Consider the following 114,700-nt stretch of genomic DNA (forward strand, 5'->3'; position numbering starts at 1 on the left):
GTGTCGAAGACCATCCGGACCGGGTCTTCCTTGGCGCCGATGCCAAGCGGATGGATTTCCACCCGGGGCGTTGTGACGGTCAGGGAGGGACAGACCTCGAGCATGTGGGCGCCAAGGATCTTCTCCTGGCCCGGGACGAGGTGGTAGGTGTAGTCCTCCATGAGGGAGGCGCCGCCGGGGAGCCCGGCGCCCATGACCTTGGCTGCCCGAACCAGGATGGCGGTCTTCCAGTCGCCCTCGGCGCCGAAGCCGTAGCCGTCGGCCATGAGCCGCTGAACGGCCATGCCCGGCAGCTGCCGGAGGTCGCCCAGGTCCTCGAAGGAGGTGGTGAAGGCTGCCGAGCCGTTGGCCTCCAGGAAGCTGCGCAGCCCCAGCTCGATCCGTGCGCTGTAGCGTAGCGACTCGTGGCGGGCGCCGCCGGTCCGGAGCTCGGGGACGACGGCGTAGAGCCGCTGGTACTCGTCGACGAGGGCATCGACGTCGGCCTCGGGGGCGCCGTGCACGGCGTCGGCGAGTTCGTTGACGGACCAGGTGTTGACCGAGACGCCGAAGCGAAGTTCCGCCTCCGTTTTGTCCCCTTCGGTGACGGCGACGTTGCGCATGTTGTCGCCGAAGCGGGTGAGCTTCAACGTGCGGACGGCGGCCCAGCCCGCAGAAGCCCGCTGCCAGGAGCCGACTTGGCGGGACACCTCAGGGTTGGACACGTGTCCGACAACGGTTTTGCGTGGGACGCCGAGGCGCGACTGGATGTAGCCGAACTCGCGGTCGCCGTGCGCGGCCTGGTTCAGGTTCATGAAGTCGAAGTCGATGTCCGCCCACGGCAGTTCGACGTTCGCCTGGGTGTGCAGGTGCAGGAGGGGTTTGCGGAGCAGGTCCAGGCCCTGGATCCACATCTTGGCCGGGGAGAAGGTGTGCATCCAGGCGGTCACGCCGATCACGGCGTCGTCCGAATTCGCTTCCAGGGCGGTGCGGCGGATGGCGTCCGAGTCGGTGAGCACGGGCTTCCAGACGATCCTGACAGGGACGTCGGAGGAACCGTTGAGGGCTGCGGCAATCTCCCGTGATTGCGCGGCCACCTGCTTGAGGACGTCCTCGCCGTAGAGGTGCTGACTGCCGGTAAGGAACCAGACTTCGTACTGCTCCAGCGAAGTGTTGTTGGCGTTGGTCATGTTTTCTCCTGCGAAAGGTAGAGGGCGATGGCGGGTAACGCGGCCTAGCGGCCGTAGACGTTCTGGTATCGGGCGTAGAGGGCGTCGACATGGGCCGGGTCGATCGGGAGAGGGTCGCCGAGCTGGCGGGAAATGTGAACGGTCCGTGCCACTTCCTCGCACATGACAGAGGCCTTAACCGCCGAGCGGGCATCCTTGCCCACTGCGAAGGGGCCGTGGTTCTGCATCAGCACGGCCGGCGAGGAGGAGTTGGCCAGGGTGTCCACGATGCCGCGGCCGATCGAGTCGTCCCCGATCAGCGCGAAGGGGCCTACCGGGATGGCTCCGCCGAACTCGTCGCCCATCATGGTGAGTACGCACGGGATCGGTTCGCCCCGGGCGGCCCAGGCAGTAGCGTACGTGGAGTGCGTGTGGACCACTCCACCGACCTCGGGCATGTTGCGGTAGACGTAGGCATGCGCCGCGGTGTCCGAAGACGGCGTGAGGCCGGGGTTTTCCCATTCCGCGGCTTCGCCGTTGGTTCCGGCGGAAAGCCTGCTGACCGGGGTGCCGTACAAGTCCGTGACGACCATCAGCTCGGGGCTCAACTCAGCGTAGGAAACCCCGGACGGTTTGATGACCATGAGGTCGTAGCCGGGGACTCGCGCGGAGACGTTTCCCGCGGTCCAGACGACCAGCTGGTAGTGCGTGAGCTCGGCGTGCAGTGCGCAGACCTCGCGGCGGAGCCGTGCGATGGATTCCAGCAGCCCGCTCATGCGGAGGCTCCTTCCCGGGTGGGGGCGAGGAGTGGCCGGACGGCCTTGCGCTGGATGGCCTTGAGTCGGTGCATGACGTCGTTCGTTCCCCTGCCGAAGTGGTCGTGGAGCGCACGGTATTCCTGGAACAGTTCCTCGTAGGCAGCGACGTTCGCCGGGATGGGGGTGAAGACGGCTCCGGGTTCGGAGCCCATGGCAGCGGCGGCGGCCCGGATGTCCGGGTACCGGCCGGCCGCCACGGCCGCGTGGATGGCCGAGCCGAGGGCCGGTCCCTGGCTTGAGCCGATGGTGGAGAGCTGCAGTCCCGTGACGTCCGCGTAGATTTGCATCAGGAGCTCGTTTTTCAACAGTCCGCCGGCCACGATGAATTCGTTTACCGGCACTCCGGAGTCGCGGAAGGCGTCCACGATCGTGCGGGTGCCGAAGGCCGTGGCCTCCAGCAATGCCCGGTACGTGTCCTCGGGCCGGGTAGCGAGGGTCTGTCCGAGCACGAGACCGGAAAGTTCGTGGTCCACCAGCACCGAACGGTTGCCGGAGTGCCAGTCGAGGGCGATGAGGCCGTGAGCGCCAATGGCCTGGCCCGCGGCGAGTTCGGTCAGGTATTCGTGGATGCCGAGCCCGCGGGAGGCGGCCGCATCATGGTAATCGGGCGGCACACCATACTTTGTGAACCAGGCAAAGATATCGCCCACACCACTCTGTCCGGCCTCGTACCCCCACAGCCCGTCAACGATTCCGCCATCCACCACACCGCACATGCCGGGCACTCCGCGCAGCTCTGTTCCGTTCAGGACGTGGCAGGTGGAGGTGCCCATAATGGCCACGAGCTGGCCTGGCTCCACGGCCCTTGCGGCCGGGGCGGTGACGTGGGCGTCGACATTGCCGACCGCGACGGCGATTCCCTCAGGCAGTCCGGTCCAGTCGGCGGCCTCGGCGGTCAGCCGGCCCGCGGCGTCGCCCAGCCGGCCGATGGTGTGCTCGAGCTTCGTGCTGACAAAGTCCTTGAACTGCGGATTCAGGGCGGCCAGGAAGTCTTCGGATGGGTAGCGGCCGTCCTGGTAGATCCCCTTGTAGCCAGCCGTGCAGGCGTTGCGGACGTAGTTGCCGCAGAGCTGCCAGACGATCCAGTCGGCGGCCTCCACCCAGCGGTCCATCGCGGCGTAGGTTTCCGGGTCCTCCTCGAGCAGCTGCAGCCCTTTGGCGAATTCCCATTCAGAGGAGATCAGCCCGCCGTAGCGCGGGAGCCAGCTTTCGCCGCGTTCGGCAGCCAGCGCGTTGATCCGGTCCGCCTGTGGCTGTGCGGCGTGGTGCCGCCACAGCTTCACATAGGCGTGCGGCCGGTCGGCAAACCCGGGAAGCTCATTGAGCGGGGTTCCGTCCGCCTTGACCGGAACCATGGTGCAGGCGGTGAAGTCGGTGGCGATGCCGACGACGGCGGCCGGGTCGATTCCGGCGTCGGCGATCGCGGCGGGAACGGCTTGGCGCAAGACCTCGCGGTAGTCATTGGGAACCTGGAGGGCCCATTCACCGGGGAGCCGGATGCCGGCGACGGCCGCGGTGTCCTCCGGAAGCTCGCCTGTGACCACGGCATGCGGGTAGTCGAAGACCCCGCTGCCCAGTTCCCTGCCATCCCGGACCCGGACGACGACGGCCCGCCCGGAGAGCGTGCCGTAGTCCACGCCGATGACATAGTTTTCGGTTCCGTCCACTGAGACGTCCATCAAATCCTCCAATAGTTCCGCAGCATTGCGAACTCCTCCATTGTTAGCGCTAACAAACATACTGTCAAGGAATATTGACAGTGCAGTTGGGTGAAGAGGGGCTCGGACCTAGGGCAGCGCCGGCCGGGCAGCGGTGCTGGCGCGGACCACGAGCTCGGGATCGACCACCACCAAGGTGCCGCCGGTAGCGCCGTCCTCAATCTGGGCGCGCATCAGGTCCATGCAGCGCTTGCCGAGTTCTTCAAAGTCCTGGCGGACAGTGGTCAGCGGCGGCATGAAGTATGCAGATTCGGGCTGGTCGTCGAAGCCGACAAGCGAGACATCCTCCGGCACGCGCACGCCCTTTTCCCCGAACGCCCGCAGCAGTCCCAGCGCCATCTGGTCGTTGCTGACGAATACTGCCGTGGCGCCTTGTCGTTCTGCCAGCTGCTGCCCGATCCGGTATCCGCTGCCCGCGCTCCAGTCACCCTCGACCAGTAGATCGTCACTGAGGCCGGCCTCCGCCAGCTCCTCACGCCAACCGTCAACACGGGCCTGGGCGTCGATCCAATCGGGCGGTCCCGAGACGTGTCCGATCCGACGGTGGCCCAGACTGATCAGATGGGCGACCGCAAGTCGCGCGCCGAGCTTCTGGTCGACCATGGCACCGCTCAGCCGGCCTTCCCCCGCTCCCCCGACGACGATCACCGGGACATCCAGATTCAGGCGTTCCAGCGCCTGTAACGTCCCGTCGTGCGGGACGATGACAATCAGCCCGTCCGCGCCCTGGTCCGTGAGGTGGCGCACTGCATCGGAAATTGCCTCGGCCCCGGCCCCCTTGATCGAGGCAATGCTGACGAAGTAGCCAGCCTCCCGGGCCGCCTGCTGGACTCCCAGCAGCGTGTTCGCCGGGCCATACTGCCCGAGTTCGGAGGCGAGGACGCCGATGTTCTGGGTGCGCCGGGTCACGAGGCTCCTGGCCGCCGTGTTGCGCCGGTAGCCGAGTTCGGCGATCGCAGCCTCCACCCGCGCCCGGGTCGACGCGCTGACATTGGGGTGGTTGTTGATCACCCGTGACACCGTCTGGTGGGAGACCTTGGCCCGCGCTGCAACGTCCTCGAGGCGCGGCAGCCGCCGGTCATTGCTGTTGCCCATGCAAGGCACCTTCCTCCGTACGCGGCCGGTCCGCGTGAAATCAAGTTACAGGAGGGCACCGGGCACGCCACGGTTTCCGCTGCCGGCCACCGTCCTGTTAGCGCTAACGGTAGCGCATTTCCGCGTCCCGGGCGGAGCGCTATACCGGCTCAACTGACGGCGCGTCCGGCGGAGCACTGCGACCTGGCAGACCACCCGCACACGGCCGCCGCTCCCCAGACTGTCAGCAGGCACGCGACCAGCAGCAGCCCTGCCTCGCCCAGTTCGATCCCGCCCAGCCAGGTGGTCACCGGATCCTCGAGACTGAAGGCGGCATTGAAGAATCCGCCCAGGGTGATGAACGAAATGAACAGGGCTGACACGGCGGATATCCCGGTGATCAGTGCGTTGAAGCCCAGCCTCCTCTGGGGGCTGTGGATGGCGGAGCCGTACATGCGCATCATCGCCACCCCGTTGGCGGTGTCGCACAGCGTCATGGCAGCGGTGAATGCCAGCGGAAGGGCCAGGAGGGCCAGCGGGGAAACGCCGGCCAGGGATGCCGACGTCGCCATGACCAGCAGCCCAATGGTGGTGGCGGTGTCGAAGCCCAGGCCGAACAGGAACCCGATGACGTAGATGTTCCGCGGCCGCTGGACGCGGGACAAAGGCTTCGCCAGCAGCCGGGCCACGACTCCCCGGGCTTCAAGATCCTCGTCGGGCACCTCTCCGCCGCCCTGCGCACTCCGGTAAGCCTTGGACGCCCGGAGAAAGGCGGAGCCGTTGAACAGGCCCATGGCCAGCAGGAAAGTCCCCGAGACGCCGCTGCCGATCAGGCCCAGCACGAGGTTTCCGGCGGTGCCGTCCGACATGAACTCGCCCACCACCGCGGCGCCGCCCACGGCCAGGACGCCGGCCAGGATCACCACCGAGCTGTGGCCCAGGCTGAAAGCGAACCCGACACTCACCGGGTCTTTCCGCTGAGCCACGAACTTGCGGGTCGAGTTGTCGATGGCGGCGAGGTGGTCCCAGTCGTAGCTGTGTTTGATGCCCGCCGCATAGGCAGTGAGCACCAGGCCAAGAGCCAACGGCTCCCCGGACGTCACCAAACCCGCGAGGAGAAGCACGACAGCGGCGGCATGCAGGGCGGCCACCGCACCGATGGTGACAAACAACCGGGTCCGCAGCGGCAGATTCTCGCGCTGACGGTACAAGGCGGCGAACGCGGTCAACGTGGTCATCAGTACTTCCTGAGGTCCAGGGGCGCCGTGCCATACCACCGTTGCCGGAGCAGTGCGCTGCAGGCACCCAGCAGCCTCTTGAGTTCATCGGTGCTGTTCGACAGGGACCGGAGCACCAGACCGCTGATGCCATGAACTGATGCAGTCAATGAGACCCCTGTGCAGGCGTCGTGCCCGTCGGTCAGTGCATGCAGTTCGTCCGCGAGTTCCTGGTCAACGCGCCCGTCGACAACGATCAGTGATCCCAGGTGACTGAAGCCCTCCATAAATCCCAGGCCTGTGACGTCATGCTCCGGGGGCCGGATCAGCAGGTTGTCGAGCGCCAGCAGCCCGCCCCGCCCCGCGGATCCGACGTGGATTTCGGTCCGCAGCCGCAGTTCCTCGTAGCGGAACGCGGCGCCGTCCGGCGACCAGCCGGGAGTGATGACCTCGGACATAACCAGGCTCGACGTCGGGTGCATGATGATGTGGGTGTTCTGCCGGTAGCTGGCCTCCCGGTAGGCGATCAGCTGGTCCGGCGCCAGCTCCAGCTGGGCCCCCTCCCCCAGCCGCAACCGCATCCGCTGCTCGGCAAACGAACCCGGCGTCCGGTACACCTTGGTGGCCGACTGGGTAGTGAGCAGCAGCTTCGCCCCCGCCGCCACCTCCACGTCAATCACATACAGATCAGACCCCAAGTACGCCCCGCCGGGATTCACCACCACATAACAAACCTGCCCGGACTCATCCAAGTAATGAGGCCGCAAAACCCGCAAGGCGCCCTGATGAAACTGACGCGCGGCCACGGACCGTCCGCCCCGCACCTCGATGCGCAAAGCCACCTCCCCCATCGGTGCGGCAACAGCAGCGGGAGCGGCCGCCGTCGCGCTCATAACGCCAGGTCGAGCATCAGGACATCGCGCCGCACCCATTCGATGACGCGCTCCAGCCCTTCGTCGGTCTTGAGGTTGGTGAAACAGAACGGTTTCTCGCCCCGGAATTCGCGGGAGTCCCGCTCCATCACGGCCAGGTCCGCGCCGACGTGCGGCGCCAGGTCGGTCTTGTTGATGATGAAGAGATCGGACTTGATCATGCCCTGGCCGGCTTTCCGCGGGATCTTCTCGCCCTGGGCCACGTCGATGATGTAAATAGAGAAGTCCACCAGTTCCGGGCTGAACGTGGCGGACAGGTTGTCGCCGCCGGATTCCACGAAAATCACCTGCAGGTCCGGGTGGCGGGCCTTAAGCTCCTCGATGGCTGCCGTGTTCATGGACGTGTCTTCGCGGATGGCCGTGTGCGGGCAGCCGCCGGTTTCCACGCCGATGATCCGGTCGATCGGAAGGATCCCGTTGGCGGCCAGGATCTTGGCGTCCTCGATCGTGTAAATGTCGTTGGTGATGGCGGCCATGGAGATTTCCCGGCTCATGTGGCGGGTGAGGCGCTCCACCAGCTGGGTCTTTCCGGCGCCCACCGGGCCGCCGATGCCGATTTTGATGGGCTCAGACATATTCTTCTCCAGACATATTTCTTGTGCGGTACTTAGCTCATAAACATTCGGGCACGCTGGCGTTCGTGGCGCATCTGCGAAATTTCGAGGCCGGGACTGACCGCCCCGAAGTCGGAAAGATCCAGGCTCCCGGCCCGTGCGACGGCGGCCGTTACGTCGCTGGCCGCCTGGCGCAGCAGCCGCTGGCCGGCGTTCTGCCCCAAAGGAATTGCCCGGACGGCGTTCTGCGTCAACGACGTCACCGCCGCGAAGAGGTAGGCGGCCAGGGCCTCCGGCAGCGGGACGCCCAAGGAACGCGCGACGACGGCGAACGCCAGCGGCTGGTGGCCGGCGGCGCGGCCGGAACCCACCAGCTCCCGGTACCCCGTCAGGTCGGGGGATGGAAAGATCTCGGCGCCGATCTCCAGCAGCCGGGTGCCCATCTTGGTGCTGGCCTCACGCAGCTGCCGGGGCAGCAGCTGGGCCGTCAGCAATGCATCCAGTTCGGCGACGGAAACATCCTCGTAGAGGAACCGGATGGCCAGCGCGTCCGAATACGTGAGCTGCTGCCCCACGAAGGCGGACAGCCACACGCCGAACGACGCCTCATCATGGACCAGTCCGCGCTCGATGTAGCTTTCAAACCCCAGCGAGTGAGCGAACGCCCCGGTCGGCAGCGCGGAATCACACAGCTGCTGCAGGGCCAGCTGGTAGGGCGCGGGGCTAGTGGCTGTGTTCGGCATGACGGAAGGGGACGGGCATCACGCGCTCCTGGCGGTCATAGGGCGCTCCGACGAGTTTGAGGTAGTCCTCCACGGTGTGGTCGTACTGGCAGACCATAACGGCGGCGCCATATTCCGAGGAGGGCTCGAAGAACTGGGCCTGCAGGTGCCGGTTCCCGAGGGAATGCGCCACCACGCCCATCTCGTGGATGGACCGCGGCGCGATGACCAGGACATCGGTGGGCAGCACCGACACGACGATCATGTTGGTGTCCGCGACGTGCAGGATGTCGCCGTCGCGCAGGTCCTCCGAACCGGAGGGGAGGCGGATGCCGATTTCCTTGCCGTGATCGGTGGTGACGCGCTGGACGCGTTTGACCAGCTGGGCGCTGGGCAGCACCACCTTTTCCCGGTGGAGCCCGGCATACGGGTCAGCTCCGGGGGGAAGGTCGTGGGTGTTGCCGAGGACCTTTTCAATGATCATGCCTGTCTCCTCCGGGAGCCTAGAAAAGGAAGTAGCGCTGCGCCATGGGCAGCACGTCGGACGGTTCGCAGGTGACGTCCTCGCCGTCGACCGTCACCTTGTACGTTTCCGGGTCCACGTCGATGTCCGGGGTGGCGCCGTTGTACTTGAGGTCCGCCTTCGTGAGGCTGCGGATGCCGGACACGGGCCGGATGACCTTCTCCAGCCCCAGCTCCGCCGGGACCCCAGAGTCGATGGCGGCCTGGGAGAGGAAGGTGATGGAAGACTGCTGCAGAGCCTTGCCGTAGGCGGCGAACATGGGCCTCATGGTGCGCGGCTGCGGCGTGGGGATGGAGGCGTTGGCGTCCCCCATCAGCGCGTAGGCGATCTGCCCGCCCTTGAGCACCAGTTCCGGCTTGACCCCGAAAAACGCCGGGTCCCAGAGCACCAGGTCCGCGAACTTGCCGGCCTCCACCGAGCCGATGGAGTCCGCCATACCCTGCGCGATGGCCGGGTTGATGGTGTATTTCGCCACGTAGCGCTTCAGGCGGAAATTGTCGCTCTCCGCGCCCAGGCCGGACGCCGCGCCGTGCACACCCCCGTCCGGGTCCTTCAAGACACCGCGCTGCCGCTTCATCTTGTCCGCCACCTGCCAGGTGCGGATGACCACCTCGCCCACCCGGCCCATCGCCTGCGAGTCCGAGGACGTGATCGCGAAAATCCCCAGGTCCTGCAGCACGTCCTCGGCGGCGATGGTCTCGGCGCGGATGCGGGAGTCCGCGAAGGCCACGTCCTCCGGGATGTCCGGGTTGAGGTGGTGGCAGACCATGAGCATGTCCAGGTGCTCTTCAAGGGTGTTGCGGGTGTACGGCAGCGTGGGGTTGGTGGACGCCGGCAGGACGTTGGGCAGCCCGGCGATCTTGATGATGTCCGGGGCGTGCCCGCCGCCGGCACCCTCGGTGTGGAAAGTGTGGATCACACGGCCGTCGATCGCCCGGATGGTGTCCTCCACGAAGCCGCACTCGTTTAGCGTGTCGGTGTGGATGGCCACCTGGACGTCGAACTGATCCGCGACCTGCAGCGAGGTGTCGATCGAGGACGTCGTGGAACCCCAGTCTTCATGGACTTTCAGTCCGATCGCCCCGGCGCGGATCTGCTCGGCCAGGGGCTCGACGGCGGACGCGTGCCCCTTGCCGAACAGGCCGATGTTGATCGGGAGCCCTTCGGCGGCCTGGAGCATCCGCTGGATGTGCCATTTTCCGGGGGTGACGGTGGTGGCCTTGGTGCCTTCGGCGGGGCCGGTGCCGCCGCCGATCATGGTGGTCACGCCGCTGCACAGCGCAGCGGAAACCTGGTCCGGGGAGATGAAGTGGATGTGGGAGTCCACGCCTCCGGCGGTCAGGATCTTCCGCTCGCCCGCAATGATCTCCGTGCTGGCGCCGATCACGATGTCCACGCCGTCGGTGATCTGCGGGTTGCCGGCCTTGCCAATCCGGAAGATGTGGCCGTCCCGGAGCGCGACGTCGGCCTTGTAGATCCCGGTGTAATCCAGGATGACGACATTGGTGATGACGGTATCCGGGATGCCTCCCCCCTGGCCGTCCCCGTCTCTGGTCAGCTGGCCGTTCTGGCCCATGCCGTCGCGGATCACCTTCCCGCCGCCGAAAACCACTTCCTCGCCGTAAACGGTGAGGTCCTTCTCGATCTCGAGGAAGAGGTCGGTGTCGGCGAGGCGGATGGCGTCGCCCGTCGTCGGGCCGTACAGGTCCGCGTATTGCCTGCGCGGCAACTCGAAACTCATTGGTGTCCCTCCTCAACCGGGGCAAGCGTGCCGTTGACCGCGTTGCTGAGGCCGTAGACCTCGCGCCGGCCGGCGAGCTGGATCAGCCGGACGGTCCTGCTGTCCCCCGGCTCGAACCGGGCCGCCGTGCCCGCCGGGATGTCCAGGCGCCGGCCGTAGGCGGCCTGCCGGTCGAACGCCAGGGCGGCGTTCGCTTCGGCGAAGTGGAAGTGTGATCCCACCTGCACGGGGCGGTCGCCGGTGTTGGTCACCGCGACGTCGATCGCCTCGCGGCCCGCGTTGACCAGCACCGGCTCCGTGTTGAGGACATATTCTCCGGGAATCATTGCAGCTCCCCTATCGGATGGGATCGTGGACGGTGACGAGCTTGGTCCCGTCCGGGAACGTGGCTTCAATCTGGACGTCGTGGATCATCTCCGGGACGCCGTCCATCACGTCCTCGCGGCCCAGGACGGTGGTGCCGTAGCTCATCAGCTCCGCGACGGTCCGGCCGTCGCGGGCGCCCTCGATCAGCTCGTAGCTGATGATGGCCATCGCCTCCGGGAAGTTCAGCTTCAGCCCGCGCGACTGGCGGCGCCGGGCGAGATCGGCCGCGACCACGATCATGAGCTTTTCCTGCTCACGGGGCAGCAGATGCATGACGGAATCCCTTCACACCGGCGGTCACGGGCCTGGCGGCGCCGTGGTGTTGCCAGAGTAGACGGGGAACGTTTCCTGCAGGTTTCCGGCGACACAATGTGCGCGAGGTAGACGCGGCCGGACCCGGCTGTTGGAGCTCCTTACGGCCGGAACGCTGCCGGCACCACGACGCCGGCCAGCTTCCGCCCAGCCGCGCTTGTTAGGGTGGAGGCATGAAACTCCGCCTCGCAGCCCTGTCCGCCGCCACCCTCATGATCGCTCTGACGGGCTGCGGTCAGGTGCAGGAAGCCGCGGACAAGGCCGTCAGCGACGGCGCGTCCCAGGTTGCCACTGCGGCCGGCAGTGAAGTGAAGAAGCAGGCCTGCGCCCTCGTCGAGGACGGCCTGGTCAGCGTCCAGGACAAGGAACTGCTGGGCGGCCTTGTCGCCGGAGCGGAAACCGCAGGCGCTCCCGCCGAGATCACCACCCCGCTGCGCCAGATCGCCGAGTCCGGTGACCAGGTTCCGGCCGATTCCGTCAAGGCCCTGCAGGACGCCTGCGCCAAGTAGCGGCCGCAGGGCAGGAGCGCGCTTTAGCGCTTGCCCTTTTTCCGTGATCCCTTGCCCCGGCCCTTGTCCGGGTTCGGCGCGTAGCGCTGCGCCACCTTGGGCTTCTTGACGGCCGGGCCGCGGCGGTCCGGTTTCGGTTCCTTCTTCGGCTTTTCCTGCTGGGCGGACGGCTGGCGGGAGCTCGCGGCGGTCCGGCCCCGGACAATCCCGATGAACTCCTCGATCACCTCATCCGTACTGTCGCTCGGCCAGGCCAGGGCGATCTCCGTCGTGGGCGCACCGGTAAGTTTCCGGGCCACGGTGTCCTTGACGTTGAAGTGCCGTGCCACGGACATCGGCAGGATCACCAGGCCGGCGCCGGTGGCCACCACCTGCAGGGCCATTTCCGGTCCGCCGAGCTCCGCCACGTCCAGGAACGTTTCCTTGGACAGGTCGGCCAGGGCCACCTCCTCGAACACGGAGATCTCGTGGCCCTTGGGCGCCACCACCACCGGCTGCTCCTCGTACAGGGGAATCACGCTCAGGCCCTCGCGCTCCACCGGCAGCCGGACGAAGCTCAGGTCCGCGGTCCCGTCGCGCAGCACGGCGAGCTGGGCGCCGTCGTCGGACATAAAGGAGTGCAGCGGAACATCGGGCATCCGCTCTTCCCAGCGCCGGGTCCACTTGCCCGGCGTCACGCCGGCGACATAGGCGAACCGCAGCTCCCGCACGGCTGCTTCGGCCGGGACGGCGGCGGTTTCGTCGGGGGTCTGGGGCGTTTCTTCGGCTGCGGACACATGTTCACAGTACCGCCCGGGCGGTCGCATGGCGGGTGTCAGTGCCCAGTGCCGGTGCCCAGTCAGGCTCTGGCCGGATACCCTTGAAGCATGACCTCTGCAAACTCCCAGTCCATGAAGCCGGCCACCGTTGCCAAGAAGCTTGGCATCTACCTGCCCGCAACACCCCAGGAGTTCCAGGATTCGGTCATCTCCCGCGCCGATTTCGCCGAGCTCCAGGCCAACCCGCCGGAGTGGCTCGCCGAACTGCGCCGCAACGGCCCGCACCCCCGTCCGGTGGTCGCGCAGAAGCTCAACGTCTCCATCAGCGGCCTGGCCCGCGGCGGCGTTGAAGAAGCGCTGACGACGGCGGAAATCACCGCGCTGCTGCAGGCTCCCCCGGCATGGCTGGTGGCCGAACGCTCCACACACGCTGCCGTCCGCGCCGAGGCCCAGCGGGTCAAGGACGAGGCCGCGAAGAAGGACGCCAAGAAGGCACGCACCGCGGCCCAGTAGCCGCACTCGCTCTCCGGAGCAGGGCAGGGCCTTGCCCGGATCCCGGCGGGGTCAAGACCGGTCCAGTCAGTCCTGGTGGAGCTGGACGAAGTTTCCGCACCCGTCGTCGAACACCGCCGTGGTGCCGCCGGGACCGTCGGAGGGCTCGCCCTGGAACATCACGCCCTTGTCCGTGAGCCGCTTGAACTCAGCCCGGACGTCGGGCACACCGAAGACGATCGCCGGCATCCCGGCGTCGTGGAGCGTATTCATGTAGGTGGACCCGATCGGGTTGTCGCTGGGCTCCAGCAGGAGCCCGACCGATCCGCCGCCGGACCCGGCCGGGTCCTTCACGATGAAGAGGTTGTGCTCCGGCATGACCAGAAGGCTCTCGAAGCCCAGGATTCCGGTGTAGAACTCGAAAGCGGCGGCGGGGTCCTTGACGTGGATACTAACCATTTTCAGTCGCATGGGCCCTAGGCTACGCCGGGACCGGCAGGGGTGTGAACCGCACCCGCCGCTTAGGGTCCGGGCAAACTCCGGACCATTGACGGCCCGCCTTCCATGGATTCCAATGGAATCAGCGGAACCGCGCCCGCCCGGGCCGGATCCCTGGAGGTGTTGGAATGCCGTCCCTGTTCTATCCCGCCCCGTTCGCGCTGTGGCAGCTGCTTGCCCTGGCCGTCATCGTTGTGTGCGCTTCGGCAGGCTCGGTGTACCTCATCCGCAAGCACCTGGCCGCCGGCGCTGACGTCTTGCCGGATTCCGTCTTCTGGGATGGTTTCGCCGGGCTCGCCATCGTTGCGCCGGCCGTGATCCTCCCCGCCCTGGCGGCACCGTGGGCGGGTCTGCTGCTGGGATTCCTCGCCGTTGCCGCCGCTGCGGCCTCCTATTTCTGGACACCCGGGGAGCTCAGCCGGCAGGCTGCCCGGCGCGCCTCCCGGGACGTCGCTGCCAGCAATGACGCGGCTGCCGCCAGGCACCGCAGCCTCCTGGCCCGATGGCAGCGCTACGAACTGGATCCGGCGCTCAGCATCGATTACCCCGCCATGAGTGACGCCCGGCAGCCGGAGACCGCCGCCCTGTTCCGCGCGATGAAGGACGCGGAGCGGCTTCGTGGCGGGACGGAGGCAGGGTACGCCCCGGCCGTTGCGCGGCTGGAACAGGCCCTCGACGACGCCGAGCGGGCCGCCGGCGTCGGGCGCGAAGCACCGGCCCGCCCCGCCGGATTCACCAGCACCGACCCGGCGCTCGGCTGAGCATTAATCCCACCCGCTGGCCGCAGAGGAGCAGCGGATCCGCATGCCGCGATCGTCCCCGGAAGGAAAACCCATGACAGACATCACCATCATCGGCAGCGGCAACATGGCACGGGCGATCGGAACCCGCGCCGTGGCTGCCGGCCGTTCGCTCCAGATCCTCAGCCGGTCCCCGGAACACGCCGCCAAACTCGCCGCGGAACTGGGAGGTGACACCGCTTCCGGAGGCCTGGGCGATATCCCGGAGGGGGACATCGTGGTCCTGGCGCTCTACTTCGAACCGGCCAAGGAAGTGGCGACACATTACGGCGACACCCTGAGCGGCAAAACGGTGGTGGACATCAGCAACCCGGTCAATGCAGACACCTTCGATTCCCTCACCGTGGAACCGGGCTCCTCCGCCGCCGAGGAAATCGCCGCACTGCTGCCGGGTGCGGAAGTGGTCAAGGCCTTTAACACCACGTTCGCCGGCCCGCTGGCCGCCGGGGCAAAGGGCGGGATGCCGCTGGATGTCTTCATCGCCTCGGACTCCGGAGACGCGGCCAACGCGGTCGCGTCATTTGCGGCAGCCGCAGGCCTCAGGCCACTAAAAGTTGGCGGGCTAAGGCATGCCCGGGAGCTGGAGGGCTTCGAGCTCATCGTCATGGCCCTCCAGGCCAACCCGGCCTACGAGTCCTTTGACTGGACCGCAGGGCCCAAGATCATCGACTAGGGATGATTGACCAGCCGGCGCCGGGGCGGGGCGGTTTGTCCGCCCCGCCGTCCCGGCGCGGGCCGCAGTTTCGCGCCGGCGCGCATGGAGCGGGCCGCAGTTTGGAGCGGGCCTACAGTTCCACCGTGCCGCTTTCCCCCACGCTCATCCGGCTGTGGGTGACCTTGGATTTGACCCACTGCAGCACCGTCGCGGCGGTTCCGCCGGGGCTGGTCCAGTATTCAGCGGAGTCGGAATCGACGTGCAGGAGCACTACCTCAGGGGTGTCCGGGCCGTCCGGGAACCAGGCCTCCACCGCCTGGTTCCACAGCTCGCGGATTTTCTGGCGGTCGGTGACGACTTCCGCGGTTCCAGCCACCGACACCCACTCCGTCCCCTTACCGAAGGAGACGTTGACGCCCGGGTGGGCCCGGACATGGGCCACCTGCGAGGTGGTGGCGGATGTGAAGAACCACATGTCGCCGTCGTCCTTCACGTCCTGGACGGCCAGTGGCCGGCTCACGAGCGCGCCCTCTTCGTTGACGGTGGTGAACATCCCGATCCGCGAATCGTTGATGATGTCCGTAACTTTGCTGATGTTCTCTGCGTCCGACATGCTGTCACCTCGTTCTGGTTCCGAACAGGGGAAGGTCCCCCTCCCGCCAGCCTATTGGTAAGTGTGCTTACTTTCCAATGGCCGGTGGATGGGGGACCTTCCGTGTCCGTTGCGGCGAGGGCCTAGTATCCCTTCGGCAGGACCTTGCCCTTGAAGAACTCCGGGCGCAGCTTGTACATGATCAGCATGAGGACCACGCCCAGCAGGATGACGCCCATGCCCAGGACGAACACCAGGCCAACCCCGCCGACCGATGAACCGGAGCCGTAGGCCGGATCCATGGAGTCGTAGGCGGTCTTGAAGAACATCACCAGCAGGATGACGCCGCCCAGGAGCGGGGCGAGGAACTTGAAGAAGAACGCCCGGGCCCCGCTGAAGGCTTCGCTCCGGAAGAACCAGACGCAGGCCAGTGCAGTGATGCCGTAGTAGAAGCAGATCATCATGCCGAGCGCGGTGATGGTGTCCCACAGGGCATTCTCCGAGGTGGTCCGGGTGATCACGTAGAAACCCGCGGCGGCAATGGCCGCGGCGATCGTGGCGTAACTCGGGGACTTGAATGTGGGGCTGATGCGGCCGAACTGGGTCGGCAGCGCCTTGTAGTGGCCCATCGCCAGCAACGTCCGGGCCGGCGAGACGAAGGTTGACTGCAGGGACGCGGCCGAGCTGCTCAGGATGGACAGGGACATCAGGATGGCGAACGGGCCCATGACCGGCCCTGCGAGGACGGCGAAGATGCTGCCCTGGTTGTCGGGGTTACCGGCGCCCAGGCCCTCCTCGCCCACACCGGCGTATGCCAGCGTGGCCAGCGCGACCGTCATGTAGATGATCACGATGACAAGCACGGTGACGGTGGCGGCGCGGCCCGGGGTCTTCTCCGGGTTGCGCGTTTCCTCGTTCATGGTGAGGGTGACGTCCCAGCCCCAGTAGATGAAGATCGAGAGCGAAACGCCGGCGGCGAAGGCCGAGAAGGATTCGACGGCGAACGGGTTGAACCACTCGGGGGAGATGGCGGTGGCATCGAAGGCGGTGCCGTTGGCGACGTGGCTGAAGGCGGCGACGGCAAACCAGCCGAGAACAAAGAGCTGGAACGCGACCAGCACGTACTGCACACCCTTGGTGGTTTCCATGCCCCGGTAGGAGATCCAGCAGGCCAGCGCGATGAACACCAGCGTGGTGGCGATGTTCAGCGGCAGGTTCAGGGTCAGGTCGGCCAGTTCGGGGTTGCCCAACAGCTGGGCCAGCATCAGGTAGAAGAAGTCCACGGCCACGGCCGCGAGGTTGGAGAGCACGATGATCGTCGCGGCGATCAGTCCCCACCCGCCCATCCAGCCGATCCAGGGACCAAAGGCGCGCGATGCCCACGTGAAGGAGGTTCCGGCGTCGGGCATGGCGTTGTTCAGCTCCCGGTAGCCGAAGGCAACCAGCAGCATCGGGATGAAGCCCACCAGGAAGATCGCCGGCAGCTGGACCCCGACTTCGGCGACCGTGGGGCCCAAGGCCGCGGTCAGTGTGTAGGCCGGCGCAATACAGGACACACCGATGACGACGGCGCCGATCAGGCCGACCGATCCGGCTTTGAGGCCTTTGGCGCTCAGTCCTGCGTGGGTGTCGTGCGAGGTCTTGGCCGCCGCGTGTTCGGTGCTCATTGGGGTGCCTCTCCGGACGTGTCATTCGACGTGGACTGGTTCTGGTGCTTGAGTTCGTAACCGCTGGGAACCACCAGCATCGGTACCGGCAGGGCGCGCAGGATCCGGTTGGCGGTGCTGCCCAGGAAGATGGAGCGGGCCTGGGCAAGCCGGCTGGACCCGATCACCAGGACCTCGCCGTCCTCCCAGTCGAGGTCATCCACGGCCTCTTCGATGCTCCGGCCCTGCGCGACGACGACGTCGGTCTTCGCCGCCAGCTGGACGCCCGACTGGTTGACCGGCGCGGCTGCCGCCACGGTCTTCTCCGCGTACTCGCGGGCGGCCGCGGCCGCGTCACCGGAGTTGCCGCCGTCGAGCGCCAGCAGGGATACCACCCGCAACGGGACCTTCCGGTTCGCCGCCATGCCGATGGCGAAGTCCAGGAGCTTTTCGGCTCCGGCCCGGGTGCCCAGGCCGCAGCTGATCCTGGTCAGGGCCTCCGTGCGGTGGTAGCCGTGCGGTGCCAGGGCCACCGGAACCGTGGAGGCATGGAGCAGCGAACTGGCAACGGAACCGATGGTGAACCGTTTGAAGAGCCCGCTGCTGGTGGCCCCGATGACCAGGACGTCCGCCCCGAGTTCTTCGGCCGCCTCGATCAGGGCCTGGGCATCGGAGTCGCCGCTGCGGATGTGCGCCTCCGCCGGGACGTCGGCCGGAACGAGGGCGAGGGCCTCGTCGAGCCATTCGCGCGCCTGCTCGTTAAGGAGGGTCTCGAAACCGGCTTTGGGTGCATGCGCGGCGCCGAACTGCTGGACCTCGGGCACCACCAGTACGAGGTCCAGGCTGGCACCGCGTCCGCGGGCCATCGCTACGGCCAGATTGACGGCATCATGACCCCTGGCATTGGCTGAATACCCCACTACGTAACGCATCTGGCCGATCCTTTCTGAACTGTTGGGCGGATTGATTGGAGGCGACTAGCTGGAAGCTGCGGGGGCACGGTCTGCCGCCGCCACGATCCGGGCCGCAGTGCCGCGGCCCATCCGGACCGCACCGTCGACGTGCTGGTAGCCCTCGGCGGCGAGGTCCGAGCAGGACCAGTAGATGGGACCGACCGGCGCGAGCTGGTCCTTGCCGTAGCGGTGCAGACCACCGAGGTCGTAGCTGGCGGCGTAGGCGCCGCGGGTCCATTCCTCGGACCCCCAGTCCGATTCGTAGTAGACCTCCGGCTCGAGGGCCTTGTCGCCCAGGAATCCGGCGATCGATTCCAGGATGCTCCGGCGGCGCTCCTCGGCGCTGAGCTCGAACATGGCGTCCGCCTTCTCATCCGAGACGAAGCCGACCAGTGTGCCGCGGGAATCTTCGTGGTTGGTGTTGTCGTAGACCTCCTGGACCAGCGCGCCGGCCCCGAAGCAGGTTCCGGAGAGGCCGTCCTCCCGCCAGAACGGGCTGCTGTAGACGGCGTGGACCTTGATGACCAGGCCCAGTGACTGGTGCTGGTGCATCTGGTGCTGGCGGCGCGGCAGCGGCGGATTGAAGGAGACGCGGGAATACAGATTCGGCGGCACCGCCATGATCACGAAGCGCGCATTCACCGTGGCGCGTTCGGACACGGCGGTCACGGTGTGGCCCCCCGCATGTCCTCCTCCGGCGGCCGCACCCCAGTTGATGGTGCGCACCGGGCTGTTCAGCACCACGTCGTCGCCCAGCTCGGCGGCGAGCAGCAGGGAGACCTGCTGCATCCCGCCGATGACCCGCTTGTCCAGGATGAAGTCCTCGTCGGTGAGGTGCGAGAAGGATCCGGCCGAGGCAGCCATGAGGACTGCCTGCAGGGCGGAGAAGGCGTGCGCGGGTTTGGTCAGCATGCCGCCGGCAATGAACAGGCCGATGTTGTTGCAGGCTTCCTCGTCCGAGGAGTTTTCGCGCAGCCAGTGGTGGAAGGAAATCGTGTCCAGCTCGCGCGCCTTGGGGTGTGCCCACGGCTCGCTGGGACCAATCTCGGCCGCCAGGGAATCCAGCAGCGCGGTGAGCTTCCCCATTTCGGCCGCGGTGGTGTCGCTGACCGGGAACGTATCGCCCGTGTAGAGGGTGCGCCGGCCGTCGGAGCCGATGTAGACGGACTGGCCTTCGCGGTATCGCGAGTAGGTCTGCAGGCCGAGCTCGTCGATGAGCGCCAGCAGTTCGGTCTGGTCCGGAGAGACCCACTGGCCGCCGATCTCAAGCATGGCGCCGTCGATCGTGTCGGTCCACGTGCGGCCGCCGACGCGGTCGCGCGCTTCCAGGACGGCCACGGTCAGTCCCGCCTTCTTCAGTTCACGGGCGGCGGTCAGCCCGGCGGGGCCGGCTCCGACGATGACGACGTCGCGGTCAAGTTCCAGCATGATGTCCTCTCTGCGGCCGCCCGAGGTGATGCGGACCACTAAATGAATGCCGTTCATTTAGAATCGACTATAGACCTTTCGGATGCAACAGGGAAGACCTCCGGACCAGGAATTTTTCGCCCGTAAAGTAGGGGCACAATGGGAGCATCCAGGACAGCGACAGCAGAAAGGCCAGCAATGCCGGCATCAACCAGCGCCCCTGCAGATCCGCACCGCCACGACGCGAAGCCGCGCCGCCGCGCGGGCAGGCCCGCTGCTGCCGTGCTCGACCAGGACGGCATCACTGCGGCGGCGCTGCAGCTCATCGGGAAGAGCGGCTATGAGGGGTTCACCATGGCGGCCCTGGCGCGGACGCTGAATGTGGCGCCGTCGGCTTTGTACAACCACGTCTCGTCCAAACGGGACGTCCTGGTCCTGGTCCAGGACCACCTGACGTCGTTTGTTGATGTGACCGCTTTCGACGCCGAACCGTGGGACCGGGCGGTGCGCAGCTGGGCATGGAGCTACCGCGACGTGTTCTCCAAACACACACCGCTGATCCCGGTGATCGCCGTGCTGCCGGTCACCGATGCGCCCAAGACGCTGGCCATGTACGAGGCGGTCAGCGCCGGGTTCCGCCGGGCAGGCTTCCCGCAGGAGCGGATCATTTCGGCGATCGTGGCCCTGGAGTCTTTTATCTTCGGTTCGGCGTACGACGTCACCGCGCCGGCAGACATCTTCGACTCCGGAAGCATGGCGGAATCGACGCCGAATTTCACGGCAGCCGTGGCGAGCTTGGCCGGGCAAGGGCACGAAAACCAGGCCGACGTCGCCTTTGAACTGGGCCTGGAGGCACTCGTCTCCGGCTTCGGCGCGCTGCGGGGGTAGCCGTGTTAAACGAAAGAACCCCGGTCCGAAGACCGGGGTTCTTTCCATGTTGCGTGCGCGAGGGGGGATTTGAACCCCCACGCCCTTTCGGACACTGGCACCTGAAGCCAGCGCGTCTGCCGTTCCGCCACTCGCGCGCAACTTCTTCCACTCAATCGGGGCCCGGAATCCGGCCCGCCAACCTCGTAAAAGCAGCGAGATCAAGCATAACGGACAATTGCTGGAAAACACCAATCGGCCCCCGGAGGGCCAGCGGAGGAGGGGCCGAAGGGACCGTGCGCGGCCGGGAACGGCCCGCGCCCACCCGTTGCCCGGCGCGGCGCGGCACGCGCACGGGAGCCGGTCCAGCGCAGCTGAAGCATGCGCGCCCGTACAGCGATGCGCTGCGGTGTCAGCGCACGTCAGCGGCCGTCCGGCGCAATTTCCCGGCACGGAGTGGCGACGCGCATTAAGGCCATTCCCAGACTCGCCCAGTAGTATCTGATGTAGGAGTGCCCGTAACCAGCGGGCTCCCGCACATGTGGGAAACCGAGTTCCGGAACGAACGCTGCCCTGCAGCCGTCACGAAAGGAGAAGGACCATGGGATTGCTGGACAAAGTCGAGCGCGGCATCGAAAAGGCCGTCCGCGGAGTCTTCTCCACCGGTTCTCGTGCCCAGGTGGAGCCTGTCGAAATCGCCAGCCACCTGCGCCGCGAGGTGGACAACAAAGCCATCACCATCGCCGCGGGACGGACCCTGGCCCCCAACGTCTTCGATGTCCTCCTCAGTGACGATGATTTCCAGCGGGCCCAGGAATGGGGCACCCCGCTGGCCGAAGAACTCTGCGACGTCGTCATCAACCACGTGCGCAGCCAGGGCTACACGCTTCAGGGTCCGGTCCGGATCAGCTTCCGCCGTGACGAGGCGCGCCGGGCCGGCGACTTCGAAATCAAGTCGCGGACCGAAAAGTCCCCCGCTGCCTCCGCGCCGGAACAGCCGGTGCATGGCGGCATGCCTGCCGCGCCGACGCGCCAGCCCGCCCGGATGCAGCCCGTGCTGGACATTGACGGGCAGCGCTACTCCTTGAACGCACCGTCGATCGTCCTGGGACGCTCCTCCGAGGCGGACATCCTGATTGATGACACCGGCGTTTCCCGCCGTCATCTGGAAATCCGCACGGGATCAGGCACAGCCCAGGCCGTTGATCTTGGCTCGACGAACGGCAGTTACGTCAACGGCCACAAGGTCGTGGGTTCCTCGGAACTCACCGACGGCTCCACCATCACGATGGGACGGACCAAGATCATCTACCGCCTTTTGCCCGCCAACCCAGGCGGCCGCCAGTGAGCGAACTGACCATCACCGCACTGCGCTTTGGATTCCTGCTGCTCCTGTGGGTACTGATCTTCAGCATTGTTGCGGCCATGCGCCGCGACCTCATGATTGGCCGCAAGGCAGCAGCGGGCGCACCGACGGCCCGGCAGGTACGCAAGAATCCGTCCCTGGCCGAGCCGGCCGCCCCCGTCCGGCAGCAGCCCCGGCAACTCGTGGTGACCGAAGGACCGCTCAAGGGCACCACCATCGCGCTGGCGGCCAGCCCCATCCTGCTCGGCCGCGCCCAGGAGGCTACCCTCGTCCTGGAGGATGACTATGCCTCCGGGCGCCATGCCAGGCTGTTTCCCCAGGGAAGCCGCTGGTTCATCGAAGATCTTGGCTCGACCAACGGCACCTATCTGGCCGATCAGCAGCTCACCAGGGCCCTTCCCGTGGAGCTCGGTGTCCCCGTGAGAATCGGCAAGACGGTCATCGAATTGAGGCCGTAGCCGTGGCTGCCCCGGATTTGCCCGCAGACAGGGCCGAAGGCAACACGCCTGCCCTGACGCGGCCGCTCATCATGCGCTATGCCGCGCGCTCCGACGTCGGACGTGTACGCGCGAAAAACGACGACTCCGCGTATGTGGGCCGCCACCTCGCCGTCGTCGCCGACGGCATGGGCGGACACGCCGGCGGCGACGTGGCTTCCGCCGCCACGGTGTTGGACATGATCCATCTCGACACGGACGACTACGACGGCGACGCCGGCACCGTCCTGGCCGACGAGATCCAGACCGCCAATTCGCTGCTTTCCGAGCTCGTCCACATCAATCCCAAGCTGGCGGGCATGGGAACCACCGTCACGGCCCTCCTGCTGGCCGAAGGGAAACTGCATTTCGCCCACATTGGCGACTCCCGCGCCTACCGGCTGCGCAACGGCGAGTTCGAACAAGTCAGCGTGGACCACACGTTCGTACAGCGCCTCATCGACGAAGGCCGGCTCCGCCCCGAGGAGGCGGAATCGCACCCGCACAAAAACGTGCTGATGCGCGTCCTCGGCGACGTTGACGCCAGCCCTGAACTGGACCTGGACACGCTCGACGTCGAACCCGGTGAGCGCTGGCTGCTGTGTTCCGACGGCCTGAACTATGTGGCGGGCCACGTCGTGGAGCGCACCGTCCGCGAGACCAGGAACCTGCGCGAATGCGTCGAGCTGCTGGTCGATCTCACCCTTGAGGCCGGCGCTCCGGACAACGTCACGGTGGTGATGCTGGAAATCGCCGAACAGACCACCGACGACGTCCGCACCGCCGCCGTCGAGGTTGTCCCGGCCCCCTCATCCTCCACCGTCACCGCGACCGTGTCCGAGAACACCCCGCGGCGGTCCGGAAGCACCTTTGGGGCAGCGAAGACTGTCGAAGCACCCCGGGACACCACCGGCAACGCAGCGGTACAGAGCGCCGGCAGGACTGCAGGGGCCGCGACCACCAGCGAATCCGCAGCCCCCGCCGCGTCTAATACGGAAGCGACGGCTGAGGCGGGCGCCGCTGAAGAGCCGGCCGACAGCACCTCCGACAAGGGAGAACCCGCAACGTCCACGGATCCGCACCTGGGTGAGCATCTTTCTGCCGAGGTACTCCGCGAGGAACTTGCCGGCCGCCCCCACGAACTCGTCGGGGCTGCGGCCGCGGCCGCGGAATCCGGTTCCATCCCCACCATCCCGGGGCGTACCATGGCCCGGCGGGCAGCCACCGTACTGACCCACAAGTCGGAGCAAGCGCGGGAAGAGGCCGAAGAGTACAAGCCTGCCGGCCGGCCCCGCCGCTGGGTGACAGTCGCCATCGCAGCGTCCATCGCGACACTGATCACGGTGGGTCTCTGGCTCGGCTATGCCTGGACCCAGACGCGTTACTACATCGGAGAGCACAACCAGCACGTGGCCATCTACAACGGGGTCTCCCAGCGCCTGGGGCCCATCCAGCTTTCCACCCTCGAAGCGGAGACCGAGATCCGGATGTCTGATCTCCCCGAATTCTCCCAGCAGCGGGTCCGCCAGACCGTGCCGGCCCGGGATCTTTATGACGCCCAGCGGATCGTGAAAAACCTGGAGCGCACCGGCACCACCGCCCCCGCGGACGAGTGCATCACCGCGTCCCCGTCCCCGTCCACTGCCACGCCGTCAGCGACAGCGACAGCGACAGCGAGTCCCAAAACCACGGCCAGCCCGAGCGCCACGGCCAGCCCCGGCAACACAGCGAGCCCCGGCGCAGCCGGTTCACCCTCGCCCTCGCCCACCGCGCCGATTTGCGAGGCGGGCCAATGACACCCATCGACACAACCCCCAAGCCGCGCCGGAACGTCGAACTGGTCCTCCTCGTGCTGGCCCTCTCTGTCGGCATCGGCGCGAATGCCCTCGTCGGCGTGGACCAGCAGAAGGCGTTCGACGCCGATTTCTGGTTCCAGTCGAGCCTGCTCGCCGCTGCAGCCCTCGCCTTCCACCTCGTGCTGCGCTTCCGCGCTAAATATGCCGATCCGGTAATACTTCCGCTGGTGGTGGCCCTCAATGGACTCGGCCTGGCCATGATCCACCGGCTGGACCGCGTCGGCGAAGACACGGGCAATAACCAGCTGCGGTGGACCCTGGTCGCGATGGCGGTCTCGATTGCCGTGATCTGGTTCCTCAAGGACCACCGGATCCTCCGTCGCTTCACCTACATCTCCCTGGCGGTCAGCGCGGTCCTCCTGATCCTGCCGCTGGTTCCGGGCATATCGGCCGGCGAGATCCTCGGGGCGCGGGTGTGGATCAAGTTCGGCTCCATGACCTTCCAGCCTGGTGAAATCGCCAAGATCACGCTCGCCATATTCTTCGCCGGGTATCTTTCCTCCAACCGGGATCTCATCCTGCTGGCCGGGCGGAAAGTCGGCCCCATCCAGTTCCCGCGGTTCAAGGACATGGGCCCCATGATCGCCGCGTGGCTGGTGAGCATCGGCGTCCTGATTTTCCAGCGGGACCTTGGTTCCTCCATCCTGTTCTTCGGCCTTTTCCTCGTCATGATCTACGTGGCCACCAGCCGCATCAGCTGGGTCATCATCGGCGTCGGGCTCATTGCGGTCGGCGGATTCGTGGCCTCCCGCGTTTTCTCCCACGTTGCGCTGCGCATTGACGGGTGGCTGAACGCGTTCACCGACGAGGTCTACGGACGCGAGTTCGGCGGCAGCCTTCAGATCGTGGAGGGCCTGTTCGGCATGGCCAACGGTGGGCTAGTGGGCACCGGCCTCGGGCAGGGGCGCCCCAACCTGGTTCCGTTCGCCAACAGCGACATGATTATCGCCTCTTTCGGTGAGGAACTGGGCCTGATCGGGCTGTTCGCGATCGTCCTGATGTACCTTCTGCTCTTCACCCGGGGCTTCCGCGCCGCGCTCGGCACCCGGGACGCCTTCGGGAAGCTGCTGGCCACCGGGCTCTCCTTTGCTATCGCGCTGCAGTGCTTCGTAGTGATCGGCGGCGTCACGCGGCTCATTCCGCTGACCGGCCTCACCACCCCGTTCCTCGCGGCCGGCGGGTCCTCGCTGCTGGCCAACTGGATCATCGTCGGACTGCTGCTGATGATCTCGCACACAGCCCGCGGCCCGGTGGACACCACCCCGCTGGCTCCGGGCGAAGAACCCGACGGACAGAAAGTAACTCCTGCCATGCCATCGAAGCCGGCCGCCCTTCCCGGAAGCGGGCGGAACAATCCGGACGCTCCCACCGAGGCGGTGAAGCTGTGAACGAGGCCATTCGCAACTCCTGGATCGCCGCGATCGCCATGTTCGTGCTGATCTTCGGCGCCCTCAGCTACGTGCAGGTGATCGGTGCGGACGATCTTGAGGCCAACGCCTGGAACAAACGCACCCTCCTGCAGAACTACTGCAATGACCGGGGCGCGATCATCGTCGGCGGCAAACCGGTGGCCGAGTCCGTGCCTGCCGCGGAGACCTGCAAGTTCCAGCGCACCTACACGCAGCCGGAGCCGTATGCCGGGATCACCGGCTACTTCTCCAGGAGCTTCGGGGCAACCGGGCTGGAGAGCACGATGTCCGAGGAGTTGGCCGGCAGCTCGGACCAGCAGTTCCTGGACCGGGTCGGCCAGCTCTTCCTGGGCAACCAGCCCAAGGGTGCCTCCGTGGAGCTCACGCTCGATCCCGAGATCCAGCAGCTCGCGTTCGACCTCATCCCGGAAGGCCAGCGCGGATCGATCGTGGTGACCAATCCAAAAACTGGCGAGATCATCGCCATGGTGTCCAAACCTTCCTATGACCCCAACCTGATCGCCACTCATGACCCGGTGGCCGAGGCCGCCAACTTCGCCGAGCTGAACAAGGTGCCCGGCATCAACCTGAACCAGAACGTCAGCGGCCCCACCGGGGAGTTGCTGGCACCGGGATCCGTCTTCAAGATCATCGACACGTCCGCGGCGCTCAAATCGGGGAAGTACAACAAGGACAGCATCCTGCCCAACCCGGCAGAAATGTCATTCCCGGGCATCGACTACACGCTGCCCAACTACGCCGGCGGTAACTGCTATACCCGCGATACCGCGACTTTTGCTTTCGCACTGCAGCAGTCATGCAACACGCCGTTCGCCAGCATCGCCCTGGACCTGAATCAGCAGGCCATTGCGGACGAGGCGGAAAAGTTCGGCTTCGGCCAGGACTTCGGCGCCCAGCTGAAGCTGGACTCCGCCCCGAGTTTCTTCCCGGACGAAGAGCTGGATGACGCCAGCCTGGCGCAGTCCTCGATCGGCCAGCGCGACGTCCGCGCCACGCCGCTCCAGATCAATCAGATGACGGCCGCGATCGCCAATGACGGGGTGCAGATGCAGCCGAGCCTGATCAAGGCCGTGCGTTCCCCGGATTTGCGTCCGATCAGCGAGCCGGAACCCCAGGTCCTGCGGACCTCCACAACGCCGGACATCGCCCGTCAGATCAACGAGTGGATGGTCAGCGTCGTCAGTGAAGGCATTGGCCGCGGCGCGGCCGTGCCGGGCGTCGAGGTGGCCGGCAAGACCGGCACCGCGGAGCTTGGCGACGGCCTGAACAACTCATGGTTTACCGGGTTCGCCCCGGCGAATGACCCGCAGGTGGCTGTGACTATCGTCATGGAGGGCGTAGACATCACCACCGGCGCACAGCTAACCAGTCCGAATGCGAAGAAGATTTTTGAGGCGGTGTTGAATAAGTGAGGCCTTCATCAGGAATCACCCTCGGCGGCAGATTCCAGCTGACCACGCGCATTGCGATCGGTGGCATGGGAGAAGTCTGGAAAGCCAAAGACCTGATCCTTGGCCGCATCGTCGCCATTAAGGTGCTCAAGGAGGAGTACACGGGTGACCCCGGCTTCCTTCAGCGGTTCCGCGCCGAGGCACGCCACACCGCGCTCCTCAATCACGTGGGCATCGCCAACGTCTTTGACTATGGCGAGGAAGAAGGTTCCGCGTACCTGGTCATGGAACTGGTCCCCGGCCAGCCGCTGAGCAGCATCATCGAACACGAACAGGTACTGTCGCCGGACCGTACCCTGTCCATGATCGCGCAGACGGCGCGCGCCCTCTCGGTGGCCCATGCGCAGGGCCTCGTCCACCGCGACATCAAGCCCGGCAACCTCCTGATCACCCCGGACGGCCGCGTCAAGGTCACGGACTTCGGCATCGCCCGCCTGGCCGACCAGGTCCCGCTGACCCAGACCGGGCAGGTGATGGGCACTGCCCAGTACCTGGCCCCGGAGCAGGCCACCGGCCAGCTGGCCACCGGCGCCTCGGACATCTACGCCCTCGGCGTGATCGGCTATGAGTGCCTCACCGGGCACCGTCCGTTCTCCGGGGAATCCCAGATCGCCATCGCGCTGGCCCAGGTCAACGACGCCCCGCCGCCGCTGCCGGAAACCCTGCCGAAGCCTGTCCGCGCCCTGCTGATGTCCATGCTGGCGAAGGATCCCAAGAACCGCCCGGCGGACGCGCTCAAACTGTCCGAGGCCGCCGAGGCCATCCGCAACGGTGACATCGCCGCAGCACACGCCGCCGTTCCGGGCATGCTGCTCTTTGAGGAGGCAACCGGCCCCATCACGGCGCCGGTGGACGTTCCCACCGCTGCGACAGGTGTCATCGGCGGGCCGGACCGGACGACGTCGGCGACCTCCGCTTTGCCGGTGGTGGGCGCCGCTGGCGCGGGCGCGGCGGCGGGTCTGGCTGCCGGTGCAGCCGCCGCCAGCGCGTACGGGGCACGCAACACGCTGTCGCGGGCGGACGCCCTCGCCGCGGAGCGCGATTGGGAACAGGAGGACGACGGCGACTACGACGAGCCGGCCGAAGAGCCTGAAAAACGCGGCCGCAGCCCCTGGACCTGGCCTCTGATCGCCCTGATCCTGCTGGTGCTGTTCTCGCTGGTGGGTATTGTTCTCACCCAGGCTGGAATCCTGTTTCCCGAAACGCCTGCGAGCAGCAGCGCCGTGACCACCAGCGCGAAGCCGACCACCACCAAAGCCTCGCCCACCTCGACCAGCCCCAGTCCCACCCCCAGCCCCACCACCACGTCCGCGCCGCCAACCCAGTCCACCCCGGCCGCGATCAACCTGATCCCGGAAGAGTACCTGGGCAAGCAGTACAACGATGTCCGGAGTGCGCTGATCGGCCTGGGGCTGACTGTCGATGGCGCCGAGGTCTTCAACGACGCCGCTCCCGGAACCGTCGTCGACATCAACCCGTCCGGGCAGGTTCAGCCGGGCGACACAATCACTGTGAGCTACTCCAAGGGGCCGGAAACCCAGGAACCGGAAACAGTACCGGTGCCGACCCTGCAGTCGGGAGCAAGCGAGAACACCGTCCAGAAAGCCATTGAGGATGCGGGTCTGCGCTGGGCCAAGGGCGCCGACGTCGATCCGGCGAATGGCGAGGAGCCTGGCACGTTCGTCAGCTCCGAGCCCCCTTCCGGAAGCCCTGTGCCCGCCGGCTCCGTCGTCACCTACCATCTGGCCAAGGCCCCCGCCGCGGAATCCAGCCCGAGCCCAACGGGAACGTAGCCCATCGTGCCCAATTCACCCCGCACCCCATCGCACCGGGAGGACCGCGGCCCCGTGAACACCCAGCGCGTCCTCAGCGGTCGCTATGAGCTGGGTGAGTTGATCGGACGCGGCGGTATGGCCGACGTCTTCCGCGGCGTGGACACCCGCCTCGGACGTACCGTGGCCGTCAAACTGCTGCGTCCGGACCTGGCCCGGGACCCCCAGTTCCAGGCCAGGTTCAAGCGCGAGGCCCAGGCGGTGGCCGCCCTGAACCACCCCTCGATCGTTGCCATCTTTGACACGGGGGACCACGCTGTCCCCGGGGATCACGAAGACACCGTCCGGGTGCCGTATATCGTCATGGAATTCGTTTCCGGGAAAACAATCCGGGACATGATCAGGGCCAAAGAGGTCAGCATCGACCAGGCGATTGACTTCACGCTGGGGGTGCTCGCCGCCCTGGACTACAGCCACAAAGCCGGAATTGTGCACCGAGACATCAAACCGGCCAACGTGATGTTCTGCCCGGAATCCAACAGCGTGAAGGTCATGGACTTCGGAATCGCCCGTGCCATGGCGGATTCCGCCGCGACCATGACCCAGACGCAGGCCGTGGTGGGGACCGCCCAGTATCTTTCGCCGGAACAGGCCCGCGGCGAGACCGTCGATGCCCGGAGCGATCTCTACTCCGCAGGCTGCCTGCTCTACGAGATGCTGGCCGGCAGGCCCCCGTTCATCGGCGACAGTCCCGTTTCCGTTGCGTACCAGCACGTGCGCGAGATCCCTGAACTGGCGAGCAGCCTGAATCCGGATGTCTCCGAGGCGCTGGACAGCGTGCTGATGAAGGCCCTGCAAAAGAACCGCGCGGACCGCTTCCAGGACGCCGCAGCATTCCGCCGTGCCCTCCGGGCCGCGCGAAGCGGAGTCGGCGTGGTCCCCCCGGCGGCCAGCGAAGCGGCGACCGACCCCCAGGACACGGTTCCGACGCCGGGCATTGCCCCGACTGCAGCCTTCTCGGTCACCGGTGCCAAGTTCCTCGACGAGAATCCCACCGGCCGGCTGCGTCCTGCCCTGGAGTCCCCGGACGAAGATGTCGACGCGCTGACGGCGCAGGGCAACGTGTACGGTGCCGAGGATACGGGCAGCCTTCCGCTGGTCCTGCCGCCCGAGCGCGAGGACACGTCGCGTCAGAAGTCCCGCCGCCGGACGTGGATAGCCACGTTGGTGATCCTCACCGTCCTGGTGCTGGCAGGAGGTGGCCTGTGGCTCTACAACATGATGAACCAGGCACCGCCGCCCGTGGCCAAGGTCCTGGTGCCGTCGGTAACGTCGCTGACCGAGACTGAAGCGCTACAGAGGCTCTACAACGCGGGGCTCAAACCGCAGCTCAGCCGGCTGCAGCACGAGACCATCGCCAAGGGTGTGGCCGTGGGCACTGTGCCGGCCGAGGGGAGTGCGCTGGACCCGAACTCTGACATCACACTCAATATTTCCGAAGGCCCCAGCGTCATCACCATCCCCGCGGACCTGCCCGGACGCACGGAGGCGGCCGCCCGCGATGCGTTGCGCCAGAAGGGGCTCGCCGGCGCACCGGGGACCACCATGGCCAACAGCGCCACGGTGCCGGCCGGCATCGTGATCACCACCAAACCGGCGCCGGGGCAAAACGTAGCGCCGGGCAGCACGGTGGAAATTATTGTGTCCACCGGAAAGGTGGCGGTCCCGCAACTGGTTGGCCTCCCGCGCGCCGACGCCGAGGCTGCGCTGAAGGCTCTGGGCCTTGGCATGAACGCCACGGAGGTCGAGAACTCCCAGGTGGAACCGGGAAAGGTCACCGGACAGGCCGACGCCGCGGAGGCACTGGTGGAACAGGGCAAAACGATCGCCGTGACAGTTGCCAAGGCGCCCCCGCCCCCGCCGTCCCCGAGCCCCACACCGACGCCGACCCCGACTCCGACGTCCACCAGGGGCGACAACGACCGCGACCGGGACGAATAGGGCTTCCCCTTGCCGGACGCTCCCGCTAGTGCTTGATGAGCGGGCTCAGCGCCGAGGCGCGCTGCGCGGCACCGGCCATGCCCAGGGACTCGAGCCAGTTGCCGAGCATCTGGTAGCCGCCCTCCGTGAGCACCGACTCCGGGTGGAACTGCACCCCGCAAAGGGGCGCGGTGCGGTGCTGAAGTCCCATTACAACTCCGCTCGCCGTCTCCGCGGTGATTTCCAGGACCTCCGGAATGCTCTCCCGGACCGCGGCGAGGGAATGGTAGCGGGTCGCCGTGAAGGGCGACGGCAGCCCGGTAAACACACTTCCGCCGCGGTGCTCCACGAGGGACGTCTTGCCGTGCATGAGCTCGGGCGCGTGCGTGACGGTCCCGCCGTAGGCCTCAGCCAGCGCCTGGTGGCCCAGGCAGACACCCAACATCGGCTTCTGATGGCTGCCGCACCACTTGATCAGTTCGATGCAGACCCCCGCCCCGGCGGGGTTTCCGGGGCCCGGGGAGACGAGGACGCCGTCGCGCGCTTCCGCGAGCTCGATCGCCTCGGCCAGAGTGACGTCGTCGTTGCGGACCACGGTGGTCTCCGCACCGAGTTCCTGGAGATATCCCACCAGGGTGTACACAAAGCTGTCGTAGTTGTCGACGACGAGGATTTTGGTTGTGCTCATGGCCTTGCTGAACCAATCGTTGAATCAGTGAACTGGGTGAATTGTGCCATCCAGGGAAAAAGGAACTGAACCATCAATACCAGCACGCCGGCGGCCAGCACCAGCGCGGTGGCAATGCGAAGCCACAAGGGACCGGGCAAATGCCGGAAGATCCAGGCATACACGGCTCAGACCTCCCCGGCGGCGCGCTGGACCTGGCCGGCGATCGCAGGCGGGGGGCCCGCCGACGCCGGTTGCCAGTATTCCAGCAGCGAGTAGGCGATGATCCGTTCCTGGGAGCCGAACCGGGGATTGCAGCTGGTCATCGTGAGGTAGCGCTCCGTGGGGGAGGCCGCCGGTTGCGTCGGCACCGGGAGCAGGACGTCTGTCCTGGCGGGAAGGACAACTTCGCTGTTCCGGAAGCTGTACACGTAGAAGCCGTCGCGCGTCTGGATGTAAATACGGTCCCCGGGGACCAGAGCGTCGACGTTGTCCAGAACCGCGCCATGGGTCTGCCGGTGGCCTGCCACCGCCACGTTGCCCACCGCGCCCGGCATGGCGGTTCCCTCGTAGTGGCCCAGACCGAGTGAATCCAGCACGGCGGGCGTGGTTCCCTGGACCAGGGGCCGGGCGTAGTCCGCACCGAACCTCGGAACATAGACAATTCCGATGGTCGAGCCCGCTTCGGGTTCCGCAGCCACCTTCGGCGAACCGTGGTCGATATTGGATGAGCGGACCGGCGCAGCCGGGAGGTCACGGACGAAGTGGGTGATGGCGGCACGCTGCGCTGCGTCAGCTGTCAGGTTGGTCCACCACAGCTGCCACGCGATGAAAAGGAGCACGGTCACCCCGGCGGTGATGAGCAGCTCACCCAGGACCTGGACGACGCGGAAGGAAACGCCCCGGCGGCGGGTCGACCCGGGGGCGGCTTTCTCCTGCAGCTGCAGCACGTGGTTTCTCCTCCCGGACGTTCGCGGCGGGCACCACTGTGGCCTGAACTACAGCTAGAATTGGCTCCGAATAAGAACTTAACCATGACCAAGAGCGCGCTGACCGCCGGTGGATTCCTTTCTTGCAGGATATCAAGCCAGGGTCCCGCTCCTGTTCCAGCCGTAGGAGGACCCGTGCCCGAGTCAAAGCGCCGTAAAGGCGCGAACCACGCAACGCCGCAGACTTCCGCCGCGCAGACCTACAAACCCAACCCGGTCTGGTTCAAGCCGGTAATGTTCGGCCTGATGATCATCGGCCTCCTGTGGATCATCACCTTCTACATCAGCGAAGGCACGCTTCCAGTCGCCGCCTGGGGATCGGGGAACATCATTGCCGGTTTTGGGATCGCCATCATCGGCTTCCTCATGACTACCCGCTGGCGTTCCTGACACTAGCTGCAACAGATGAATGGCCGGTACACCGCGTGTGCCGGCCTTTTGCGTTAACTGGTTGCCCTTTGACGGGCCGATAATTCAGCAACAGAGAACCAATGCGAGCGAAGGAACCCGGATGGACCCGGCAGTAACCGGTGCGGTAATCGGCGACGACGGCCTGGCCCGGCCGCGGTGGGCGGCGGTGGACCCGATGCTGCGCGAGTACTACGACACCGAGTGGGGACTGCCGGTCCGGGATGAGCAGGGCCTGTACGAGCGCATCAGCCTCGAGGCTTTCCAAGCCGGGCTGTCCTGGGCCACCATTTTGCGGAAACGGCCGGCCTTCCGCGCCGCTTTCCACGATTTCCATCCCGACACGGTGGCCGCTTACACCGACGCAGACGTTGAGCGTCTGCTACTCGATGCCGGCATCGTCCGCAACCGGCTCAAGATCCGGGCCGCCATCACCAACGCCCGGGCCACCATTGCGCTGAGGGACGACGGCGGACTGGTGGACTTCGTGTGGGCGTTCCAGCCGGAATCCACGCCCACCCCGACGTCGCACGAAGAAATCCCCACCACCTCGGCGGAGTCGATTGCCTTGTCCAAGGCGCTGCGGAAAAAGGGTTTCGCGTTTGTTGGGCCCACCACGATGTTTGCCCTGATGGAAGCGATCGGCATGATCGACACACACCTGGTGGACAGCCACCGGCGGGGCACGTCAGGTGTCTGGCCCCGCTGACATCGTCTTGCTGTGCACAACTGTGCACAAGTTCATCCACAGTTATCCACAGTGTGGATAACGTCCGGGAGCCAGTAATCTCCGCAGGCGCCGACTTCCGCGTGTGCTGGCCCCCGTCAGCGGGTCCACAGGCCACTCTTGCGCGGACTTGCACGGCTGGGAGTTATTAACAGTGTGGATTCCCTGTGGATAAGTTGTCGCTGTGGGCACTGAAGCCGTAGTCGCCGACGGTAGCGCAGGATGTCCTGGCTAATTCGCTCGGCTGCGGCGCCATGACCGTCTTATCCACTTAACAACAATCCAGTACCCACAACTTATCCACAGGTGGGGATAACTGACCGGTTCGAGCGCCCTCGGCAGGCTCCTTAGGCCCCGTGACGGTAATTTCGCCGGAAACACTTGGAGCAACAAGTTATTAACACTGTGAACAACCCTGTTGAAATCAGATTTGAACCTGGCGTCAAGATCCCCGCGGAGCGTGCGGCCCCGGCGCTTTCCCCGCCGGCCGCCCTGCAGACGCTGGTTAAATGCGCTTTCCAGCCTGGGTTGTCCACTTAACCACAGGGTCGCCCACAGGAGTTATCCACAATTGTGGAGATCCTTGGGGGCGCCAACTCGAAATCGCCAGTTGTGGCCCTCAGATCAGGGACGCCACCGTGAACTACAGGCATGTAAGTTACCAACAGTGTGGATAAAGGCTGTGGACAACTTTCAGGCCGATCACGCACAGGGCTTCATTGGGCGCTTGAGCAACAATGCGGTCGTGGCGCCGAGGTAGGCGTAACAGCGCTACGTGCTGTGGATAACTGGCCACAGCTGTGGGAAAAGAGCTTCCGTCGCCAGGCATCGGGCCGCCCGGGCGTGCCCTTGGCCGGGGGACGCCGCGAATGACGCTCCAGCCCAGTTGCTCCACCCAAAGACCCGCGCACCAGCGGTCAAGCAGGGCCAGAGGTATTACGGCGCGGTCAAGGACCAAGCAACTGGGCGGGAACGTCGGAGCGGGGTCAGCGAGGGGAGGGAACTACGCGGGGGACGGCGTGGGTGTCCGCACGGAAGGCTCCCGTGGACAAACAGAGGGAGGGGAAGTACGCGGGGACGGCGTGGGTGCCCGCACGGAAGGCTCCCGTGAAACACAGGGAGCGGGAGAAAGACCGCGAAGTGCCCAGACGGGCGCCAGAAGAGAACGGTCCGGGTCAGGCGCTGGCGACGCGGAGGGCCGAGACTGCGATCAGCAGGGCCAAAACCAGTACCAGGCCGCCGGCTTGCAACAGGCCCTGACGTGGTCCGCGGGGCGTGTAGGCCAGGACAGCAGCACAGAGTGCACCGGTGACCGCACCACCAAGGTGGGCCTGCCAGGCAATCGAGGGAACCACGAAGCCGATGACACCATTAATAACGATCAGTACCCAGAGTTGCCGGGTGTCTCCGCCGCGGCGCCGCTGGACCACCAGCATGGCACCGAAAAGCCCGAAGATAGCGCCCGATGCTCCCACAACACCGCTCAGTGGCTGGCCCGGCACGTACGCCGGCGTCAACAGGAGGTAGCCGACTGATCCGCCGAAGGCCGACAGCAAATAGACCGCCAGGAAACGGATCCGTCCCAGGAGCGGCTCCAGCGCCTGGCCGAACATCCACAGCATGTACATGTTGAGCACGATATGGAGGATGAAGCCCTGGGAATGCAGGAAAGCCGACGTCACCATCCGCCAGGGCTCGAAGACGCCGTATTCCGGGGAGGCGTAGACGGTGGCAAAGGCAAGGTTCTGGTAGATCCCGTCGTTGGGGATCAGCCACTGGAAAACAAAGACCAGGGCGCACAGGGCAATGAGGGTATAGGTGACCACGGGCTTGCCGGTGGCCATGGTGCCGCCGTAGACGGTCTTGACTTCCGGCGTCGTACGTTTTGTTTCGTTGACACAGTCAACGCACTGGAATCCGACGGCGGCCGCCCGCTGGCAGTCGGGGCACGCAGGGCGCCCGCACCGCTGGCAGCGCACATAGGCGGGCCGGTCCGGGTGCCGGGGGCACACCGGGATCTGCGCGGACGGCTCTGCCGCCGGAATTCCGTAGCTCATGCGCTGGGGTTAGAGCTTTTCTACGGTGATGTTCCTGATGGTGACGTCCTCGACCGGGCGGTCGCCCATTCCGGTGCGGACACCTTCAATGGCGTCAACAACCTTCTTGGAATCCTCGTCCGCCACTTCGCCGAAGATGCTGTGCTTGCCCTGCAGCCAGCCGGTGGGGATGGTGGTGATGAAGAACTGCGAGCCGTTGGTGCCGCGGCCCATCTGGATGCCGGCGTTCGCCATGGCCAGCTTGTAGGGTTCGTTGAAGGTCAGTTCCGGGTGGATCTCGTCGTCGAACTTGTAGCCCGGTCCGCCCACGCCACGGCCCAGGGGATCGCCGGCCTGGATCATGAAGTCCTTGATGATGCGGTGGAAGATGGTGCCGTCGTACAGCGGCGTCCCGGTCTTGTCCTCGCCGGACTCCGGGTGGGTCCAGGCCTTCTCGCCCGTGGCCAGGCCGACGAAGTTGTCGACGGTCTTGGGGGCGTGGTTGCCGAAGAGGTTAACGACGATGTCGCCCATGCTCGTGTGGATGGTTGCTTTTGCGGTTGCGATGGCAGTCATAGGCCTATTCTTCCACGGCAGGCAAGTGCGCACAGGGCCCGCCCGCCAGTTCCGCGCTGGGTGAAATCCGCTCGAAATCGGCCTGAAGAATAGCCGGTGAGGTCCCGGACACGTAGGCTAACACCAGAACCGTCACATTAATCGGGAGGTAGTTGTGAAGAAAACGGATCGTATTGCCCGTGAGCTGGAGTACTCGGTCAGCACAGGGGTAGAGAACGCCAAGGACTGGGCAAGCCCGCGGGTTGAGGCAGCAGTCAACTGGGCTGTTCCGCGTCTGCAGCAGGGCCTGGACACCGCTTCTCCCAAGATTCAGGAGGGGCTTAAGTCGGCAGCCTACAACCTCGCCGGCGGCGTCGCGACGGTCACCCCGCGCCTCCAGGACGGGCTCGCCCACCTCGCACCAAAAATCAATGACGCCGTGGAGGGCGCTACTCCGCGTCTGCACGAGGCAGTGGACAAGGCCACACCGGTGATCGCCAACGCGCGTGACCGGGTGGTGGTTGAATACCTGCCCAGGCTCTCGACCCAGATTGGCCAGGCTTCCGACGCCGTGCACCGCACGCTTGAGAGCGCTCCGGCCCATGTGGACGCGGTTGCACAGAAGCTCAGTGACGCGGGGATCATCCACGCCGTCCAGGAGCAGGCGAAGACCGCCGGCAGCCACGTCAAGGTCGCAGCGAAAAAGGCTGGCAAGGCCGTCAACATCGAGACTGCCAAGCCGCAGAAGTCCAAGCACCGCGGGTGGCTGATCTTCGGCATCATCGCCGCGGCCGCGGCCGCCGCAGCTGCCGCCTGGAAGGCTTCCAAGCCCGTCGAGGATCCTTGGAAGACCCCGGCTCCCGTGACGCCCGCCCCCGTGCCGGCCACCACGGTTAACGAGGTCAAGGATTCCGTCAAGGAAGCTGCCGACCAGGCCGGTTCGGCGACCGTCGCCGCAGCCGACGCCACCGCGGATGCTTCGGGTGATCTCGCCAAGTCCACCGATGAGGCAGCTGACAAGGCCAAGCACGCGGCCGAGGACGCAGCCGAGGACATCAAGGACGCCACCGCGAAGGTAGCCACCGACGCGAAGACCGCGGTCCGGAACATTGCTGCGAGCCGGAACAACGGTTCGGACAAGAACACCGGCGCCTAAGCAGCGTCCAGGGTTCCTTCGGGAAACCGTCAAGGGAGGGATTCCGCCAGGGGCGGGATTCCTCCCTTTTTGTGTCCCGAAATTTTGTGCCCCGAAATTTACCAGTTCGTAGCCTGGACCCTGCCCGGCGCCGGGCGGGAAAAATTCCGTTGGTGCTAAATTTGTGGGGATGTCACCCGAAAAATCCCCTGGGGATGCCTTACACGATGCTGTGCAGACACCGGCTGTCTCTATCGTCATCCCGGCGTACAACGAGGAAAGTGTTATCCGGCAGTGTCTCATTGCCGCCGTGTACCAGTCTGTCCCGGCACACGAGATCATCGTCGTCGACAACATGTCGAAGGACCGCACCGCCGATATTGTCCGGCAGATGCAGCTGGAGTATCCGGAGAGCGCCATCATTCTGCTCAGCCAGGACCTGGTCCAGGGCCTGATCCCCACCCGCAACTTCGGCCTGGACCACGCCAGCGGGGACATCCTGGGCCGGATCGACGCCGACTCGGTGCTGGAACCGGACTGGGTGGAACAGGTGCAGAAAGCCTTCCGCGACGAGGCAGTCCACGCCGCGACCGGCCCGGTTGTCTACTACGACATGCCGATGCGGCGTTTCGGCCTGAAGGCCGACGACAAAATGCGCCAACTGATGCTCCGGCTGGCGAAACACCAGTACCACTTCCTGTTCGGGTCCAACATGGCTCTCCGCCGGTCCGCGTGGGAGGTTATCCGGGCCGAGGCGTGCCTGGACGAGAAGGACGAAATGCACGAGGACATCGATTTGTCCCTGCACCTGGCCGACCATGACCTCCGCATCCAGTACTGGCCGCAGATGGTGTCCGGTATGTCCGCGCGCCGGCTCGAAGACTCGCCCCGCGACTACCGCTATTACGTGACGCGCTTTGACCGCACGTACAAGGCCCACAACGTCAAGAAGATGGCGCTCAAGGCCCCTATGGTGGTCTTCTTCTCGGTGTATTTCCCGGCGAAGCTGCTGCGCGCGATCCACACCGTGAACACGGCCCAGACGGCCCGCCGCGGCGGCCAGTAGGCACACTACGGCCGGCCCCGGACCTCAGTCCGTTCCAAGCTCGGCCAGCGGCGCTGCAGGCCGACGGGCCGAGCGGGAACCCCGCTGACCCACCACGACGACGGCGAGCCCCACCAGGATCATCGCCAGCCCGGCGTAGGTGCCGGCCGGCAGGGTTTCGGACAGGAACGCCGCCGCGAGCAGCGCGGCACCGGGAATCTCCAGCAGGATGATCATCGACACCAGCAACGGGCTCATCGTGGCGAGCAGGTGGTTGAAGGCCGTGTGCCCGATCAGCTGCGCGCACACCGTGATTGCCAGGATGCCGAACCAGCCCGCGGCTTCGAACCCGCCAAGGGGCTGCTGCCAAAACAAGGCCAGCACGGCGACGACAGCCGCGCACATGCCGTAGCAGAGCGTCGTGTAGACGCCTGTCCCCATGGTCTGCCGAGCCTGCCCGCCAGCCAGGGTGTAGATCCCCGCCAGGGCCCCTCCTGCCACCGCCAGGAGGTCGCCCAGCAGCGCTTCCGGTGAGGTGCCCATGTCGAACCCGGTAATCGCTATGACGCCGCCGAAGGCAATCCCCAACCCCACCAGGACCGGCCAGCGGTGTTTGACGCCCCGGAACATCTGGAAGATGGCGATCCAGCCGGACTGCAGGCAGACCAGGGCCGTAGCAGCCGCCACTGACGTGAGCTGCAGCGAGGTGATGAAGCAGGCGAAATGCAGCGCCAGGGCGACCGCGGCCGCCAGTGACCAGCGGAATTCGCGGCCGGTGACCCGCCGAAGCTGGCGGGGATCGCGGACCAGCACGGGTCCGGCCATGACCACGGACCCGATCGCGTTGCGCCAAAAGGCGATTGCCAGGGCGCTGACCGACGTTGCCCCCAGGGTCGCGGCAATGAGCGGCCCTGATGAGGCCACGCCGAGGACGCCCAGGGCAGCAAGGAAGAAGTTCACGGTCCAACAGTAGTGGGGACCAGCGGCGGCTCAGTGATGGATTGGGTTCTTGACGGCCAATTACCGCGGTGACAGTCTTAAATCCGGTCTCACCACCATCCACAAAGGAGACCATCATGGCCGCAATGATTCGCAAAAGCCTGGACAGTCCGGAAGAAACACGGCCCGTGAAAGACGGTATGGGTCAGGTGGAGTTGGTCAATCTCGACGCCGGCGCGGTGGGGCGGGCCACCTTCCTGCCCGGCTGGAAATGGTCACAGCACGTGAAGCCCATCGCCCAGACGGAGAGCTGCCAGTCTGCCCATAAGGGGTACACCGTCTCGGGCCGCCTCAAGGTTGTTATGGATGACGGCGAGGAGAATGAATTCGGCCCGGGCGACTTTGGCTACATCCCGCCGGGGCACGACGCGTGGGTGGTCGGAGACGAGCCGTACGTGTTCATTGACTGGCAGGGCATGGACGACTACGCCAAACCCAAGGAGTGATACGGAAGTCACGTGCCCGGTTAGATTCAGTCCGGAGCTTCCCGGGAATGCGAAAGGCCCCGGACCGCGTTTCCGCGATCCGGGGCCTTCCCTATGGTGGAGGCACGGGGACTCGAACCCCGAACCCCCTGCTTGCAAAGCAGGTGCGCTACCAATTGCGCCATGCCCCCATAAGAAGCAACCCGACAATCATACCCTAGTTCGGCGAGCTGATTTCCAGCTCCCGATCCGGGTAATCCGGGCTAGTCAACCGTATCGGTTGATTCGCTCCAGACCGTTTTCCGGGCTTCTGATTCCTGCACTTTCTTGTAGAGCAGGACACCTGCGATCGTAGCTGCAACAGCCAGCAACTTCTTCACATGCACCCCGTTCCGGCTCTTCGATAAACAAATATCAACCGAACCTCCACTTGAATCTGTACAGATTCCGTGGGCGTACCAGGACTTGAACCTGGGACCTCTTCGTTATCAGCGAAGCGCTCTAACCGCCTGAGCTATACGCCCCGATGCCTCATCGGGCCGAGATATGACTTTACAGCACATCCCGGCCCGATCTCAAATCGAGGCATTTCCCCGGCAAATTTCCGGGAAAAACGTGGGATCTAGTCGTCCGTGAGGGTGACGCCGATGCCGCCCACGAGGGTGGCCGAGATGTTGTACAGCACTGCCGAGAGCATCGACAGGGCCGTCAGCAGGACGACGTTGATGACGGCGATGATGGTGGCAAAAGAAGCCACCTGGCCCAGCGAGGCAACCTTCTTCAATTCGAAGCCGCCGCCTTCCGAGCCGGCCAGGGTTCCCAGCAGGCCGTCCACCTGATCGAAAATGCCGGTCAGGTCCAGGACCGTCCACAGCACGATCGCGGCCACGACGGTCACGATGCCCAGTGCCACGGAAAGCAGGAAAGCCATCTTCAGGACGGACCAGGGATCAACCTTGCTCACCAGCAGGCGGGCGCGGCGGACCTTGGCTTTGGGTGCCGGCTTGATCAGCCCCGATGGGTTCTGTCCCGGCCGGTTCTGTCCCGGTGCGGCCGGACGCTGTCCCGGAGCCGCCGGGCGTCCCTGCGCTGGACGCTGCCCCGGCGCCTGCGGCCGCTGGGCCGTGGCGCTGGCACCGGCGGGACGCTGGTCGGGGCGGGACGGCGCGCTCACCCGCGGCGCGGAGGCTGGCTGCCGCACTCCGCCGGGAATGCCGCTATTCGTCTTGGGATATGAGTCGGAATTACTCACGCGTTACCTCCGGTGTTGTCTTCGTCCAGCTCGGCATTGCCTGATGACTCATCTGACTCCGGGGCCGGTGCTGATTCTTCCGCTGCGGACCCCTCATGTGATCCGGTATCTTCAGCCAACGTTACGTCATCCGGCGCCGATGCCTCATTTTCGGCACCCTCGCTTTCGGCGCCCTCATCGGTTTCGAGGCCCCGTTCGCTGTTGCGCGCCACCTCGATGATGCGGTCGTTCTTGTCCGGCTTGGCAAAGATGACACCCATGGTGTCGCGTCCCTTGGCCGGTACTCCGGCCACCGAGGAACGGACCACCTTGCCGCCTTCCATGACCACCAGGACTTCATCTTCTTCCTGGACAATCAGGGCGCCCACGAGGTGGCCCCGTTCTTCCTGGTACTTGCCGACCTTGATGCCCAGGCCGCCGCGGCCCTGGAGGCGGTATTCCTCGACGGCGGTGCGCTTGGCATAGCCGCCCTCGGTGACGACAAACACGAATGAGCCGTCCGTGACGACGTCGGCCGCCAGCAGTTCGTCGTCCTCGCGGAACTTCATTCCCGTGACGCCGGACGTGGCCCGGCCCATGGGCCGCAGCGCCTCATCGGTGGCGGTGAAGCGGATGGACTGGCCCATCCGGGAGACGAGCATCAGGTCATCCGTCTCGGAGACCAGCTGGGCGGAGACCAGTTCATCGCCGTCGCGCAGGTTGATTGCGATGACGCCCGCGGAGCGGTTGGTGTCGTAGTCCTCCAGCCGGGTCTTCTTCACCAGCCCGCGTTTGGTGGCCAGAACCAGATAGGGCGACTGCTGGTAGTCCCGCAGATCCAGCACCTGGGCGATGTGCTCGTCCGGCTGGAACGCGAGCAGGTTCGCCACGTGCTGTCCCTTGGCGTCGCGTCCGGCTTCCACCAGTTCGTACGCCTTCGCCCGGTAGACCCGGCCGAGGTTGGTGAAGAACAGCAGCCAGTGGTGGGTGGTGGTGACGAAGAAGTGCTCGACGACGTCGTCGCCGCGCAGCTGCGCGCCCTTAATGCCCTTGCCGCCGCGCTGCTGGGAACGGTAGTTGTCGCTGCGGGTGCGCTTGACGTAGCCGCCGCGGGTGATGGTGACCACCATTTCCTCTTCGGGAATCAGGTCCTCCATCGACATGTCGCCGTCGAAGCCCAGCAGGACCTTGGTACGGCGGTCATCGCCGTGTTTGTCGACAATCTCAGCCAGCTCGGTGCTGATGATCTGGCGCTGGCGTTCCTCGGAGGCCAGGATCGCGTTGTATTCCGCGATCGCAGCTTCCAGTTCGGCATGCTTGTCCTGGATCTTCTGGCGTTCCAGGGCTGCTAGCCGGCGCAGCTGCATGTCCAGGATGGCGCGTGCCTGGAGCTCATCGATGTCCAGCAGCTCCATCAGGCCGTCACGCGCGGCTTCGGTGGTGCTGGAGGCCCGGATGAGCGCAATCACTTCATCCAAGGCGTCCAATGCCTTCAGGAGTGCCCGCAGGATGTGTGCTTCTTCCTCGGCCTTGCGGAGGCGGTAGCGGGTCCGGCGTGCGATGACGTCCATCTGGTGCGTGACCCAGTGGCGGATAAACGCGTCCAGGCTCAGCGTGCGGGGGACGCCGTCAACGATTGCCAGCATGTTCGCGGCGAAGTTGTCCTGCAGCTGGGTGTGCTTGTACAGGTTGTTCAGCACCACCTTGGCCACGGCGTCGCGCTTGAGCACGATCACCAGGCGCTGGCCGGTGCGTCCCGAGGTTTCATCGCGCAGGTCGGCGATGCCGGAGATCTTGCCGTCCTTGACCAGCTCGGCAATCTTGATGGCCAGGTTGTCCGGGTTGGCCTGGTACGGCAGTTCGGTGACCACCAGGCAGGTGCGGCCCTGGAGTTCCTCGACGTTAACCACGGCGCGCATGGTGATGGAGCCGCGGCCCGTGCGGTAGGCGTCCTCAATCCCCTTGTGGCCCAGGATGGTGGCGCCGGTCGGGAAGTCCGGTCCCTTGATGCGCACGATCAGCTCTTCGAGCAGTTCCTCGCGGGAGACGGTCGGGTTGGCCAGGTACCACTGGACGCCGTCGGCAACCTCGCGGAGGTTGTGCGGCGGAATGTTGGTGGCCATGCCGACGGCGATACCGGAGGAGCCATTGACCAGGAGGTTCGGGAAGCGGGCCGGCAGGATGGTGGGTTCCTGGTTCTTGCCGTCATAGTTGTCCTGGAAATCGACGGTTTCCTCGTCGATGTCGCGGACCATTTCCATGGCAAGCGGCGCCATCTTCGTTTCGGTGTACCGCGGTGCTGCGGCGCCGTCATTGCCGGGAGACCCGAAGTTACCCTGGCCCAGCGCCAGCGGGTAGCGCATGGTCCAGTCCTGGATCAGGCGGACCAGCGCATCATAGATGGCGGTGTCGCCGTGGGGGTGGTACTGGCCCATGACCTCGCCCACCACGCGGGCGCACTTGTTGAAGGAGCGCTCCGGGCGGTAGCCGCCGTCGAACATCGCGTAGAGCACCCGGCGGTGGACCGGCTTGAGGCCGTCCCGGACATCGGGCAGGGCACGGCCCACGATCACGGCCATCGCGTAGTCGAGGTAGGAGCGCTGCATTTCCGTCTGCAGGTCAACCTGTTCAACGCGGTCGGTCAGCACATCGGTGTCAAGGACAGTCCCCTCGATGGGGGTCTCGGCATCGGCCGGAACTTCTGGTGTTTCGTCACTCATGGTCTACATTTTCCGTTTCAGGTATATATCAGTCCGGGAATATCTGGGGGGCAGATGGCCGCTAGATATCCAGGAACCGAACGTCCTTGGCGTTCTGCTGAATGAAGTTTCGGCGCGATTCCACGTCCTCGCCCATCAGGGTAGAGAAGGTCTGGTCCGCGGCCAGGGCGTCGTCCATGGTGACTTGCAGCAGGGTGCGGTGTTCCGGGTCCATGGTGGTGTCCCACAGCTCCGTGTAGTCCATTTCGCCAAGGCCCTTGTAGCGCTGGATGCCGTTGTCCTTGGGGATGCGGCGGCCGGCGGCCTGGCCGGAGAGCAGCCGGGCATCGCGTTCGCGGTCGCTGTACACGTAGTCGTGCGGCGCGTTGGACCACTTGATCCGGTAAAGCGGCGGCTGCGCCAGATAGACATAGCCGTTTTCAATCAGCGGGCGCATGTAGCGGAACAGCAGCGTCATCAGGAGGGTGGTGATGTGCTGGCCGTCGACGTCGGCATCGGCCATCAGGACGATCTTGTGGTAGCGCAGCTTGCTGAGGTCGAAGTCCTCACCAATACCCGTGCCGAACGCGGTAATCATGGACTGGACCTCGGCGTTGCCCAGGGCCTTGTCCAGCCGGGCCCGCTCCACGTTCAGGATCTTTCCGCGCAGCGGAAGGATGGCCTGGGTTTCCGGGTTGCGGCCCCGCTTGGCGGAACCGCCGGCGGAGTCGCCCTCCACAATGTAGACCTCGCACTTTTCCGGGTTCTTGGAAGAGCAGTCCGAGAGTTTGCCGGGCATCCCAAAGGACTCCAGCGGGCTCTTGCGGCGTGCGTTGTCGCGGGCTTTGCGTGCCGCCATCCGGGCCTGGGCCGCGGAGATGGCCTTGCGGATGACGTCGCGGGCCGGGCCCGGATTGCGTTCGAGCCAGTCGCCCAGTCCATCCGTAACGACGCGCTGGACGAAGCCCTTCACTTCGGAGTTGCCGAGCTTGGTCTTGGTCTGTCCCTCGAACTGCGGTTCGGCCAGCTTGACCGAAATGACAGCCGTGAGGCCTTCGCGGATGTCGTCACCGGTGAGGTTGTCATCCTTTTCCTTGATGATGCTCTTCTCCCGCGCATAGCGGTTGATGAGCGAGGTCATCGCGGCGCGGAAACCCTCTTCGTGGGTACCGCCCTCGTGGGTGTTGATGGTGTTGGCGTAGGTGTGGACACTCTCGGAGTACGCGTTGGTCCACTGCATCGCCATTTCCAGGGCGATGTGGCGTTCGGTGTCCTCGGTTTCGAAGGCGATGACGTCCTCGTGGACCACATCGACCTTTTTGCCGGAGTTCAGGTGCTGCACGTAGTCCAGCAGCCCGTTGTCATACTGGTAGACCACGGTGTGGAACTCGGCGGGAACTTCGCCTTCGGTCGGGACAACGTCGAGATCCAGGTCCCCGTCGTCGGACGGTTCCTGCGCCGCCTGCCGTTCATCGGTGAGTGTGATGCGCAGGCCCTTGTTCAGGAAGGCCATCTGCTGGAAACGGGCGCGGAGCGTTTCGAAATCGAAATCCGTCACTTCGAAAATGCCGGCATCGGGGTAGAACGTCTGGGTGGTGCCGGTTTCGGTGGTCTCCTCACCCTTGACCAGGCTGCCCTGCGGCTTGCCGCCGTCGGCGAAGGACATCCGCCACACGTGGCCCTGCCGGCGGACCTCGGTGTCCACCCGGCTTGAGAGTGCGTTGACCACGGAGATGCCCACGCCGTGCAGGCCGCCGGACACGGCGTAGCCGCCGCCGCCGAACTTGCCGCCGGCGTGCAGGATGGTCATAACGACCTCCACGGTGGGCTTGTGCTCCGTCGGATGCATGTCGACCGGGATGCCGCGGCCGTTGTCGACCACCTTTACGCCGCCGTCGGCCTGCAGAACGATCTCGATGTGGGTGCAGTATCCGGCCAGGGCCTCATCGACCGAGTTGTCCACCACTTCATAGACCAGGTGGTGCAGACCACGAGGCCCTGTGGAACCGATGTACATGCCGGGACGTTTCCGGACGGCTTCCAGGCCTTCGAGCACCGTAATGTCGCTGGCGCCGTAGCCGTGGGGAGTTGCAGCTTCCGGCGGAGTGTCCGCCGCTTCAGCCGCTACTGGTTCCACTGCCGGGATCTCTGCATTGTCGTTAGCCACAGGCGCTTTCGACTCCTCTTTTTCGGTAAAGGCCGGCCGTTGCCGCTTCCCGGAGGAAACAGCGACTGCCAACGGGCACGTCACTGACGGCGCCGGCTGTGAAGCTGGCTCGAGGATCCGTCTACCGCACGCGGATATTGCGTCGGAAACGGACTCAGTCAACGTTTCACCGGCGCCCAGTTATCTTCCCCGATTCTACCGTGTTATAGGGGCGAAACCCGCATTCTGGGGGCTCAAACGGGGAGGAAAGTGCCGCTGGGAGGCCGCAGACTCCACCTGCAAGGCTCCAGGGGTACCGGACTAGGGTTCCTATACGGCTCCCCGGCGTCCAAGCGCCCTACACGCCGCTTGCGGATTTTTCAAGAGTTTTGCAAGGAGTGCTTCAGACCTGGTGGTCCGAGAGCCGCCGGTGGTGTCGGGAATTACCCGGAATCATCCGTACGTGTCCCGCGGACCACGTCCGTTGACGGTTCGGCCGCCCTTGCGCCAGCTTGGCGCCGCAGGTCCGAGGACCTGGATCTTCGTCACAACTCCGCCGCCCAGTTCCGTGCGGAACTTCTCCAGCAGGCTGATGCTGAGCAGGCGGAGCTGAGTGGCCCAGGCGGTGGAATCGCAGCGGACGTGGAGGGTGGTGTCGGTAAAACTCTCCGGCGTGCAGTGGGCGGAGATCTCCGGTCCCACGAGCGTTGGCCACTCGGCCATCACCGATCCAACTGCCACCGGTGAGCTCCAGCCGCGCTCCGCGACGAGCCGGCCTACCACTTTCCCGAGACCCATCGGGTCCCGGCCGGTGCCGTGGAACTGGCTGAAGCCGCGGGTGCCGCCGGTACTGCGGCCGGGTTTCTGCGGCGTGGTGCCGGGGCGCGGCGGCGCTTTGCGCCGGATTTCTCCCCGGGCCGCTGCCGCTTCGCGCATTCTGTTCAGCGCTGACTGGGCAGCATCGATATCGTCGGGATCGCGGCCCGGTTGCAGGCCTCCGTCGGTGTCCTTATTCATCGATCTTCCCGCTCATCGATTCCTCCGGGGACAACTCTCACCCGCCGGCCGGCCAGTTCCACCGGGATGTCATCGTCGACGGCGGCAGTCACCAGCACCTGTTCCGCGCCGGATACTATTGCCGCCAGTTTACGCCGCCGCTGGACATCAAGCTCGGCAAAGACGTCGTCCAGGATCAGGATGGGGGCGGAGCCGCCGGTGCGTGCATCATCGAGCATCACGTAGTACGAGGCCAGACGCAGGGACAGACACATGGACCAGGTTTCTCCGTGCGAGGCATACCCTTTCGCAGGGGCGGTGCCGAGGGTGAGTTCCAGTTCGTCGCGGTGCGGGCCGACGAGGGAAATCCCCCGTTCAAGTTCCTTGCGCCGTGACGCGGTGAAGGCCTGGACGTAGCGTTCGGTGAGTTCGTCCACGGAGAGCCGGCGCAGGTCCTCGGCAGGAGCGGCGGATTCCCCGGCGGCAGCGGGAGCAGCAGCGGAAGCCGGCGCGGCGCCGTCGTCCTCCAAGGCCCCCTGCAGAGTGGAGCGGTAGATGGCCCCCGCGTTTTTGGACCCGTCGGTGAGCTGCGCGTAGGCGTTGTTGAGGTGGGGGCGGAGCCGTTCCACCAGTTCAAGCCGCGCATGCAACAGTTCGGCGCCAGCCCGTGCCATGTGCTGGTCCCAGACGTCCAGGGTGGCCTCATGTCCGCTCGTGAACTTGCCGGCGCGGGCTGATTTCAGCAGCGCATTGCGCTGCTTCAGCACCCGGTCGTAATCGCTCCGGGTGGCTGCGTGCCGGGGAACCAGGCTGACCAGGAGTTCATCGAGGAAACGGCGCCGGCTGGACGGATCGCCTTTGACCAGGGCGAGGTCCTCCGGGGCAAACAGCACGGTCTGGCAAATGCCCAGGATGTCCCGGGCCCGGACCGGATTGCTGCGGTTGATCCGGGCGCGGTTGGCACGTGAACTGTTGATTTCGAGTTCCAGCACCGTCGACTGCTCGCCGCGGACCAGCTTGGCGCGGATCATGGCCCGCTCTGTGCCGAAACGCAGCAGCGGGGCATCGGAACTGACCCGGTGGGAGCTGAGCGTGGCCAGGTAGCCGACGGCTTCCATGAGGTTGGTCTTGCCGATGCCGTTGGAGCCGACCAGCACGGTCACGCCGGGTTCGAAGCTCAGTTCAACCTGGGCGTAACTGCGGAAATCGGTGAGCGAAAGTTGTTCTAGGTACACGCCGGATTCAGTATTTCAGGGCGGGGCTATTTGGCCGGACGGGTCGCATGCCCGCCGAACTGGTGGCGCAGCGCGGAAACCATCTTCATCGCCGGTGAGTTGTCCTCGCGCGAGGAGAAGCGGGCAAAAAGCGCTGCCGTGATGGCCGGGGCGGGCACGGCATTGGCGATTGCTTCCTCCACCGTCCAGCGTCCCTCGCCGGAATCCTCGACGTAATCGTCAATCGAGGCCAGGCCCGGATCCTCATCCAGGGCCTTGACCATGAGGTCCAGGAGCCAGGACCGGACGACGGTTCCTTTCTGCCAGGCTCGGAACGTGCCTGGCAGATCGGTGACGATGTCCTTGGCGGCGAGGAGTTCGTATCCTTCCGCATAGGCCTGCATCAGTCCGTACTCAATGCCGTTGTGGACCATCTTCGCGTAGTGGCCGGCACCGACGCCGCCAACGTGGACGAAACTGTCGGCGCGGTCTCCTTCGGGACGGAGGGCATCGAAGACGGGCATCGCACGCTCAATATCTGCAGCGTCTCCGCCGGCCATCAAACCGTAGCCGTTTTGCAGGCCCCATACGCCGCCGGAGACACCGCAGTCGGCGAACCGGATGTTCTTTTCGGCCAGCGCGGCACCGTGTTTCTGGTCCTCGGTGAAGCGGGAGTTGCCGCCGTCGATCACCAGGTCGCCGGCGTCGAGCCTGTCACCCAGGTCGGTGATGACGGCATCGGTGATTTCGCCGGAGGGGACCATTACCCAGATCAGCCGCGGCGCCGGGACGGCGGCGATGAGTTCTTCCAGCGTCGCGACGTCGGTGATGTCCGGGTTGCGGTCAAACCCGGTGACTTCGATTCCACCCTTGCGCAGCCGTTCGCGCATGTTGAAACCCATTTTTCCAAGGCCGATCAGTCCAATGTGCATAGTGCGGGTTCTCTTTCTGCATTGGGTGTCGGTTGTCGTTTTGGGGCCCAGAACGACAACAGCCTGGGCCGACGCCGCCCGGGTTCCCTGGCCGAGCTTGCGAGGCGAGGGTGGCGGTGGGGACTAGTTGGGCAGCCGGACCGGCATGACCAGGTAGCGGTAGTCGCCCTGGTCCTCGCCGTCGGCGTCGTTCTGCGCCGTGATCATCGCCGGTTTGGGGGCGCTGGTGAAGGAGAACCGTACGAACTTGGTTTCGATGACACTCAGGCCCTCGATCAGGTAGTGCGGGTTGAAGGCAACGGTGATGTCCTCGCCGGTGAGCTGGGCTTCGAGCTCTTCCGAAGCCTGAGCGTCTTCTCCGGTGCCGGCGTCCAGGTGCAGCTGGCCTTGGGTGAAGGCGAGCCGGACCGGGGTGTTTCGTTCTGCGACGAGTGAGACGCGGCGGACGGCCTCGACGAGTTCGGAGGTCTGAACGGTGGCGTGGATCGGTGTGGATTCGGGGAACAGCGAGCGGATCTTGGGGTAGTCGCCATCGACCAGCAGGGACGTGGTGGTGCGGCCGCCGCTTTCGAAGCCGATGAGCCTGCTGTCGTCATCGGCGAGGGCCAGGTTGATGTCGCCGCTGCCGCCCAGGGTCTTGGCGACTTCGTTGAGGGTCTTGGCTTTTACCAGAGCGCTGGTGGAGATGCCCGGAGTGACGGGCTTCCACGGGACCTCGCGCATGGCCAGCCGGTACCGGTCGGTGGCCAGGAGCGTGATGAGGTCGTCCTCGATCTCCATCCGCACGCCGGTGAGGATGGGCAGGGTGTCGTCCTTGCTTGCCGCGATGATCACCTGGGAGACAGCCTGGGCGAAGGAATCGCCCTGGACGGTTCCGCTGATGGGAGGCAAGGCGGGAAGCGGCGGGTATTCAGCTTCCGGCATGGTGGCCAGGTGAAAGCTGCTCCGGCGGCAGGTCAGGGTGACTTTGTTGCCGTCGGTCTCGATTTCGACCGGCGCGGAAGGGAGGCTGCGGCAGATGTCTGCCAGCAGGCGGCCGGAAACCAGGATGGTGCCTTCGGTGGTGATGTCTGCAGGAATTTCGAGCCTGGCGGACGTCTCGTAGTCGAAGCTCGAAAGGCTGACGGTACCGGCTTCAGCCTTGAGGAGCAGGCCGGAAAGTACGGGTACTGGCGGCCGCGGAGACAACGACCGGGCGGTCCAGGTCACGGCTTCTGCCAGGACGTCCCGTTCGACTCTGAACTTCACGGAAGGGTGCCGCCTTTCATTGCTGCTGTCATCACTGGTAGCCGGGCCACAGGCCCGGCAGGGAACCACAAAAGATGTCCAGGACGGACACACTGCAGACAGCTTAGCCGCAAGAAGTGTGATTCTCCCATCCCCGGGTTACATCCGTGTGGTTCGGCAGGGCCCGCCCGGTGCCCGTTTCCGGCCGGGGCCGGGACGGTCCTGGGCTGTGTGCGGAGTCCGGCGGGAAGTTGTTATTTGAGGGAATTTCATTTTCTAGGGATTAGTAGTGTTAATAACTGCTGTGGATACTGTGGATAACCCTGTTTGACGTTGTGATTCCGCGGTTAAGCCCTGTTCATGGGCTGTGGGCGGAGCAGGTTTTAAACAGGGTGTGGATGGGGATAACATTTTTGGCCGTTCCGCTGATCCACAGACGCCTTAAGGGTTTTAAGCCCATTAACCGCGGTTGTCCCCTTAACTATCCACAGGCTTGTCCACAGGTGCCTGTTAATAAGGTAAGAGTGCGCGGCGGGTCAGGACATGAACGAGCTCAGGAACCGGCTCAGGAATTGCGCTGCTGCTGCTTGATCCGGTTGGTCAGCTCGGTGACCTGGTTGTAGATCACGCGGCGCTCCGCCATCAGTTCGCGGATCTTCCGGTCCGCGTGGATGACCGTCGTGTGGTCGCGGCCGCCGAGTTCCTGCCCGATCTTGGGAAGGGACATGTCCGTGAGCTCGCGGCAGAGGTACATGGCGATCTGCCGGGCGGTCACAAGGGTCCTGGTCCGCGACTTGCTGCAGAGCTCTTCCATGCTGAGCTTGAAGTAGTCGGCGGTCTGCGTGAGGATCTGCGCGGAGGTGATCTCCTGGGCGCCGTCGTCGGTGATGAGGTCCTTGAGCACCATCTCGGCGAGAGCGACGTCGACCGGCTGGCGGTTGAGGCTGGCGAAGGCCGTCACCCGGATGAGGGCACCCTCGAGTTCGCGGATGTTGCTGGAAATTTTCGAGGCGATGTACTCCAGGGCATCGTCCGGCGCGGACAGACCCTCGCTGAGGGCCTTCTTCCGGAGGATCGCGATCCGGGTCTCGAGTTCCGGCGGCTGGATATCGGTCAGCAGGCCCCACTCGAACCGCGACTTCATCCGGTCCTCGAAGCCGGCAAGCAGCTTGGGCGGCTGATCGGAGGTGATGACCACCTGCTTGTTGTTGTTGTGCAGGGCGTTGAAGGTGTGGAAGAACTCCTCCAGCGTCCGGTCCTTGCCGGCCAGAAACTGGATGTCATCGATCAGCAGGACATCGACGTTGCGGTACGTCGTTTTGAAGCTGGTGCCCTCGTCGTCACGGATCGAGTTGATGAAGTCGTTGGTGAATTCCTCGGAGTTCACGTAGCGGACCCGGATCCCGCTGTAGAGCCGGCGGGCGTAGTGACCGATCGCATGGAGCAGGTGGGTCTTGCCCAGACCCGAATCGCCATAGATGAACAGCGGGTTGTAGGCCTTGGCCGGTGCTTCGGCCACCGCGACGGCGGCAGCGTGGGCGAACCGGTTGGAGGAACCGATCACGAAGGTGTCGAAGACATACTTCGGATTGAGGCGACCGAATTCGTGGGAAGTGCTCGGCAGCATCGGCTGGGGCTTCAGTTCCACTGAGGGATCGGCCACCAGGGACAGCTCGACGGCGGGTTCGGGCTCCGTATGGAGCGGCACCAGATCGGTGTCGACGTCGATCGCGCAGCGGATTTCGTCGGAGAAGACGTTCCGGAGGGCGTCGTCGAGGGCCTCCTTCACCTGCGTCTGCAACACTTCGCGGGTGAGTTCATTGGGGACGGCCACCAGCAGGGTGGAACCGATCAGGCCCTGGGCCTGGGCGAGGATAACGAAGCCACGCTGTCGCGGTGAAACCCGGTGATCGTTCTCCAGCAGGCTCACAACCCGCCGCCAGGAACTTCCGACAGTGTTGGCTTGGTTGGCTTCGTCTACTGTCATCAATCAGTTCCTCAAACTTGCTTGCCTGCATTACCTGCAGCCACAAGTCCTGAACCAGTGCGCTGGCCCCGGCTTAATCCACAGGGTTATGCACAGTCCGTGGATAATCGGCTACTGGGACACTCTAGGCGATCAAAAGTCCAGAAGATAGCTGGGATCTGTCCTGTGGATAATCACACCGTTGTAGTTCGAAATCGGGGTGCGTGACGTGGTTCATCCACAGGCTGAGCGAGTAGTTAGCCACAGTTGGGGAAAGCCGGTGAGGCAAGAGCCGGTTTGACTCAGGCGGGCGGCAAGCCCTAACGTTGTGAAGTCCCATGTGTACGCTTTTCGCCTCATTTGAATCTCTCCCGACGCCTCGCGTCTTGCGAGTCGAGGGAAGCGGCACATACAAAACTTAGCGTCGACCAGTTCTTCCCCTTGATCGGGTGGGCGCACCTTTGATCCCACTGGAGTAACTAACGTGAGCAAGCGGACTTTTCAGCCGAATAACCGCCGTCGAGCCAAGAAGCACGGCTTCCGCCTTCGTATGCGTACCCGTGCCGGCCGTGCCATCCTGGCAGCCCGTCGTGGCAAGGGTCGCACCGAGCTGTCGGCCTAAATAACTGACTCGTCGGTCCACATCCCTGTGCGAGTGTAAAGGTGCTGGCCACCCGCAACCGTCTGAGGACATCAACCGATTTTTCAACAACTGTACGTTCCGGTGTCCGCAATGGACGCCGGAACGTAGTGTTATATACGGCAGCTCTCGCTGCCGACGAACCAAGCCGGATCGGATTCATCGTTTCCAAGAGTGTCGGGAACGCTGTGGTCAGGAACCTCGTTAAGAGGAGACTGAGAGAAGTCGGTGCTTTGTCGTTGCAGAAATACGGCAGCGGGTTTGCCATCGTGGTCCGGGCTTTGCCGGCCTCGGCGGGTGCCGGCTGGGACCAGCTGCGGGCAGACTATGACGCCGCCTTGGAAAGCAACATGAAACGGCTGGGCAGGAGCCTTCCGAAGGCTGCTTCTTCAGTTTCTTACGAGACAACACAGGAAGGGACCCCGCGTGCGTAACTCAACTGCCGCCGTCGTCCCTCCTGCAAGATCCGCAGCAGTTTGGCTGGGCCGGGCAGTCTGGAACTTGCCCCGTAATATCCTCATTCTGCTGCTTCTGGCGTACCGCAAGGTGATCTCACCGCTGTACGGCCAGGTTTGCCGCTTCTTCCCCAGCTGCTCCGCCTACGCGCTTGAAGCCATCACGGTGCACGGCGCGGTCAAAGGAAGCTGGCTCGCGGCCAGGCGTCTGTTGCGCTGCCATCCCTGGAATGCCGGTGGTGTGGACCATGTCCCCGCCGGAAAATGCGAGTGGCCCGCAGACCGCACCCCCACAATTGTTGTGCTGAACAACCCGGACAAGTACCTGGCTGCTCAGACTGATGGAGAAGGCCGCTCTGCGGCCTGACGAATAGGGATATCGTATGGACTTCTTTGAAACAATCATGTTTCCGTTCAAGTGGCTTGTGTCCGCCATCATGGTGGTCTTCCACGATGGCCTGAGCGCCATCGGCATGCCCGCCGCCAACGGCTGGACGTGGACGCTGTCCATCATCGGACTGGTGCTGGTGATCCGGGCCGCCCTGATCCCCGTGTTCGTCAAACAGATCAAAGCCCAGCGCGGCATGCAGCTCCTGCAGCCTGATCTGAAGAAGCTTCAGGACAAGTACAAGGGCAAGACCGACCAGCTGTCCCGTCAGGCCATGGCGCAGGAACAGATGGCCATGTACAAGAAGCACGGAACCAACCCGTTCTCGGCCTGCCTCCCCATGCTGATCCAGATGCCGTTCTTCTTTGCCCTCTTTACGGTTCTCTCCGGCATCACGACGGCGGCCGACAGCGGCAAGGGCATCGGCGCCATGAGCCACGAGCAGGTGGTGCAGTTCGATGAGTCGAGCATCTTCGGCGCCCCGCTCTCCGCGACCCTGCTGCACGGCACCCCGCCTGGCGGCAACGTGGTGGCCGTGTGGATCCTGTCAATCGTGATGATCCTGGCCATGACCGCCTCGCAGTTCATCACTCAGAAGCAGATCATGGCCAAGAACATGTCCGAAGAGGCCATGGCCAGCCCGTTCATGCGTCAGCAGAAGATGATGCTCTACATCCTGCCCATCGTCTTCGGCGTGGGCGGCATCAACTTCCCCATCGGCGTCCTGATTTACTGGACCACCACCAACCTCTGGACCATGGCGCAGCAGTTCTTCGTCATCCGCCGCATGCCGACGCCGGGATCCCCCGCCGCCAAGGCCCTGGCCGAGCGCCGTGCCGCGAAGGGTCTGCCCGCCCTGCCGCTGACGGGCGCCAAGAAGGCCGAGGCTGAGGCGGCCGAAGCCGCCGCTGCCGCTGCCCTGGTAGCCAAAAGCCAGCGCGTCCAGCCACAGCGTAAGAACAGGAAGAGGAAGTAATGTCCGCCGAAAGCACAGAACACGCTATTTCCGCCGTAACCACCGAGGAACAGGACGACGCTTTGAGCGCCGTCCAGAATTCTGACGAAGGCTCCGAGGATTCGGAAGGCAAGGGCACGTCCGCCAGCCGCCTGGAAGAAGAGGGCGATGTTGCTGCGGACTACCTCGAGGAATTGCTGGACATTGCCGACATCGATGGCGACATCGACATTGAAGTCCGCAACGGCCGCACCTACATCTCGATCGTTGCTGAGGAAGAAGCAGCCGGTCTGGAGAGTCTGGTCGGGAAGGACGGCGAAGTCCTCGAAGCGCTTCAGGAGCTGACCCGTCTGGCTGTCCTCTCCGCAACGGAAAACCGCTCACGACTAGTGCTGGACATCAACGGCTACCGCTCGGAGCGGGCCGGCGAGCTGCAGAAGATCGCGGAAGACGCCGTCGCGTCCGTTAAGGACTCCGGCGAGACCGTGGCCCTGGCACCGATGAGCGCCTATGAGCGGAAGATCGTGCACGACGCCGTCGCTGACTTGGGACTCATCAGCGAGTCCGAGGGCGAAGGCGCTGACCGCCACATCGTCGTTTCCGCCGACTGAAGCCGCCGGATAGCTTGATGGTTGAAATTACCGCGGCCGAACTGCAGGCCGCCCAGACTATCTTTGGGGACCGCCTGGACCTGGCAAAGCGCTATGTTGAGCACCTGGCCACGTCAGGGACGGAGCGGGGCCTGATTGGCCCCCGCGAAATTCCCCGGCTCTGGAGCCGCCACGTGCTGAACTGCGCCGTGATCGAGAGCCAGATTGCCGAGGGAAGCCATGTGGCCGACGTCGGCAGCGGTGCCGGCCTCCCCGGCCTCTGCCTGGCCATCGCCCGGCCGGATCTGGAACTAACACTGATCGAACCCCTGGAACGCCGGGTTGTCTGGCTGCAGGAAGTGGTGGATGATCTTGGGCTCGACAACGTCACCATCATGCGCACCCGCGCTGAGCTGGCTGTCGGACTGGTCGACGCCGACGTTGTTACCGCGCGCGCCGTCTCGGCGCTTACCAACCTGGCCGGACTCACCATTCCGCTGCTGGCGGGCAAGGGTGAAGTGGTGGCCATTAAGGGCCGCAGCGCCGGCGAAGAAATAGAAAAAGCCGCCAAGGTGATCCGGAAGCTGGGCGGCACCCAGACGTCCGTGGTGCTGGTGGGCGAGGATCTCCTCGAAGAACCCACAACCGTTGTCCGAATCGTTGTGAATAAGCCTCAAAAGATTGCCTAGCCTCAGCCCGGTGCCCTCGGACTCCAACGGTAAGAGGTTAGGCTAGTAACCGGCAGCAAGAGCCGAACGAGAGTGAGTGTGTCACAGTGACCAGTAGCGAAGCCTCCACACAACGGATCCCGCCGTTTGTGTCCCTGGGGTCCGCACGGGCCTTCGTTGCGCCTGCAATTGCTCACGATTACTCCGGAAATCACACTCCTGTGGTTGCGAAGACGGCCGGTAAGGCCAGCGTTTCACGTGAAACATCTGTTGCTACCAGTGGCAACGTACTGGACTCCATCGACGACTCCAGTCCCATTGCCCGCGAACTCGCCCATGAGAATAAGCGGCGTGAACGGCTCCTGGGCCGTGAACTTCCCAAACCGGAGAAGACGCGCATCTTCACCGTCTCGAACCAGAAGGGCGGAGTTGGCAAGACCACCACAACGGTCAACATTGCCGCCGCCCTGGCTGCCGCCGGCTTGAACGTGCTGGTCATCGACATCGACCCGCAGGGAAATGCCTCGACGGCGCTCGGAATCGAGCACCACGCCGACGTCGACAGCATCTATGACGTGCTCATCAACGACATCCCGTTGCAGGACGTCGTTGCGCCGTGCCCGGACATTGACAAGCTGATCTGCGCACCAGCCACCATTCACCTCGCCGGTGCTGAGATTGAACTGGTCAGCCTGGTCGCCCGCGAGCAGCGGCTCCGCCGTGCGATTGACGTGTATGCCAAGGAGCGTGCGAAGAACGGTGAGGAGCGCCTTGACTACATCTTCATCGACTGCCCGCCAAGTCTTGGCCTGCTGACCGTCAACGCGTTCTGTGCCGCTAACGAGGTGCTCATTCCGATCCAGTGCGAGTACTACGCGCTTGAAGGTCTGAGCCAGCTGCTCAAAAACATCGAAATGATCCAGAAGCATTTGAATGCCGACCTGGTGGTGTCCACGATTCTTCTGACCATGTACGACGGCCGCACCAACCTGGCCGCCCAAGTGGCAGCAGAGGTACGCGAGCACTTCCCGGAACAGGTCCTCGGGGCCGTAGTCCCCCGTTCGGTACGAATTTCTGAAGCTCCCAGCTACCAGCAGACCGTGATGACCTACGATCCTTCATCCAGCGGGGCCCTGTCCTACCTGGAAGCCGCGGCCGAAATCGCGGAACGTTAGAATCTGTTCAAGCATTGCACTAGCTAGAGCCCGGTGATGCCCGGCTCTTCCAATGGAGGGATTTATCCATGAGCGATAAGCGACGCGGCCTGGGCCGTGGACTTGGGGCACTCATTCCAAGTTCCGCCGCGGCGTCCGGCAACGGGTCAGCGCCGTCCCGTCCCGTGGATCTATTTTTTCCTGAAGCCCGCAAGCGGACTCCCGGCGCTGAGGTATCTCCGGCGGTAGACCCCGTTGTGGCGCCCGAGGAGGAGACGGCGACAGAGTCACTGGCAGCGGCCGCTAGCTCTGTTCCGGCTGCCGCGTCCGACGTCCCCGAAGCGAAAACGGCTGCCATTGCGAAGACCCCTGCCGTTGCGAAGAAGGCCCCGGCACGAAAGGCCTCCGCAACCAAGGGCGCTGCTCCGGCGTCCGCACCAAAGATTGTCACCGGCGAGCCGGCTGCCGAGGAAACTGCGGCTGTTCCCGAGGCCAAAGACCAAGGAGTGGAACTTGTGGAGGTACCCGGTGTCCGCTTTGCGGAAATCCCGGTCACCGATATCCACCCCAACCGCAAGCAGCCACGTTCAGTCTTCGATGAGGACGACATGGCGGAGCTGGTTCACTCAGTGCGCGAAATAGGCGTTCTCCAGCCAATTGTTGTCCGTACCTCAACTGAAGAGGGTGGAGAACCCTACGAGCTTGTTATGGGTGAGCGCCGGTGGCGGGCAGTACAGGCCGCCGGCCTGGAAACCATCCCCGCAATTGTCCGTGACACCACCGACGATGACCTCCTCCGCGACGCTCTGCTGGAAAACCTGCACCGGAGCCAGCTGAACCCCCTCGAGGAGGCCGCCGCCTACCAGCAGCTGCTTGAGGACTTCGGCACCACCCATGAACAACTGGCTGACCGGATTGGACGCTCGCGTCCCCAGGTGTCCAACACGCTGAGGCTGCTCAAGCTCCCGCCTCTGGTACAGCGCCGTGTCGCCGCCAGCGTCATCTCTGCCGGCCACGCCCGGGCTCTGCTGGCTTTGCCGGATGCTGCTGCAATGGAACGCCTGGCGCAGAAGATTGTCGCGGAAGGCATGTCCGTGCGTGCCACCGAAGAAGCGGTGACTCTCTACCAGAACCCTTCCTCGGCCCCGAAAAACAACATTCCGCGCCCGGGCGCTCGTCACGAACGACTGGATTATCTGGCTTCGTCGCTCTCTGACCGTCTCGATACTAACGTCAAGATTTCGCTGGGCGCCCGCAAGGGACGGGTCAGCATCGAGTTCGCCAGTGTGGAAGACCTTAACAGGATCATGGATGTGCTTTCGCCGGGTGCTTCCAGCTAGCACCGCATCGGACAGAGGAAAGGGACCCGTTTCACGTGAAACGGGTCCCTTCTTCTATGCCTACAGCGATCGATGTGTCTAGAGGCGCCACATTGCACCCATGCGGGGCACTTCAGCATGTTGCCATAGACGGACACAATCGTCCGCCGTCAGTGAGCCGTGAATGTCGAAGATCCGGCGTCGGCGCGCGAACGAGGCGTCGCCGGTTTTGTGAATTTGACTCGGCCGCCCAAGAAGCGGCGATTCGTTTCACGTGAAACAAGGATCATGGGGAATCTATCCCTAGTGCTGAGACCGACATCCCCCTGCCGCCTGGCTCGAAGGTTCATCGAGGGCTATCCAACAGTTCTGGGGCGACTGCCGAACAGGAGTAGGCTCACCCTCCTCGGTCCGCAGGGCGTCATCAATCCTCATCTCGGGCCAGCATGGCGGGACTCCGCGTGGGTTGCCCGGCCACTGCGATTGCACGGGCTCCCGAGAAACGGGATGGTTTCACGTGAAACAGTCAATCACCCGCACACAGTCAGCCGAGAATTGCCCCCGGTCGGTTCTAGACGGCTGTATGTCGGACGCCTGGCCGGTTCAGGGCCCGCGTTCTCGCTGGGGCGAAGCGCGACTAGGCGGGGCCCGACGACCCCTGAAGGCCTCTGAGGAGGCTGGAGCGGCTTGGATCGGCCTGGATCGGCCCCCACCCCCACGGCCGGCCCCACAGCCCCACGGCCGGTCCCGCCGCCCCACGGCCGGTCCGACCGCCCCACAGCCAGCCTCACCGCCCCACGGCCGTCTCGGGCCCTTTCCGGCCCATGAGGGCACGCGCCGAGGGTAATGCTGACCCTGCCTGCTGGATCCCGCAGAGGCAAAGCCCTGGACCGGGGTGTCCACGGTATCGATGATGGGTCCGGAGATGACCACAGGTACAACGTCACCGGCCCCATTAGGGGCGGCATTGGCGGCATTCCTTGCGATGCCTGCCGGAAAGTGGAGAAGGTAGCTTGTAGCCACTCTCGACGTGGCTACGCGCCAAGGCAGAGCTTCACAGGGTTGGCTCATGGTGCGGTTGAACCGCGCTCCTAAGGGTAAGCGGCAATGGGCACCGATACGGCCTCTCCGTATCCCCCATCAATTGTGGTGCGAGAGCAAGTTGATCCTATGTTCCGCTCCGCCCGAACTGCAAACATAGCCTTCCCAGCAGCAACACGGCAGGTGGGGATCAGATCGAATAGGGCGCCGATACTCTGGGCCTCGGAAGAAGGCCATCAAGGTTCTTCCTGGTGGTGTGAACTCATATGTCCGTGGAATAGAAAATCGCTGGACACTCTTTGTCGACGGATCCAGCGCCGCTCCCCCGGGAAGCTCGTTGGGACGGTGCGCCCGGGCGGCTGACAAAGTCCCATGAACGGAATCAAGCCGAGCGTACTCTCGGAGTCGCAGGGAGCTAGCGATGGGGATCAAGTGAGTTGCCCGGACAGGCCTTTACGTCGGCCTGGGGAATCTAGTTCACTCTCTAGCGGGAAACTGATGGAATTGGCTGTGGGATCAAGCAGAATGCAGAGTTGGCTCCCCGGGTCGCTGCGCCAGATTGTCCAGTAAATACCACTGAGGCCACCAGGTGGGCTGTCCCCCGTGCTGTTTCTGCGCGCCTTGACGGGTACGGTTTTGAAGTTGACGGGAGGCCACGATTGCTGGCCGCGAGGTGTCATCAAGAGAATGGGTTCTAGCAGCCGGCGCCTCCGAAGCTGTCTCCCGTTTCGGGCCTGACCTGCGTCGTTTGGAGGGCTTGACCGGTCTTGTCCAATGGCTATCCTCAGGTGTCATGTAGGGCATCTGAGGCGTGGATATCCCGTGGGCAGCGCAGTGGATATCGCTGTGGATAACTTTGTGGACTATCGGTGCTGCATGCTCGCCTCACGGCTGAGCGAGCGTGGAGGGAAAGGCAAGGAATGTGCAGATACTCGTGACCTCCATTCTATGGCCGTTCCCGTTTCACGTGAAACATATCTGGCCGCCTAGAAGTGAAGCGATTCACACCCGAGCGTGCTTTCTAAATCCCCCGTCCGTGGTTAATTTTCAGCTCCATGAGGCGGTTAACCGGCATATTGGGGCGCGGGCCAAGCGCCTAGGGTGGACGCCGCTGGGCGGCCGCTCCGCGTTAGTTTCCTCGCTGCCAGAGAGAGGTGGAAGGCACCGTCGTCTAAGCGTCGGATAGGCAGCTCGCGCTGGTGTGAGATTCCCCTCAGTCCCTGTGGATAACTGTGTGAATAAGTTCTGTGGAGAAGGTGGGGAAAACTGCCTCTCGAAGCATCGGGTCACGAGGTTTCCCCGTCCCATCAGTGGCTACGACGGCCCGTGGATTTGTGGGGGAAGAGAATCCGTGGGCGGATACCGCTAACACAATGACTCGTCAGATTCTCGCCGCATGGACCCAGAGCCTGGTAGGTTGCCTATGAGTCCCGTCCCCTGGGTGCCGCGCTTGGCCTTCGATATAGGAACCCGTTCAGCGTGCCGGCATGATGCTGTGTGCCATCTCCAGCCTGGTCGTTGTTTGGTCAATCCCCGCGCCCACCGACGTGCCTGACTGATTCCGGAATCTGGCGTGGCGAGCCTGCTCGCCCTGCTCTGGTTCTGCGGGTTCTCCAGGCTTCTAGCGTGTCTTCTGGATGCGCAGTCATTCCCACAGCCAAGGGACGCACCCGATGGCGGCATGCCCGTACGTGTTTGTTCTATCCACTGCGCAGCGGGCTCGGTGAGCTAGGCATCTCCCCTGTCGGTGCCACAAGGACTGCAGCGTGCATCGAGATTCGCGCCAGGGCTGCGCGGCATACCTTTCCGATCAGCTGCCTCCTATTTTCTTGTGTACGGGCGGGCAGGCGACGTGGCCCGGAGAGGGACCAAGGACGGGCAGTGAATCACCGAGGTTCGCGACCACCCCTGCGTCGGGAACTTCGGGGCCTCGTAAGGGACGCTTCAGTACCATCCGAGTCGCACTGGAACCGGCGCACGGCAGTAGAACTCATCGACCAGCACCGGAATCTGGGAGTGAGGACATGTCGGTAGCTCCGAGGATGCTGCCGAGGCCGGCCAGCCCGGCAGGCGCCAGACGCCAGCGGTGTCCGGCTCTGCAGAGGTCGGAAGGCGATCGGCCGCCGTTCACGGTGCTAGGTGCGCCTGTAGCGGCCGGCAACGCCTGTCCACCGCCCCTGGGCGGCCACATTAGGCTGCTTCGGAGCAGACCGCCGGAATCAGTTTGTACATGGTCGCGCATGCGGTGCCGAAACGGTCCGTTAGTGTTAGATACCGGCACGCCCTACCAACCGGCATTGTTGTGTTTCACGTGAAACAGAAGGCCTAAAGTGACCTCCGGTGTTGCATGGGAGAGGCGGTATTTCGCCGTTGGCGAGTGGATACATTCCTAGCCCCTGCGTGCGCAGGCGCCCTTTGGAGTGACCATAACCCAGACAGCACGCTGCTGATATCGCCAAGAATTCAGGGAACCAGGGAAGCTAGAACCTAAAGTGATCGGGTCCAGGAGGGGGATCCGCCGAACCAGCGAACAGGAGAACCAGGCAGGGCGCCTTAGAAGCCCGCCATTTGAGGTAGCGGACGATATGGCGCCCATGGAGGCGCTTGTGGTGGTGCGGCATATCTGGGAGTCGAATATTAGTTGCGCACTTCTTCTAGCCAACAGCACGTGGACGGTATTTGCGAGACCGCGGTGCTGTTTCACGTGAAACACGACCGCCTATTGATCTGCGCGTCCCTCCGTCATGAGCCCTAGCAATAGTAGTGACAGGCCGCCCTCGGCACTTTGTCCTCGGCAACCTCGACCAAATTGTGGCTGACAGACGATGAAGAAGGGTTCATATGGCCACCTCTTCGCGTCGATTGGCAACCGCACGATAATCGGCCAAGTCTGCGCGCCACATGCGTTTCACGTGAAACATGAAGCCACACTCCAATGGCGGTTCCACGGCGCATATCCGTGGTGGTGATAGGAAGACGTGGGAGAGATGACGGCTCGCCGTGTCCCGATACCCTGGTGATCGTCGAGACGTACGCTCCCGCGACGTCGTAAGAGCTGTTCTTAGGAGCGCCGGGCAGCCTAATGGGTTCAAGAACCGTCACCGACGGCAATGCGCAGCCTAGGTGAGACCTTGAGCCACCAAATGTCGCTGTGGCGAGCTCGCGAGGGCGAATGCCCAAACCAGACCGGAACATGAGCAAAGATGTGACGGTAGAACTATTTGCGGGTGGGGGCGGAGCAGCGGTCTCAGCCTGCCTCTTCCGAGACGGGTTGTGTGCGGAACCGCTTCGGTGCGATCCCGGGCGATGGGCGTCGAGAACCTACGATACGTTCTCCGACCTTAACGCTGCCGCCGCTTTACAAGCCTTTTTCGGTTGTCTGAGGGGTCAATCCCGGACCCTCCGAACAGAGTGTAGGAAGTTGAACACGGCCTTAGGACACGGCTCTGTGTTTCACGTGAAACACAGGGCGCGGTGCTGCAGAGCTAACCATCTTTCGGATTGCTCGGTGGGCGTGAATCCGTTACGTATGTTTCACGTGAAACGGGACCCCTAGTCCGCTAGACTCGACATTTCCTGTTCCGGCCACGGAGGCCAGGTGGGTGGAGCAGTTGGCTAGCATCTGCCCCACGAAGGGCTCGTGCGTCTCCACGCGCCCCTACTCCCCTCCGTGATCGGACCGCCCCGATCTCCGACTGGAAAGCAATTGCACGGCCCGACGGCGTCCTCTGAGAAAATTTTGGGAGTAGTGCAACGTATATAGACTGATAGCGCAGTTTTGATTGCACCAGTGCCAGGAACGATGGACCATTTACGCTACCGCAACTGGCGGAAATGGATCTGCGACCCAGAAAAAAGCGGCCTCACTCCCTGTTCCGGAAGTGAGGCCGCTTTGCGGTGTGGACGGCGTGGCGCCACCCAAGGGAACCCTAGGACAGAACGTCCGCAAATTCCTTTTCAAAGAACTGCTTGGGTCGCGCGCCAATGACGGTGCCCGTCACTTCGCCTCCCTGGAACAGGTAGACCGCGGGGATGGACGTGATACCGAACTGGGCTGCGATCGCAGGGTTGTCGTCAACGTTTACCTTGACGACGTCCACCTTCTCGCTGTACTCAACGGAGATTTCGTCGAGGATCGGTCCGAGTTTGCGGCACGGCCCGCACCATTCGGCCCAGAAGTCCACAATGACCGGCTTGGCGGAAGCCAGTACGTCGGTGCTGAAACTGGCGTCAGTTACGTCTTTTGCGTTGCTCATAGCCCCTGTCTCTCTCTTCGGTTGGTTGTATCTCGACGAGCTAGGCGTCGAAATCGGCGAGGTAGTGTTCGACGTCGAGGGCGGCCACACAGCCGGAACCCGAGGCCGTGATGGCCTGGCGGTAGGTCGGGTCGATGACGTCGCCGGCGGCGAAGACGCCCTTAACGCTGGTCTTTGAGGTGCGTCCTTCGACCGCGATGGTTCCCTCCGGGGTCAGGTCCAGCTTCCCCTTGACGAGGTCCGTGCGGGGATCGTTGCCGATCGCGACGAAGACGCCCGTGACGGCGAGTTCGGTCTCGGTGCCGTCAACAAGGTTCTTCAGCCGAAGTCCCGTGACCTTGTCCTGTCCCAGGACATCCTCGACGCCGGTGTTCCAGACGAAGCTGATCTTCTCGTGCGCAAGGGCGCGGTCGGCCATGATCTTGGAGGCGCGGAGCGTGTCGCGGCGGTGGACCACGGTGACAGTCTTGGCGAACTTGGTGAGGAACAATGCTTCTTCCATCGCGGAGTCACCGCCGCCGATCACGGCGATGTCTTGATCCTTGAAGAAGAAACCGTCGCAGGTTGCACACCAGCTGACGCCGTGGCCGGAGAGTCGCTTCTCGTTGGGCAGGCCGAGCTCGCGGTAGGCCGAACCAGTCGACAGAATGATGGACCGTGCCTGGAAGGTCTCCCCCGAGCCGATGGTCACGGTCTTGATGTCGCCGTCGAGGTCCAGTTCGGTGACGTCCTCGAACTGGATTTCCGTGCCGAACCGGGCAGCCTGCTTCTCGAAGTTTTCCATCAGGTCCGGACCCATGATGCCGTCGGGGAATCCCGGGTAGTTCTCGACGTCGGTGGTATTCATCAGTTCGCCGCCCGCGGTCACCGAGCCAGCCAGGAGCAGCGGCTTCAGGTTTGCGCGCGCCGTGTACACCGCGGCCGTGTAGCCTGCGGGGCCGGAGCCGACGATGATGACATCACGCACTTCAGACGCGGTGTTTTCTGCGTTGCTCACTAAACGGTGAACCTCTTCCTTTGTCGATGCGCCCGCCTGGGGTGGCCGGCCACATGGCACAACTACTACTGGGCGCTGAATATTCCGGTCTGGCAGGGCACCACGGGATAGCGCCAAGACTCAGGGTACCGTCTTGGCGTCGCGGACCGCGGTGGTATTGGCTTGGTTACAGAAATCCCTACTGGACCTTGATCTCAGCCAGGCGCAGGCCAAACCCGTAGCGCGTCTTGGGTGCCGCCAGCTTGGGCAGGGCCTTGATGGAGACGATGACGTACTGCGCTGTGACGGGCTCCTGCAGGGGCAGTGTCAGGTCCGGCGAGGTGAAGCTGTTGCTGCCCACCTGCTTGGCACCGTCCAGGGACGGGCGGTCGTTGGTGAAGACGCTGATGCTGCCGCCCGAGGCCCCCAACTGGCTCAGTGTAACTGAGGAAATCTGGGCAGGTTCTTTCAACTTGACGACGAGCGGAACACCTTCGGGGGCGAAACCGCCCCAACTGTCGGTGGCGAATTCCATGTCCGACCAGTAACTGGCGGCATTCCCGTCGAAGGTCTTGACCAGATCTCCGTCGTAGGTTGCGGCAAAGTCAAAGTTGCCCTCCCGTGTGACGCCCTCAATCGCGGGTGGAGCGGTGGCCGGTGCGGGGCTGCCGGTATCGGACGGCTCCGCCGACGGTGTCGCGGCCGCGCTGGTGGAGGCAGGCCCGACGGCGTCCGGCTCCGGTGTGGTCTTGAAGAGGCTACCGAGATTGGTGACGGCCAGAACCAGGCCGACCACCAGGACGGCCGCCAGCAGCCCGCCTACCAGCCAGCGCATGGACCGCGGTTCGCGCTGGGGCCGGTCCTCGTTGCCGTAGTACTCGTCATCCGCTTCGGCTTCGGTGTTTCGGGCTGAGCCGGGGAAGTATCCCGGCGCCCGGTCCGCTGAACCAGTCGCGGCCATGGCGGCAGCCGCCGGGGCCGGGCCGGAGGTTTGCCGGTCGTCGGGGGCCGGCTGGTTGTAGTCGTCGTCGGACCACAGGGACACCTTCGGCGTTTCGGCGGGAGCCGGCGGCCTGGAGTCGGGGGCAGCGGAGCGGGGCGCGCCTCCCTGCACGGGATGGGGCGCCGTCGTTTGGGGGGCGGCATCCTGCGGTGCAGTTTCGGGGGACGGTTCCTGCTTTGCGGATGGCGCCGGCGCCGCGGCACCGCGGGAACCCGCGGCGGCGGCAGCTCCCGCCGCTCCCGCTGCGGCGGCACCTGCGGCCGGAGACGTTCCTGGCCGCGAAGGAACGCGTGCCGGAGACGCGGGCGGAGCAGCCGGAGCGGCACCGGATGCCGGGACGCCCGGCTGGTTCTGACCGTAGTTGATGTACCCGGCTTCTACTTCTTCTTCGTCGTAGAGGCCGTCGTAGGTTTCGGGTTCGTGGGAACGGGGCTGGCCGAAGATTTCACTGCCAAGCGTGTCGGTAAAGAACGGCTCCACGTAGGGCGGGTTGGAGGACACAACCAGGTCCAGCAGGTCCGCGGCGGACGTGTGGTTGGTGATGAGGTAGGTGGTGGCTTCGCTGACCCCAAGGTCGAGGATCTGCACGTTGCCGGGACGCTCGCCCGTGGCGACTTCCCGGGCGCTCCGGGCCACCTGGTCAGCGTTGTCGGGCCCGGCCACGAGGATGCTCACAGCACGGTTGAGCACCTGGTCCACACCGTCCAGCACCAGATCCTGGTCATGTGAGGTCAGTACAGTGGCAGTGACCTTGTAACGGCCACCTAGTACTGATCCGACATCGATCGGGTGGGACACGGGTTCCTCCTAGACTGTCCGGGAGCTGCCAAACTGATCACTTCATCGGTGACCGCAGGTCCCCCGGTAAGCCGGTGGACCCCTGGTCTGCAACTCCCCTTGTTAGTCTTCGATCCTAGCCGATGCAGTGTCCCCGCCGCGGAAGCACGGCGCTGCGACCCGGCTGGTTACTATTTTTTCTTCTTGCCGCCGAACGGGAAATACGGGTTGTGTCCCGCCGGTCCCTGGTAGGTCCGGCGTCCAGGCAGCGGGCTGTCCCCACGACCCAAGCCGCCCTCCGCGGTGCTCGGCACATCCTCGGCCGGCAGGTAACCGCCCTCAGGCCCGTCGCGTCCGGCACGTTCGTCCTGTTCGCCAAGGTCAGGGCCGGCACGGAAGGATGCGGCGTCGAACTCCCCCGAAATTCTTGGAATGAGGCCGGTATCCACCGAGACGGTGGCGCGTTCGGGCCTGGTCCGCGTTGCGGCGGCGTCGTCCGGCAGCTCACCGGCGCCCGGCTCCGCAGCCTGACGGCGGCGCAGGCGGCCCAGCAGCGGCTGCAGCAGGTCGCTCAACTCGGTCACACGGAAGAGCTTCAGCAGGAGCAGGTAGGCCGCCAGCATAACGGGCCCGACGACGGCGATCGTCACCAGGGCGGCGATGGGGGTGCTCCAGGCGAAGCCATCCGGGCTGTAACTGCCCAGCAGCCACAGTGCCCCGGCACCTGCCAGCGCGGAGCCCAGCGCGGCGTAGCCCATCCTGATATAGGCGTTGGCGATCCGCGGACCGTCCAGGTGCCCCAGGAGCCGGCGCAGGAAGACCGCACTGACAATGACCGACAGGATATTGCCGCCGGTGTAGAGGATGGCGATGGCGAAAATGATCTGATCGAACGGCAGGAACTGGATGGTGAAGGCGGCGACCACGTTCACGAGGGCCAGCACCAGCTGGATGAAGAACGGTGTCCGGGCATCCTCGTTGGCGTAGAACACCCGGGACATCATGAAGTTGGCGCTCATAAAGGGCGTGCTCAGGGCCAGGATGGTGAGGGTCTGGGCCAGCATGACGCCGTCCTGTTTCTCGCCGCCGGAGAAGAACATGCCCAGGGGCCCGGCCAGTGCGAAGAGCGCCAGCGCGCCGAAGACGGTGGCGACGGCCATGGTCCGCAGCCCGTGGGAGAGTGCGTTGCGCAGCGCAGCGTGGTCCCCGTCCTGCGAGGCCCGGGTCATCCGGTTAAACAGCACCGTGGCCAGGGAGAGCGCAATGATGGAATGCGGGAGCAGGTAGAGCTGGCTGGCCACTTCCAGGACCGCGTTGCCCGGCAGCGTATCCGCGGCCGGGTCCCCCGCCTGTTCCAGGCGGAGGCGTTCCGCGCCCGGAATCGTGGCGATACGCATAACGTAGAGGAACGCCAGTTGCCCGACGGCGGCCGTCGCCAGGGTCCAGACGCTCAGCCGGGCGGCATGACCCAGGCCGACCCCGCGCCAGCCGAAGCGCGGACGCAGGCCGAGCCGGAGCCTGAACACCGGGATCAGCAGGATGGCCGTCTGGGCGATCACACCGATGGTGGAGAATCCGGCCACCAGCAAGGTCTGGGTGGAGTCCCACGTGTCCAGCGTGTGCGGATTGGTCACGTTGGCGCCGAACATCCAGATGAACATGCCGAGGCCGGCGATCGCGACAATGTTGTTCAGGATCGGCGCCCACATCGCCGGACCGAACGCGCCGTGGGCGTTGAGCACCTGGGTCAGCAGGGCGTACAGGCCGTAGAAGAAGATCTGCGGAAGGCACCAGAACGCGAAGGACACGGCGAGGGCCTTCTGCTGCGGCGAGTAACCCTGTGTCGTCAGTTCAATGACCCACGGCGCCAGCAGCGTCACCGCCAGCGTCAACGCCAGCAACACCAGCACCGCAAGCGTCAGCAGCCGGCTGATGTAGTCGGAACCCTTGTCCGGAGCCTTGCTCGCCTTGATGATCTGGGGCACAAGGACCGCGTTGAAGACGCCTCCGGCCACCAGCAGGAAGATCAGGTTCGGCAGGTTGTTCGCGTTGATGAACGTGTCGTTGACGGTGGAGCCCAGGCCAAGGGCGGCCGCCAACATCCAGGTCTTGGCGAAGCCCAGGAAACGGGAAACCAGCGTGCCTGCGGCCATGATGGCGCTGGAACGGACTTCTCCGGATTGGACAGCTTTGGAATCGGCGGCGCCGGAGTGTGCGGGGGTGGGTTTGGCAGATGACATCGTCTTCATCGTCTCACCCGGGCACCGCTTAAGGCGCTATCGGCGTCCGATAAGGGGACCCGCGTGGCTCTAGCGGTGCTCCGGCAGGACTTCCTTGGCGAGGTCGGCGATGCGGCGCTCGTTCGGGAAGGAGAGCTTCCGGGCCAGCTCATGGATGGGCACCCAGGCGACGTCCACGGCTTCCTTGTCGGGGTCATTCTCGATGGTCAGCTCCCCGCCCGTGGCCTGCAGCAGGTAGTGGTGGACGGTCTTGTGGACGCGGTGGCCGCTGACGGTGAACCAGTAGTCGATGCTTCCCAGCGGGGCAAGGATCTTGCCTTCGATGCCGGTTTCCTCGGCGATTTCCCGCACGGCGGCTTCCTCGTTGCTCTCCTTGCCTTCCGGATGACCCTTCGGCAGGCACCATTCCAGCCGTCCGCCGCGATTAAGGCGGGCAATGATCGCTACCCGGAGCTCGGCGTCGGACGTGTCCACCACAACGCCGCCGGCGGAGACTTCCTCCACCGTGGGGAGGGAGGCCTGCCCGGAGTGCTGTACCGGCGCGACGTTGGCACCGATTGCCGATGGCAACGGTGCGTTTGTCCTCCTGCCGGGAGCGCTCGGTACGGGATGGGCCATGAAGTCCACTCTAACGACTCTTGTCCGCACTTGATGACCTAAACATGGCAGGAACGTGGACGGCCGGGAAAGTGGATCGGCTGTTCGGTCCCCAGGTTCGCTGCCGCCGGCCGGACTTAGCGCGTATTCGGTGTGGTGCTGGCCGGGATTTCTGACAAGCTTAAGAAACTATGGCGCACGCACATCACAAGACTGACTCGCACACTGTTGATTTCCAGGTGGACCCTGTGGTCCTGGAGCTTGGGCAGCGGTTTGTCGACGCCGGCCACGAACTCTCCCTCGTGGGCGGACCCGTGCGCGATTTGTTCCTGGGCAGGACGTCTCCGGACCTGGACTTCACCACCGACGCCACACCAGACCAGACGGTCGCCCTCATCAAGAAGTGGGCTGACAACTACTGGGAAATCGGGCGCGCCTTTGGCACCATCGGGATGCGCAAGTCCGGCTTCCAGATCGAAATCACCACGTACCGCGCCGAAGCGTACGATCCTGATTCCCGCAAACCCGCGGTGGCGTTCGGGAATTCGCTGACGGATGACCTGCTGCGCCGGGATTTCACCATCAACGCCATGGCCCTGCGGCTGCCCTCGTTGGAGCTCGTGGACCCGTTCGGTGGGGTCCGCGACCTCCACGCTTCCATCCTGGCCACCCCGGGCGCCCCGGAAGCTTCCTTCTCCGACGATCCGCTGCGCATGATGCGGGCTGCCCGCTTCGCCGCGCAGCTGGGCATCACGGTGCACGGGGACGTCCGCTCCGCCATGTCCCGGATGGCGGAGCGGATCACCATGATCTCCGCGGAACGCGTCCGCGAGGAGCTTGTCAAGCTCATCTGCGCTGCGCACCCCCGGGCAGGGGTGGACCTGCTTGTGGACACCGGGCTGGCCGACTTCGTGCTGCCTGAAGTCTCCGCGCTGCGCCTCGAATCGGACGAACACCACCGCCACAAGGATGTGTACCAGCACTCGCTCCAGGTCCTGGAGCAGGCCGCCGCCCTCGAAACGGATGCCGACGGCGCCGTGCCCGGCCCGGATTTTGTGCTGCGGTTCGCAGCGTTGATGCACGACGTCGGGAAGCCGGCCACGCGCCGCTTCGAACCGGGCGGCGCCGTGAGCTTCCGCCACCACGACATGGTCGGGGCCAAACTGACCACCAAACGGATGAAGGCGCTGCGCTTCGACAACGACACCATCAAGGCCGTGGCCAAGCTGGTGGAGCTGCACATGCGCTTCTACGGCTACGGCGATGCCGGCTGGAGCGATTCCGCCGTCCGTCGCTATGTCACGGACGCAGGCCCCCTCCTGGAACGCTTGCACCGGCTGACCCGCTCGGACGTGACCACCCGCAACCAGCGCAAGGCCGAGCGGCTCGCCTTCGCCTACGACGATCTGGAAGCCCGGATCGCGGCCTTGCGCGAGCAGGAATCCCTCGAAGCAGTCCGCCCCGATCTGGACGGCGGCCGCATCATGGAACTCCTGGGGCTCAAACCCGGACCCGTCGTCGGGCGCGCCTACAAGTTCCTCCTGGAGGAGCGGATGGAGCACGGCCCGCTGGACCCCGCCGCGGCCGAAGCTAAACTGCACGAATGGTGGGCGGCGCAGCCCGAATCCGCCGTCGCGCACTCAACAGAGGAGCCCTAAGTGATTGCACCAGTCAACGGCCCCCGTCCGCAGCTGTGGATCCTGCGGCACGGCGAAACCGAATGGTCCAAAAGCGGACAGTACACCGGCCTCACCGACCTCCCGCTCACTGTGGAGGGCGAGCAGCAGTCGGTGGAAGCGCGCAAGGTGCTCGACGCCGTCGACTTTGACCTGGTGCTGACGTCGCCGCTGCGGCGCGCCCGCCGCACCGCGGAACTGGCCGGCTTCCCCGACGCCCAGCTGGAACCACTCGCCGTCGAGTGGGACTACGGCGACTACGAGGGCATCAGCTCGGACCTGATCCGCAAGGACAACCCGGAATACCTGATCTGGACCCACGGCGTGCCGAACGGCGAAGCCCTCGACGACGTCGCCGCGCGCGCGGACAAGATTGTGGCCCGCGTGCTGGAATCCGGCCTGGACAACGTGCTGATCGTTGCGCACGGCCACTTCTCCCGGATCCTCACCGCCCGGTGGCTGGGGCTCGATCCCCACGAGGGCCGGCATTTCATTCTGGGAACCGCGAAAGTCTGCACGCTTGGCTGGGATAAGAGGACCCCGGCAGTTGTCCGGTGGGGCCTATAAATGCGATTTAGGAAATAAACTTCAAGAAAGTTTATGAATTCGGTAGTCAAGTCCTGCCGTCTTAGTGTATTTTTATTTCTGACCCCAGAGCGTCCTGCCGGGGTCGAGGCGCGCGTCGCCCGGCCAGTCAGCCGGAGCCACGGCATAACAGAAAAGGAGGTTGGGAGAAATGATTACTTTGACTAGCGGATGGATGTACTTCGTCACCGCCACCCCGGCCTCTGTCGCTGAACCGCGCCCGAATTTCGGCCCGACTGCCTCCTGACCCCTTCCCCGCGGACTGGTCTAACCCAAGCCCCGGAACCAAGGTGATACCGGCACTCTCTCTTCGCAGGAGTGCCGTGGCAGCGGACTGACCAGGCGGAACCACGCGGTTGCGCAGCATCCCCAAAGATCGGAACCCAGCTTCTTGTTGGGGCTGCGGCACTCCCGCGTTCAGGGGCCACCTTTTCGCTTTTGCGTAACCATTCATTAGCGCCCGGATAATTCCCTGCCCAATTGCGGCCTTTTCTTCCTCAATTCACAGAGGCCTTAATTGGCATGCCCAATTACTTCCCATTCCGTCCACACCAAAGAGAGGTCCACCGTGACTATTGCCAGCTCCACTGCCCGCTCCACTGCCAGACCACGCAGTACCAGCCCCCGGAGGGAGGTGACCACTATGAAGCAGAAACTCCAGTCGCTCCTGCGCCTGGGCAGCCAGCCGGCCCCACGGCACACGGCTCTGTTCAACGGACAACTCCTGGACCAGAAACGCGAGGACGTCTACGTCGTTATGCACCAGATGGGCCTCATCCGCTGAGGCAGTCCCGGCCACCGAAAGAAAACTGATGACTGACCTCGGAACTGATCCGCAAGGAGCCCACGCGGCGACGCGTGGGCTCCCCCCTTTAAGCGCCGGAGCCAATCCAGGTGACCAATCCGGGCGCCCGGTCCAACACTCGCCCGGCCGGCAGCCCGGCGACCCGCCCGGCACAGCACAGCCAGCCGGAGCCGCCCCGGTAAGCTCAGGGACATGCAGGAGACAAAGCCGCCGGAGCAGCGCCGACGCGTCCGACTGGTCATTCCGAGCCGCAGCGACCCCACGCTGAGGAACTTCACGGAACTGATCGGCGGACCCATGGGCCGCCGCTCTGCCCCCGGCATCGTCGCCCCCGGATTTTTCACCGTGGAACGCGTCCTGATCCTCCTCACCGTCCTGGCGGCGGTCATCGGCATCCTGCTGAAGTCCTATTGCCGCAGCAACGGGTGGGAAACCCCGGGCCAGTTCTATGCCACCTGCTATTCGGATTTCCCGGAACTGTTCAAGAACCGGGGGCTGGGCGACGGGGCCTTCCCCTTCATCACGCAGGGGACGTTCTTCGAGTACCCCGTCCTCATGGGTTTCATCGCCGGAGCCACGGCCCTGCTGGTGCCCGGCGAGGGCGTCTCGGCCACCCGCATCCTGGCCTACTTCGATATCAACGCCGCCCTGATCCTGGCCGTCTGGATCGTCACGGTGCTCGCCACGGCACGAATGGCCCGCCGTCGGCCGTGGGACGCCGCAATGGTGGCGGTGGCCCCCGGCATGATTCTGGCCGGCACGATCAACTGGGACATGTGGGCTGTGGGGCTCCTGGCCCTGGGTATGTACTGCTTCTCCCGGAACAAACTGGTGCTGGCCGGGATCTTCATCGGCCTGGGCACGGCCACGAAGCTGTACCCGCTGCTGATTCTTGGCGCGGTCCTGCTCCTGGCCCTGCGCACCGGGCGGCTCCGCGGCGTCCTGGTCACCGCAGGAGCCGCCGCCGCCGCGTGGCTGGCCGTCAACCTCCCGGTCGCCGCCGTTAACCCGGAGGGCTGGAAATACTTCTACGATTTCACCGAGGACCGGCCCGCCGGCTACAGCTCGCCCTGGTTCGCCTACAACCTCGTCGCCGGCCGGCTGGGCCTGCTCCCCCTGCAGCCCGAGGCAATCAACACCCTGGCCATGTACCTGTTCGTTCTGGCCTGTGTGCTGATCGGTGTGCTGGCCCTGACCGCACCCCGGCGGCCCCGGCTCGCGCAGCTCACCTTCCTGATCGTCGCCGCGTTCATCCTGACCAACAAGGTCTACTCACCCCAGTTCGTCATCTGGCTCATCCCGCTGCTTGCCCTCGCCCGGCCCCGCTGGCGGGACTTCCTGATCTGGCAGACCTTCGAGGCGCTGCACTGGGCGGCAGTCTGGATGTACCTTGGGCAGGTGACGAGCGGCGGTGTCTCCCAGCACAATATTGATATGCCCTACTACGTCCTCGCCGTGGTCTTCCATATGGCCGCCACCGGCTATCTGATGGCGCGGGTGGCCTTGGAGATCTGGGATCCCGGCCATGACGTTGTCCGCCGGCACGGGACGGATGATCCGCAGGGCGGCCCGTTCGAAGGCCTTCCGGACCGGTTGCGGGTGGACCTGTTGCGCCCCTCGGCTTCGGTGCTGCCATGGCGGAAGGCGCCCGCAGATGCCTGACGTTGCCGTCGTCGGATCTGGGCCCAACGGCCTCGCCGCGGCGGTGACCCTGGCCCGCGCCGGACTGAAGGTGCACGTCTACGAGGCGGCGCCCACCCCCGGCGGCGGACTGCGTACCGCCGAACTTATGGAGCCCGGCCACTTTCACGATGTGTGCTCGGCAGTACACCCGATGGCCCTGGCCTCGCCGTTTTTCCGGCAGTTCGAGCTCTCGCAGCGGATCCGGCTGGAGGTGCCCGACGTCTCCTACGGCACGCCGCTCGACGGCGGCCGGGCCGCGCTGGCGTACCGCTCGCTGGAGCGGACGGTTGCGGACCTGGGGCGCGACGGCGGCGCCTTCGGACGGCTGATGGGCCCGCTCGTGCACCGGGCAGACGGCGTGGCGGACCTGACGCTAAACCAGCTGCTCCGGCTGCCGCGCGACCCGGTGGCGGCCGCCCTGTTCGGCGTCCGTGTGCTGGAGCAGGGCTCGGGGCTGTGGGGGGTCAGGTTCCGGGAGGAACTGGCGCCCGCGCTGCTGACCGGCGTCGCGGCGCACGCCGTGGCGCCACTGCCCGCCCCCGCCCCGGCCGGAGCGGGGCTGATGTTGGGGACACTGGCGCACACGGTCGGCTGGCCGGTCCCGGTCGGCGGCTCCGCGGCGATCGCGCAGGCCATGGTTGCGGACATTGAAGCACACGGCGGGGCGGTGGAAACCGGGGCCCGGATCGGGTCACTGGCGGAGCTTCCCCCGGTCCGCGCCACGCTGCTGGACGTGGCGCCGCCCGGACTCCTGAGACTGGCAGACGGCAGGCTCCCCGACCGGTACCGCCGCGCCCTTGAGTCGTTCCGGTTCGGAAACGGGGCATGCAAGGTTGACTTCATCCTCTCCGGCCCGGTCCCGTGGGCGGCATCCGGACTGGCCGACGCCGGCACAGTCCACGTCGGCGGCACCCGTGCGGAGATGGCCGAGGCTGAAAACCTCGTAGCCGCGGGGCGGCATCCGGACCGACCCTACGTCCTGGTCTCCCAGCCTTCGCGCTTCGATGCCGGGCGGGCACCCGGCGGCCGGCACATCCTCTGGAGCTACTGCCACGTGCCGGCCGGTTCCAGTGTGGACATGGCCGAGGCAGTGATGTCGCAGCTGGAGCGCTTCGCCCCGGGGTTCCGGGACCTTGTTATCGGTGTGCAGGTCACCACTGCCGCCGAACTGGGTGCCTACAACGAGAACTACGTCGGCGGGGACTTCAGCGCCGGCGTGATGGACCTCCGGGGGATCATCCGGCGGCCCGTCCTGGGGCCCGTGCCCTGGCGGACTCCCCTGCCCGGCGTGTATCTGTGTTCCTCCTCCACGCCCCCCGGTCCCGGTGTGACCGGGATGCCGGGATACCACGCCGCAAGATATGCCTTGAAGGACATATTTGGTCTGGGAGTTCCGCGCCTCGGGATTTGGGACGCCCCCGGGCTCAGGCGCGGGCCGCGCTGACCGCCTGCGGGGCGGAGAGCCTGCCGTCGCGCATGCTGGCCACCGTGTCTGTCATGGGGACGAAGCCGGTGTCATGGGTGACCATGACCGTGGCCACCTCGAACTCGTCGGTGACCCGGCGCAGGAGTCCCACGATTGCCTCGCTCCGTTCCCGGTCAAGGGCTGCCGTGGGTTCATCCACCAGTAGCACCGCGGGATCCCCCATCAGTGCACGGGCAATATTGACCCGTTGCCGCTGCCCTCCGGAGAGTTGGTGGGGACGCTTGCCGGCAGCGGGAGCCAGGCCAACGAGGTCCAGAAGCGCTGCGGCGCGACTGGCCGCCGCCCGCGCCGGCCTGCCGCGCAGGTGGTCGCCAATAACCAGTTGCTCCAGGGCCGTGAGGGACGGCAGCAGATTGGGCTGCTGGAAGATGATGCCGATCCTGTCGCGGCGCAGCGAGGTGCGGTCAGCCTCTGACAGTCCGCCGGAGTCGATCCCGTCGATGACCACAAGGCCCGCGGTGGGCCGGACGAGCGTGGCGGCGACGGCCAGAAGGGAGGACTTGCCCGATCCGGACGGCCCCACCAGGGAGAGGAACTCCCCCGGGGCCAGTTTCACGTTGACGGCATCGAGTGCCTTGAGGGTTCCGTCGCCGTCGGGGTACTGCAGGGTGACGTCGATGAGGTTAAGGGCGTTTTTCACGAGGTATGCCTTTCCGGGAATGTTGATGCAGAGGGTGCTAGTTGCCGCCGAGGGCCAGCAGCGGATCCACCCGGGTGATGCTGCGGACCGCCAGGGCGGCCCCGGCGAGGCCGAGGACCACGATCCCCGCGATTGGCATGAGGATGGTCTCCGGGGTCAGCAGGAACGGGGCCGCCCTGGCGGCGAGGATCCCGCCGGCCACACCGGCGGCGCCCCCGGTCACCGCGCCGGCCAGCAGCACCACCGCCGCCTGCACCATGGCGTCTTTGAGGACGTAGCCGGAGGATGCGCCGAGGGCTTTGAGGACGGCGATGTCCCGGGTGCGCTGGACGGTCCACACGGTCAGGAAGGCAACGATGACCAGGGCGGAGATGCCGTACAGGAAGGCCTGCATCAGCAGGAGGGAGCCGTTTTCACTCTTGTAGGAGCCGAGGGCCTGGAACGAACCGTCCCGGGTGGTGCTGACGGTCCCGGCCGCGGCGTTGGCGGCGTCGATGTCGAGGGGCTGTCCGTCGTCGGAGGTGACGGCGATGACGGTCGCTGCGGCGTCCTTGCCGGTGATGTGGGCCAGCTTCCGCCAGTCGCCGAGGGTGGTCCAGACAACGCCGGTATGGGAGTACCACTGGTCCGGGACCACGGCGGATACGGTCAGTTCGGTGCCGCCCACCGTGGCGCGGCTCCCCGCCTGCAGCGCGAGGTCCTTGGCAAGACTGGCGCCGACCACCACCGTTCCCTCGGTCACGGGTCCGGGCGCCAGGCCGGAGCCTTCGGTTCCGAAGACTGAGACGCTGGCCGTCCCGGACGGCGAGCCGGCCGGGCCAAGAGCCTGGAAGCGGCTTTGGCTGATACCCAGCAGTCCGGCGGTCGCAACACCCTCGCGGGCGGCCCAGTCCGCGAGTTGTGCGCGGGTGACCTCCGACTCGGTGAAGGATGCCTTGGCACTGTCGCCGGCGGGAGCCCCGAAGACTATGTGGTCCGCCGGCAGTGCAGCGAGGGCCGACGTCGACTGGTTGCCCAGGCCGGCCGTGAGGCCGGACAGCAGTACCAGCAGCAGGGTGATGAGCGCGACGACTCCGCCCATCAGAACAAAGCGTCCTTTGGCGAAGCGGAGGTCGCGGAGAGCGAGATACATGGGAGTCCTTTTGCACGGGGATTGGGGCCTTGATTCCAGCCTCGCCTTGCGGTGCCGGTCCGGGATCGCCCGCGCGGCTGTGCCTGCAGGGCGGAGTGGTTGACCCGCCGGTCAACCAAACGGTTGATCGTGGCGCGGCGGCAGGGATTTCGGCCGGATCCGGCCCCGCCCGGCACTACGCTGAAAGCATGGATGTCAAGGTTCACGGCGCGCCGGAGTTGGCCGCTACGGGCGGCCCGACGAATGCCGCCGTGATCTTGCGGGTCCTCCGGGTCTGTCTTCACAGCGGCTTCGCCGTGCTCCTGCTCGTCGCCGTGGTGCGGCTGTTCAGCACGGGACTCCGGGGTGCGGACTGGCTCACCGTGGGCCTCGCGCTGGTTCTGGCCGCCGTCTACGTGCTGGGTACTGTCCTGGAGAAACGGCACTCCTCGGATTCGTCCCGGTTTGATCCCCGGCCTTATTCGACCCTGTGGCTGGCCGCCGTCTGCCTTATCTGGCTGCTGCTGATCTGGGCCAGCGCCGACTTTGTCTGGCTGGCCTTCCCGCTCTTTTTCCTGCAGCTGCACGTGCTGCCGCTGCGGCTGGCGCTGCCGGCGATAGCGCTGAGCACCGTGCTGGTGATCGTGGCGCTCTGGTTCCACAACGCCGGAGCGGACGGGGCCGCCTTGCAGTTGCCGATGGTGCTGGGACCGGCCTTCGGAGCCGCCTTTGCCGTGGTCACCGGGTTGGCCTACCGGGCGCTCTATCTGGAGGCCGAAAGCCAGCGGCTTGCCGCCGAGGAGCTGCGCCGCACCCGCACCGAACTTGCCCGCAGCCAGCATGACGCCGGGATGCTGGCTGAACGTGCCCGCCTGGCCCGCGAAATTCACGACACGCTGGCCCAGGGCTTCTCCAGCATTGTTCTCATGGGCCGATCGGCGGAAAAAGCCCTTGACGACGGGGACACCGCCACGGCCCGCGACCGGCTCCGGACCGTCCAGGAAACGGCCGCCACGAACCTGGCCGAGGCCCGCAACTTTGTCCGCGGCCTCCAGCCTCCCGCCCTTGCGGCCACCACAGCAGGGAACGCAGCAGTCACCACAGCGGGGAACGCAGCAGTCAACACAGCGGGGAACCCGGTGGGAACCACAGCGGACCCGGCGGGCAAGGCCGCGGAGCCCGCACCGGAGGACCCCCTGGTCAACAGCCTGCGCCGGCTCTGTGAAAAGACCGAAACCGAGGCAGCCGCCCGCGGCACCCGGCTGCGGTGCCGCTTTGACCTCGAAGGAACGCCGGTGGACCTTCCCAACCCGTACCGCACCACCCTGCTTCGGGCCGCGCAGGCAAGCCTTGCGAACGTGTGGGTGCACGCCAAAGCGGACACCGCCGTCGTGACCCTGTCCTTCCTGGGCAGTGAAGTGGCGATGGATATCTTCGACGACGGCGTGGGGTTCGATCCCGCGGCGGTCACGGCCCCCGCCGGGCGGCCGGACGGCTCCGGCTACGGCCTGAGATCGCTCCAGGAACGGGTGGCTGCGCTGGCCGGCAGCCTGGACATCGAGTCCGGACCCGGCGAGGGAACGGTGGTGGCCATCCGGCTCCCGCTCGGTGAATCCCCGGCGAGGAACGAACCGTGAACGATATCCGCGTGCTGCTGGTGGACGATCACCCGGTGGTCCGGGCCGGGCTGCGGGCCATGCTGAGTGACTTCGAGGGCATCACGGTGGCCGCGGAAGCAGCGGACGGCGGCGCAGCGCTGGCCGAGCTGTCGCGGCTCCACACCCTCGGCGAGCCGGCCGACGTCGTACTGATGGATCTGCAGATGGGCGCCGGCATGGACGGCGTCACGGCGACCGGCAGGATCAAAGCGGGCGAGGCAGGACAACCCGCTCCGCCGGTGCTCATCCTCACCACCTTTGACTCCGACGCCGATATCCTCGCCGCGGTGGAAGCCGGGGCCAGCGGCTACATGCTCAAGGACGCTCCGCCGGACCAGATCCGCCAGGCGGTACTCTCGGCCGCGGCGGGACAGACCGCACTGGCTCCCGAGGTGGCCGCCCGGCTGATGGGCCGCATCCGCAATCCTGAACCGGTCCTTTCCGCCCGTGAGATCCAGCTGCTGGAGCTGCTCGCCACCGGTCTGGGGAACCGGGCCATCGCCAAGCAGCTCTTCATTTCCGAAGCGACGGTCAAAACCCACCTCGTGCATATTTACGGCAAGCTGGGCGTGGACAACCGCACGGCTGCGATCTCCGTGGCGACACAGCGCAGGATCATCCGGCGCTTCTGAGCCCTTCCGGCCGAGTTCCGCTCCTTGACGCGGGATAACGTGTCGCCGGCAGGCCCCATGTGACGGGGACGTTGTCAGCAGCAAGGTGCATAATGGCGCGGTGGGGAACTTTTCGAAACTCTCAGCTGCACTTATCGGTTTGCTTCTCGGCGCCACGCTGGTGGCCTGCGACGACGGCAGGGCCGGTGCGCAGGACGCCGCGAAGCAGCTGGCTTCCGCTGTCTCAGCCCTCGACGTCGGCTCGGTCGCCTTCGAGGGCCAGGAGTCCGGCGCGGCCAATGAGCAGCTCAAAGAGATGTTCAAGGCGCTGGACCCGGTCAAGCCCGCGGTGGAAAGCGGCGAGCTGGAGCTGGAGGCCGATACGGCCACGGTCCCGCTGAACTACAGCTGGAAGATCGGCTCCGGGGAGTGGAAGTACACCGTCTCCGCCCAGCTGAAGAAGACCGGCGACAAATGGCTCACGGTATGGACCCCGGAGCTGCTGGTGCCCGGACTGGCCGCCGGGGAAGTCCTCGGCACCTCTAACGACGCTCCTCCGCGGGCCGACATCCTGGGCGCCGGTGGCGCCAAGCTGGTCACCGAACGGCCGGTGGTGAACGTCGGCATCGACAAACCCCTGCTGGCTGATGCCGACCCTGCGGAGTCTGCTACCCGGCTCGCCGAACTGGTGGGAGTGGACGCGGCTGCCTACGTGCAACAGGTCCAGTCGGCCGGCCCCGAGGCCTTCGTTACCGCCATTACCCTGCGGCAGGACGGCCGGACCATCACCGACGAACAGATCGCCGCAATCCCCGGCGCCCGGGCCATCGCCGATTCGCTTCCCCTCGCCCCCACCCGCACCTTCGCCCGCGCCCTGCTGGGCACCGTGGGCGAGGCCAGCGCCGAGCAGATTGAAAAATCCGGCGGCGCCCTCCAGGCCGGCGACACCACCGGCACCGGCGGGCTGCAGCAGCAGTACGACGCGCAACTGCGCGGCACCAGTGGCACCCAGGTCTATGCCGAGAAGGCGGGACTCACCGCCGAGGAACGGCGGGCCCTGCCCAACGGCGGCCGCCGTGTCCTGTTCCAGATCGATATGAAGGCCGGGGCCCCGCTAAAAACCACCCTGGATCCCAAGCTCCAGCAGTTGGCCGAGGACATCCTCGGGAAGGTGGATCCGGCCTCCGCCATCGTCGCCCTTCGGCCCTCCAGCGGCGCCGTCCTCGCCGCGGCCTCCGGACCGGGCAGCAACGGCTACGACACCGCGCTGCTGGGGCAATACGCCCCCGGTTCCATTTTCAAAATCGTTGACTCCCTGGCCATGATCCGCAACGGCATGAGCCCGGATTCAACGGTTGACTGCCCGGCAACCCTGACCGTGGACGGACGGACCTTCAAGAATGCCGAAGGTTACCCGGCTGCCTCGCTGGGTTCCGTGACGCTGCGCGATGCCTTTGCGCACTCCTGCAACACGGCGTTCATCAATGCCCGGGACAAAGTCAGCCAGGGCCAGCTGGAATCCGCCGCGACGTCCCTCGGCGTCGCCGTGGAAGCCCCCGCCCTCGGGGCCGGCGCGTTCCTCGGTTCGGTGCCGGGCGACGCCTCCGGGACCGAGCACGCGGCCTCCATGATCGGCCAGGGGAAGGTGCTGATGTCCCCGCTGGCCGCCGCCATCATGGCCGGCTCCGTCGCGAAGGGCTCCCCCGTCTCCGCCCAGCTTGTGCTGAACCCCGACGCGGGCGACGCGGTTGCAGGCACCGCAACAGCCGCCCCGGCCGGCCCGTCGGAGGGCGCGGCGTCGTCGTCCGCCCCCGCCCCGGCCAAATCCTCCGGCACGCCGGTGACGGCAGCGGAGGCCGCCGCCCTGAAGGACATGATGCGCGCGGTGGTGACTTCCGGCCATACCGGCTTCCTCGCGTCCGTCCCGGGTGCCCCGGTGGCGGCCAAGACCGGAACGGCCGAATTCGGCAAGGACAACCCGCCCAAGACGCACGCCTGGATCGTGGCCGTGCACGGGGACCTCGCGGTCGCCGTGTTCGTTGAGGAGGGCGGGCTCGGCGCCACCGTCTCCGGTCCGCTGTTGAAGGAATTCCTGACGACCGCCGGCTGAGCGCTTCCTTGGGGCGGCGCTGGGCCGCCGCCGCGGCCGTGGGAGGATGGAAGGGTGGCTCATATTGACGTTTCCAACATCGATTACTTCCTCTCCGACGGCACCCAGCTGCTCAACGGCGTGACGTTCAAGGTCCCGGACGGGACCAAAACCGCACTCATCGGGCCCAACGGAACCGGCAAGACGACACTGTTCCGGATCATTTCCGGCGACCTCGTCGCGGACGAAGGTGTGATCGGACGCTCCGGCAATATGGGCATCATGCGGCAGTTCGTCGGCCAGGTCCGGGACGAATCGACCGTCCGCGACCTGCTGGTCTCCGCCGCCCCGCCCGCTCTGGCAGCTGCCGCCCGCGCCGTTGATGAAGCCGAACTGGCAATGATGGAGCACGACGACGAGCCCACCCAGATGAACTATGCCCAGGCGATCGTGGACTGGGGCGACGCCGGCGGGTACGACGTTGAAACGGTCTGGGACGAGGTCTGCATGGCCGCCCTCGGCCTGCCCTTCGACCGCGCGCAGCACCGCCCGGCGTCGAGCCTTTCCGGCGGCGAGCAGAAGCGCCTGGTGCTCGAGGCGCTGTTCGCCGGCCCCGACGAGCTCCTGCTCCTCGATGAGCCGGACAACTACCTTGACGTGCCGGGCAAACGCTGGCTCGAGGCCAAGCTGAACGAGTCGAAGAAGACCGTATTCTTCATCAGCCACGACCGCGAGCTGCTCAATAACGCCGCGGGCCGCATTGTCACCCTCGAGCCCGGCATCAACGGGGCCGGCGCGTGGATCCACGGCGGCGGCTTTGGCTCCTACGTGGACGCCCGCGCGGACCGGAACGCCCGCTTCGAGGAGCTCCGCAAGCGCTGGGACGAGGAGCACGTGAAGCTCAAGGAACTCGTCAACATGTACAAGAACAAGGCCGCGTTCCGCTCCGACATGGCCAACCGGTACCACGCCGCGCAGACGCGCCTGGCTAAGTTCCTCGAAGCCGGGCCGCCCGAGGCGCTGCCGATCGAGCAGAACGTGCAAATGCGGCTCAAGGGCGGCCGGACCGCCAAACGTGCCGTCGTCGCCGAAAAACTGGAGCTCACCGGGCTGATGAAGCCGTTCTCCACCGAGGTCTGGTTCGGCGACCGCGTCGGGGTGCTCGGCTCCAACGGCTCCGGCAAGAGCCACTTCCTGCGCCTGCTCGCCACCGGCGGCACCGACCCCGAACGGGAGCACCTGCCGGTGTCCGACGTCGACATCGCGGAGGTCCCGCACGAGGGCACCGTGAAACTCGGCGCCCGGATCCGGCCCGGCTTCTTCGCGCAGACCCATGTGCGGCCCGACCTGCTGGGCAAGACCCTGCTGGAAATCCTGCACCGGGGGGACGAGCACCGTTCGGGGCTGGGCCGCGAGGCGGCGGCCGGCGCCCTGGACGGCTACGGCCTGGCCGCGCAGTCGGAGCAGAAGTACGAATCCCTCTCCGGCGGGCAGCAGGCGCGGTTCCAGATCCTGCTCCTGCAGCTCTCCGGCGCCACCCTGCTGCTGCTCGACGAGCCCACGGACAACCTGGACCTGCACTCGGCTGAAGCGCTGGAACGGGCCATCGACCACTTCGAGGGCACCGTCCTGGCCGTCACGCACGACCGCTGGTTCGCCCGGACCTTCGACCGGTTCCTGGTCTTCGGCTCCGACGGCAGGGTCTACGAATCTGCCGAGCCCGTCTGGGACGAGAAGCGCGTGGAACGCGCCCGCTAACCCACAGCAACGCGGGTGGGCCCGGCTATTCCGGCAGCAGCCCGGACGGCTGCTCGGCCTCCGGGCCGCCGGTTCCTCCCATGGCGGCGACCAGACGTTCCCGGGCGCGCCCCAGGTGTTCGTCGAGCAGTTCGGCTGCGGCCTCGCCCTGGCCGGCCTCGATCAGTTCCAGGATTTTCTGGTGTTCGGCCCGGATCAACGCGGTGTCCAGGAGGTGCAGGGACTGCACGCGGACCATGCAGAGCCGCACCTCACCGACGAGCGAGCGGTACATCCTGCTGATGCGTTCATTGCCCACGGCGTCGATCAGGCTGGTGTGGAACCGCATGTCCGGTTCGACGACGTCGAGCGGAGCGCCGGTCTGCACCGCCGCGATGTCGCGGTTTGCCTGCACCGCTGCTGCGGGGACGTCCCTCGTATGTGCGAGCCGACGGAGCACTTCGCTTTCAAGGTAAGCACGGGCCAGGTAGATGTCCCGCACCGAGTCCGGGCCGAGTTCGACCACCCGGGCGGTCTTGTGGGTCCCCCGGTCCAGCAGCCCCTCGGACACAAGCTTTTCGATGGAGGCTTTCGCCGTTGGCCGGGCCACGTCGTAAGAGGAGGCGACCTCGGACTCTGTGAGGGCGTCCCCGGAACCAAGTTCACCGGCGAAGATCCGGTTCCGCAGGTCCGACGCGACCGCGTCCACGATCGAGACTGCTGTAATTCGGCCGGCCACCGGAACTCCCTTACCGCCTAGCGTTTCCTGATTAACTTCCCATCTTGCCAGACAAGACAACAATTACGCCTTGACGATCATGTGTACTTGTAAGACAATCGAAGGGCGCCACGGAGTTGTGACGCCTAACACAATCTGGAGACACATGTTTCAGCAGATCCTCGACCCCATTGCCGGGTCCCTAGTGATTTCAGCCCTCTGCGCAGCGCTTCCCCTCGTCCTGCTGTTCGTCCTTTTGGGCGTTTTCAAGGTCAAGGCCCCCGTGGCCGCCCTCGCCAGCCTGGCTCTCTCGCTGGTCCTGGCCGTCGCCGGATGGCAGATGCCGGTGAACCAGGCTTTGAGCGCCACCGCGGCCGGCATCTTCTACGGACTGTTCCCGATCCTGTGGATCCTGGTCAACGCGTTGTGGATCTACCGGCTCACTGTGGCCACCCCGTGGTTTGAGGTGCTGGGACGGACCATCCGCTCCATCTCGAACGACCTGAGAATCCTGTCCATCCTGATCGCCTTCTGCTTCGGCGCGCTGCTGGAGTCCCTGGCCGGCTTTGGCGCACCGGTGGCGATCTCCGCCGCGATGCTGATGGCTGCCGGCATGAAACCGCTGAAGTCCGCCGTGGTCTCGCTGCTGGCCAACACCGCACCCGTGGCTTTCGGGGCGATGGCGGCGCCGATCATCGCCCTGAACGGTGTCACGGGCCTGCCGCTGCATGATCTCTCCTCCATGGCGGGACGCCAGACGCCCTTCATCGCCCTGATCGTGCCCCTGCTCCTGGTGTTCATCGTCGACGGGCGGCGCGGTGTGAAGCAGACCTGGCCCGTGGCCTTGGTGGCAGGTGTCGCCTTCGGCGCGGCCCAGTTTGTCACGTCCAACTACTTCGCTGTGGAACTCACTGACGTTGTCGCCGCCGTCGTCACGGTGGCTGCCGTGCTGCTGATGCTGAAGGTCTGGCAGCCGAAGGAAACCGTGGGGATGGAAGGCGCCGTCGAGGGCGCTCCGGAAGCGGAGCACGCCGCCGTCGCAGTTGCGGCCGTCTCCCGTGGCACCGGGTCCGACGCCGGAGCCACCGCCGGCACCGCCGCAGGATCCGACGCCGGACGCGCCGCGGGGACCACGGTGCCCACCGACAACTCCCGGCCCGAGCCCCGGCAGATCTGGATGGCGATCGCCCCCTACCTGATCATCATTGCGGTGTTCTCCGTGGCCCAGCTTCCGTTCGTCAAGACCTGGCTGGGCCAGGTCGGCAGCGTGACGTTCGCCTGGCCCGGCCTGGACATCACCGATTCGGCCGGCAAGCCGGTCGCGGCCACCAAGTTCAAGCTCGACCACCTCAAGGCGACCGGCACCCTGCTGCTGTTCTCCGGGCTGCTCACCATGGTGCTGTACAAGGTCAGCGCTTCGCAGGGCCTGCGGATCTACCGGGACACCCTGGTCCAGCTGCGCTGGACGATCGTCACCGTCACCGCCGTCCTGGGCCTGTCCTTCGTGATGAACCTCTCCGGCCAGACCACCACCCTGGGCTTCGCCCTCGCCTCCGCAGGCGGCTTCTTCGCCATCCTCTCGCCGCTGATCGGATGGATCGGTGTTGCCCTGACCGGCTCCGACACGTCCTCCAACTCCCTGTTCGGCCAGATGCAGGCCACGGCAGCGGAGCAGACCGGCCTGTCGCCGGTCCTGATGGCCGCCTCGAACTCCTCTGCCGGCGTGATGGGCAAGATGCTGTCGCTGCAGAACCTCGCCGTTGCCGCCGCCGCCGTCGGCCTGGACGGTGCGGAGGGGACGCTGTTCCGTAAGCTGATCGGCTGGAGCCTGGGCCTGCTGGCGCTCATCACCGTGCTGATCTACCTGCAGTCCACCCCCGTACTGGGCTGGATGGTTCCCTGATGGCTCCCCTGGACCTGGCAGCCCTCCGCTCGGCGGTGCACGAGCCCGCGCAGGTGAAGACCCGGGCCATCGACCTGCATGCGAACGCCCATGATGCCTCGCATTTCCTGCTGATCCCGCAGGCCGTCGTCACGGCCGGGAACGCCGCGGAGGTCGGCGGACTGCTGCGCGCCAGCGCCGCCCAGGGAGTCCCGCTGACCTTCCGCTCCGGCGGGACCAGTCTGAGCGGTCAGGCGGTCACCGACGGCGTGCTGGTGGACGTCCGCCGCAACTTCAGGGATATCGAGGTGCTCGACGACGGCGCACGGGTCCGCGTCCAGCCCGGCGTCACCGTGCGGGCGCTTAACGCGAGACTTACCCGCTACGGCCGGAAGTTCGGCCCCGATCCGGCGAGCGAGGCTGCGTGCACGATCGGCGGCGTCGTTGCCAACAACTCCTCCGGCATGAACTGCGGCACCGTGGACAACACCTACCGCACCCTGGAGTCGCTCACCGTGGTCCTGCCCTCCGGGACAGTCATCGACACCGGGGCGGCGGACGCCGACCAGAAGCTCCGCGCCCTCGAGCCGGAGCTCTACGAAGGACTGGCCCGGCTGGCCGAGCGGGTCCGGACCAACGCGGACTCCGCGGACAGGATCCGGCAGCAGTTTTCCATGAAGAACACCATGGGTTACGGGCTGAACGCCCTCCTGGACTTCCGGACCCCGGTGGACATCATGGCCCACCTGATCGTCGGCAGCGAAGGCACGCTGGGCTTCGTGGCCGAGGCAGTATTCCGCACCATCCCGCGGCTCCAGCACGCGGCAGCAGGCCTGCTGGTGTTCCCCGACCTGGAGGCCGCCAACGCGGCCCTGCCCGCCCTCGTCGGAACCGGAGCCGCCACGATTGAGCTGATGGATGCCCTGTCGCTGAAGGTGGGCCAGACACTCAAGGGAACGCCCGCCGTCGTGCAGGACCTGACGGTCCGGGACCACGCCGCCCTGCTGGTGGAATACTCCGCCGCCAGCGCCGGGCACCTGGCGGAACTCCAGGGCCACGGCGAGGGGATCCTCCCGGACCTGGGGCTGTCCGCCCCGGCCCGGTTCACCGGCGACGCCCGGGAACGGGGCCAGCTCTGGCAGCTGCGCAAGGGCCTCTATGCCTCCGTGGCCGGGGCAAGGCCCCAAGGCACCACCGCGCTGCTGGAAGACATCGTGGTGCCGGTGCCGGTGCTGGGCCGCACCTGCCGGGAACTGATCCGGCTCTTCGACAAATACAACTACAGCAACAGCGTGATCTTCGGCCATGCCAAGGACGGCAACGTCCACTTCATGCTCACCGACGGCTTCGCCACCGAGGCCGAGCTGGACCGCTACAGCGCCTTCACGGAAGACATGGTGGACCTCGTCCTGGCCGAGGGGGGATCCTTGAAGGCCGAGCACGGGACCGGGCGCGTCATGGCCCCCTACGTCCGCCGGCAGTACGGCGATGAGCTCTACGACGTCATGCGCAGCATCAAGCGGCTCTTCGACCCGGCCGCAATGCTCAACCCGGGTGTCCTGATGGACGAGGACCCGCTCGCGCACCTGCGGCACATCAAGACGGCGCCGCCTGTGGCCGAGGAAGTGGACCGGTGCGTCTCCTGCGGCTACTGCGAGCCGGTGTGCCCCAGCAAGGACATCACCCTCACGCCGCGGCAGCGGATCGTCACGCTGCGCGCCATCGAATCGGCCAGGCTGGCCGGGGACACGGCGCTGGTCAGGGAACTGGAAAAGGACTACGAATACGAGTCCGTGGACACCTGCGCCGTGGACGGGATGTGCCAGACCGCCTGCCCGGTGGACATCAACACCGGATCGCTCGTGAAGCGCCTGCGCAAGGCCGACGCCGGTCCGGTCGCCAACGGGGCGTGGAAGGCGGCCGCCAGGCACTGGGAAGGCGTCACCCGGGGCGCTTCGCTGGCGCTGACGGTGGTCGACAAGCTCCCGGCAGCCGTCATCGCCCCGCCCAACAAGGCCGCGCGCGCAGTGCTCGGAGCAGACACCGTGCCGCTGTATTCCGCCGAGCTGCCCGGCGGCGGTTCCGTGCGGAAGCGTCCGACGCCGGCGGGCGCGGTTGACGCTGTCTATTTCCCGGCCTGCGTCGGCACCATGTTCGGACCTGCCGGGGCAGGTCAGGGCGCCGGGGGACACGGCGTCCAGTACAGCTTCGAACAGCTCTGCGCCCGGGCCGGGCTCACGCTCCTGGTCCCGGATGGCATCGACGGCCTGTGCTGCGGCACCCCCTGGTCCTCCAAGGGCATGGCCGCCGGCCAGGACACGATGCGGGAGAAGACCCTGGCCGCCCTCCGGGAGGCAACCCGGGACGGCGAGCTTCCGATCGTCTGCGACGCGTCCTCCTGCACCGAGGGCCTGCGCCAGGCCGTCGAGTCGGACGCGCCCGCGGCCGGGCAGCGTGCCCTGCGCATGGTGGACGCCGTGGACTTCGCTGCCGAACGGATCCTGCCCCGGCTCCCCGCCCACGCGAAGCTGGAGTCGCTGGCCCTCCACCCCACCTGCTCCTCCACCCGGCTGGGCCTCAATGACGCCCTCGATGCCGTCGCCGGGGCCGTGGCCGACCGGGTCGAGGTCCCGGAAAACTGGGGCTGCTGCGCGTTCGCGGGCGACCGGGGCATGCTGCACCCGGAACTGACGGCGTCGGCCACGGCGAAACAGGCCGCGGAAGTGGCGGACATGGGCGCTGCCGCACACGCCTCGTGCAACCGGACGTGCGAACTGGGCATGACGCGGGCCACGGGCGCCCAGTACCGCCACGTGCTGGAGCTGCTGGAGGAAGTCACCCGGTAGACAGGACGCTCCCTCACGTCCTGCAACGTGAGGGAGCGTCGGGCTGGCGGCCGACGTCGGACGTCTCTTCGACGGCGGCGTCAGACCTTCCGCAGCCCACGTTTACGCAACAAATGATTAAATGATCACGCTGCCTTAGCATTTGTACATGAACACTGACGAGCGGCACCGCCGCATCGGCGAGCTGCTGCGGCACCGGGAGCACGTGAGCGTCGACGAGCTGATGGCCGAATGTGGCGCCTCGGGTGCCACAATCCGGCGCGACCTGGACGTGCTGGAGGTCCACGGGGTTCTCCGCCGGGTCCACGGCGGCGCCCGGAGCCTCGTGCTGCGCGGGGAAAACCCCGAATACGGCCAGCGCGAACTCGAGGACCACGCCGCCAAGGTACGGATTGGAGCCGGCGTCGCCGTCTTGCTGAAGGACCGCAGCCACGTCTGGCTGGACAGCGGCACCACGGCCACCGAAGTGGCCCGGCAGCTGCAGCAGCGGGAAATGACCCTGATGCCGATGTCGTTGCAGGCGGTCAATGCCGTGGCCGACGGCGGGCCGGGGGCCGGCCGGCGCCCCGACCTGCTGTTGCCCGGCGGACGCCTCGTCCCCGGCGAGCTGTCCTTCCGCGGGCCCATGACGGAGGCCAATATCCGCTCGCTGCGGTTCGACACGGCCGTTGTGACGCCCTGCGCGTTGAATCTCCAGGACGGGCTGCTGGCCCACGACCTCGAGGACGCCGCGGTAAAACGCGCCGGGGTGGAATCCGCGGGCAGGGTGATCGTCGCCTGCTCCGGAACCAAATGGAACGCCAGCGCCATGGCGGTCGTCGCATCCCTCGATGCGGTGGACGTCCTGGTCACGGACAGGCAACTGAGTCCCGAAGAACTTGCCCGGCTCACCCAACACTCGGTGGAAGTAGTGATCGTATGACCAAGACGGCAACCCGTCCGCAGCTCAACGCCGCCGCCGCGGCGACCTTCCTCATTTTCGGGATCAACGGCCTGGTGTTCGCCAGTTGGGCGGCCCGGATCCCCGCTGTGACGGACATCCTGCATATTTCCTCGGGGCAGATGGGAACCCTGCTGCTGTGTGTCGCGGCGGGCTCCCTGATCGCCCTGCCCACCGCCGGCCACGTTGTGGGCCGCATCGGCACGGCAAATGCCGTCCGTGCCGCGGGCCTTGTGGCCGCCGCGGCCGGCGTCGGAGTGGCCCTGGCGCTACTGGCGGAGTCTGTCCCGGGAACCGCCGTCGCACTGTTCTTCTTCGGCATGGGCATCGGGCTCTGGGACGTCTCCCAGAACATCGAAGGCGCCGACGTCGAACACCAACTCGGGCGCACCATCATGCCGCAGTTCCATGCCGCCTTTAGTGGCGGCGCGTTCCTGGGCGCGCTGATCGGAGCGGGGCTCGCGGGGCTCGGGATCGGGCTCCCGGCACACCTGCTGGTGATCGCCGCCCTCGTCGCCGCGCTGACGCTATTTGCGCCGCGCTACTTCCTGCCGCACACTCCGGCGCCCGCGCCCGCCGCCGGTGAAACGCGGGAACCCAAGGGCCGCTCGGCCTGGCGGGACGGACGAACCCTGCTGATCGGTGTGGTGGTGCTGGGCGCGACGCTCACCGAGGGCGCCGGCAACGACTGGATCGCCAAAGCCGCCGTGGACGGCCTGGACGCCTCGGAGTCCACCGGTGCCCTGCTGTTCGCCGCTTTTGTCCTGGCCATGACAGCCGTGCGCTTTTTCGGCGGCCGCGCGATCGACGCCTACGGCCGGGTGATTGTGTTGCGCGCCAGCATGGCCGCCGCCGCCGCAGGGCTGGGACTGTTCGTGGTGGCAGGCAACCTCTGGCTGGCCACCGCCGGCGCGGTGCTCTGGGGAGCGGGAGCCGCCCTTGCGTTCCCGATGGGTATGTCCGCCGCGGCCGACGATCCAAAGTACGCTGCCGCCCGCGTGTCCGTGGTGTCCACGATCGGGTACGTTGCGTTCCTGGCCGGCCCGCCGCTGCTGGGCTACCTCGGAGACCTGATCGGCATCCGGCTGGCGCTGCTGGCCATCATGATTCCGATTCTAGGTGCGCTGCTGCTCGCCGGCGCCGCGAAGCCCTTGCGCGCCACGTAAGCAGGCGGCGGGCGTCTCCATTCTCCTGGATGCATATGTTTTGGCTGAACAGCCAGAACAGGAGCACCACCGGGACCGCCAGGCATACGCTTCCCACGGTGTCCACGAGCCAGTGCGCGGACAAATAGGTGCGGCTGACCATCATGGCCAGCACGCCGAACGCCGCGATCACCCAGACCCAGGCGCGCCCCACCAGGAGGGCGACCACCATGAGTAAGGCCGCTGTGCTGGCGACGTGACCGGAGGGGAATGAGCCCGTGTCGGTCAGGACAATCGTGTTGTCCGGCCGGTCCCGCGAGATACCGGCCTTGAGGATCTGGGTGAAAATCAGGACGGCGATGCCGGCGGCCGCGGCGAAGACAGCTGTCTGCGGGCGTCTCCTCAGCAGCAGTGCCACGACCAGCAGCGCATGGAGCACCAGGACACCCCGGTAACCGGCCAGGTTGAGGAAGGCGTTGATTCCGTCCCAGAACGGGCTGCGGAGGGCGGCGATCCCGCGGGCCCAGCCTTCGTCCGCGCCCTGGAAGGGCGGCAACCGCACTTCCGCCACGAGCAGTCCGCCGAGGACCACACCGAGGGTGAGCAGGGCCGTGCAGGCCGCCAGCACGCGGCCCGTGGACAATCGCTGAGGATCCAGCACTCGGGTCATTGCCCCATCCTAGCCAACCGGGTGCCCCTGCCCGCCGGAGGCTGCTGCCGTAGGAATCTCCGGGCCGCCTGACAGCGCGGCAGCCCGCGACGGCAGTAGGGTGATCGCATGCGAAGCATGTTGCGGAAGGCGCCGGGGCGGTTCAAGAAGATCGACCGGAAACTGGTGGGCGCCGTGTCCGGCCTCCCCGGCGGCGGTCACGACGATTTCTTCCGACGGCTGTCCGCCGCGGCGAACAAGGGCAAGCTCTGGATCGGCATTGCCGCCGTGATGGCGCTCTTCCCGGGACGGACGCGCCGGGCCGCCGTCCACGGGCTGCTGGCACAGGCCGTCGCCTCCGCGGTCACGAACGTGGGTTTCAAGACCCTGCTGCCGCGGGCCCGGCCGCTGCCGGAGCACCTTCCGGCGTTCAGATTCGTCCATCCCCAACCAACCAGCTCCTCCATGCCCTCGGGCCATTCCGCCTCCGCCGTGGCCTTCGCCGTCGGTGCCGGACTGGTGCGGCCCGCCCTTGGCGCCGCGTTGGCCCCGCTCGCGGCCGGCGTCGCCTACTCGCGGGTCCACACCGGCGCCCACTGGCCTTCGGATGTGTTCTTCGGATCGGCAATCGGCGCAGGTGCCGCCATGGTGACCCGCAAGTGGTGGCCCGTCCGGCCGCCATTCCCCGAGGTCCGGCGCAGCACGGTTGCAGCTGCGAAACTGCCGGACGGCGAAGGCCTCGGCATCGCGGTCAACACGCTGGGCGGCGCCTATGCGGAAGAGACCGCAGCAGCCCTGCAGAAAGTATTCCCCAAGGCGTATATAAAGGAGATCTCCCCGGACGAGGACGTCGCGGAGGAGATCTCCCGGGTCGCCGGCCGCCCCGGGGTTGTGGCGCTGGGCGTCTGGGGCGGGGACGGAACCGTTGGCACGGCGGCAGCGACCGCCGTCGAACATTCCCTCCCGCTCCTGGTTCTTCCGGGCGGGACACTGAACCATTTCGCCCGGGACGCCGGCACCCCCACGCTCGCGGCCGCCGTCGAGGCCGCGTCCCGCGGCGAAGCGGCGCGGGCGGACCTTGGCCTGGTGGCCGTGGAACGCGGACTTCCGGACGGTCCCGAAATGCTCCATCTGGCCATGCTCAACACGGCAAGCATCGGCCTCTACCCGAACCTGGTGCGCCGGCGCGAACTGCTGCAGCCCGCGCTCGGCAAACCCGTGGCCGGCGTCGTTGCGATGTTGCGGACCTTTGCCGCCGGAACACCCACCACTCTGGTGGTCGACGGGGTGCGGCACAAACTCTGGATCCTGTACGTGGGGCGCGGACGGTACTACCCCCGCGACCATGCCCCGCTGGTGCGCCCGGTCCTGGATGACGGCGTCTTCGACCTTAGGCTGATCACCGCGGATGAATCCTTTGCCAGGCTCCGGTTGCTGTGGTCCGTGCTGACAGGAACCGTCGCCACGTCCCGGATCACCCACCTGAGCGAAACCAGCAGCATCCGGGTGGAACCGGGGGACACCAGCATGGTCCTGGCGGTGGACGGCGAGGTCATGCCGGGCGTCCGCGGCGTTGAGTTTTCGGTCCTGCCACGCGCCCTGACGTACTACTCACCGGCATCCTGACTGCCGGCGCCGTCATCCTCCCGGACTACCCTGATTCGACCCTGAATCATCCCTGAGACCGGCGAAATCGGTCCCTCGCCTCGGTAGCGTGGTGTGTACACACCCCCTACTGCTAGGTAAAGGAACGCTTCCATGATCGAAGCACGAGGCCTGACCAAGGTTTACGGCGAAAAGACCGCCGTGGCCGGGATCAACTTCACCGTCGAAGCCGGCCGGGTCACCGGCTTCCTGGGCCCGAACGGTGCCGGCAAATCCACCACCATGCGCATGATCATGGGACTCGACCGGCCGACGTCGGGCTCCGTCACCGTCAACGGCGTGCCCTTCGACCGGCACCACGCTCCGCTGCGCGATGTCGGCGCCCTGCTGGACGCCAAAGCTGTCCACACCAGCCGCTCGGCCTACAACCACCTCCTGGCCATGGCCGCTACTCACAGCATCCCCAAGAAGCGGGTGCACGAAGTCATTGAAATGACGGGACTGGCCGATGTGGCCAAGAAGAAGGTCGGCGGCTTCTCGCTGGGCATGGGACAGCGGCTGGGGATCGCCGCGGCGCTGCTGGGGGACCCGCAGACCGTCATCCTGGACGAGCCCGTCAACGGCCTGGACCCGGAGGGCGTTGTCTGGGTCCGCAACTTGGTCAAGTACCTGGCCTCCGAGGGCCGCACCGTGTTCCTCTCCAGCCACTTGATGAGTGAAATGGCCGTCACCGCGGACCATCTGATTGTGATCGGACGCGGCAAGATCATCGCCGATGCCCCCATCCAGGACATCATCAACGGCAAGGGCCGGATCCGCACCCGCGTCCGCACCGATCAGCCGGACCAGCTGATGCAGCTGCTCGCGGGGGAGGGCGTCTCCGTGGAACTGCAGGACAACGAACTGCTCGAGGTCACGGGCCTGGATCCGCGCCGGATTGCCCGCGCGGCCCTCGACAGCCACGTCATGATCTACGAACTCACCCCGTTGCAGGCCAGCCTCGAGGAGGCCTACATGGAGCTGACCAAGGATGAAGTCGAATACCACTCGCTGATCACCACGGGCGACAACGCCCCCGTCCCGTCCGGAGGCAACTGAGCCATGAGTTCCACCACTTTCGAACCGACCCCGCCAAGCCGCGGCGAGAACTTCGGCACGGCAGGCAACACGGCCGGCAGCCGGGCGGGCGACAGCCTCAGCACCGGTCCGGGCCCCAGCTTCCCCCGGGTGCTGAACTCGGAATTCATCAAGTTCCGCACGCTTCTGTCCACGCTGATCCTGCTGGGCTGCACCGTCCTGGTGGTTGTGGGCTTCGGTGCCCTCTCCGCCTGGGGCACGGGGCAGTTTGCCGAGGCCGCCACCAGCGACCCGGAAGCGGCCGCCGCCTTCGCCGCCCAGGGCGGGGACCTCGCCGTCGGCGTCCCCACCTCGGGCATCGCGTTTGCCCAGCTGATCCTGGGCTCGCTCGGGGTGCTGCTGATGAGCTCCGAATTCACCACAGGCATGGCCCGCTCCACCTTCGCGGCCGTCCCCAAGCGGCTTCCGGCGTTCGCCGCCAAGCTGCTGGTGGTCATGGTGACGGCGTTCGTCCTCACCGCCGCCTCCGTATACCTGGCCGGCCTCGTGTCCCTGCCGATCCTGGACAACTACAACCTCAACCTGGACCTCTCCAGTTCACAGTCGGTAAAGATGCTGCTCGTCAACAGCCTCTACGTCGCCGCCGTCGCCGCCATCGGCATGGCCCTGGGTGCGATCATCCGCAACTCCGCCGGCGGCATCATGAGCCTTGTCGGGCTGTTCTTTGTGGCCCCGATTGCCTTCCAGCTGATCCCGGGCGACTTCTTCGTCGAGGCCCGCAAGTACCTGCCCGGCAACACGGTCGAACCGATGATCGCCGTGGAGCACCTCCCGGACACCCTGGAAGCCTGGCAGGCCGCCCTGGTGCTGGGCGCCTGGGTGGTCATCCCGGTGGTCCTGGCCGCTGTGCTGCTCAAAAAGCGGGACGTGTAGTCCGCTCGTGCGCACCGTCTAGGCTCAGAGCATGATCGATGCAGTTCCAGTGAGGGACGCGCCGGCCGGCCAGGCTGACGCGTCCTTCGCTGAAATCACCGCCCGGCGCCGCGGCCGGGTCCGGCGCTACCTGTTCCAGCATCCGCGCGCCATGGACGCAGTTGTCGTGGCCTGCTACCTGCTGCTTGTCACGCCGACAGCGGTGGAATCGGTGCTCGACGGCGTCTGGCCCGTGGCGCTGCTGCTCGCGGCGGGCGCGGCGGCGCTGTTGTTCCGGCGGAGCCACCCTGTGGCAGTGGTGGCTGTGGTGGCGCTGCTTGAGGTGGGCGTGACGCTGCTCCACCCCTGGGGCTCCAACGTCTCCGCCGGGCTGTGGTTTGCGCTGTACTCGGTGGCGGTGGTGCGCAGCCGGCGTTTCGCCCTCGGGACCCTGGCCGCGGCCACGGCGCCGCTGGTGTTCCTGTACTTCCTGCTGGCGGTTGGTCCGCTGGATGGCCGGTTGCCGGACATGGGGGTCAGCACGCCGGAGAACTTCCAGCTGATTACCAGTATCGCGGCAGCCGTGAGCATCACCCTCTCCAATGTCATTGCCACCGGGATCGGCGTCTCGGTCCGGCAGCGGCGCGAGCATGAGCACGAGATTGCCGCATGGGCAGCGAGGACCGCGCGGCTCGCGTCGGTCACGGAACGCAACCGGATCGCCCGCGAGATGCACGACATCGTGGCGCATTCGCTGACGGTCATGATCAGTCTGTCGGACGGGGCCGCCGTCGTGGTCAAAAGGAACCCGGCGCAGGCCGCGGCGGTCCTCGGGGAACTCTCCCGCACCGGCCGCGCGGCGCTGGCGGACATGCGGCGCGTCCTCGGCCTGCTGCGCGACGACGCGGGCCCCGCGCGGGCGCCCCGGGAGCCGCTCGCCGCCGGGGACAACCTGGGCAAGCTGCTTGAAGGCTTCCGCACCGCGGGACTGCCGCTGCACTACACGCACACCGGGCCGTCCCTGCCGGACGACGCCGCGTTCCGGCTGACCGTGTACCGGATTGTGCAGGAGTCCCTGACGAATGTGCTGCGCTACGGCCGTTCCCTGGGCCGGGTGGACGTGGCGGTTGTCCGCGACGGCTCCACAGTCACCATCGACGTCGTCGACGACGGCGGGGGCTCCGTCGATTCCGGCGGCTCCGCCGCGGGGCCGCCGCAGTGGGGTTCCTCCGGGCCGGTGGGTACCGGGCAGGGCCTCGCCGGCATGCTGGAGCGGGCCCGGATCTACGCCGGCACTGTGCAGGCAGGACGGAGCGGGGACCGCGGCTGGCGTGTGCATGCTGTCCTGCACTGGAACGGCGACGAAAGCAAGGCCACATGAGTCAAGGGGAACCGATGAGTACCGGACCGATCCGCGTCCTGCTGGTGGATGACCAGCCGCTTCTGAGGATGGGCTTCCGCCTGATCCTGGACGGAGAAGATGACCTGAGCATTGTGGGCGAGGCGTCCGACGGCGCCGAAGCGGTGCGCCAGGTCCGGGACCTCGCGCCCGACGTCGTGCTGATGGACGTGCGGATGCCGGTGCTGGACGGGATCGGGGCCACGCAGGCCATCGCCGCCTCCGGCGCCCGCGCAAAGGTCATCATCCTGACCACGTTCGACCTCGACGAATACGCATTTGCGGGGCTCCGGGCTGGAGCCTCCGCCTTCCTGCTCAAAGACGTGGCGCCCGCCGAACTGATCAGCGCCGTCAGGGTGGTGGCGAGCGGCGACGCGGTGGTGGCGCCGCGCGTCACGCAGCGGCTGCTGGAAACCTACGTCCGGGGCCGCGGGCCGGGCGGTGCATCCGGCGGCGCCTCTGGCGATGGCGCTGGTGCCGGCGGCGCCGCTGGGCAAGAATCCCCCGCCGGGGGCCGGTCTGCCAGGGACCCGCTGCTGGAGGACCTGACCCCGCGCGAAGCCGAGATGCTCGGAGCGATGGCTGAAGGGCTCTCCAACGCCGAAATTGCGCACCGGTATTTCCTCTCGGAAGCCACCGTGAAGACGCACGTGCGCCGGATCCTCAACAAGCTGCACCTGCGCGACCGGGTCCAGGCCGTGGTGTATGCCTACGAGACGGGCCTGGTGGTGCCCAGCAATCCGGACTACTGAGGCAGCGGCCGAGGGCGCAGCTTCCGGCGGTGGAGCCTGAAGCAGTGGTTTCAAACACATTTCTGAATTGCCCGTGAGGCAACTTTCATTGCCTCACGGGCCCTGTTCTTGGCACTGTGCCCGTCCCGGCCGTCCGTCATTTGTGGGATTGCACAGAACGAGGGATTCCCCGTCCGGTCTAGTGTGAAACGTCAATGTGGTCCGTCGCACAAGTTTCAGTGATCCACCGCGGACCCGCACAATCCACGAAGGACGGCGCTTCATGCAGGCTGACCAACAGCTATCCAAATCCCTGAAACCCCGGCATCTGTCCATGATCGCCATCGCCGGCGTGATTGGCGCCGGGCTGTTCGTCGGCTCCGGCGCGGCGATCCAGCAGGCGGGCCCCGGGATTCTGGTCGCCTACTCGGCGGCGGGGCTCGTCGTCATTCTGGTCATGCGGATGCTGGGTGAAATGGCTGCGGCCAACCCGGAAACAGGCTCCTTCTCCACGTACGCGGACAAGGCGCTGGGCCGCTGGGCAGGATTCAGCATCGGGTGGCTGTACGCCTGGTTCTGGATCATCGTTCTGGGTATCGAGGCCACGGCGGGTGCGGCGATTATGCACCGCTGGGTCCCGGGGATCGACCAGTGGGTCTGGGCGCTGCTGCTGATGGTGGTCCTGACCCTGACCAACCTGGGTTCGGTGAAGTCCTTCGGTGAGTTCGAGTTCTGGTTCGCCTCCATCAAGGTCGCGGCGATCGTGCTGTTCCTGCTCTTCGGCGTCGCGGCAATCCTGGGCTTCATCCCGGGAGTCCCCGCCCCCGGCGTGAGCAACCTGCTGGAAAACGGCGGCTTTATGCCCAACGGACCCGGTGCCGTGCTGGCGGGCATCCTCGTTGTTGTCTTCTCGTTCTTTGGCGCTGAGATCGCCACCATCGCCGCCGGCGAGTCGGAAAACCCCGTCGACGCGGTCAAGAAGGCCGTCAAGTCCACCGTCTGGCGCATCCTCGTGTTCTACATCGGCTCCATCGCGATTGTGGTCACCCTCCTGCCATGGAACTCCGCCTCCGTGGCCAAGAGCCCGTACGTTGCCGTGATCGAGCTGTACGGCATCCCCGGCGCCGGCACCATCATGGACATCGTGGTGCTGACCTCCGTGCTGTCGTGCCTGAACTCCGGCCTGTACACCGCCAGCCGGATGCTGTTCTCGCTCTCCCGCCGCGGCGACGCGCCGCAGTCCTGGATGCGGATCTCCAAGCGTGGCGTCCCGGCCGCCGCCGTCCTGGCCTCCACCGTGGTGGGCTTCATCACCGTTGGCCTGAACTACATCGCCCCGGACACAGTGTTCCTGTTCCTGGTCAACACTTCAGGCGCGATTGCCCTGTTCGTGTGGCTCGTAATCGCCGGCTCGCAGCTGATCCTGCGCCGCCGGATGGGCGCCTCGGCCAAGGATCTGCAGCTCAAGATGTGGCTCTTCCCCTACCTGACCTGGGTGGCCATCCTGAGCATCATCGCGCTGCTGATCGGCATGGTCTTCCTGGAGTCCACCCGCGAATCACTGCTGCTCTCCCTGGCCCTCGCCGCCGTTGTGGTCGGGATCGGCCTGTGGCGCTACCGCAAGCAGGGCTCGAAGACCCCGGCCGCGGGCAGCGACGGAGCCGGCGCCGGCAAGTCCGGGGCCAGCGAGACGGCCGAAGACGTCACCGTGGGCGCCGGCCCGGCGTCGTAGCACCGGTCGTAGCACCGCGGGACATGCCCAGTCCGGGGGCGCTGCAGTGGACATACTGCCACTATGTCCACTCGGCGCGGCCCAGGGAGGGCATGTCCCGGGGCCGCCAGGCGCGGGGACTGCTCCGGCTCCGGCCACAGCACGCGCACAGGAAGGGCCTAGCCAGGGCATAGAGCTCCGGGGTTGCATGGACGCATGACCACTACCCCGCAGCCCCAGCATGAACCACACCCCAACCACGACCGCGGCCTGGAATTCGACCTCTCCACGCTCCTGAGCCGCCGCTCGCTGGGCATGTTCCTCGGCGCCGGAGCGGCCGCGGCCCTGGCGGCGTGCACCCCGGGCGGCTCATCCGCTGCCGCGGGAGCGACGGCCACGTCCGCGCCGACACCGGCGGCCTCCGGCACCGCGGTGGCCACGGGCACGCCCTCCGCCGCTGCCTCCGCTTCGCCAACGCTGACCCGCGCGATCGCCGAGTGCGGCGTGGAAATCCCAGAGGAGACCGCCGGGCCGTATCCCGGCGACGGCTCCAACGGCCCGAACGTCCTGGCCGCCTCGGGCGTGGTCCGGAAGGACATCACCTCCAGCTTTGGCACCTCCAGCACCAGGGCCGACGGCGTGCCGCTCACCGTCACGCTGACCCTGCTCGACAACGCCAACGGCTGTGCACCCCTTGGCGGGGCCGCCGTCTACGCCTGGCACTGCGACAAGGAGGGCAGATACTCCATGTACGACGCCGGACTGACGAACGAAAACTTCCTGCGCGGCGTGCAGGAGGCCGACGCCAACGGCCAGGTGACTTTCCAGACGATCTTCCCCGGCGCCTACAGCGGCCGCTGGCCGCACATCCACTTCGAAGTCTTCGAGTCCATGGACAACGCAACGGCGGCCGGGCAGGTCCTCGCCGTGTCCCAGATCGCCCTGACCGACGCCGCCTGCAAGGAGGTCTATGCCTCGGCCGGTTACGAATCCAGCGCCCGGAACTTCCCCCGGACCACGCTGACGTCGGACAACGTCTTCGGCGACGACGGCGGCATCTACCAGCTCGCCACAATGACGGGATCGGTGTCCGGCGGATATACGGCCGGGCTCAACGTCACCGTCTAGGCACCCGGCGGGCCAACGGCACGGCGCTAGACTCGGAGCCATGCCTTCACAGTCCAACGCCGCTGCCCACATCCAGGACCTCGGCGCATACGTTGCCGCGTCGCCGTCGAGCTTCCATGCCGTCCACGAGGCCGCCCGCCGGCTTGACGAAGCAGGATTCACCGCCCTTGACGAGCTCCAGCCCTGGGACGCGGCCCCCGGCGGCGGCGCAGGGAAGTCCTACATCATCCGCGACGGCGCGATCATCGCCTGGGTGACGCCGGAGACGGCCGGTCCCACCACCGGGTTCAACATCTTGGGTGCGCACACCGATTCGCCGTCCTTCAAGCTCAAGCCCAAACCCACCACGGGCAAGTTCGGGTGGCTGCAGGCCGGCGTCGAGGTCTACGGCGGTCCCCTGCTCAACTCCTGGCTGGACCGCGAACTGCAGCTCGCCGGGCGCCTGGTGATGCGGGACGGCACCCAGCACCTCACCGCCACGGGGCCGTTGCTGCGGTTCCCTCAGCTGGCCATCCATTTGGACCGCGCCGTGAACGAGGGGCTGGTCCTGGACAAGCAGCAACACATGAACCCGGTCTACGGGCTGGGCGACCCGGCGGGTGAGGACCTCCTGGGCCTGCTGGCGGACCGCGTTTCGGGCGCGGAGGTGGACGCGGCGCAGATCGGCGGCTACGACATCGTTATCGCGGACACCCAGGCCCCCGCCGTGTTCGGCGCGAAGGGCGAGTTCTTCGCCTCCGGACGGCTGGACAATCTTTCGGCCACCCACGCCGGGCTCGCGGCGCTGATCGCGCACGCGAACGCGCCGCTGCCGGCCGGGGCGTCGATTGCCGTGCTGGCCGCGTTCGACCATGAGGAGATCGGCTCCGCCTCCCGGTCCGGCGCGAGCGGGCCCATCCTTGAGGACGTGCTGGTGCGCATTTCCGACGGCTTGGGCGCCTCGGCGAGCCAGCGGCGGCAGGCCTTCGCGGCGTCGTTCTGTGTGTCCGCCGACGCCGGGCATGCCGTCCACCCGAACTACGCCGAGCGGCATGATCCGGCGAACCGGCCGGCCCTGAACGGCGGCCCGCTGCTGAAGATCAACGCCAACCAGCGCTACGCCACGGACGCCACCGGCGCCGCCCTCTGGGCGGGGCTGTGCGCGGACGCCGGCATCCCGTTTCAGGAGTTCGTCTCGAACAACGTCATGCCGTGCGGCTCCACGATCGGGCCGTTGACGGCGACGCGCCTCGGCATCCGGACGGTCGACGTCGGGGTGCCCCTGCTCTCGATGCACTCCGCCCGCGAGCTCTGCGGCGTGGAGGACCCCTACCGGCTCGCGATGGTGACGGAGCTGTTCTTCCGGACGGCGGCGTAGGCGCTTAGAACGCCAGGCTGATCACCAGGCTGATCGTCGCCGCCAGGATGACGGTCCCAAAGAGGTAGGAAAGCAGGCTGTGCTTGAGCGCTTCCGCGCGGATGCCCTGGTGCTGCAGGGCGGTGTCCGAGACCTGGTAGGTCATGCCGAGGCTCGTGGCGAGGTAGGCGAAGTCGGTGTACTGCGGGGGCCGTTCCTGATTGAAATCGATGCCGCCCACAGCCGTCCCGGCTTTCCCGCCCGTGCCGTAGTACAACTCGGCGTACCGCAGCGTAAACAGCGTCTGCACCAGCATCCACGACAGGGCGACCGAGGCCAGCGCCAATAGCCCCCCGCCGAAGCGGGACCCGCCGCCGCTGGCATGGGTATCGACGACGACGGCGGCCACGGCGCCGAGGCTGGCGACGTTGGCCGCCAGGATCAGCAGGTCTGTTGTGCCGCGGGACGGGTCCTCCGCCGTGGCGTGCGCCTGGGTTTCGGCAGGGTTGAAGCGGCCGATCGCCAGCCAGACCCAAGCGACGTAGGTCAGGGCGGCGACGCCCCAGCCCACGGCGGGAGCGGCTACCCAGTACCCGGCAAAGGCCGTGACCGCGGCCGCGGCGGCCCCCGCGGTGAGCATCACCGCAAAACGCAGCCTGCTGCGGCGCACGGGCCGGGCGGGCGGGGATCCGGTGGTCATTCCCCGATCATGGCACAGCGTTGTCCACATATAAGCCGGCGCGGCTTCCGGAACCCTGCCGCCGGCGCCTACGCTGGGCAGGCGTGGAATCGCGGAATACGGCCCCGATGCACTAAGCTATTGAAGTCTGTGCTGCGCCCTGCCCCCGTTCCCGGGGGCGATGCGGGCACACGGCACCGCAAATGAACCTCCTGTTACGGAAATGCCGTAACCGCTTAGCCCAAAGGAGGTGGGTTCACATATGCGTCCTTACGAATTGATGGTAATCATCGACCCCGAGGTCGAAGAGCGTACCGTTGAGCCAACGCTTCAGAAGTTCCTGAACGTCATCACGACCGATGGTGGAACCATCGAAAAGGTTGACATCTGGGGCCGTCGTCGCCTGGCTTACGAAATCCAGAAGAAGTCTGAAGGTATCTACGCCGTGGTGAACTTCACCGCTGAGCCGGCTACCGCCAAGGAACTTGATCGCCAGCTGAGCCTCAATGAGACCATCATGCGCACCAAGATCACCCGCCCCGAAGAGCAGAAGGTTGTTGCTGAGTAATCAGCCCACCCTCAATCTTTACCCCCGCAGGAACGAACAAGGAGGCAGTAGATGGCAGGCGAGACCACTATTACGGTCATCGGTAATCTCACCAATGACCCCGAGCTGAGGTTCACGCCGTCAGGCTCGGCAGTAGCGAATTTCACCATCGCTTCTACTCCCCGCACCTTCGACCGCCAGTCCAATGAGTGGAAGGACGGGGAAACCCTGTTCCTCCGCGCGTCGGTATGGCGTGAAGCCGCCGAGAACGTCGCCGAATCCCTGACCAAGGGCATGCGCGTGATCGTTTCCGGCCGGTTGAAGAGCCGTTCCTACGAAACCAAAGAAGGCGAGAAGCGCACCGTTATCGAGCTTGAGGTCGATGAAATCGGCCCCAGCCTGCGCTACGCCAACGCCAAGGTCAACCGCACCCAGCGCTCCGGCGGTGGGGGCGCCGGCAACGGCGCCCAGGGTGGCTTCGGCGGCGGCAACAGCGGCGGCGGCTTCGGTGGCGGCTCTGGTGGAAACCAGGGCGGCAACCAGGGTGGAACCTGGGGCGGCAACCAGCCCGCACAGCAGCAGGATGACCCCTGGGCCACGCCCGGTGTCAGCAATGCAGGCGGCGGCTGGGGCAACGGCCCGGATTCCGAACCTCCCTTCTAAACAACATCTAAGGTCCGACGACGACACCCGCCGGAACGCCGCAAGGCGGACGGGCGCTGACCGGCGTCGGATCACCACCATCCCGTGGATCAATGTCCACGGGCTCCATCGAATAGGAGCTCCACGATGGCTAAGGCTGAACTCCGTAAGCCCAAACCAAAGTCCAACCCCTTGAAGGCCGCTGACATCACTGTCATCGACTACAAGGACGTAGCATTGCTGCGCAAGTTCATCTCCGACCGCGGAAAGATCCGCGCCCGTCGCGTCACTGGCGTCACGGTGCAGGAACAGCGCAAGATCGCCCAGGCAATCAAGAACGCCCGCGAAGTTGCTCTGCTGCCTTACTCCGGCGCTGGCCGCGGCTAAGGAAGGGATTAACTAACATGGCAAAGCTCATTCTGACCCACGAAGTAACCGGTCTCGGTGCTGCAGGCGATGTTGTTGAGGTCAAGGACGGTTACGCACGTAACTACCTGCTGCCCCGCAACTTCGCTCTGACCTGGTCCAAGGGTGGCGAGAAGCAGGTTGAGTCCATCAAGGCTGCCCGCGCCGCCCGCGAGCACGCTTCCCTGGAAGACGCTCAGAAGCAGGCCGCTGCACTCTCCGCCAAGCCGGTCAAGCTCGTTGTCAAGGCTGGCGAGACCGGACGCCTGTTCGGCACCGTCAAGCAGGGCGACGTGGCCGACGCTGTTGAGGCCGCTGGCCTTGGCCGCATCGACAAGCGCAAGGTGGAACTGCCGACGCACATCAAGTCGGTTGGTTCCTACCAGGCCAACGTCCGTCTGCACGACGACGTTGCCGCTGTGATTGATCTGGACGTAGTCGCAGGCAAGTAGCCTTCACGGCTCTGCAGTCCTGAACTGCTGGAAGGCCCCCGCCGTCGGATTCCCCTGAGGAACCGGACGCGGGGGCCTTCTGCGTTAAGCCTGACGGGAGTGCTCAGCCGTGGTGCAGGACCGTCCTGACATAGCGGTACCCCTCCCGGACCAGCTCGGCGAGCACCGCCTCGTCGACGTCGTCAAGCTTCGTGATGTAGAGGCAGCCCGCGCCGGTCTTGTGCTTCCCCAGCCGGCCCAGGAGCTCCGCCGCCTCGGGTCCGTAAATCAGCCCGTACAGCGACAGACTGGCCTTCCGCGGCGAGAAGCCGACGGCGGGGGCATCCCCTTCGCGCCCGGTCTCGTATTTGTAGTGGTACTCGCCGAAGCCCACTATCGTCGGGCCCCACATCTGTGCCGGCTGCCCCGTGATTCCGGACATCAGGTCCAGCAGCCGGAGGCCGTCCTCCCTGCGCACGGGATGCTCGACGGCGGCGAGGAACTCGTCGACGGACGCGCCGGTTGCTACGGTCTTGTTTTCAGTCTTGTTCGCGGCCATGGGGGCAGTCTGGCAGACCGGGGCACGCTTGTCAGCCGCAACGGCGTCGGTGATAGCCTGCTCCGGTGACCCCGAACCCTGCACCCGAGCCCCGCCTGCGTCCCTTCGTGCAGGCGGACGTTTTCTCCGCCGAGCCGTACCGGGGCAATCCGCTGGCCGTCGTCGTCGACGCCGAGGGACTCCCGGCTGACGTCATGCAGCAGTTTGCCAACTGGACCAACCTTTCCGAGACCACGTTCCTGCTGCCGCCCACGGACCCCGCGGCCGATTACCGGGTCCGGATCTTCACCGGCAGCGAGGAATTCCCCTTTGCCGGCCATCCCACCTTGGGCTCGGCGCACGCCTGGCTGGAGGCCGGCGGCATCCCCCGGCAGGACGGCGTGCTGGTCCAGGAGTGCGGTGCCGGGCTGGTCAGGGTCAAGCGCGACGGCGGCCGGCTTGCCTTCGCGGCGCCGCCGCTGACCCGTTCGGGACCCGTGTCCGAGGCGGAGCTCGCCCGGGTGGCCGCCGGCCTGGGCATGCCGCGGGAGGCGCTCCTGGACGCGTCCTGGCTGGTCAACGGACCGAACTGGATCGGAGTGCTGCTGGAGTCGGCGGAGGCGGTGCTTTCCGTCAGGCCCGACTACGCGGCCATGGGCGGGCTCAAGGTCGGCGTGATCGGTCCCCATCCCGCCGGAGCCGGGATCGGCTTCGAAGTGCGGACCTTCATCCCGGGCGACGCCGCGGCGGAAGACCCCGTCACCGGCAGCTTCAACGCCGGCGCGGCCCAGTGGCTGATCCGCAGCGGCCGGGCCCCGGAATCCTATGTCGCGGCGCAGGGAACGGTGCTGGGCCGGGCGGGGCGGATCCATATCGACGCGGTGGGGGACGACATCTGGGTCGGAGGCAGTTCGGTGAGCTGTATCGAAGGCTTTGTCCTGCTCTGACCCCCGGATGCCCTATCCCTTGTTGTGGTCATTCCGGCGGCAGAGGGACCAAAAGTGATAGCGCAACGGCGGGAATAAACGGCGCCGGGCCCGGCTTCTACAGGTAGATGCAAACGCATGCATCAGGGCTCAGGCCCCCGCCTCACATCAGGAGCACTCCGTGGAAACCCGCCGTATCACCGTTCTTTCCGCCGGACTCGGCGTCCCGTCGTCGAGCCGTCTGCTGGCGGACCAGCTGGCAGCCTCTGCGGAGCGCCAGCTCGCCGCGGCCGGCTACGCCGTCCGCATCGAGACAGTGGAACTGCGGGACCTGGCGGTGGACATCGCGAACAACTTTGTGACCGGCTATGCGGCGCCGACGCTGGCCGGCGTGATCGCCGGAGTCGAGGCCTCGGACGGCATCATTGCGGTCACCCCCGTTTTCAGCGCCTCCTACAGCGGACTCTTCAAATCGTTCATCGATGTCCTGGACCCCAAATCGCTGGAGGGGAAGGCCGTGCTGCTCGGCGCCACTGCGGGCACGGACCGGCACCAGATGGTCCTGGACTTTGCCATGCGCCCCCTGTTCACGTACCTCCGCACCCGGACCGCCAACACCGCAGTCTTTGCCGGTCCGCAGGACTGGGGCAACAACGACGACGGCGGCTCGGCCCTCTCCACGCGGATCGAGCGGGCGGCGGGGGAGTTCGCCAGCCTGCTGCAGGGCGCGCAGCCGCAGCAAAAACCGGCGGTCCTGGAGTCGCTGCCGTTCGAACAGTTGCTCGCCGGCATTTCCGGCCGGCCCTGACCTCGCCGGCCGGCGGCGAACCATTATGCACGCCCGGTCGTTGTGCGGGACATGAAATGTCCCGTGGATTCAATTGACCTGATCATGAGCGAACGCAGTGGCGTCGAGATCGATTACTGCCCCCAGTGCCGCGGCGTCTGGCTGGACCGGGGGGAGCTGGACAAGATCCTGGACCGCGCTGCGGAGACCATGGGCCCGGGCGTCGCGGCGCCCCCGGCGCCGATGCCGCCGACGACGCCCGGCCACATCCCGCCACCGCTCTACAACCTGGATCCGCGCAGGGATGACCGCCGCCCGGATGACCGCCGCTACGATGACCGACGGTACGACGAGCGCCGGGACCGCCCGCGCTACGACCAGCCGCGCTATGACGACCGCCGCCGTCCGAAGAAGAAGGAAGGCTGGCTCGGGGAACTGTTCGACTTCTAAGCCCCCGCGGGGCCGGTTCTGCCTGCGGGTCAGTCCTGTGGCTCAGTCCTCGAGCAGGGCGATGAATTCCCGGGCCTGTTTGATGGAAATGTCCGAATGGCGGGTGAGGGTCTCGGCCGCCGCTTCGGTGTCCCCGCTTCTGGCGAGCGTGCGGATCCTGCCGTAGATCTCATCGTTGAGCATGTTGCTGCTGACCTCCCGCGTCACATCGCCCTTGCTGGCGATCGCCCGGTAGCGGTACGCGAACCGCTGCGGCGCATCGTCGTCGTCCTCAGCGGGTGCCGGCTCGGCGGTCTCGGGCCGGAAGGGCTGCGGATGGGCCGCCAGGGCACCCACGGCGTCACGGGAGGCCCTCAAGCCGTCGCCCGTGGCCTCCAAGTACAGTTTGATGGCGGCCATGGCCTGCCCCTGGGCGATCAGGGCGTACAGGCGCCGGTGCTGTTCCTGATTGAGCTTCGCCGCAGAGGTCCGCGCAAGCTCCACTGGATCCTTGCCCGGCTGAGGGGCGGTTTCCGGCGGGGTCCGGGAGCCGCGGTGGCCGAGGGCGCGGGCGGCAACGAGGACGCCGGCACCGACGAGCACCAGAATAAGGAGGGGGACAAGCAGGGATTCCATGAAGCTACAGCCGATCTACAAAATTCTTGGCGGTCAAAAGATCTGAATGGGTTGCCTGCCGCAGCAGTTTGATGGCCTGGAGCTTCTTGCCGTTCCGGGCCAGCGACTGGAGTTGCAGGGCAAGCTGGGGATTGAGCTGGCCTCCCGGCAGAACGGGGCCCTGGTAGCGCGCGTGGTCTGCCTGCTGTGACTGCTGCTGTTCGTTCTGGCTGGGCCGGGTGACGGCATCCACGCGGGCGCGGGCGGCGGTGGCCGCCTGGACCTGGGCGGCGTAATGGGCCTGGGAACGGGCAGCCAGTTCGTGCTGGTAGCGTTCCGCATCGGACATGCCGAAGTCGCGCGGCCGGAGGGCCGTGGTAAATGCCCAAAGGACCGCCGCCAGGATAAGGGCAGGCAGTATGACCAGCAATACATCGCCCATGTGAAGAGCTTATGCCAGATCGCGGTTATCCACAGCACATTCTGCGATAGGCATGGATGTGGGCGGCCGGGCGCCGCGCTTCGCCGCCCGCACCACCCCTCGGCGGTATGGTCCATGAGGACCATCACTTAATGTGCATATTTCCGGTGAGGTGTGGCCTCATATGCCACCCGCTATCCCCAGCCGCTTCACATGGTCTGTGGATGAGTGTTGCTGAAAATTCTTTTGTGTCCACACGATGAAAGCAGTGTTTCCGCAGGTCAGAGCCTGATTGCGGCTGCAAGAATCTTTCTATCCACAGCTGTTCACACAGGCTGTGCACAAGCAGGGGGCAGTAGTGCACAGCTTATCCACAGGGGTGGCGGCCAGTCGGGTTGGTGACAGCCGGATCGGGCGATACCGTTGCTGGATATCGACCTTGGATACCGAAATCCGGTGCCGGCTGCACGACTTGTTCCTTCTCAGCGGCCACTTTCAGGCCCGGACCCGGGCTGTGGAAAACCGGCAGCGCCGGAGGGCGGCAAAAGTGTCGGAGTCGGCTGATAGTACTTAACCGTCGGGCCCACACCGGCGTCGACGCTGCCGGGCACCAAGGCCCGGAGGACACCCGTCGCCGGCGCACGAATATTCGCCGCGGCACACAATGGAGGACGGCAGTTTTGTCAGTTACGCATCTGGACTCAGTCGAGGGCACCCGGGGAGCCGAGGGCAGCCGCAAGCCGCCGCAGGACATTCCCGCCGAACAGTCCGTCCTGGGCGGCATGATGCTGTCCAAGGACGCCATTGCCGACGTCGTCGAGATCCTAAGGGGCGTCGACTTCTACCGTCCTGCGCACGAGACGATCTACGAAGCCATCATCGACCTCTATGGCCGCGGCGAACCTGCCGACGCCGTGACCGTGTCGGATGAACTGACCAAGCGGGGCGAGATCAACCGGGTTGGCGGCCCCGCCTACCTTCACGAGCTCATCCAGACCGTTCCCACGGCCGCCAACGCCGGCTACTACGCCGAAATCGTGGGTGAACGGGCGGTGCTGCGCCGCCTTGTCAATGCCGGCACCAAGATCGTCCAGCTCGGCTACGGCCAGGACGGCGAGGTTGAAGACCTGGTCAACCAGGCCCAGGCGGAGATTTATGCCGTGGCGGAACGCCGCACCGCAGAGGACTACGTCGTCCTCAAGGACGTGATGGAGTCCACCGTGGACGAGATCGAAGCGTCCGGCCACCGCGAGGAGGGAATGACGGGCGTTCCCACCGGCTTCTACGAACTGGATGAGCTCACCCACGGCCTGCACCCCGGCCAGATGATCGTCATCGCAGCGCGCCCCGCCGTCGGTAAGTCCACCTTCGCCCTCGACTTCGCGCGCTCCGCGGCCATCAAGAACAACCTCGCCACCGTGATGTTCTCACTCGAAATGGGCCGGAACGAGATCGCGATGCGCCTGCTGTCCGCCGAGGCCACGATCGGCCTGCAGGACCTGCGCAAGGGCACCATCAAGGACGAGCAGTGGTCCAAGATCGCCACCACAATGGGCCGGATGAATGAGGCACCGCTCTTCATCGACGACAGCCCCAACATGTCCCTGATGGAAATCCGGGCCAAGTGCCGCCGCCTGAAGCAGCAGCATGACCTCAAGCTCGTCATCCTGGACTACCTCCAGCTGATGAGCTCCGGCAAGAAGGTGGAGTCCCGCCAGCAGGAAGTCTCCGAGTTCTCCCGAGCCCTGAAGCTTCTGGCCAAGGAACTGCAGGTCCCCGTCATTGCCCTGTCGCAGCTGAACCGTGGCTCCGAGCAGCGCCAGGACAAACGGCCCATGGTCTCGGACCTGCGTGAATCCGGTTCCATCGAGCAGGACGCCGACATGGTCATCCTGCTCCACCGCGAGGACGTTTACGACAAGGAATCGCCGCGTGCCGGCGAGGCCGACATCCTGATCGCCAAGCACCGCAACGGTCCCACCAAGGACATTGTGGTCGCCTTCCAGGGCCACTACTCGCGGTTCGCCAACATGGCAGCCGACGCCGGGGGCGGCGGCTTCTAGCTGTCCTGGCCAGGTGCCGCCGGCCGCAGCAGGTGGTTGGGGAGCCGGTTACCCGGTGCCCGGCCCCGGATCTCCAGCAGTTCGCGGGCGTGGGCGTGGAGCCGCGTGTCCTCCTCGGACACCGGAACCCATTGCGGGACCGGGACGGACGTGCCGTGCTCGTCGCGGGCCACCATGACGGTGAGGCAGTAGGTGGTGAGCTCCAGCTCGCGTCCCTTCGGATCCCCCGAGCGGACATGGACCGCGATGTGCATGCCCTTGGTCCCGGTGTAGACCAGGCGCGCTTCCACCTCCACCACGTGGCCGATCAGAAGCGGCCGGTAGAAGCGCACTCCGCCGGAAAAGACCGCCACGGTGTCCATCCCGCAGTACCGAGAGGCGCAGACGTAGGCCGCTTCGTCGATCCATTTCATGACGATGCCGCCGTGCACCTTGCCGCCCCAGTTCACATCCGTGGGTGCGGCCACAAAGCGCAGGACCACGTTCTCGGCGGTCCCGGCGTCGGTGTATTCCTGTCCGCTCATCGCCTGGACGATGTCCTCGCGGACTTTGATCCGCGCCAGCGCATGGTCGCGCTGTTCGATTTCGTCCGGCGTCACCGGGTCAAAGTGGGGCACCGGAGCCGGTTTGCCGTCCTCGCCCACGGCTACGAAGATCACCATGCACTGGCTGCGCATCGTGGCCGGGCCGCCCTTTGGATCGCCCGAGGACACCACGGTGCGGATATGCATGGAGGACCGGCCCGTGTAGACAATCGTTGCTTCGACTTCGACCATGTCCCCGCTGTTGACCGGATCCGCGAAGTGGATGTTCCCCACATACGCCGTCACGCAATAGGACTTGGCCCAGCCCACCGCCGCGGCGTAGGCCGCTTTGTCCACCCATTCAAGGACCGTGCCGGCATCGACCGAACCGCTGTGGCCGACGTCGGTGGGTGCGGCGAGGAAGCGCAGGGTCACGGAGTTGGCGGCGTTGTCACTCATGGTGAGAGTTTACTGATCGGCCGGGTTTGCGGCGCGGGCGGAGACACAAACGGGCACCGGAGCGCCACAAGCGGCATACCGTACCCGGCAGGTACGACGGCGGGCGGCCACCCGGAGGTGACCGCCCGCCGCCGTGCGCCGCGAGGCGCCGGGGGATTCCCTTTAGGCGAGGACGCTCAGCTTGGAGCCGCTGCGGCCGAAGAGGGCCTTGTCCACGGAGACCTTGCCCGCGCCGACGAAGGCCAGAGCCACGGCGGCGGCAGCCAGGATCAGCACGAGCTCGTAGCCGCCCGTTGCGGCAAAGATGCCGGCCGGGGCATGGACCAGGAACAGGGCGCCGAGCATGTTGGCCGCGAGCAGGGCAGCGAACACACGGGTGAGCACGCCGACGATCAGCGCGACGCCTCCGATGAGTTCGAGCGTGGCGATCACCGGGGCGGCGACGTTGGCGGCCGGCACGCCCATCTGCGCGAAGGCGGCCTGCGTGCCGGCAATCGTGAACTCATTGAACTTCTGCCAGCCGTGCGCGGCGAAAAGGAATCCCGTGACGATACGCAAGATCGTGCGGGCCGAGGTGGTAAGTGCGGGCTGGTTCATGGGTGCCGTCCTGACGTAGGAAGAGTGGCAGCTGTACACCGCCAGAGATTTAGTTGAAGATTCAACTTATAGTGTTCCGGTGCGTACTTGAAAAGTCAACTAATGCGAAGCCGTGCGACCCAGGCCGTGCCGTTAGGGTGGTGCCGTGACCGTTTCTGCCCCCACTCCCGCCACGCTCCCGTCTGCGGCAGGCCGCCGGCGGGAAATCCTGCGCCTGGCCGTGCCCGCGTTCGGTGCACTGATCGCAGAACCGCTGTTCCTGCTCGCGGATGCGGCGATTGTCGGGCATCTCGGGGTCGCGCAGCTCGCGGGTGTAGGGCTGGCATCGGCCGTACTCCACACGGTGGTGGGGCTGATGGTGTTCCTGGCCTACTCCACCACTCCGGCCGTGGCGCGGGCGATCGGCAACGGCCAGCTGCCCAAGGCCCTCGCGGCCGGGCGGGACGGCGTGTGGCTGGCCCTGATGCTCGGTGTGGTCCTGGCGACCGCCGGTTTCCTGGCGGCCGAACCGCTGGTCGACCTCATGGGTGCCAGCGGCGAGGTGCGGGCCTTCGCCGTGGACTACCTGCGCTGGTCAATGCCCGGACTCGTCGCGATGCTGCTTATCTTCGCCGGCACGGGGGTGCTGCGCGGCCTGCAGGACACCCGCACCCCCCTCCTTGTAGCGGCCGCCGGCTTCACGCTGAACGTGGCGCTGAACTTCTTCCTGGTCTACGGGCTGCAGTGGTCTGTCGCCGGCTCGGCGATCGGCACCAGCATCGCCCAGTGGGCCATGGCCCTGGTCTACGTGGTGATGGTCGGGCGCAATGCCCGCCGCCACGGTGTGGCCCTGCTGCCGGATTGGCGCGGCATCCGGTCCCTGAGCAAGGTGGGCTCGTGGCTGATGCTGCGGACGCTCAGCCTGCGCATCGCGATTCTTGCCACGGTGGTGGTGGTCACGGCCCAGGGGCCGGTCAACCTGGCCGCCCACCAGCTCGCGATGACGATCTTTACGTTCCTGGCGTTCGCCCTCGATGCCCTTGCGATTGCCGCGCAGGCGCTGATCGGCAAGGAACTCGGCGCCTCCCGCCCGTCCGGGGCGCGGGAGCTCACCGGAACCATGGTCCGCTGGGGCCTCGGCTTCGGCGCGATCACAGGAATCCTGCTGGCGCTTGCGGCACCGTGGGCCGGGCGGCTCTTCACGTCCGACGCCGACGTCCAGGCTGCGCTCACGCTGGCCTTGTGGGTGCTCGCGGCCGGACAGCCGATCGCCGGCTATGTCTTTGTCCTTGACGGTGTGCTGATTGGTGCGGGGGATGCCAAGTACTTGGCGATTGCCGGCGTCGTGAACCTCGCCGCGTATCTGCCGCTGCTGCTGGCCGTCGGACAGTCCGGGGTCGGTGGCGGGGCTGGCCTGCTCTGGCTGTGGGCGGCGTTCTCCCTGGGCTATATGACGGCCCGGGCCCTCACGCTGGGCCTCCGCGCCCGGACTGACCGGTGGATGGTGCTCGGCTCGCACTGAGTGCCGGCGCGCACGCGTGCGGCTGCACACTAAACTGGACGGGTGACTCTCCCCGCAGCCTTTGACGCCTCCGCCGCCCTGCCCGCTGCGGCGGATCTTTGGAAACCGGTGCTGGTCCGGGCCGCCGTGGCGCTCGGATTCGGCGCCGTGACCGTGTTCTGGGCGGCTCCATCCGCGGAGGGTATGGGCTGGGCCGGGGGACTCTACCTGCTGGCCACTGGCGTGGTGCTGCTCTGGAGCGTGAACAAGACGGGCCTCCGGGCCGGGTCATCCTCCAGTAAGATCCTGTCCGCCGCCGGCGCCGTACTCACCGGAACCGGTGCCGCCGTCGGCCTCCTTCCGAGCAGTCTGGTCTTCGGTGTGCTGGCAGCCGTGGGACTTGGCCTCGCCGGCGCTGCAGAGCTCTACCTCGGCATCACGCACCGCGGCCGGTCCGTGCTTGCGCGTGACTGGATCGCCTCCGGCGCCGTTGCGCTGGGCACCGCGGTCCTGCTGCCGTTCTTCATTGACCTCGGTCCGCACGCGCTGCTTGGCGTCGCGGGCGGCGGCGCCATCATCAGCGGCGTCCTCTGGGCGCTGGCGGGACTGACCTTGCGGCATGATGCGCGGGCCGATTCCGCGGAGGCCGTAAACTAGTAGCGACAGGTTCTACCTTGCGTAGAACGATTGCGGGATCACAACGGCCACGCCTGGCGGCGGCGGCTGCAGGAGGAAAGCACCTTGGCACAGCAGAAATCTCGAGAACCGCGCAACATGCGGACCTCGGTCAAGGGCCCGCTGATGTTCTCCGCTTTCTGGGCCGTGGTGGCATTCGTTGCCACTCTCATTTTCGCCTCCGGCGGCACCGCTAAGACGCCCCGCTTTGATCTGGCCTTTATCGCCGCAGGTATTGCCTTCATCGTGATTCTGGTGGTACTCGCCATGCTGTCCATGGGCCACAAGCCCAACGCTGAACATCTCGGCAAGGGCTCCGGCGTCAACCTGAGTTCGCGCAACTCCGGCCATGGCGGCCCGCCGGCCCGTCCCCGCCCGGACGCCGGCGACCCGGACGCCCCCCGCGACCGCACCTAAGAGCTGCCGCTCAGGACGCGGCTTTCCGTGCCCGGTACGCGGCCACGTGGGCGCGGTTGGCGCAGTTGCCGGTGTCGCAGTAGCGCTTGGAGCGGTTCCGGCTGAGGTCCAGCACCACGGCATCGCAGTCTTCCGCGGCGCACACCAGCATGCGGTCCATCTCCTTGCTGCGGATGACGTCCACCAAGGCCATCGCCGCCTCGGTGCTCATCCGGTCCGCCAGCGGAGCTTCCGGGGTGGTGGCGTGCAGATGCCAGTCCCACTGATCGTGCTTGACCAGCTGGGGGAGGGCCCGTGCCTGCCTCAGCAGCCTGTTCACTGTGTCCACGGCGGCGGATTCCTCCGCGCGCCACAGTGCGGCGAGTTCCGCGCGTAGACGGTGCACGCTGGCCAGCTCGGCCGCGTCCCCGGTCCGCGAGCCGGCGAATCCCTCCGCTTCCAGGAACCGGTCCAGGTCCTGCTCCGTGGCGAGCTGTTCGTCCCCGTTGGCCGCGGAGTTGATGAGGTTGACCACGGACCGCAGGGCCACCTCTATGTCAGGGGCAAAAAGCATCTTGACTCCTTACGTCGGCGTGGCGTACGGTCATGACCATAACCCTACTTTACTCCTGACAGGAGGCAGCCTGTGTCTGCCGCACGCCGCACCGCCGAAGCTCCGGCCAAGATCGCTTCCGGAATGCACACCCCCGGAAAACGAGGCTCCGGCAAACCCGGCGCGGCACCCGGCTTTCTGGCGTCCGGCCTCGGGGTTGCCCTGTTTTCCTCGGCCGTGTTCGGCCTCTCCGGGTCCTTTGCCAAGGCGCTGCTGGAGACCGG

The 114,700-nt window shown here is 66.1% G+C and carries 107 protein-coding genes and 3 tRNA genes (2 of these 110 cut by a window edge); 58 read left to right on the forward strand and 52 right to left on the reverse strand.

Translation table 11 applies throughout. From position 1 onward, the window contains the following. From araA to FS787_RS10130, 12 genes are all read right to left on the reverse strand, one after another. Positions 1–1,169, reverse strand: the 5' portion of a protein-coding gene (gene araA / locus FS787_RS10075) for an L-arabinose isomerase (RefSeq protein ID WP_144672292.1). It extends 352 nt beyond the left edge of the window; the window shows 1,169 of its 1,521 coding nt (coding positions 1–1,169); it begins with the start codon at positions 1,167–1,169; its stop codon lies off the left edge, out of view. A gap of 44 nt (positions 1,170–1,213) precedes the next feature. After that, complete coding sequence (locus FS787_RS10080) at positions 1,214–1,924, reverse strand: L-ribulose-5-phosphate 4-epimerase (RefSeq protein ID WP_144672293.1); 711 nt, start codon at positions 1,922–1,924, stop codon at positions 1,214–1,216. Beyond that, a complete protein-coding gene (araB, locus tag FS787_RS10085; RefSeq protein ID WP_144672294.1) occupies positions 1,921–3,645 on the reverse strand; it encodes a ribulokinase in 1,725 nt (574 codons plus the stop codon). Before araB ends, FS787_RS10080 begins: the two co-directional genes overlap by 4 nt. Positions 3,646–3,753: 108 nt before the next feature. Continuing rightward, on the reverse strand, positions 3,754–4,779 hold the full coding sequence (locus FS787_RS10090; RefSeq protein WP_144672295.1) for a LacI family DNA-binding transcriptional regulator: 1,026 nt from the start codon (positions 4,777–4,779) through the stop codon (positions 3,754–3,756). A 149-nt stretch (positions 4,780–4,928) separates the two neighbouring features. Further along, positions 4,929–5,996 carry a HoxN/HupN/NixA family nickel/cobalt transporter gene (locus FS787_RS10095; protein WP_144672296.1) on the reverse strand — a complete coding sequence of 356 codons (1,068 nt, stop codon included), beginning with the start codon at positions 5,994–5,996 and terminating at the stop codon, positions 4,929–4,931. Further along, positions 5,996–6,826, reverse strand: coding sequence for an urease accessory protein UreD (locus FS787_RS10100; RefSeq protein ID WP_260982511.1), 831 nt, complete (start codon positions 6,824–6,826; stop codon positions 5,996–5,998). The genes FS787_RS10095 and FS787_RS10100 overlap by 1 nt, the downstream gene beginning before the upstream one ends. Positions 6,827–6,864: 38 nt before the next feature. Then, positions 6,865–7,482, reverse strand: coding sequence for an urease accessory protein UreG (gene ureG / locus FS787_RS10105; RefSeq protein WP_144672298.1), 618 nt, complete (start codon positions 7,480–7,482; stop codon positions 6,865–6,867). A 32-nt stretch (positions 7,483–7,514) separates the two neighbouring features. After that, positions 7,515–8,204: an urease accessory protein UreF gene (locus FS787_RS10110; protein WP_144672299.1), complete on the reverse strand. Its 690-nt coding sequence runs from the start codon at positions 8,202–8,204 to the stop codon at positions 7,515–7,517. Beyond that, complete coding sequence (gene ureE, locus FS787_RS10115; RefSeq protein ID WP_144672300.1) at positions 8,185–8,667, reverse strand: urease accessory protein UreE; 483 nt, start codon at positions 8,665–8,667, stop codon at positions 8,185–8,187. Before ureE ends, FS787_RS10110 begins: the two co-directional genes overlap by 20 nt. A gap of 19 nt (positions 8,668–8,686) precedes the next feature. Beyond that, the gene (gene ureC / locus FS787_RS10120) at positions 8,687–10,447 is read right to left on the reverse strand and encodes an urease subunit alpha (RefSeq protein ID WP_144672301.1); all 1,761 of its coding nucleotides are present in this window, start codon (positions 10,445–10,447) and stop codon (positions 8,687–8,689) included. Next, on the reverse strand, positions 10,444–10,773 hold the full coding sequence (locus tag FS787_RS10125) for an urease subunit beta (protein WP_144672302.1): 330 nt from the start codon (positions 10,771–10,773) through the stop codon (positions 10,444–10,446). The genes ureC and FS787_RS10125 overlap by 4 nt, the downstream gene beginning before the upstream one ends. 10 nt (positions 10,774–10,783) lie before the next feature. After that, positions 10,784–11,086, reverse strand: a complete 303-nt coding sequence (locus tag FS787_RS10130; protein WP_144672303.1) for an urease subunit gamma — start codon at positions 11,084–11,086, stop codon at positions 10,784–10,786. A gap of 212 nt (positions 11,087–11,298) precedes the next feature. Between FS787_RS10130 and FS787_RS10135 the strand changes: the two genes are divergently transcribed. Beyond that, complete coding sequence (locus tag FS787_RS10135; protein ID WP_144672304.1) at positions 11,299–11,634, forward strand: hypothetical protein; 336 nt, start codon at positions 11,299–11,301, stop codon at positions 11,632–11,634. A gap of 23 nt (positions 11,635–11,657) precedes the next feature. On the opposite strand, the gene FS787_RS10140 is transcribed toward FS787_RS10135, so the two are convergent. After that, complete coding sequence (locus FS787_RS10140; RefSeq protein WP_186329152.1) at positions 11,658–12,410, reverse strand: LysR family substrate-binding domain-containing protein; 753 nt, start codon at positions 12,408–12,410, stop codon at positions 11,658–11,660. Between the two features lie 90 nt (positions 12,411–12,500). On the opposite strand from FS787_RS10140, the gene FS787_RS10145 reads away from it, so the two are divergent. Next, positions 12,501–12,905, forward strand: a complete 405-nt coding sequence (locus tag FS787_RS10145) for a DUF5997 family protein (RefSeq protein ID WP_144672305.1) — start codon at positions 12,501–12,503, stop codon at positions 12,903–12,905. A 66-nt stretch (positions 12,906–12,971) separates the two neighbouring features. Here FS787_RS10145 and FS787_RS10150 read toward each other — a convergent pair whose 3' ends face one another. Further along, positions 12,972–13,355 carry a VOC family protein gene (locus FS787_RS10150; protein ID WP_144672306.1) on the reverse strand — a complete coding sequence of 128 codons (384 nt, stop codon included), beginning with the start codon at positions 13,353–13,355 and terminating at the stop codon, positions 12,972–12,974. A gap of 155 nt (positions 13,356–13,510) precedes the next feature. Between FS787_RS10150 and FS787_RS10155 the strand changes: the two genes are divergently transcribed. Together FS787_RS10155 and FS787_RS10160 are read left to right on the forward strand one after the other, a co-directional pair. Then, complete coding sequence (locus FS787_RS10155) at positions 13,511–14,143, forward strand: hypothetical protein (protein ID WP_144672307.1); 633 nt, start codon at positions 13,511–13,513, stop codon at positions 14,141–14,143. A gap of 73 nt (positions 14,144–14,216) precedes the next feature. Continuing rightward, positions 14,217–14,855: an NADPH-dependent F420 reductase gene (locus tag FS787_RS10160; RefSeq protein WP_144672308.1), complete on the forward strand. Its 639-nt coding sequence runs from the start codon at positions 14,217–14,219 to the stop codon at positions 14,853–14,855. Between the two features lie 112 nt (positions 14,856–14,967). Here FS787_RS10160 and FS787_RS10165 read toward each other — a convergent pair whose 3' ends face one another. From FS787_RS10165 to FS787_RS10180, 4 genes are all read right to left on the reverse strand, one after another. Next, a complete protein-coding gene (locus tag FS787_RS10165; RefSeq protein ID WP_144672309.1) occupies positions 14,968–15,450 on the reverse strand; it encodes a pyridoxamine 5'-phosphate oxidase family protein in 483 nt (160 codons plus the stop codon). A 122-nt stretch (positions 15,451–15,572) separates the two neighbouring features. After that, positions 15,573–17,096 (reverse strand): APC family permease, encoded by a 1,524-nt coding sequence (locus tag FS787_RS10170; protein WP_144672310.1) that lies wholly within the window; start codon positions 17,094–17,096, stop codon positions 15,573–15,575. Continuing rightward, positions 17,093–18,007, reverse strand: a complete 915-nt coding sequence (locus FS787_RS10175) for a universal stress protein (RefSeq protein ID WP_144672311.1) — start codon at positions 18,005–18,007, stop codon at positions 17,093–17,095. Before FS787_RS10175 ends, FS787_RS10170 begins: the two co-directional genes overlap by 4 nt. Positions 18,008–18,052: 45 nt before the next feature. Further along, the gene (locus FS787_RS10180) at positions 18,053–19,456 is read right to left on the reverse strand and encodes an NAD(P)/FAD-dependent oxidoreductase (RefSeq protein WP_144672518.1); all 1,404 of its coding nucleotides are present in this window, start codon (positions 19,454–19,456) and stop codon (positions 18,053–18,055) included. Between the two features lie 177 nt (positions 19,457–19,633). Between FS787_RS10180 and FS787_RS10185 the strand changes: the two genes are divergently transcribed. Next, positions 19,634–20,323: a TetR/AcrR family transcriptional regulator gene (locus FS787_RS10185; protein WP_144672312.1), complete on the forward strand. Its 690-nt coding sequence runs from the start codon at positions 19,634–19,636 to the stop codon at positions 20,321–20,323. 54 nt (positions 20,324–20,377) lie between these two features. On the opposite strand, the gene FS787_RS10190 is transcribed toward FS787_RS10185, so the two are convergent. Continuing rightward, a tRNA-Leu gene (locus tag FS787_RS10190) sits at positions 20,378–20,460 on the reverse strand. Between the two features lie 443 nt (positions 20,461–20,903). Between FS787_RS10190 and FS787_RS10195 the strand changes: the two genes are divergently transcribed. The 7 genes from FS787_RS10195 to pknB are packed head-to-tail and all read left to right on the forward strand — an operon-like array spanning position 20,904 to position 30,654. Further along, positions 20,904–21,650, forward strand: coding sequence for a DUF3662 and FHA domain-containing protein (locus FS787_RS10195; protein ID WP_144672313.1), 747 nt, complete (start codon positions 20,904–20,906; stop codon positions 21,648–21,650). Beyond that, positions 21,647–22,126 (forward strand): FHA domain-containing protein, encoded by a 480-nt coding sequence (locus tag FS787_RS10200; protein ID WP_144672314.1) that lies wholly within the window; start codon positions 21,647–21,649, stop codon positions 22,124–22,126. Before FS787_RS10195 ends, FS787_RS10200 begins: the two co-directional genes overlap by 4 nt. Before the next feature lie 2 nt (positions 22,127–22,128). Next, entirely contained in the window at positions 22,129–23,940 is a 1,812-nt protein-coding gene (locus FS787_RS10205; RefSeq protein ID WP_260982497.1) for a PP2C family serine/threonine-protein phosphatase, read from the forward strand. Next, positions 23,937–25,388 (forward strand): FtsW/RodA/SpoVE family cell cycle protein, encoded by a 1,452-nt coding sequence (locus FS787_RS10210; protein WP_144672315.1) that lies wholly within the window; start codon positions 23,937–23,939, stop codon positions 25,386–25,388. The genes FS787_RS10205 and FS787_RS10210 overlap by 4 nt, the downstream gene beginning before the upstream one ends. After that, the gene (locus tag FS787_RS10215) at positions 25,385–26,842 is read left to right on the forward strand and encodes a penicillin-binding protein 2 (protein WP_144672316.1); all 1,458 of its coding nucleotides are present in this window, start codon (positions 25,385–25,387) and stop codon (positions 26,840–26,842) included. Before FS787_RS10210 ends, FS787_RS10215 begins: the two co-directional genes overlap by 4 nt. After that, the gene (locus FS787_RS10220; protein WP_144672317.1) at positions 26,839–28,674 is read left to right on the forward strand and encodes a protein kinase domain-containing protein; all 1,836 of its coding nucleotides are present in this window, start codon (positions 26,839–26,841) and stop codon (positions 28,672–28,674) included. The genes FS787_RS10215 and FS787_RS10220 overlap by 4 nt, the downstream gene beginning before the upstream one ends. 6 nt (positions 28,675–28,680) lie before the next feature. After that, positions 28,681–30,654 (forward strand): Stk1 family PASTA domain-containing Ser/Thr kinase, encoded by a 1,974-nt coding sequence (gene pknB / locus FS787_RS10225; protein ID WP_144672318.1) that lies wholly within the window; start codon positions 28,681–28,683, stop codon positions 30,652–30,654. A 25-nt stretch (positions 30,655–30,679) separates the two neighbouring features. Here pknB and FS787_RS10230 read toward each other — a convergent pair whose 3' ends face one another. Genes FS787_RS10230 through FS787_RS10235 form a run of 3 tightly spaced genes read right to left on the reverse strand, consistent with a single transcriptional unit; the run spans position 30,680 to position 32,241 of the window. Further along, positions 30,680–31,321 carry an aminodeoxychorismate/anthranilate synthase component II gene (locus FS787_RS10230; RefSeq protein WP_144672319.1) on the reverse strand — a complete coding sequence of 214 codons (642 nt, stop codon included), beginning with the start codon at positions 31,319–31,321 and terminating at the stop codon, positions 30,680–30,682. Further along, entirely contained in the window at positions 31,318–31,485 is a 168-nt protein-coding gene (locus FS787_RS17980; RefSeq protein WP_186329153.1) for a hypothetical protein, read from the reverse strand. Before FS787_RS17980 ends, FS787_RS10230 begins: the two co-directional genes overlap by 4 nt. A gap of 3 nt (positions 31,486–31,488) precedes the next feature. Then, complete coding sequence (locus FS787_RS10235; RefSeq protein ID WP_260982512.1) at positions 31,489–32,241, reverse strand: class E sortase; 753 nt, start codon at positions 32,239–32,241, stop codon at positions 31,489–31,491. A gap of 183 nt (positions 32,242–32,424) precedes the next feature. Here FS787_RS10235 and FS787_RS10240 point away from each other — a divergent pair, with 183 nt between their 5' ends. Together FS787_RS10240 and FS787_RS10245 are read left to right on the forward strand one after the other, a co-directional pair. Continuing rightward, a complete protein-coding gene (locus FS787_RS10240; protein ID WP_144672321.1) occupies positions 32,425–32,679 on the forward strand; it encodes a cell division protein CrgA in 255 nt (84 codons plus the stop codon). Positions 32,680–32,800: 121 nt separating this feature from the next. Then, positions 32,801–33,406, forward strand: a complete 606-nt coding sequence (locus FS787_RS10245) for a DNA-3-methyladenine glycosylase I (RefSeq protein ID WP_144672322.1) — start codon at positions 32,801–32,803, stop codon at positions 33,404–33,406. 1,193 nt (positions 33,407–34,599) lie between these two features. Here the strand turns inward: FS787_RS10245 and FS787_RS10250 are convergent. Next, a complete protein-coding gene (locus FS787_RS10250; protein ID WP_144672323.1) occupies positions 34,600–35,481 on the reverse strand; it encodes a rhomboid family intramembrane serine protease in 882 nt (293 codons plus the stop codon). Positions 35,482–35,490: 9 nt separating this feature from the next. Further along, positions 35,491–36,036 carry a peptidylprolyl isomerase gene (locus FS787_RS10255; protein ID WP_144672324.1) on the reverse strand — a complete coding sequence of 182 codons (546 nt, stop codon included), beginning with the start codon at positions 36,034–36,036 and terminating at the stop codon, positions 35,491–35,493. A gap of 154 nt (positions 36,037–36,190) precedes the next feature. On the opposite strand from FS787_RS10255, the gene FS787_RS10260 reads away from it, so the two are divergent. Further along, positions 36,191–37,171 carry a hypothetical protein gene (locus FS787_RS10260; protein WP_144672325.1) on the forward strand — a complete coding sequence of 327 codons (981 nt, stop codon included), beginning with the start codon at positions 36,191–36,193 and terminating at the stop codon, positions 37,169–37,171. 169 nt (positions 37,172–37,340) lie between these two features. Then, on the forward strand, positions 37,341–38,216 hold the full coding sequence (locus tag FS787_RS10265; RefSeq protein ID WP_144672326.1) for a glycosyltransferase family 2 protein: 876 nt from the start codon (positions 37,341–37,343) through the stop codon (positions 38,214–38,216). A gap of 24 nt (positions 38,217–38,240) precedes the next feature. Here the strand turns inward: FS787_RS10265 and FS787_RS10270 are convergent, their stop codons facing one another. Continuing rightward, the gene (locus FS787_RS10270; protein WP_144672327.1) at positions 38,241–39,155 is read right to left on the reverse strand and encodes a DMT family transporter; all 915 of its coding nucleotides are present in this window, start codon (positions 39,153–39,155) and stop codon (positions 38,241–38,243) included. A 116-nt stretch (positions 39,156–39,271) separates the two neighbouring features. Here FS787_RS10270 and FS787_RS10275 point away from each other — a divergent pair, with 116 nt between their 5' ends. Further along, positions 39,272–39,640 carry a cupin domain-containing protein gene (locus FS787_RS10275; protein ID WP_144672328.1) on the forward strand — a complete coding sequence of 123 codons (369 nt, stop codon included), beginning with the start codon at positions 39,272–39,274 and terminating at the stop codon, positions 39,638–39,640. Between the two features lie 94 nt (positions 39,641–39,734). Here FS787_RS10275 and FS787_RS10280 read toward each other — a convergent pair. From FS787_RS10280 to dnaA, 11 genes are all read right to left on the reverse strand, one after another. Continuing rightward, positions 39,735–39,810, reverse strand: a tRNA-Ala gene (locus FS787_RS10280). A gap of 72 nt (positions 39,811–39,882) precedes the next feature. Further along, positions 39,883–40,005, reverse strand: a complete 123-nt coding sequence (locus tag FS787_RS18055; protein WP_313959651.1) for a DLW-39 family protein — start codon at positions 40,003–40,005, stop codon at positions 39,883–39,885. Positions 40,006–40,069: 64 nt separating this feature from the next. Then, a tRNA-Ile gene (locus FS787_RS10285) sits at positions 40,070–40,143 on the reverse strand. 98 nt (positions 40,144–40,241) lie between these two features. Then, complete coding sequence (locus tag FS787_RS10290; RefSeq protein ID WP_144672329.1) at positions 40,242–40,871, reverse strand: DUF3566 domain-containing protein; 630 nt, start codon at positions 40,869–40,871, stop codon at positions 40,242–40,244. After that, positions 40,868–43,570 carry a DNA gyrase subunit A gene (gene gyrA, locus FS787_RS10295; RefSeq protein ID WP_144672330.1) on the reverse strand — a complete coding sequence of 901 codons (2,703 nt, stop codon included), beginning with the start codon at positions 43,568–43,570 and terminating at the stop codon, positions 40,868–40,870. The genes FS787_RS10290 and gyrA overlap by 4 nt, the downstream gene beginning before the upstream one ends. A gap of 61 nt (positions 43,571–43,631) precedes the next feature. Then, positions 43,632–45,716: a DNA topoisomerase (ATP-hydrolyzing) subunit B gene (gene gyrB / locus FS787_RS10300; protein WP_144672331.1), complete on the reverse strand. Its 2,085-nt coding sequence runs from the start codon at positions 45,714–45,716 to the stop codon at positions 43,632–43,634. 432 nt (positions 45,717–46,148) lie between these two features. Beyond that, entirely contained in the window at positions 46,149–46,712 is a 564-nt protein-coding gene (locus FS787_RS10305; RefSeq protein ID WP_144672332.1) for a DUF721 domain-containing protein, read from the reverse strand. Next, positions 46,709–47,926, reverse strand: a complete 1,218-nt coding sequence (recF, locus tag FS787_RS10310; RefSeq protein WP_144672333.1) for a DNA replication/repair protein RecF — start codon at positions 47,924–47,926, stop codon at positions 46,709–46,711. The genes FS787_RS10305 and recF overlap by 4 nt, the downstream gene beginning before the upstream one ends. Before the next feature lie 26 nt (positions 47,927–47,952). After that, positions 47,953–48,837 (reverse strand): phosphogluconate dehydrogenase (NAD(+)-dependent, decarboxylating), encoded by an 885-nt coding sequence (gnd, locus tag FS787_RS10315; RefSeq protein WP_144672334.1) that lies wholly within the window; start codon positions 48,835–48,837, stop codon positions 47,953–47,955. A 123-nt stretch (positions 48,838–48,960) separates the two neighbouring features. Further along, on the reverse strand, positions 48,961–50,085 hold the full coding sequence (gene dnaN / locus FS787_RS10320) for a DNA polymerase III subunit beta (RefSeq protein WP_056428737.1): 1,125 nt from the start codon (positions 50,083–50,085) through the stop codon (positions 48,961–48,963). Between the two features lie 544 nt (positions 50,086–50,629). After that, entirely contained in the window at positions 50,630–52,051 is a 1,422-nt protein-coding gene (gene dnaA / locus FS787_RS10325; protein ID WP_056428740.1) for a chromosomal replication initiator protein DnaA, read from the reverse strand. A 463-nt stretch (positions 52,052–52,514) separates the two neighbouring features. On the opposite strand from dnaA, the gene rpmH reads away from it, so the two are divergent. The 8 genes from rpmH to FS787_RS10365 all read left to right on the forward strand — a co-directional run bounded on the left by rpmH (position 52,515) and on the right by FS787_RS10365 (position 58,220). Continuing rightward, a complete protein-coding gene (gene rpmH, locus FS787_RS10330) occupies positions 52,515–52,652 on the forward strand; it encodes a 50S ribosomal protein L34 (RefSeq protein ID WP_003800212.1) in 138 nt (45 codons plus the stop codon). A 41-nt stretch (positions 52,653–52,693) separates the two neighbouring features. Then, positions 52,694–53,104 (forward strand): ribonuclease P protein component, encoded by a 411-nt coding sequence (rnpA, locus tag FS787_RS10335; protein ID WP_082492643.1) that lies wholly within the window; start codon positions 52,694–52,696, stop codon positions 53,102–53,104. After that, positions 53,097–53,492: a membrane protein insertion efficiency factor YidD gene (gene yidD / locus FS787_RS10340; protein WP_056428743.1), complete on the forward strand. Its 396-nt coding sequence runs from the start codon at positions 53,097–53,099 to the stop codon at positions 53,490–53,492. The genes rnpA and yidD overlap by 8 nt, the downstream gene beginning before the upstream one ends. Positions 53,493–53,508: 16 nt before the next feature. Continuing rightward, entirely contained in the window at positions 53,509–54,489 is a 981-nt protein-coding gene (yidC, locus tag FS787_RS10345; RefSeq protein WP_144672335.1) for a membrane protein insertase YidC, read from the forward strand. Beyond that, positions 54,489–55,079 carry a R3H domain-containing nucleic acid-binding protein gene (locus FS787_RS10350; protein WP_144672336.1) on the forward strand — a complete coding sequence of 197 codons (591 nt, stop codon included), beginning with the start codon at positions 54,489–54,491 and terminating at the stop codon, positions 55,077–55,079. Before yidC ends, FS787_RS10350 begins: the two co-directional genes overlap by 1 nt. A 17-nt stretch (positions 55,080–55,096) precedes the next feature. After that, positions 55,097–55,747 carry a 16S rRNA (guanine(527)-N(7))-methyltransferase RsmG gene (gene rsmG / locus FS787_RS10355; protein ID WP_144672337.1) on the forward strand — a complete coding sequence of 217 codons (651 nt, stop codon included), beginning with the start codon at positions 55,097–55,099 and terminating at the stop codon, positions 55,745–55,747. A gap of 86 nt (positions 55,748–55,833) precedes the next feature. Then, the gene (locus tag FS787_RS10360) at positions 55,834–56,901 is read left to right on the forward strand and encodes a ParA family protein (RefSeq protein ID WP_313959652.1); all 1,068 of its coding nucleotides are present in this window, start codon (positions 55,834–55,836) and stop codon (positions 56,899–56,901) included. A 68-nt stretch (positions 56,902–56,969) separates the two neighbouring features. Next, positions 56,970–58,220 carry a ParB/RepB/Spo0J family partition protein gene (locus FS787_RS10365; RefSeq protein ID WP_144672338.1) on the forward strand — a complete coding sequence of 417 codons (1,251 nt, stop codon included), beginning with the start codon at positions 56,970–56,972 and terminating at the stop codon, positions 58,218–58,220. Between the two features lie 4,949 nt (positions 58,221–63,169). Here FS787_RS10365 and trxA read toward each other — a convergent pair. From trxA to FS787_RS10390, 5 genes are all read right to left on the reverse strand, one after another. Beyond that, positions 63,170–63,496, reverse strand: coding sequence for a thioredoxin (gene trxA / locus FS787_RS10370; protein WP_056428755.1), 327 nt, complete (start codon positions 63,494–63,496; stop codon positions 63,170–63,172). Between the two features lie 40 nt (positions 63,497–63,536). Next, entirely contained in the window at positions 63,537–64,493 is a 957-nt protein-coding gene (gene trxB / locus FS787_RS10375; protein ID WP_144672339.1) for a thioredoxin-disulfide reductase, read from the reverse strand. A 178-nt stretch (positions 64,494–64,671) separates the two neighbouring features. Continuing rightward, positions 64,672–66,273, reverse strand: a complete 1,602-nt coding sequence (locus FS787_RS10380) for an ABC transporter substrate-binding protein (protein WP_144672340.1) — start codon at positions 66,271–66,273, stop codon at positions 64,672–64,674. Positions 66,274–66,443: 170 nt separating this feature from the next. After that, positions 66,444–68,501, reverse strand: coding sequence for a murein biosynthesis integral membrane protein MurJ (gene murJ / locus FS787_RS10385; RefSeq protein ID WP_144672341.1), 2,058 nt, complete (start codon positions 68,499–68,501; stop codon positions 66,444–66,446). A gap of 60 nt (positions 68,502–68,561) precedes the next feature. Then, positions 68,562–69,110, reverse strand: a complete 549-nt coding sequence (locus FS787_RS10390) for an NUDIX hydrolase (protein ID WP_395940335.1) — start codon at positions 69,108–69,110, stop codon at positions 68,562–68,564. 170 nt (positions 69,111–69,280) lie between these two features. On the opposite strand from FS787_RS10390, the gene FS787_RS10395 reads away from it, so the two are divergent. The 5 genes from FS787_RS10395 to FS787_RS10410 all read left to right on the forward strand — a co-directional run bounded on the left by FS787_RS10395 (position 69,281) and on the right by FS787_RS10410 (position 75,282). Continuing rightward, a complete protein-coding gene (locus tag FS787_RS10395; RefSeq protein ID WP_144672342.1) occupies positions 69,281–70,747 on the forward strand; it encodes a CCA tRNA nucleotidyltransferase in 1,467 nt (488 codons plus the stop codon). Further along, positions 70,748–71,332 carry a histidine phosphatase family protein gene (locus tag FS787_RS10400; protein WP_186329154.1) on the forward strand — a complete coding sequence of 195 codons (585 nt, stop codon included), beginning with the start codon at positions 70,748–70,750 and terminating at the stop codon, positions 71,330–71,332. It abuts the gene before it with no gap. A 661-nt stretch (positions 71,333–71,993) separates the two neighbouring features. After that, the gene (locus tag FS787_RS17985; RefSeq protein ID WP_186329155.1) at positions 71,994–72,134 is read left to right on the forward strand and encodes a hypothetical protein; all 141 of its coding nucleotides are present in this window, start codon (positions 71,994–71,996) and stop codon (positions 72,132–72,134) included. Positions 72,135–72,347: 213 nt separating this feature from the next. Then, the gene (locus FS787_RS10405; RefSeq protein WP_144672343.1) at positions 72,348–73,817 is read left to right on the forward strand and encodes a glycosyltransferase family 87 protein; all 1,470 of its coding nucleotides are present in this window, start codon (positions 72,348–72,350) and stop codon (positions 73,815–73,817) included. After that, complete coding sequence (locus tag FS787_RS10410; RefSeq protein ID WP_144672344.1) at positions 73,810–75,282, forward strand: NAD(P)/FAD-dependent oxidoreductase; 1,473 nt, start codon at positions 73,810–73,812, stop codon at positions 75,280–75,282. The genes FS787_RS10405 and FS787_RS10410 overlap by 8 nt, the downstream gene beginning before the upstream one ends. Here FS787_RS10410 and FS787_RS10415 read toward each other — a convergent pair. Both FS787_RS10415 and FS787_RS10420 read right to left on the reverse strand, forming a co-directional pair. After that, positions 75,263–75,964, reverse strand: a complete 702-nt coding sequence (locus tag FS787_RS10415) for an ABC transporter ATP-binding protein (RefSeq protein WP_144672345.1) — start codon at positions 75,962–75,964, stop codon at positions 75,263–75,265. The two genes, FS787_RS10410 and FS787_RS10415, sit on opposite strands and share 20 nt — an antisense overlap. Positions 75,965–76,001: 37 nt before the next feature. Further along, positions 76,002–77,096, reverse strand: coding sequence for an ABC transporter permease (locus tag FS787_RS10420; protein ID WP_144672346.1), 1,095 nt, complete (start codon positions 77,094–77,096; stop codon positions 76,002–76,004). 188 nt (positions 77,097–77,284) lie between these two features. Here FS787_RS10420 and FS787_RS10425 point away from each other — a divergent pair, with 188 nt between their 5' ends. From FS787_RS10425 to FS787_RS10440, 4 genes are all read left to right on the forward strand, one after another. After that, the gene (locus FS787_RS10425) at positions 77,285–78,712 is read left to right on the forward strand and encodes a sensor histidine kinase (RefSeq protein ID WP_144672347.1); all 1,428 of its coding nucleotides are present in this window, start codon (positions 77,285–77,287) and stop codon (positions 78,710–78,712) included. Further along, the gene (locus FS787_RS10430; RefSeq protein WP_144672348.1) at positions 78,709–79,365 is read left to right on the forward strand and encodes a response regulator transcription factor; all 657 of its coding nucleotides are present in this window, start codon (positions 78,709–78,711) and stop codon (positions 79,363–79,365) included. The genes FS787_RS10425 and FS787_RS10430 overlap by 4 nt, the downstream gene beginning before the upstream one ends. Before the next feature lie 100 nt (positions 79,366–79,465). Continuing rightward, a complete protein-coding gene (locus FS787_RS10435; RefSeq protein WP_144672349.1) occupies positions 79,466–81,454 on the forward strand; it encodes a penicillin-binding transpeptidase domain-containing protein in 1,989 nt (662 codons plus the stop codon). A 54-nt stretch (positions 81,455–81,508) separates the two neighbouring features. Next, complete coding sequence (locus FS787_RS10440; protein ID WP_144672350.1) at positions 81,509–83,191, forward strand: ABC-F family ATP-binding cassette domain-containing protein; 1,683 nt, start codon at positions 81,509–81,511, stop codon at positions 83,189–83,191. A 25-nt stretch (positions 83,192–83,216) separates the two neighbouring features. Here the strand turns inward: FS787_RS10440 and FS787_RS10445 are convergent, their stop codons facing one another. Further along, a complete protein-coding gene (locus FS787_RS10445; protein WP_144672351.1) occupies positions 83,217–83,909 on the reverse strand; it encodes a GntR family transcriptional regulator in 693 nt (230 codons plus the stop codon). 145 nt (positions 83,910–84,054) lie between these two features. Here FS787_RS10445 and FS787_RS10450 point away from each other — a divergent pair, with 145 nt between their 5' ends. From FS787_RS10450 to FS787_RS10465, 4 genes are all read left to right on the forward strand, one after another. Then, positions 84,055–85,791, forward strand: coding sequence for an L-lactate permease (locus FS787_RS10450; RefSeq protein ID WP_144672352.1), 1,737 nt, complete (start codon positions 84,055–84,057; stop codon positions 85,789–85,791). Beyond that, entirely contained in the window at positions 85,791–88,616 is a 2,826-nt protein-coding gene (locus tag FS787_RS10455) for an FAD-binding and (Fe-S)-binding domain-containing protein (protein WP_144672353.1), read from the forward strand. The genes FS787_RS10450 and FS787_RS10455 overlap by 1 nt, the downstream gene beginning before the upstream one ends. Before the next feature lie 148 nt (positions 88,617–88,764). Next, positions 88,765–89,538 carry a DeoR/GlpR family DNA-binding transcription regulator gene (locus FS787_RS10460; protein ID WP_144672354.1) on the forward strand — a complete coding sequence of 258 codons (774 nt, stop codon included), beginning with the start codon at positions 88,765–88,767 and terminating at the stop codon, positions 89,536–89,538. Further along, positions 89,535–90,722, forward strand: a complete 1,188-nt coding sequence (locus tag FS787_RS10465) for an MFS transporter (RefSeq protein ID WP_144672355.1) — start codon at positions 89,535–89,537, stop codon at positions 90,720–90,722. The genes FS787_RS10460 and FS787_RS10465 overlap by 4 nt, the downstream gene beginning before the upstream one ends. Here the strand turns inward: FS787_RS10465 and FS787_RS10470 are convergent. Beyond that, on the reverse strand, positions 90,658–91,371 hold the full coding sequence (locus FS787_RS10470) for a phosphatase PAP2 family protein (RefSeq protein WP_144672356.1): 714 nt from the start codon (positions 91,369–91,371) through the stop codon (positions 90,658–90,660). The genes FS787_RS10465 and FS787_RS10470 overlap by 65 nt on opposite strands. A gap of 108 nt (positions 91,372–91,479) precedes the next feature. Here FS787_RS10470 and FS787_RS10475 point away from each other — a divergent pair, with 108 nt between their 5' ends. From FS787_RS10475 to FS787_RS10510, 8 genes are all read left to right on the forward strand, one after another. Next, positions 91,480–92,976, forward strand: coding sequence for a bifunctional phosphatase PAP2/diacylglycerol kinase family protein (locus FS787_RS10475; RefSeq protein ID WP_144672357.1), 1,497 nt, complete (start codon positions 91,480–91,482; stop codon positions 92,974–92,976). A gap of 132 nt (positions 92,977–93,108) precedes the next feature. Next, the gene (locus FS787_RS10480) at positions 93,109–94,053 is read left to right on the forward strand and encodes an ABC transporter ATP-binding protein (protein ID WP_144672358.1); all 945 of its coding nucleotides are present in this window, start codon (positions 93,109–93,111) and stop codon (positions 94,051–94,053) included. 3 nt (positions 94,054–94,056) lie between these two features. After that, the gene (locus FS787_RS10485; protein ID WP_144672359.1) at positions 94,057–94,965 is read left to right on the forward strand and encodes an ABC transporter permease; all 909 of its coding nucleotides are present in this window, start codon (positions 94,057–94,059) and stop codon (positions 94,963–94,965) included. Positions 94,966–94,996: 31 nt separating this feature from the next. Continuing rightward, on the forward strand, positions 94,997–96,325 hold the full coding sequence (locus tag FS787_RS10490) for a sensor histidine kinase (protein ID WP_144672360.1): 1,329 nt from the start codon (positions 94,997–94,999) through the stop codon (positions 96,323–96,325). A gap of 14 nt (positions 96,326–96,339) precedes the next feature. Next, entirely contained in the window at positions 96,340–97,095 is a 756-nt protein-coding gene (locus tag FS787_RS10495; protein ID WP_144672361.1) for a response regulator transcription factor, read from the forward strand. A gap of 262 nt (positions 97,096–97,357) precedes the next feature. Further along, positions 97,358–98,806, forward strand: a complete 1,449-nt coding sequence (locus tag FS787_RS10500) for an amino acid permease (protein WP_144672362.1) — start codon at positions 97,358–97,360, stop codon at positions 98,804–98,806. Between the two features lie 195 nt (positions 98,807–99,001). Beyond that, the gene (locus FS787_RS10505) at positions 99,002–99,913 is read left to right on the forward strand and encodes an intradiol ring-cleavage dioxygenase (protein WP_144672363.1); all 912 of its coding nucleotides are present in this window, start codon (positions 99,002–99,004) and stop codon (positions 99,911–99,913) included. 40 nt (positions 99,914–99,953) lie between these two features. Continuing rightward, positions 99,954–101,270, forward strand: coding sequence for a M18 family aminopeptidase (locus FS787_RS10510; RefSeq protein ID WP_144672364.1), 1,317 nt, complete (start codon positions 99,954–99,956; stop codon positions 101,268–101,270). A gap of 4 nt (positions 101,271–101,274) precedes the next feature. Here FS787_RS10510 and FS787_RS10515 read toward each other — a convergent pair whose 3' ends face one another. After that, a complete protein-coding gene (locus FS787_RS10515; RefSeq protein ID WP_260982498.1) occupies positions 101,275–101,949 on the reverse strand; it encodes a DUF1345 domain-containing protein in 675 nt (224 codons plus the stop codon). Positions 101,950–102,190: 241 nt separating this feature from the next. Here FS787_RS10515 and rpsF point away from each other — a divergent pair, with 241 nt between their 5' ends. The 4 genes from rpsF to rplI all read left to right on the forward strand — a co-directional run bounded on the left by rpsF (position 102,191) and on the right by rplI (position 103,974). After that, positions 102,191–102,496: a 30S ribosomal protein S6 gene (gene rpsF / locus FS787_RS10520; protein WP_056428835.1), complete on the forward strand. Its 306-nt coding sequence runs from the start codon at positions 102,191–102,193 to the stop codon at positions 102,494–102,496. Between the two features lie 51 nt (positions 102,497–102,547). Further along, entirely contained in the window at positions 102,548–103,138 is a 591-nt protein-coding gene (locus FS787_RS10525) for a single-stranded DNA-binding protein (RefSeq protein ID WP_144672365.1), read from the forward strand. A gap of 126 nt (positions 103,139–103,264) precedes the next feature. After that, positions 103,265–103,504 (forward strand): 30S ribosomal protein S18, encoded by a 240-nt coding sequence (gene rpsR / locus FS787_RS10530; protein WP_003800144.1) that lies wholly within the window; start codon positions 103,265–103,267, stop codon positions 103,502–103,504. Positions 103,505–103,521: 17 nt separating this feature from the next. Further along, positions 103,522–103,974 carry a 50S ribosomal protein L9 gene (gene rplI / locus FS787_RS10535; protein WP_144672366.1) on the forward strand — a complete coding sequence of 151 codons (453 nt, stop codon included), beginning with the start codon at positions 103,522–103,524 and terminating at the stop codon, positions 103,972–103,974. Positions 103,975–104,077: 103 nt separating this feature from the next. On the opposite strand, the gene FS787_RS10540 is transcribed toward rplI, so the two are convergent. After that, positions 104,078–104,512: a DUF1801 domain-containing protein gene (locus FS787_RS10540; RefSeq protein WP_144672367.1), complete on the reverse strand. Its 435-nt coding sequence runs from the start codon at positions 104,510–104,512 to the stop codon at positions 104,078–104,080. A 65-nt stretch (positions 104,513–104,577) separates the two neighbouring features. On the opposite strand from FS787_RS10540, the gene FS787_RS10545 reads away from it, so the two are divergent. From FS787_RS10545 to FS787_RS10555, 3 genes are all read left to right on the forward strand, one after another. Further along, entirely contained in the window at positions 104,578–105,438 is an 861-nt protein-coding gene (locus FS787_RS10545) for a PhzF family phenazine biosynthesis protein (protein ID WP_144672368.1), read from the forward strand. A gap of 160 nt (positions 105,439–105,598) precedes the next feature. Further along, complete coding sequence (locus FS787_RS10550) at positions 105,599–106,225, forward strand: FMN reductase (protein WP_144672369.1); 627 nt, start codon at positions 105,599–105,601, stop codon at positions 106,223–106,225. Between the two features lie 51 nt (positions 106,226–106,276). Beyond that, the gene (locus FS787_RS10555; protein ID WP_144672370.1) at positions 106,277–106,654 is read left to right on the forward strand and encodes a zf-TFIIB domain-containing protein; all 378 of its coding nucleotides are present in this window, start codon (positions 106,277–106,279) and stop codon (positions 106,652–106,654) included. Between the two features lie 42 nt (positions 106,655–106,696). On the opposite strand, the gene FS787_RS10560 is transcribed toward FS787_RS10555, so the two are convergent. Both FS787_RS10560 and FS787_RS10565 read right to left on the reverse strand, forming a co-directional pair. Continuing rightward, the gene (locus FS787_RS10560) at positions 106,697–107,269 is read right to left on the reverse strand and encodes a hypothetical protein (RefSeq protein ID WP_144672371.1); all 573 of its coding nucleotides are present in this window, start codon (positions 107,267–107,269) and stop codon (positions 106,697–106,699) included. A gap of 4 nt (positions 107,270–107,273) precedes the next feature. Further along, positions 107,274–107,690: a hypothetical protein gene (locus FS787_RS10565; RefSeq protein ID WP_144672372.1), complete on the reverse strand. Its 417-nt coding sequence runs from the start codon at positions 107,688–107,690 to the stop codon at positions 107,274–107,276. A 659-nt stretch (positions 107,691–108,349) separates the two neighbouring features. Here FS787_RS10565 and dnaB point away from each other — a divergent pair. Continuing rightward, the gene (dnaB, locus tag FS787_RS10570; protein WP_056428865.1) at positions 108,350–109,732 is read left to right on the forward strand and encodes a replicative DNA helicase; all 1,383 of its coding nucleotides are present in this window, start codon (positions 108,350–108,352) and stop codon (positions 109,730–109,732) included. Here the strand turns inward: dnaB and FS787_RS10575 are convergent. Next, the gene (locus FS787_RS10575) at positions 109,729–110,715 is read right to left on the reverse strand and encodes an acyl-CoA thioesterase (protein ID WP_144672373.1); all 987 of its coding nucleotides are present in this window, start codon (positions 110,713–110,715) and stop codon (positions 109,729–109,731) included. The two genes, dnaB and FS787_RS10575, sit on opposite strands and share 4 nt — an antisense overlap. Before the next feature lie 162 nt (positions 110,716–110,877). Further along, positions 110,878–111,312: a DoxX family protein gene (locus tag FS787_RS10580; protein WP_144672374.1), complete on the reverse strand. Its 435-nt coding sequence runs from the start codon at positions 111,310–111,312 to the stop codon at positions 110,878–110,880. Positions 111,313–111,457: 145 nt separating this feature from the next. Here FS787_RS10580 and FS787_RS10585 point away from each other — a divergent pair, with 145 nt between their 5' ends. The 3 genes from FS787_RS10585 (at position 111,458) to FS787_RS10595 (ending at position 113,884) form a co-directional block, all read left to right on the forward strand. Continuing rightward, positions 111,458–112,813 carry an MATE family efflux transporter gene (locus FS787_RS10585; RefSeq protein ID WP_144672375.1) on the forward strand — a complete coding sequence of 452 codons (1,356 nt, stop codon included), beginning with the start codon at positions 111,458–111,460 and terminating at the stop codon, positions 112,811–112,813. 42 nt (positions 112,814–112,855) lie between these two features. Further along, a complete protein-coding gene (locus tag FS787_RS10590) occupies positions 112,856–113,449 on the forward strand; it encodes a hypothetical protein (RefSeq protein WP_144672376.1) in 594 nt (197 codons plus the stop codon). 84 nt (positions 113,450–113,533) lie between these two features. Continuing rightward, positions 113,534–113,884 (forward strand): hypothetical protein, encoded by a 351-nt coding sequence (locus tag FS787_RS10595; RefSeq protein WP_395940336.1) that lies wholly within the window; start codon positions 113,534–113,536, stop codon positions 113,882–113,884. Between the two features lie 10 nt (positions 113,885–113,894). Here the strand turns inward: FS787_RS10595 and FS787_RS10600 are convergent, their stop codons facing one another. Next, positions 113,895–114,437 (reverse strand): CGNR zinc finger domain-containing protein, encoded by a 543-nt coding sequence (locus FS787_RS10600; protein ID WP_144672377.1) that lies wholly within the window; start codon positions 114,435–114,437, stop codon positions 113,895–113,897. Between the two features lie 123 nt (positions 114,438–114,560). Here FS787_RS10600 and FS787_RS10605 point away from each other — a divergent pair, with 123 nt between their 5' ends. Next, on the forward strand, positions 114,561–114,700 hold the 5' end (the start) of the coding sequence (locus FS787_RS10605) for a DMT family transporter (protein ID WP_144672523.1). Its footprint extends 892 nt past the window's final position; only the first 140 of its 1,032 coding nucleotides appear in the window; its start codon is at positions 114,561–114,563; its stop codon lies beyond the right edge, outside the window.

The organism is Arthrobacter sp. U41 (assembly GCF_007679325.1).
Classification (GTDB): Bacteria; Actinomycetota; Actinomycetes; order Actinomycetales; family Micrococcaceae; genus Arthrobacter.

Coding starts and splice junctions, on each gene's coding strand:
- FS787_RS10080 (WP_144672293.1), bottom strand. CDS start 1,924: ATGAGCGGGCTGCTGGAATCCATCGCACGGCTCCGCCGCGAGGTCTGC.
- araB (WP_144672294.1), bottom strand. CDS start 3,645: ATGGACGTCTCAGTGGACGGAACCGAAAACTATGTCATCGGCGTGGAC.
- FS787_RS10090 (WP_144672295.1), bottom strand. CDS start 4,779: ATGGGCAACAGCAATGACCGGCGGCTGCCGCGCCTCGAGGACGTTGCA.
- FS787_RS10095 (WP_144672296.1), bottom strand. CDS start 5,996: ATGACCACGTTGACCGCGTTCGCCGCCTTGTACCGTCAGCGCGAGAAT.
- FS787_RS10100 (WP_260982511.1), bottom strand. CDS start 6,826: ATGGGGGAGGTGGCTTTGCGCATCGAGGTGCGGGGCGGACGGTCCGTG.
- ureG (WP_144672298.1), bottom strand. CDS start 7,482: ATGTCTGAGCCCATCAAAATCGGCATCGGCGGCCCGGTGGGCGCCGGA.
- FS787_RS10110 (WP_144672299.1), bottom strand. CDS start 8,204: ATGCCGAACACAGCCACTAGCCCCGCGCCCTACCAGCTGGCCCTGCAG.
- ureE (WP_144672300.1), bottom strand. CDS start 8,667: ATGATCATTGAAAAGGTCCTCGGCAACACCCACGACCTTCCCCCCGGA.
- ureC (WP_144672301.1), bottom strand. CDS start 10,447: ATGAGTTTCGAGTTGCCGCGCAGGCAATACGCGGACCTGTACGGCCCG.
- FS787_RS10125 (WP_144672302.1), bottom strand. CDS start 10,773: ATGATTCCCGGAGAATATGTCCTCAACACGGAGCCGGTGCTGGTCAAC.
- FS787_RS10130 (WP_144672303.1), bottom strand. CDS start 11,086: ATGCATCTGCTGCCCCGTGAGCAGGAAAAGCTCATGATCGTGGTCGCG.
- FS787_RS10135 (WP_144672304.1), top strand. CDS start 11,299: ATGAAACTCCGCCTCGCAGCCCTGTCCGCCGCCACCCTCATGATCGCT.
- FS787_RS10145 (WP_144672305.1), top strand. CDS start 12,501: ATGACCTCTGCAAACTCCCAGTCCATGAAGCCGGCCACCGTTGCCAAG.
- FS787_RS10150 (WP_144672306.1), bottom strand. CDS start 13,355: ATGCGACTGAAAATGGTTAGTATCCACGTCAAGGACCCCGCCGCCGCT.
- FS787_RS10155 (WP_144672307.1), top strand. CDS start 13,511: ATGCCGTCCCTGTTCTATCCCGCCCCGTTCGCGCTGTGGCAGCTGCTT.
- FS787_RS10160 (WP_144672308.1), top strand. CDS start 14,217: ATGACAGACATCACCATCATCGGCAGCGGCAACATGGCACGGGCGATC.
- FS787_RS10165 (WP_144672309.1), bottom strand. CDS start 15,450: ATGTCGGACGCAGAGAACATCAGCAAAGTTACGGACATCATCAACGAT.
- FS787_RS10170 (WP_144672310.1), bottom strand. CDS start 17,096: ATGAGCACCGAACACGCGGCGGCCAAGACCTCGCACGACACCCACGCA.
- FS787_RS10175 (WP_144672311.1), bottom strand. CDS start 18,007: ATGCGTTACGTAGTGGGGTATTCAGCCAATGCCAGGGGTCATGATGCC.
- FS787_RS10180 (WP_144672518.1), bottom strand. CDS start 19,456: ATGCTGGAACTTGACCGCGACGTCGTCATCGTCGGAGCCGGCCCCGCC.
- FS787_RS10185 (WP_144672312.1), top strand. CDS start 19,634: ATGCCGGCATCAACCAGCGCCCCTGCAGATCCGCACCGCCACGACGCG.
- FS787_RS10195 (WP_144672313.1), top strand. CDS start 20,904: ATGGGATTGCTGGACAAAGTCGAGCGCGGCATCGAAAAGGCCGTCCGC.
- FS787_RS10210 (WP_144672315.1), top strand. CDS start 23,937: ATGACACCCATCGACACAACCCCCAAGCCGCGCCGGAACGTCGAACTG.
- FS787_RS10230 (WP_144672319.1), bottom strand. CDS start 31,321: ATGAGCACAACCAAAATCCTCGTCGTCGACAACTACGACAGCTTTGTG.
- FS787_RS10245 (WP_144672322.1), top strand. CDS start 32,801: ATGGACCCGGCAGTAACCGGTGCGGTAATCGGCGACGACGGCCTGGCC.
- FS787_RS10250 (WP_144672323.1), bottom strand. CDS start 35,481: ATGAGCTACGGAATTCCGGCGGCAGAGCCGTCCGCGCAGATCCCGGTG.
- FS787_RS10255 (WP_144672324.1), bottom strand. CDS start 36,036: ATGACTGCCATCGCAACCGCAAAAGCAACCATCCACACGAGCATGGGC.
- FS787_RS10265 (WP_144672326.1), top strand. CDS start 37,341: ATGTCACCCGAAAAATCCCCTGGGGATGCCTTACACGATGCTGTGCAG.
- FS787_RS10275 (WP_144672328.1), top strand. CDS start 39,272: ATGGCCGCAATGATTCGCAAAAGCCTGGACAGTCCGGAAGAAACACGG.
- gyrA (WP_144672330.1), bottom strand. CDS start 43,570: ATGAGTGACGAAACACCAGAAGTTCCGGCCGATGCCGAGACCCCCATC.
- FS787_RS10305 (WP_144672332.1), bottom strand. CDS start 46,712: ATGAATAAGGACACCGACGGAGGCCTGCAACCGGGCCGCGATCCCGAC.
- gnd (WP_144672334.1), bottom strand. CDS start 48,837: ATGCACATTGGACTGATCGGCCTTGGAAAAATGGGTTTCAACATGCGC.
- dnaA (WP_056428740.1), bottom strand. CDS start 52,051: ATGACAGTAGACGAAGCCAACCAAGCCAACACTGTCGGAAGTTCCTGG.
- yidC (WP_144672335.1), top strand. CDS start 53,509: ATGGACTTCTTTGAAACAATCATGTTTCCGTTCAAGTGGCTTGTGTCC.
- FS787_RS10350 (WP_144672336.1), top strand. CDS start 54,489: ATGTCCGCCGAAAGCACAGAACACGCTATTTCCGCCGTAACCACCGAG.
- rsmG (WP_144672337.1), top strand. CDS start 55,097: ATGGTTGAAATTACCGCGGCCGAACTGCAGGCCGCCCAGACTATCTTT.
- FS787_RS10365 (WP_144672338.1), top strand. CDS start 56,970: ATGAGCGATAAGCGACGCGGCCTGGGCCGTGGACTTGGGGCACTCATT.
- trxA (WP_056428755.1), bottom strand. CDS start 63,496: ATGAGCAACGCAAAAGACGTAACTGACGCCAGTTTCAGCACCGACGTA.
- murJ (WP_144672341.1), bottom strand. CDS start 68,501: ATGAAGACGATGTCATCTGCCAAACCCACCCCCGCACACTCCGGCGCC.
- FS787_RS10390 (WP_395940335.1), bottom strand. CDS start 69,110: ATGGCCCATCCCGTACCGAGCGCTCCCGGCAGGAGGACAAACGCACCG.
- FS787_RS10395 (WP_144672342.1), top strand. CDS start 69,281: ATGGCGCACGCACATCACAAGACTGACTCGCACACTGTTGATTTCCAG.
- FS787_RS17985 (WP_186329155.1), top strand. CDS start 71,994: ATGAAGCAGAAACTCCAGTCGCTCCTGCGCCTGGGCAGCCAGCCGGCC.
- FS787_RS10405 (WP_144672343.1), top strand. CDS start 72,348: ATGCAGGAGACAAAGCCGCCGGAGCAGCGCCGACGCGTCCGACTGGTC.
- FS787_RS10410 (WP_144672344.1), top strand. CDS start 73,810: ATGCCTGACGTTGCCGTCGTCGGATCTGGGCCCAACGGCCTCGCCGCG.
- FS787_RS10420 (WP_144672346.1), bottom strand. CDS start 77,096: ATGTATCTCGCTCTCCGCGACCTCCGCTTCGCCAAAGGACGCTTTGTT.
- FS787_RS10425 (WP_144672347.1), top strand. CDS start 77,285: ATGGATGTCAAGGTTCACGGCGCGCCGGAGTTGGCCGCTACGGGCGGC.
- FS787_RS10450 (WP_144672352.1), top strand. CDS start 84,055: ATGTTTCAGCAGATCCTCGACCCCATTGCCGGGTCCCTAGTGATTTCA.
- FS787_RS10455 (WP_144672353.1), top strand. CDS start 85,791: ATGGCTCCCCTGGACCTGGCAGCCCTCCGCTCGGCGGTGCACGAGCCC.
- FS787_RS10460 (WP_144672354.1), top strand. CDS start 88,765: ATGAACACTGACGAGCGGCACCGCCGCATCGGCGAGCTGCTGCGGCAC.
- FS787_RS10465 (WP_144672355.1), top strand. CDS start 89,535: ATGACCAAGACGGCAACCCGTCCGCAGCTCAACGCCGCCGCCGCGGCG.
- FS787_RS10470 (WP_144672356.1), bottom strand. CDS start 91,371: ATGACCCGAGTGCTGGATCCTCAGCGATTGTCCACGGGCCGCGTGCTG.
- FS787_RS10475 (WP_144672357.1), top strand. CDS start 91,480: ATGCGAAGCATGTTGCGGAAGGCGCCGGGGCGGTTCAAGAAGATCGAC.
- FS787_RS10480 (WP_144672358.1), top strand. CDS start 93,109: ATGATCGAAGCACGAGGCCTGACCAAGGTTTACGGCGAAAAGACCGCC.
- FS787_RS10485 (WP_144672359.1), top strand. CDS start 94,057: ATGAGTTCCACCACTTTCGAACCGACCCCGCCAAGCCGCGGCGAGAAC.
- FS787_RS10490 (WP_144672360.1), top strand. CDS start 94,997: ATGATCGATGCAGTTCCAGTGAGGGACGCGCCGGCCGGCCAGGCTGAC.
- FS787_RS10495 (WP_144672361.1), top strand. CDS start 96,340: ATGAGTACCGGACCGATCCGCGTCCTGCTGGTGGATGACCAGCCGCTT.
- FS787_RS10500 (WP_144672362.1), top strand. CDS start 97,358: ATGCAGGCTGACCAACAGCTATCCAAATCCCTGAAACCCCGGCATCTG.
- FS787_RS10505 (WP_144672363.1), top strand. CDS start 99,002: ATGACCACTACCCCGCAGCCCCAGCATGAACCACACCCCAACCACGAC.
- FS787_RS10510 (WP_144672364.1), top strand. CDS start 99,954: ATGCCTTCACAGTCCAACGCCGCTGCCCACATCCAGGACCTCGGCGCA.
- FS787_RS10515 (WP_260982498.1), bottom strand. CDS start 101,949: ATGACCACCGGATCCCCGCCCGCCCGGCCCGTGCGCCGCAGCAGGCTG.
- rpsF (WP_056428835.1), top strand. CDS start 102,191: ATGCGTCCTTACGAATTGATGGTAATCATCGACCCCGAGGTCGAAGAG.
- FS787_RS10525 (WP_144672365.1), top strand. CDS start 102,548: ATGGCAGGCGAGACCACTATTACGGTCATCGGTAATCTCACCAATGAC.
- rpsR (WP_003800144.1), top strand. CDS start 103,265: ATGGCTAAGGCTGAACTCCGTAAGCCCAAACCAAAGTCCAACCCCTTG.
- rplI (WP_144672366.1), top strand. CDS start 103,522: ATGGCAAAGCTCATTCTGACCCACGAAGTAACCGGTCTCGGTGCTGCA.
- FS787_RS10540 (WP_144672367.1), bottom strand. CDS start 104,512: ATGGCCGCGAACAAGACTGAAAACAAGACCGTAGCAACCGGCGCGTCC.
- FS787_RS10555 (WP_144672370.1), top strand. CDS start 106,277: ATGAAATGTCCCGTGGATTCAATTGACCTGATCATGAGCGAACGCAGT.
- FS787_RS10560 (WP_144672371.1), bottom strand. CDS start 107,269: ATGGAATCCCTGCTTGTCCCCCTCCTTATTCTGGTGCTCGTCGGTGCC.
- FS787_RS10565 (WP_144672372.1), bottom strand. CDS start 107,690: ATGGGCGATGTATTGCTGGTCATACTGCCTGCCCTTATCCTGGCGGCG.
- FS787_RS10575 (WP_144672373.1), bottom strand. CDS start 110,715: ATGAGTGACAACGCCGCCAACTCCGTGACCCTGCGCTTCCTCGCCGCA.
- FS787_RS10580 (WP_144672374.1), bottom strand. CDS start 111,312: ATGAACCAGCCCGCACTTACCACCTCGGCCCGCACGATCTTGCGTATC.
- FS787_RS10600 (WP_144672377.1), bottom strand. CDS start 114,437: ATGCTTTTTGCCCCTGACATAGAGGTGGCCCTGCGGTCCGTGGTCAAC.